Genomic DNA, 109,136 nt, shown 5'->3' with positions numbered 1-109,136 from the left:
TTCATGAGCTTGAGGTTCGCGATGTCGACGCGGTCCGCGATACGCGGGACGTCGGCGGCGGTGACGCAGGACTCGTCGGCCGCGATGGGGAGGGCGGCGCGTTCGTGGACGAACTCCAGACCCTCGTAGTTCTCGGCGGCGACGGGCTGTTCGACGAACTCGACGTCGTAGTCGGCGGCGGTCTCGATCTTCCGCACGGCTTCGAGGGGCGACCACGCCTCGTTGGCGTCGACGCGGATGGTGGCGTCGGGGGCTTCGTCGCGGACGGTGGCGAGGATGCGCTCGTCGCGCTCCGTCCCGAGCTTCACCTTCAGGGTGGTGTAGCCGGCGTCGACGGCCTCCCGGGTCTTCTCCCGCACCGCCTCCATGTCGTCGATGCCGATAGTGAAGGAGGAAGTGAGGGAGTCGGCGGGGTCGAGCCCCCAGTACTCGTAGAGCGGGAGGCCGGCGCGTTTCGCGGCGAGGTCGTGGAGCGCGATGCTCACCGCCGCCCGCGCGGCGGGGTTGTGGTTCACGACGGCCCGCATGCCGTCCTCGATGCGTGCGAGAGCGTGGGGGTCGCCGACGCGCTCGACGACCGAGAGGAGGTCGGGGAGGACGGCCTCCACCGTGCCTACGGTCTCGCCGTAGTGCGCGGAGGGCGCAGCGGCCCCGACGCCCGTGTTCCCGTCGCCGTCGCGGATGCGGACGACGACGTTCTCCGCCGTCGCAGTCGTGCCGCGCGCGATGGTGAACGCGTGTTCGAGCGGGAGGGCGACGCGCTCGAACTCGGCCGTGAGGGTCACAGAAGCACCTCCAGCGCGTCGTGGGCGTCGAAGCGCACGGGGTCGACCGCCGGGCCGCCGAGTTCGTCACTGTACGCGCCGAGCGCGTCCCACGCGTCCGCGTCGGCGTCGATGCCGGAGGTGTTCAGGCAGCCGGCGACGACCTCGCCGCCCGCGCCCGGCGCGGTGAGGCCCTCGTAGAGGTCGACGTAGGTCGAAATCGGCGAGATGTCCTGGCTGTAGCCGTGGACGGTCTCCCGCCCGGCCTCGTGACAGAGGACGAGGCTGTCGGCCATCGAGCCGTGGAGGATGCCGCAGGTGACAGCAGAGTAGGCGGGGTGCGTGATGGACGCCTGGCCCTCGACGAAGAGGTAGTCGTGGTCGTTCCCGCGCTCCAGAATCATGTCCTCGACCGCGCCGGCGGTAAAATCGGAGACGACGCGGTCGACGGGGTTCCCCCAGCCCTCGATCATGATTCCGGTCTGTCCCGTGGGGACGAAGGCGGCGTCCTCGCCGCGTGCCTCGGCGGCGCGGAGGAACTCCTGCGTCGCCGTCATCTTCCCGACCGAGCAGTCCGTCCCGACGGTGAGAATCACGTCGGCGTCGACTTGGTCGGCGACGCCGTCCGCGACGCCGAGGTCCTCGCTCGGCTTCCGGACGTCCCAGAGCTCACAGCCGTTCTCCTCCGCGAGGTTCCGGAACTCGCTGTCGGATTCGAGGAAGTAGTGGAGACCGGAGATGACGTCGCAGCCGCGCTCTAAGGCGTTGCGGACGTCCGGCCGCCAGGACTCGTCGAAGCCGCCGCCGATGGGCGCGATACCGACGATGAGGGCGTCGACGGACTCGTCCACGTCGCTCATCGAGGCGACGATAGGGGCGTCCTGCACGCCGCCGAGGTGGTCGGCGACGGTCGTGCCGTCGTTCTCGCGGTCGAGAACGGCGACGACGTCGTGGTCGGCGTACCGGAGGACGCCGACGGCGGTCTTCGCGCGGTCCGGGAACTTCTCGTGGGCGAGGAGTGCGACTCTCATACACGACGGGGCGACGGCGAACCCTATAAAGCCTCGAATCGCGGCCGACGGAGACCGCCGTCGCGCCGTCGATACCTGCGTTCGATAGCCTCTCACGGACCCCTCAGAGGAGTTCGAGGAAGACGACGTACGAGCAGACGACGGAGAGAACGGGCGTGAGCACCCACAGCGTCACGATTCGAGTGACCGCGTTCGGATTGAAGAGGCTTTTTCTGTCCAGGTCGGCCGCGTCCGCCTCGCCGATGTCCGGGACGTCGGGGAGCTCGTCGGGCGGTTCCGTCGGCGGCGTGTCGCCGCGCGCCAAGTCACCGACCGTCGGGCTCGCCGGGGCGTCCTCGGCGCGCGAGGTGACGAGCGCCCCCGTGGAGACTCCGATGTCTGCCGCGTCCTCCGGCGTCGGCGTCGCGAGTTCGACGACGGTCGCCACGCGGCTCGCCCGCCCCCAGCCGAGGCCGATGATGCAACACGTCGTGCTCACCGCGAGGCTCGCGGGAATCCCCAGCACAGACAGCACCGTGATGATCGTCCCGCCGACGACGGACACGGTGAGCGCCGCCAGAATCGGGAGTTCGGTGATGTCGTCGCCGACGGTGTCGAGCGTCCGCCGGGCGATCGTGAACCCGCCGAGTCCGAACGCGAAGACGGCGAGGAGGACGCCCTGGTCGACCGTCAGCGGCCCGTTCGCGCCGACGAGCGGCGCGACGGCGTTCGCCGCGTTCGACGCGCCCGCGGAGAACGCCATGTAGCACGCGATGACGACGACGAGGACGGACCCCGCGATGTCGCGGAGCGACGCGTCGTCGGCGAACTCCGGGCGCGGCAGCGTCCCCGAGCGGTCCAAGGAGACGAGGTGGGATTCGAACTGCGTGAACGCGAACCGCCGTTCGAGGTAGGGGTAGGCGTACCGGCCGATGAGCGCGCCGGACCCGAACCCGACCAGCGGGGCGACGACCCACGCGGAGACGATCGTGAACATCAACGCCTCGTTGAGCGTCCCGGTCGCCAGCCCTAATCCGACGATCGCGCCGACGGCGGTCATCGACGTCGACGCCGGCACGCCGTAGAGGTTCGAGACGAGGAGGGACGCGCCCGTGAAGAAGAGGACGGCGACGCTGGCGACCGGGGAGAACTGCGCCGCCGGGACGATGCTGCTGCTCATCGTCTCGATGACGTTCCGCCCGACGGTCCACGCGCCGAGGAACGCGAACACCACGAACAGTCCCGCGGCGGTCGCTTTCCGGATGATTCGGCTGCCGACCGACGGCCCGAACGCGACGCCGGTCGACGAGCCACCAATGTTGAATCCGACGAACACCGCGACGAGAACGCCGACGACGGCGAGAAGACTCAGCATCGTAGCACTGCCCGGTCGTACGACACCGCCACGGAAAACGATACGTATCGACCCGCATGAATCGGCTTCGGGGGGTCAGAGGAGGCGGAGGGGGACGCGCCAGAAGTCGGCGTGCGCCTCGCCGAGCGCGTCCTCCGGGTCACCGGTCGCGTCCACGGGCGCGGTGACGTCCGCGCGGTCGCGGAACTCGGCGAGGAGGGATTTCTCGCCCGTGACGTAGACGGCGTCGACGTCCTCGACGCCGTCGAGGGCCGCCCGGACGTTCTCGAGGTGGGCGTCGACCTGCTCGTCCCGGCGACGCTCGAAGCGCGCCTGCGACCACCCGCCCTTCGAGTGCTGCCCCATCACGTCGCTGGTGAACCCCTCGAAGGACGTCCTGCCGCCCTCGTCGTAGACGCCGAGCGCGAACGTGTCGGTGCGGACGAGCGCGAACGCGTACTTCCCGACGGGTTCGAGCCACTCGCGTTCGACGCGGAAGCCGTCGCTCCACGCCGTGAACGGCTCGGGGGCGACGGGCGGGTCGAGCGCCGCGGCGACGAGGCCGGCGTCGTCCCGGTAGACGAGGCAGGGCGCGGCGCGGGCGACGAGCGGCGTCCGCTCCCCGAACGCCTCCCGGACCGCCTCGGGGAGGTCGTCGCCCTCAGCGACGTACGCGGAGAACGCGCCCTCGCGGCCGCACTCCACGGACGCGAGGCGCTCACGAATCCGGGCCACTCGCTCGCCCGTGAGCGTCTCCTCCCCGCGGAAGTCCACCACGTCCTCGCCGGATTCAGCGCGCGCGACGCGGTCTTCGAGTTCCTCGACGCGCTTCTCCAGTCGGTTAGCTTCGGCCTCCGCCTCGTTCCGCGCGGCGACGGCTTCGCGGCGGCGCTCGGACTCGCCTTCGAGGCGGCCTTCGAGGCTCGCGACTTCCTCCTCCAGTTCCTCGATGCGGTCTTTCAGCGTCGCCCGGCCGAGGAGGCGGTCCAACATACCCGTTCTCGCTCGCCCCGACGCCTAACGCGTTTCGGACGCCGGCCGGTCGACGTACGCCCCGCGGAGGCCGACGAAGACGAGAACGTCCGCGCCGAGAACGAGCGGAAACCCGGCGATAGCGCCGAGCCACGGCGCGTCCACGGTGAGGCCGACTGCGACGACGGCGGCGGTGACAGCGCCGCCGACGACGAGGACGAGGACGTAGTCGGCGGCGACGCCGAGGCGGCCGCGGTCGCGCCAGTACCGGGGCGTGTCGACCCAGTGAACGGCGGCGGCGTAGGCGTACGCGCCGACCGGCGCGGCGAGAGGCGCGCCGACGGCGAACCCGACCGAGACGGGGACGCCGACGGCGGCGAGCGCGGCGGCGGGAACGAGGCACGCGACCGCGAGCGCGAGCGCGAACCCGAGCACGAGGTCGGCGACGCGGCCCGGTCTCGCCTGCGTCGGTTTCCGAGACGCCTGCATACGCGGAGGTTTCGACAGCGGGGAGAAAAGGGTAGCGAACGCCGCGCGAGCGTGGGCAGACGAACCGGGCGGTCGGCGGCGGACGTCGGGACGAGGGAGCGCTGGCCGCGCGCGGCGGTTAGTCGCGTGCGAGTGGATGGCAGCCCGTCCCACTGTCTCGTCAGGCTTATTGTACGCACCCGGGTTAGTTCGCGCCATGAGCCAGATCACGGTCACGCTCCCGGACGGCTCCACGCTGGAGTTCGACCCCGGGGCGACGGTCGAGGACGTCGCGTACGAGATCGGTCCCGGTCTCGGGCGCGACACAGTCGCGGGCGTCGTCGACGGCGAGCTCGTCGCCAAGGAGGAACTCCTCTACGAGGACGCCGAGCTCGTCATCGTCACGGACTCCTCCGAGGAGTACTTGGACGTGCTCCGTCACTCCGCGGCCCACGTGTTCGCGCAGGCGCTCCAGCGCCTCTACCCGGAGGCGACGCTCGCCATCGGCCCCGCGACCGACGACGGCTTCTACTACGACGTCGCGAACGTCGACCTCGAGAAAGAGGACCTCGAAGCGATCGAAGACGAAGCCCTCGACATCATCGAGGAAGACCTCGACATCGAGCGGGCGACGCTCTCCCGCGAGGAAGCCCTCGACTACTACGCCGACAACCCCTACAAGACGGACATCCTGCACGACGAGGCGGCGGGCGAGGACCCCGTCTCCTTCTACGAGCAGGGCGACTGGAAGGACATGTGCAAGGGCCCGCACGTCGACTCGACGGGCGAAATCGGCGGGTTCAAGCTCTTAGAGGTGTCCGCGGCCTACTGGCGCGGCGACGAGGAGAACGACACGCTCACGCGCGTCTACGGCACGGCGTTCCCGAGCGAGGACGAACTCGACGACTACCTCGAGAAACGCGCCGAGGCGCAGGAGCGCGACCACCGGAAGCTCGGCCAGGAGCTCGACCTCTTCAGCATTCCTGAGGTCACCGGCCCCGGCCTCCCGCTCTACCACCCGAACGGGAAGACGGTCCTCCGCGAGCTCTCGGACTTCGTCGCCGGCCTGAACCGCGAGATGGGGTACGACGAGGTCGAGACGCCCCACCTCTTCCGCACGGAGCTCTGGAAGCAGTCCGGCCACTACGAGAACTACGTCGACGACATGTTCCTCCTCGACGTGAACGACGAGGAATACGGCCTCAAGCCGATGAACTGCCCGGGGCACGCCACCATCTTCGACCAAGGCTCGGTGAGCTACCGCGACCTCCCGATCCGGTACTTCGAGGACGGGAAGGTCTACCGCAAGGAGCAGCGCGGCGAGCTCTCCGGCCTCTCCCGCGTGTGGGCGTTCACCATCGACGACGGCCACTTGTTCTGCCGGCCCGACCAGATCGAGGCGGAGGTCGACCGGACGATGGAGCTCGTCTTCGAGGTGCTCGACACGTTCGGGCTCGACTACGAGGTCGCGCTCGCGACGCGCCCCGAGAAGTCCGTCGGGAGCGACGAGATCTGGGACGAGGCGGAGACGCAGCTCGCCGCCGCGCTCGACGCCCGCGACATCGACTACGAGGTCGAGGAGGGCGACGGCGCGTTCTACGGGCCGAAGATCGACTTCGGCTTCGAGGACGCGCTCGGCCGGAAGTGGGACGGCCCCACGGTCCAACTCGACTTCAACATGCCCGAGCGCTTCGACCTCGAGTACACGGGCAGCGACAACGACGCCCACCAGCCCGTCATGATCCATCGCGCGCTCTACGGGAGCTACGAGCGGTTCTTCATGGTGCTCATCGAGCATTATAATGGCAAGTTCCCGTTCTGGCTCGCGCCCGAGCAGGTCCGCATCCTCCCCATCAGCGACGACAACCTCTCCTACGCGTCCGAGCTCGCGGCGGAGCTCGACGGCTACAGAGTGGAGATCGAGGACCGCGACTGGACCATCGGCCGGAAGATCCAGCAGGCGCACACGGACCGCGTCCCCTACCAGATCATCGTCGGCGACCAGGAAGAAGAGGACGGGAACATCAGCGTCAGAGATAGAAAAGAACGCGAGGCGAACGACGTCGACCTCGACGTCTTCGCCGACCACCTCGCCGTCGAGGACGGCGAGAAGCACGAGTCGCCGAGCTTCCTCGACTGACGGGGGAGACCGTTTTCTGCGCGCGGGCGAGTGAGCGGTCGATGTCGGCGTATCTCGTCACGTCCCGTCTCGAACCCGGGGCGTACGACGCCGAGTTCCACGCGTTGAACGACGCGCTACAGGCCGTCGCCGAGGAGACGCCGGGCTACCGCGGGAAGCGGACGTGGCACGCGCCGGAGCGGAGGTGCTCGTCGTCTACTACGGGGAGTCACTGGACGCGCTCGACGCGTTCGGCGCGAACGCGACGCACGAGACGGCGAAGCGCCGGTGCGCGGAGTGGTACGAGGCCGACGAGGTCACGGTCACGGAAGTCGTCGACCGCTACGGGAGCGGGTTCAGGGGGACGCCGACCCGCCCGCTTAGTCGACGCGGTGGCAGGCGGCGGGGTGCGTCGAGTCGCCGAGGGCGGGGTTGTCGCGTTCGCAGACGGTTTCGAAGGTCTCGCGGAGGCGCGCCGCGGCGGCGTCTTCGTCGCCGCCGGCGAGGCTCTCGAAGGCGTCCGCGAAGGCCTCGCGGGCGGCCGCGGGGAGCGCGTCGGGATCACCGTCGTAGGCGGTCCGCCAGTCGTCCGCGCTCTCGACGTCGGCGGCGGCGAGGTCGCCGCGTTCGAGGCGGTCGCGGACGTCCATCGCCGCGCGGAACGCTTCCTGTTCGATGTCGAGGTCGTCGGGCGGGATGACGACGGGACACCGCGTGCGGAAGTGACATCCCGAGGGCGGGTCGCGGGGACTCGGGACGTCGCCGGAGAGGGGGTCGACGTCGCGGCCGGCCTCGGTCACGTCGGCGCGCGGGACGGATTCGAGGAGGGCGCGCGTGTAGGGGTGGCGCGGGTCCTCGAAGATCTCGTCGGTCGCCCCGATTTCGACGATTTCGCCGAGATACATCACGGCGACGCGGTCGCAGATGTGGCGGACGACGGAGAGGTCGTGCGCGATGAAGAGGTAGGTGAGCCCGAACTCCTCCTGGAGGTCGTCGAGGAGGTTGAGGACCTGCGCCTGCACGGAGACGTCGAGCGCGCTCACGGGCTCGTCGAGCACGATGAAGTCGGGTTCGAGGGCGAGCGCGCGGGCGATGCCGATGCGCTGGCGCTGCCCGCCGGAGAACTCGTGGGGGTAGCGGTCGAGCTGGTCGGCGGAGAGGCCGACGCGCTCCATGAGTTCGGCGGCGCGCTCCCGGCGGAGCGCGCGCTTCCCGCGGTCGACGGCGACGTCGACGGCGATCGTACCGCCGTCGCGCTCTTCGACGGTGACGTCGACGTTCTCGGTCGCGTCGGCGTGGACGCCGCCGTCGTCGCGCGTGACGCGGAGGTGGACGGTGGCGGTGCCGTCGACCGGGTCGACGGCGCGGTCGACGTCGTCGGCGACGGAGACCGTGACGTCTGATGAGTCGACGCCCTCGGTCGTGAGGTCGACGGCGGCGTCGACGGTCGGGTCGCTCTTCGGGAGGCCGTGTACGTTGAGGGGTTCGGCGATGCTCTGTCCCGCGGTCATGCGGGGGTCGAGGCTGGAGAAGGGGTCCTGGAAGACGATGTTCGCGTCGCGGCGGAAGTCCTTCAGGTCGCTCCCGTCCAGTTGAGTGATGTCCTCTCCGCGGAAGGTGACGGAGCCGCCGGTCGCCTCGCGGAGGCGGAGCACGGTTTCGCCGGTCGTGCTCTTCCCGCAGCCGGATTCGCCGACGAGGCCGAGCGTCTCGCCCTCCTTCACGTCGAAGGAGACGCCGTCGACGGCTTTGACGGCGTCCGGGTCGCGGCGGAGGATAGTGTCGAGGAGGCTGTCCTGCTCGTAGTAGTACTTCTCGAGGTCGCGCACGGAGACGAGCGCGTCGTCGCCGGACGCGGCCGTCGCGTCGGAGTCGAGTGGTGTGTCGTCGGTGCTCATTCGTCGTCACCGCCGTCGAAGTAGTCGTCGGGGAGCGCGCGCGACTCGTCGTACTCGCCGTCGGCGAGCACGCACTTCGCGGCGTGCTGGTCGCTCCCGCCGCAGGAGCGCTCCGCGGGTTTCTCGAGGCACTGTTCCATCGCGTTCGGACACCGGTCCGCGAAGTAACAGCGGTCCGGCATCTCCGCGTCGACGAGGCTCGGAACGTTCCCCTCGATGGGTTGGAGGCGCTCCGCGGGGTCGTCGAGGTCGGGGATGGAGCCGAGGAGGCCGTGCGTGTAGGGGTGCGTCGGGTCCTCGAAGATGTCGTCGAGCGTTCCGCGCTCCACGACCTCGCCGGCGTACATCACGCCGACGCGGTCCGCCATCCGCGCGATGACGCCGAGGTTGTGCGTGATGAGCACGACGCTCATGTCCTCTTCGCGCTGGAGGCGGCGGAGGAGGCCGAGGATCTGCGCCTGAATCGTCACGTCGAGCGCGGTCGTCGGCTCGTCCGCGATGAGGACGTCGGGTTCGCCGGCGAGCGCCTGCGCGATCATCGCGCGCTGGAGCATCCCGCCGCTGAACTGGTGGGGGTACTCGTCCACGCGGTCCTCGGCGTCCGGGATGCCGACGAGGTCGAGGAGTTCGACGGCGCGCTCCATCGACTCCTCGCTCACGTAGGAGCGCCCGGGAATCATCGAGTCGACGAGGAGGCTGCCGAGGCCGTAGCCCTGCGTCCGCGAGCGCGTGGAACGCGGGTTCGACGAGGCGCGGCGCTGCACTTCGACGGCTTCCGCGATCTGCTTCCCGACCGTCATCGAGGGGTCGAGGCTCGACATCGGGTCCTGGAAGATCATGCTGAACGAGGGGCCGCGGAGCGCGCGGCGCTCCGCCTCGGGGAGCCGGAGGACATCGACGAAGTCGCCGTCGACGGCCTCGGGGTCGTCCTCGCGGACGCGGTCTGCGAGGTCGGCGTTCCGGTACCAGATTTCGCCCTCGCTCACGCGCCCGGGGTCCTCGACGAGGTCGACGACGGAAAGGGCGGTGACGGATTTCCCGCTGCCGGATTCGCCGACGAGGCCGAACACCTCGCCGCCGCGGACGGTGAAGTCGACGCCGTGGACGGCGTTCACTTGGCCCTCCTCGGTGTAGAACTCCGTGTGGAGGTTGCGGACGCGGAGGACGTCCTCGGGGGTGTCGGCGACCACGCTAAACACCTCCCTCCCCCTCGATACCGGGGTCGAGGGCGTCGCGGAGCCAGTCGCCGAGGAGGTTGATGCCGATGACGCTCCAGACGATGGCGACGCCGGGAACGGTCGCGATCCACCACGAGGACGCGAGGTAGTCGCGGCCCTGCGAGATGTCGAAGCCCCAGGAGAGCGTCGTCCCGGAGAACCCGAGGAAGGAGAGCGAGCTCTCGAGGAGGATGATGGCGGCGACCTGGATGGTGCCGAGGACGAGGATGGGCGTGATGGCGTTCGGGAGGATGTGCCGGAAGATGGTGTGGCGGTCGGACGCGCCGATAGAGCGCGCGGCCTTCACGTACTCCTGGTCGGCGAGCGTGAGGGCTTCGCCGCGGGCGACCCGCGCGAACCACACCCAGTTCACGAGGCCGACGACCAGGATGACGGTTCCGGGGAGGATGAAGGTCTCCGGCATCTCCGGAGTTATCCCGAGTATCACGAAGGGGTCGGGGACGGGGATGGCGACGCGGCCGAAGAGGCCGACGAGCGCCACGGCGAGCACGAGGCTCGGGAACGCGAGCATGATATCGGCGGAGCGCATGAGGGCGTCGTCGACCTTCCCGCCGTAGTAGCCGGCGGAGAGTCCGACGGTGACGCCGATGAGGCCGGCGACGGCGGTGCCGAGCAGGCCGACGAGCAGGCTCGTGCGCGCGCCGTAGATGACGCGGGAGAGCATCCCGCGGCCGAGGCTGTCCGTGCCGAGCGGGTAGGTCGTGGTCGCGTTCACGTACCGCGTCTCGTTCACGACCTGGATGGAGCCGTTCACGAACTCGGAGGACGTGACGGTCTTCTGGTCGCTGAACCCGAGCGGCGGGAGGTGGGATTGGTTGAGGTGCTGTGCGGTCGGGTTGTGCGGCGCGAGGAACGGCGCGAACACGGCGACGAAGACGATGACGCCGACGAGGACGATGCCGAGTTTCGCGAGCGCGGAGCCGCGGAGTTCGCGCTTGAGGTTCCGGCGGGTGCGCGGCGACACCGCGTTCCGGAGCGCCGACCCGAGGCGGTCGAGGAGATCGTCGAGGAGAGACATCTAGTCGTACACCACCTGTGGGTTGACGTAGGCGTAGAGCGTGTCCACGACGATGTTGACGAGGACGAAGCTCACGCCGATGACGATGAGACAGCCCTGAATCATCACCCAGTCGCGGGCGTTGATGGAGTCGATGACGAGCGTGCCCAGCCCGGGCCAGTCGAAGACGGCTTCCGTGATGACCGCGCCGCCGATGAGCGTGCCGAGCTGGAGGCCGAGCACGGTGATGATGGGGATGAGCGTGTTCTTCAGCGCGTGCCGGTAGCGGGTGAGCGTCTCCGGGAGGCCCTTCGCGCGGAGCGCCTGAATGTAGGACTTCCCGAGCTCGTCGAGCATCCCGCTACGGGTGAGTCGCGTGACGAGCGCCGTGAAGTACGTCCCCAGCGTTATCGCGGGGAGCGTGATGTGGGAGAGCCACGTCACGAACGGCTGTATCGCTCCCTGCGTCGCGAACAACCGGACGGCGTCGACGAAGAGGAGCGGGTCGCCCTGGTAGCGCGCCATGCCGCTCGTCGGGAAGAGCCCGAACTGGACGGAGAGCACGAGGACGAGCATGATGCCGAGCCAGAAGTTCGGCGTGCTGATGCCGACGAGGCTGAACGTCGTCGCCGCGTAGTCCGCGGGCTGGTGGCGGCGCGTCGCCGACACGACGCCGAGCGGGATGGAGAGGACGACGGCGACGACCGTCGACGCTAGCGCGAGTTCGACCGTCACGGGGAGGCGCGCGAAGATACGGGCGTTCGCGCTCGTCCCCGTGATGTAGGACGACCCGAGGTTACCCATCATCACGTCGGTGAGGTAGTCGAAGTACTGGACGTATACCGGGCGGTTCAACCCGAGTTCCGCGGCGATCTGCTGGCGGAGCTCGGGGCTCGCGTCGAGCGGGGCGATGAACGTCACCGGGTCGCCCGGCGTGACGTACCGGAGGAGAAAGACGACGGTGATGACACCCCAGACGACGAGGATGCCCTGAAGTACGCGTTTGGTGAGGAACCGTGCGAAAGACATTGATAGGAGGGGTGGCGCGGGTTAGCTCCCGTGCCCGATGGCGTACGCGTCGATGCGTTCGTCGGACCGTGCTTCCCAGGAGATGCGCGTCGTCTGCCCGTAGACGCTGAACTGCCGATTGAGGAAGATCCACGGGGCTTCGTCGTGCGCGAGCTGGTTCGCTTCCTGGAGGAGCTGCTCGCGCTTGTCCTGGTCGCCCTCGTTCTGCGCTTGCTCGACGAGGGAGTCGAACTCGTCGTTCTCCCAGGAGGTGAGCGAGCCGCCGCTCGTGAGGAGCGGGATGAGCGTCTGGCTCGCGTCGAACGTCGCGTTCCCCCAGCCGATGAGGTACCAGTGCGGGCCGGTCGTGATGTCGCCGTCGGCGAGTTCACCGGCGAGCGCGCCGAAGTCGCGCTGCTTGAGGCTCGCGGAGACGTTCGACAGCTGGTTAATCTGGTTCACGACGGCCTGCGCGACTTCGACGTCCTTCAGGTAGCGGCCGACGGGCGTGTGCAGTTCGATTTCCGCGCCCGCGTACCCCGAGGATTCGACGAGGGATTCGGCCTTTTCGCGGTCGAACTCGTAGTTCGAGATGTCGGGGTTGTACCCGAAGAAGTTCTCCAGCGTCGGCTGGTTCGTCACCGCGCCGAACCCGGAGAGGACGTTCTCGACGATGGACTCCATGTCGACGGCGTGGTTCATCGCCTGCCGGAAGTCGACGCTGTCGAACGGCTCGACGTCGTACCGCATCGCGTTGTAGATGACGCGCGTGGACGGCACGGCGGTGACGGACGCGTTGTCCGCAGAGCGCACGCGGCTGATGTCCTGCGGCGGGACGTTCACGATGATGTCGCTCTCGTTCTCGATGAGCTTGTTCACGCGGACGCTCGACTCGGACGCCGCGTCGAACGTCAGCTCCGTCACGGCGGCGGGGTCGCGCCAGTAGTCCTCGTTGCGCTCGAAGACGACCTGAACGTCCTCCTCGTAGTTCTTGAGCTTGAACGGCCCGGTGCCGTTCATGTGCTGGGCGACGTAGTTCTTCGAGTTCTCCTGCACCCACGCCTTCTCCATGACGTCGCAGTACGTCGCGAAGGACGCGAAGACGATGGGGTTCAGGCCGTCGGAGATGACGTCGACGGCCATCCCGTCGACGTCGGCGACTTCCGCGCCGGTGACGCCCGGGAGCTGGTCGGACTGCGGGCTGACGAACCCGACGTCCTCTTTCACGATGCGGTTGATGCTGTACGCGACGTCCTCCGCGGTGAGGTCGTTCCCGGAGTGGAACGTCACGCCCTCGCGGAGGTGGAAGCGCACGCGGCCTTCTTCGACGCGCTCCCACTCCGTCGCCAGTTCGGCCTGCACGGACCCTTCGGCGCTCCGGGAGAGCAGGCCCTCGTAGGCCTGCAGGACGACGTTGTCCGTCGTCGTCTCGCGGTGGTCCTGCGGGTCGAGCGTCGTCGGCATCTGGCCCTGCGTGATGGTGACCGCCAGGGACTCGTCGCCGCTCGTCGTCGTCGACTGCGTCGTCCCGCTCGTCGTTCCGCTGCTCGTCGTCGTCGTATCGCCCGATCCCCCCGAACACCCGGCGAGCGCGGCGGTGACGCCTGCCGCGCCGGCAGCCGTCAGGAAACCGCGCCGGCTCACACCGGTGTTATTGGTATCTTGTGTCACAGTGTGTCGATTTGGATTACCACAGATATATGGTTGGCGATTCGAACACCCTGTTAGCTGATAGGACTAGTCGAGGATGGTCGTTCCGGGGGTCGACTCGACCCGCGTTCTAACCGCGTGCGCGCCGTCCGCTCCCGTCCTCGCGACCCGCACGGCGACGACGTGTCGGTTCGGCGGGACATGGCTGGCCGGCGGCTCGCGGGAGACGTCCCCGACCTCCCCGCCGGCGGCTCCAGTCCCCGACGAGTCGCGTGAGCCCGTCCGGCCACCCCTTCACGGCGACGCGTTCGCCCTCGACGCGCTCGCGCGCCGCGTCGACGGTCCGCGAGAGAGACCAGTTCGGACACACTGCGTGGTTCGGACCCCGGACGAGAGAGGATCGCGTCGAGGGACCCGGAGTCGGATCCGTCAGTCGAGCGCGGGGAACGCCGCGGGCGGGCGGCGGTGATCGGTCGCGGCCTCGAACCCGGCGGCGAGTTCGAGGAGGCGGGGTTCGGCGAACGCGCGCCCGAGGAGTTCGACGCCGACCGGGAGGCCGCCCTCCGTGAAGCCGGCGGGAACGACGACCGCCGGGAGCCCGGTGTGCGCGGAGAGCGCGCAGTTCAACTCCGAGAACGGCTGATTCGCCGGAATATTCACGGGCGGAATCGTCGACGGCGGGTAGAGAAGCGCGTCGAGATTGCGGTCGGCCATTCGCGCGAGGATGTCGGTGCGGAGGGTGTCGCGGGCGCGGAGCCGGCGGAGGTAGTCGGGGTCGGCCTCGGGGTCGGTGACGTCGAGGACGCCGGTGTCCTCGATGCGGGCTTCGACGGTGTCCGCGATCGTGCCGGAGTCGTAGATCTCGCGGAGGGAGCCGGCGGGCGGGTCGTCGTGGCCGTCGAGGTAGGCGTCGAGGTCGCGCTGGAACTCGTCGGCGAGCACGCGTGGGCGTTCGAGGGTGTCGCGGTCGGGGACGGCGACGGGGTCGGCGAGTTCGGCTCCGGCGGCGCGCATCTCGTCGAGCGCGGCGTCGACGACGCGCGTCACCTCGGCCGCGGCGTCCGCCGAGGCGGCGTCCGGGTCGTTCAGTCCGAAAAGTTGGCGAGCAACGCCGATGCGCGCGCCGTCGAGGCCGTCCGCATCGAGGGACGCGACGTAGCCGTCGTCGGGGACGGAGTCGACGCCGCGGGCGCTGACCGGGTCCGCGGGGTCGTAGCCCGCGAGGACGTCCAGCAGGCGAGCGGCGTCCTCGACCGTTCGCGCGATGGGGCCGAGCGTGTCCTGGGTGTCGCAGAGCGGAATGACGCCGTCGCGGCTCACGAGCCCGCGGGTCGGGCGGACGCCGACGCAGCTCGCGAACGCGGGCGGCGAGCGAATGGACGAGCAGGTGTCGGTACCGGTGCCGAGAACGCTGAAGTTCGCCGCGACGGCGACCGCGGTTCCGCCGCTCGACCCGGACGGTCGACGGTCGGTGTCGTAGGCGTTCGCCGTCGCGCCGCCGAGCGAGCTAATCGTGTCGACGCCGAACGCGAACTCCTGGAGGTTCGCCTTCGCGAGGACGACGCCGCCGGCCTCGCGGATGCGGGCGACGCCGGTCGCGTCCGATTCCGGCTGGTGCTCCGCGAGCGCCACCGCGCCGGCGGTCGTCGGCATGTCGTGGGTGTCCTGGTTGTCCTTCAGCACGACGGGGATACCGTGGAGCGGCCCGACAGCGCCTGATTCGTCGAAGGCCGCGTCGAGTTCGGCGGCGCGTTCGCGCGCCCCGTCGTTCACGGTGAGAATCGCGTTCAGTTCGCCGTCGTAGGCGTCGATGCGCGCGAGGTAGGCGTCGACGAGGTCGACGGCGGTGACGTCACCCGCGTGCATCGCCGCGTGGACGTCCGCGACGGTCGCCTCGACCACGTCGAACTCACTGTCGGGCATACCGGCGTATCGCGGACCGACTACTTAGTTCGGGGCGGCGTCTGCGAACGCATCGAGAGCGAAGAGGTCGGGTCAGGCGTCGGGCCAGCGTTCGATGTAGACGTGTTCGTCGGTGTAGAAGTGGACCATGTCTTCGCCCTGCGCGTGCAGGTCGCCGAAGAAGGAGTCCTTGCGGCCGCCGAAGTGGAAGAACGCCATCGGGGCGGCGGTGCCGACGTTGACGCCGAGGTTGCCGGCGTCGACGCCGTGGCGGAAGCGCTTGGCGTCAGCGCCCTCGCTGGTGAAGAGGCTGGCGGCGTTCCCGAAGTCGCTCTCGTTGGCGATGCCGATGGCGTCCTCGACGTCGTCGGCCCGGACGAGCGCGAGGACGGGGCCGAAGATTTCCTCGCGGGCGATGGTGTCGGCGGGGTCGACGTCCGCGAAGACGCTCGGCGCGAGGAAGTTCCCCGTCTCTGGGACGTCGCCGTCGCGGCCGTCGAGGACGAGGTCCGCGCCCTCCTCGACGCCGGTTTCGATGTAGTCGCGGACGCGCTCGTGGTGCTCGGGCGTGATGAGCGGGCCCATCTCCGAGTCGTCGTCGAGACCGGGAGCGACCGTCATCGACGCGGCTTCCGCGACGACCTTCTCGACGAACTCGTCGTAGACGCCGTCGGCGACGACGGCGACGGGGTTGGCGAGGCAGCGCTGGCCGGTGTTCGCGAACGCCGAGCTCACGGTCTGCTCGGCGGCGAAGTCGAGGTCCGCGGAGTCCGCGACGAGGATGTGGTTCTTCGCGCCGCCCTGCGCCTGCACGCGCTTTCCGTGCTTCGCCGCGGTCTCGTAGACGTGCTTCGCGACGGGAGTGGAGCCGACGAACGAGACGCCGGTGACGCCGTCGTGTTCGAGGATGCCGTTCACCGTCTCGGGGCCGCCGTTGACGAGAGAGATGACGCCATCGGGAAAACCGGCTTCGTCGGCGAGTTCGACGAGGCGCTGGGCAGTAACAGGAGTTTTCTCGCTCGGCTTGAGGACGAAGGTGTTCCCGGCGGCGACAGCATAGGGGAGGAACCAGAGCGGGATCATCCCGGGGAAGTTGAACGGCGTGATGGCGGCGTAGGTGCCGAGCGGCCGGCGGACGGCCGTCTCGTCGATTTCGGGCGCGGCGTGCGGGAGGTGGCCGCCCTGCAGCATCGTCGGCATCCCGCAGGCGACCTCGACGTTCTCGATGCCTCTGCGGAGTTCGCCCATCGCCTCGGCCTTCGTCTTCCCGTGCTCTTCGACGAGCGTCTCCGCGAGGTCCTCTTGGTTCTCCTCTAAGAGCTGCTTGTACCGGAAGAGCGGCTGGATGCGGGCTTCGACGGGGGTCTCGCTCCACTCCTCGAAGGCGTCGTTCGCGGCCGCGATGGCGTCGTCCAGGTCGCCCTCGCTCGCGTACGCCACCGTCGCGACCGCCTCGTTCGTCGCCGGGTTCACCACGTCCGCGCCGTCCGCTCCGCTCCCGGTCCGCCACTCCCCGCCCACGAAGTGTTCGAGTTCCCGCATTCAGTCACCTCCGTTCGCGCCGAAGGCGGCGTCGACGCTCGCTTCGAGGACGTCGACGGCGCGGTCGATGTCGTCCTGCTCGGTGCAGAGCGGCGGGGCGACGAGGACCTGCGTGTCGGGGCGTCCGCTCCCGAAGAGCACGCCGCGCGCCCGGGCTTCGTCGCGGACGGCGGCGACGGGGTTCTCGCCCTCGTCGACGCGCGGGTCGAAGAGGAACTCGTCTTTCTCGCCGTCCGGGCGGCCGAACTCGACGCTCCAGAGGAAGCCGCGGCCGTGGACATCCTGGACCTCCGGGACGGATTCGAGGTCGCGGAGGCGGGCTTCGAGGTGCGGCGCGAGGTCGCGGACGTTCTCGAGCATGCCGTCCTCGTAGGCGTCGAGGGCGGCGTTCCCGGCGGCGCAGGAGACGGGGTGGCCGGCGAACGTCTGCCCGACCGGCATGCCCTCCTCGCCGACGTGTTCGGCGATCTCCTCATTCACGATGACGCCGGCGAGCGGCGCGTACGACGACGTGACGCCCTTCGCGAACGTGATCATGTCGGGCTCGACGCCTTCTGTCTGGATGCCGAACCAGTCGCCGCAGCGGCCGAAGCCCGCGATGACCTCGTCGGAGACGAGGAGGATGTCGTACTCGTCGCAGAGTTCTCTCACGCGCTCGAAGTAGCCGGGCGGCGCGGGATAGGCACCGGAGGTGCCGGCGATGGGTTCGGTGAAGAGCGCGGCGATGGAGTCCGGGCCCTCGTTCCGGATGACCCACTCCAGGTGGTCGGCGGCCTGCTCCGCGAGCTCCTCGGGGGTGTCGGCACTGAAGGGGCCGCCGTAGTCGAGCGGCGGGAGGAACTTCGCGTGGCCGGTGACCGCGGCGTGTTCTTCGACGGCGGCGCGCGTGCTCGGGTCGCCGGTGAGCGCGGCCGCGCCGTAGGTCGAGCCGTGGTAGGACCGCCAGCGCGTGAGAATCTTCGACGCGCCCTGGTAGTCGCGCGCGAGCTGCATCGCGGCCTCGTTCGCCTCGCTCCCCGTCACGGAGAACATGACGTCGGTGAGTGAGTCGGGGGCTTTCTCGGCGAGGCGGCCGGCGAGGCGCGCGCGCTGGTCGTTGTGCTTCGACGGCGAGACGTACGCGATCTTCCGGGCTTGCTCGGCCATCGCGTCCGCGATTGCCGGCTGGGAGTGCCCGGCGTTCACGCTGTAGAGCTGGGAGAGGAAGTCGAGGTACTCGTTCCCGTCGGCGTCGGAGACGCGGACGCCCTCGCCCTCGACGAGTTCGAGCACGTCGCCGTCCGGCGCGTACCAGTGCGGGATGGTAGACTGATCCATACTCAGAAACGCGAACGGGACGCGAGATAAACCTTCGCCGAATCCGGAAGTCGTCGAACGACGTTCAGATAGCCGGGGAGTCGGCGAACGAGCTTCGAACGTGGTTAGAAGACTTCGGTGGCGTCGGTGTACGGGCGGACGTCCGCGGCTTCCCGCGACTCCCTGAGCGCGTCCATGTCGACCGTGCAGGACGCGGCGGCGTCCTCGTCCGCGGGGAGCGTGAGTCGCGTGCCGTCCGGGCCGACGAGGCCGTCGCAGGGACCGTAGACCGCCGAGCGGCCGGTCGCGTCGACGTCGGCGGCGGGGGCGACGAGCGGCACGGCCGCGACGTACGCCTGATTCTCGACGGCGCGCGCCGCGGCGCACCGGCGGACGCGCTCGTAGCCGGCGCGCGCCCCCGTCCACGACGGCACGGCGAGCACTTCCGCGCCGCGGTCGACGGCCTCGCGGACGAACTCGGGGAACTCGACGTCGTAGCAGACCGCGACGCCGACTTTCACGCCCCCGTGTTCGACGACCGGCGCGACGTGCTCGGACGCCGCCACGCCCGCCGTGCGCTCCGACGGAATCGGGTGGGCTTTGTCGTAGGTCGCCACGCCCTCGCCGGGGACGGCGACGACGCAGCGGTTCCGGATGTCGTCGCTCGTCTCGGCGTAGTACGACCCGCCGACCACGACGGCGTTCCGCTCGTCCGCCTCGCCCGCGAGGAACTCGCAGTAGTCGTCCGCCTCAGCCTCGTCGAGGACGAGGTCGCGGGCGGTCGACCCCGCCGTCCAGTGCCGCGTGCACGCGACCAGTTCCGGGAGGACGTAGCAGTTCGCGTCGCCCGCGCGGTCCATCGACTCCGACACCCGTCGGCGGAAGGACGCCGCCGACTCGCCGGGTGCCGCACCGACCTGACAGAGACCGACCGTGAACGAAGCCATACCCGACTCTCAGCCCCCGCGCCGAAAAGTCGTTCGGCACTCCGCGAGCGATGAAACCGAGCACGAGACCGCGAACCGGCGAAGAAGCAGCGACGAAAGCCGTTCGGTAGCCGTCGGTCAGTTCCCGCGGCCCTGCAGCTTCTCCTCCTCGGGGAGGTCGACGTTCGCCTCGCCCTTCATCCCCGCGCCGATGTCGGAGGCGATGGCCGCGAGCTTCTCGGGGTCGTCCCAGTTGTTGACGGCGTCGACGACCGCGCGACCCATCCGCTCGGGGTCCTCCGCGCCGAAGATGCCGGAGCCGACGAAGATGCCGTCGCACTCGTGGTACATCATGAGCGCCGCGTCCGCCGGAGTCGCGATGCCGCCCGCCGCGAAGTTCACGACGGGGAGGCGGCCCATTTCCGCGGTCTCGTGGACGAGCTCGGCGGGAGCCTCGTTCTCGCGCGCCCACATCTCGCGCTCCTCGTGGTTCATCCCTTCGAGCTTGCGAATCGCGCTCTTGATGGTGCGCTGGTGGTGGACGGCCTGGTTCACGTCGCCCGTGCCGGCCTCGCCCTTCGTGCGAATCATCGCCGCGCCCTCGTCGATGCGGCGGAGCGCCTCCCCGAGGTTCCGCGCGCCGCAGACGAACGGCGCGGTGAAATCGCGCTTGTCGATGTGGTACTTGTCGTCCGCCGGCGTGAGGACCTCGGACTCGTCGATCATGTCCGCGCCCGCGACCTCCATGATCTCGGCCTCCTTCCGGTGGCCGATACGGACCTTCCCCATCACCGGGATGGAGACCTCGTCGATGACCTCCTGAATCCCGCTCGGGTCCGCCATCCGCGCGACGCCGCCGCGCTTCCGGATGTCCGCCGGAACGGCCTCTAAGTGCATGACGGCGACCGCGCCCGCGTCCTCCGCGATACGCGCCTGCTCGGCGTTCACGACGTCCATGATGACGCCGCCTTTCTGCATGCGCGCGAACCCGCGCTTCACGAGGTCCGTCCCCCGCTTCAGCTCTTCGAGGTCGGTGGATTCAGCCATACTCCGATTTCCCGCCCGACGACCTAAGTAATGCCGATTGCGGAACACCGCCGCGACGAGCGAGCCCCCCAAGCGCCCATCGAAACGAAGCGAACGAGCGTGACACCGCCGATATCGTCACTCGTCGAGTCGCCCGAGCGCGCCGTCAACGAGGCCGAGCACACCGCCGTCGACGCGACCGGGGGCACCGTCGTCGACCGGTAGACTCGCGAAGTCGGTAGTCCTTTGCGCTCCGCGCTCCCTCTCCCGCCATGGCCTGGCCCGACCGTGAGTCGCTCCCGTGGTACGTCGCGCCGCTCCCCGAGCGCGTGGAGGACCTCGCGTACCGCCTCCTCCCGCTCATCGTCCTCGTGAACCTCGTCGGCACCGCGTTCGGCTTCTACTACTACATCCCGCAGCTCGGCCACGAGCCGCTCGCGTTCTGGCCGCTCGTCCCCGACTCGCCGACGGCGACGTTCTTCATCGCGATGAGCCTGCTCTGCTGGTACGTCGGCCGCCAGCGCCAGTGGCTCGACGCCCTCGCGTTCATGGGCTGCATCAAACTCGGCTTCTGGACGCCGTTCACGCTCCTCCTCTTCAAGGACGGTTTCGCCGGCCTCCACCCGCTCATGTACAACTTCTTGTTCTGGAGTCACCTCGCCATGACCGTCGAGGCCTTCGTCGTCTACCGCTACAGCGACTTCCGCGTCTCCGCCGTCGCCGTCGCCGTCGCCTACTACCTCCTCAACGACGTCGTCGACTACTTCGTCCCGCTCGCGGGAACCCCCCACCACACCGTCCTTCCGCCGCAGGCCGTCGACGCCGCCACCGGCTTCTACACCCACCCGACGACCCCGCACCTCCAGATGGCCGCGGGCGCGGTCGTCCTCACCGTCCTCGGCGCGTTCCTCGCGCTCGCCACCCGCGCGGAGAAACTCGAAGCGCGCGCCGAATCACCGTAGGAGCTCGCGCGGCTGGCCTACTGCACGACTCGAGTTTCTTCGCCCGACTCGGCTACTCGCTGTCGCGCTCGCCGGCGTGTGCGCGCACCCAGAGTTCGCCGATGCGCGACAGGCGAGTGCGGTGGGATTTCCCCTCGCGTTCCTGCTCTAAGTAGCCTTTTCCGCCGGGGCCGAGGCGGTCGACGTTGTAGATGACCTTCGAGCGGAAGGAGTCCGTGTACTCCTCGCCGAGGTCGGCGGCGAGGGTTTCGGCGAGCTCAGAGACAGAAGCGAACTCGCCGTGTTCGCCGACGGTGAAGAGGACGAGCTCCTCGAAGGGTTTGACGTTCTGGAAGGAGGCGACGGGGAGTTCGACGACGTGACTGCCGTCGATTTCCTTCGCGCCGACGGTGGTGCCGCGGTCGTCGAACTCGTCGAGGAGCGCGCGGGCGGAGGCGAGGTGGTCGTCGAGGGCGCTGGGGTCGACGTCGCCGTCGCGGGCGGCGTCGAGGAGGGCGACGCTCTCCCGTAATTCTTCGGCGAGTTCGGTCTCCAGGTACTTCTCGGGGGCGGTGTAGTAGGTGTGGATGCGGTCTCTGTCGGCCTCCCGCTCGACCATGACGGAGTGGGCGGCGGTCGCGAACGCGAAGGAGACGGGGCGGGGCATGGAGGCGATGTTCACCCAGACTTCGCCGCCGGCGTCGAGTTCGTCCTGGATGCGGTCGAAGGCGAGCGCGAACGCCGCGTCGTAGTCGTAGACGTCGTCTAATCGGACGCGTTCGGTCTCCGCGCCGAGGAGGTTCCGGAAGTCGCTCTCCAGTTTCTCCGCGAGGTGCCGGGAGTACTCGACGTTCGCGTCGCTCCCCACCGCGCCCTCGAAGAGAACGACCCTATCGACTTCGAGGCGCTCGCGGACGAGCGGCGCGATGAGCCGGTCGTAGTCGAAGCCGACCGGGACGATGTGCGTCTGCATGGTCGGTACGAGGGATGAACGAGTGAAAAGCGTTACCAGCCGCGTCCGAAGAAAATTCTTCTTCGAAACGGCAGACACTCAGCCAAACCTAATCTATATATGGGTTTGCACAATCAGTAGTCACTATGAGTTCAGGCCAGTCCGTGTCCGCGGCGCTCGACCGCCTCCCCGTCGGTGGCTTCCACCGCCGCCTCCTCGCCATCTGCGGGACGGCGTGGGCCTTCGACGGCATGGAGGTCATCGTCATCAGCTTCACCCTCCCCGTCCTCCTCGACGCCTGGAGCCTCTCCGGCTTCACCGCCGGCGTCCTCGGGTCCGCCAGCCTCCTCGGTATGATTCTCGGCAACTGGGGCTGGGGGTACGTCGCCGACCGATACGGCCGCAAACCCGCCTTCCAGTGGACCGTCCTCACCTACGCCGCCTTCGCCGGCCTCACCGCCCTCGCCGTCGGCTTCTACTCCGGCTTCGCTCTCCGCTTCCTCACCGGCGTCGGCCTCGGCGGCGCGCTCGCCGTCGACACCTCCTACCTCTCCGAACACTTACCTACTAGTCGGCGCGGCCGGTACCTCGTCTACCTCGACGCCTTCTGGCCGCTCGGATACGGGTTCGCCGTCGCCCTCGCGTGGCTCTTCCTCGCCTTCCTCCCCGGGAGTGCGGGCACCGTCGTCGTCCCCGTCTTCGGCGCTGTCGAGGGCTGGCGGCTCCTCTTCGTCGCCTCCGCCCTCCCCGGCCTCCTCGTCTTCATCATCCGCACCCAGCTCGCCGAGACGCCCTACTACCTCGCGCGCGCCGGCGACGTCGACGCCGCGAACGACCGCCTCCGCGAAATCGCCGCGGAGAACGGCGACGAACCCTCCCTCATCGACCCGGACGCCGTCGAATCAATCGACGCCCCCGGCTTCCGCCGGCTCTTCGAAGCCGACATCCGCACCCGCACCGTGATGATCGCGACCGCGTGGTTCTGCATCAACTTCGGCTACTACGGCGTCTTCATCTGGCTCCCTCAAACTGTTTCCGCCGCCGGCCTCGTCGGCAACGTCTACTACTACTTCCTCCTCATCGCCGTCGTCCAGTTCCCCGGCTACTTCTCCGCCGCCTACCTCGTCGAACGCGTCGGCCGCCGCCTCACCCTCGGCGTCTACCTCCTCGCCTCCGGCGTCTTCACCTTCGTCTTCGCCGCCGCCATGCCCGACGTCGGCTTCGGCCTCGGAATCACGGGGTTCTGGCCGTTCTTCGTCGGCCTCCTCGCCGCCTCCTTCTTCACCCTCGGCGCGTGGGGCGCAATCTACGCCTACACGCCCGAGCTCTTCCCCACCGAAGCCCGCGCGACCGGCAACGGCTTCGCCGGCGGCGTCGGTAAAATCGCCGCCGTCATCGGTCCCATCCTCGCCGGCGCGCTCGTCACCGACGGCTACCTGCTCGCCCTCGCCCCCCTCGCCGCCGCCTTCGCCGTCGGCGGCCTCGTCGTCCTCGGCTTCGGCGAAGAGACGAAAGGCGTCTCCCTGCGGTAGGGCGGCCCCGAACGGCTATGTCACTCAGCCGTCGAGTGTGCGCATGGCAATCGACAGGCGGACGCTCACCCGCTACCGCGAACCGACGCCGCGTCTCCTGCTCGCCCTCACCGCCGCGCTCTGCGTCCTCGACGGGCTCGCGATGGTCTACCAGTCCCATCTTCGACTCGTCTACAGTCAGACGCTCGCCCTCTCACCGCCCGAGTGGGTCGCGCTCGCCGCCGGCCCGTTCCTCGTCACCCCCGTCCTCCTCTTCGCCGCGCTTTACGCCGTTCGTTCTCGTCGCTCCCCGGCACTCTCGGTGACCGACCTCCTCCCCGGTCTCGCCGTCGGCGTCGCCGTTGGAAACCTCCTCGGTCAGTCCGTCGGTCTCTCACTCTGGAGCGTCCGCGGACAGTCGCTCCCGATATTCGCCCTGAACGCCGCGACGCTGACCGCCCCTCCCACCTACTCGTTACAGGCGTTAGTCGTCCTCCTCCGGCCACTCGTCGGCGCGTTCCTCGTCGCCGTCGCCGCGCTCGCCCTCGCGGACACCAGGCGACGCGGGGAGTGAGAGGCCGCGCGCGTCAGGTCGAGTCGCGGACGGTGACGACCGGGACGGGTGCGGCGCGGACGGTCTTCTCGGCGACGCTCCCGAGGAGGATGCGGGCCGTGCCGCGGCGGCCGGTCGTCCCCATCACGACGGCGTCGACGTCGTTCGCGTCGACCGCGTCGAGAATCCCCTCGACTGGCGTGGCGTGTTCGACGTGGCGGGCGACGTCGACGCCGTACTCGTCGGCCAGAGCGACGAGGTCGTCGACGGCGTCCCGTGCGGCGTCCTCGCCAGCGCCGTCCATCCCGGCGCGGGCGTCGATACCGAGCGCGGTCTCGTCGACGACGGAGAGCACGTGCGCGGTCGCGTCGAGCGCGCCGGCGAGCGAGAACGCGTGTTCCGCCGCGCGCACCGCGTGCTCGCTCCCGTCGGTCGGCACGAGGATGCCCTCGTAGGGGAAGGCGAGGCGTTCGTCGGGGCGCATCCGCGCCGTCAACACCGGGACCGAGGAGAGCCGGACGACCTTCTCGGTGACGCTCCCGACGAGGTAGCGCGAGAGCCCCTCGCGGGCGTGCGTCGGCATCACGACGAGGTCGTGGTCGTATCGCTCGGCGTACTCGACGACGGTCGGCGCGGGGTTCCCCTGCACGACGTCGGTCGTGTAGTCGACGCCCGCGTCGCCGAGCGCGCGCTCGGCCTCGTCGAGGAGTTCCGCGCCGCGTTCGGCGAGCCCGTCGACGGTCGCGCCGTCGACCACGGTGACCGAGTGCCGCGCGGTGTCGGCGACGAAGAGGAGGTGCACCGTCGCGTCGGCCCACGCCGCGACCTCGGCGGCGTGGTGGAGAATCGCGCTCGCGCCCTCGCTCCCGTCGAACGGAAGCAACACGTCGTCGTACATAGCTCGGGCTACGGAAGCGAGTCGGTAATGGTTTTGCCCGCGGCGGCGCGTCGAGCCGCCGGCGGTCGCGACGGTGACGAGCGACGGGGCTACGGGGAGAGTGGCGAGCGACGGGGCTACGGGGAGAGTGGCGAGCGACGGGGCTACGGGGAGAGTGGCGAGCGACGGGGCTACGGGGAGAGTGGCGAGCGACGGGGCTACGGGGAGAGTGGCGATGCGACGGCGAGCCGTGGGTGCGTTAGCTATTTGCGGCGCGGTCCCGAACTTGTAGAGGAACCGAGACCCCCTATGGAAGACACTGCGAAGTACCTCATTCACGCGGACGTCGTCGCCGACGGCGTCGTCGAGCGGAGCGACGTCGTCGGCGCGGTGTTCGGGCAGACTGAGGGCTTGCTGGGGGACGACCTCGACATCCACGACCTCCAGGAGTCGAGCCGGCTGGGACGCATCGACGTGGAGGTCGAATCGGAGGGCGGGCAGTCCTTCGGCCGCATCACCATCGCGTCGAGCCTCGACCGCGTCGAGACCGCCATTCTGGCGGCGGCGCTGGAGGCCATCGAGCGCGTCGGGCCGTGCATGGCGCGCGTCGAAGTGGCGCGCATCGAGGACGTCCGCGCGGCGAAGCGCCGGCGGGTCGTCGACCGCGCGAAGGAGCTCCTCAATACGAAGTTCGACGAGGGCGCGCTCGACTCCGCGGACATCGTCTCCGAAGTCCGCGAGAGCATCAAGGTGGAGGACATCACCGAGTTCCACGGGCTCCCCGCCGGCCCGCACGTGGAGTCCTCCGACGCCGTCGTCGTCGTGGAGGGCCGCGCGGACGTGAATCAGCTCCTCCGGTACGGCATCAAGAACGCCGTGGCGGTCGAGGGGACGAACGTCCCGGACGCCGTCGCCGAGTTAACACGCGAAAAGCACGCGACGGCGTTCCTCGACGGCGACCGCGGCGGCGAACTCATCCTCCGCGAACTCGCACAGGTCGGCGACGTCGACGCGGTCGCGCACGCGCCGGACGGGAAGTCCGTCGAGGACCTCTCGCGAGAGGAAGTCCACGCGGCGCTCCGCGCGAAGACGCCGTTCGAGAGCGTCGACGCGCACACCGACGCGTCCGACGAACCAAACGACGAAGCCGGTGACGAACCCCACGACGAGCGCGACGGCGAGGTTTCCGCGGGCGACGCGGCGGACGCCGACACGGACGCCGTCGGCGAGCGCGCGTCGAATCCGACGAGTGCTGCGTCCACCGGCGGCGGCGTGGAAGCCGAGCTGGTCGCGCGCACTCGTCCGTCCGAACCCGGCGAGTCCGACGCGACCGGAGCGGACGCCGCCGACACCGCTGCGTCGACGGCGAGCGAGAACGCGAGCGAGTCGACGCCGATGGAGACCGAATCGCCGGCGGCTGACGCGGCCGAAGCGGCCGAATCCGAAGAGTCCGTGGACACCGCGGGAGCCGGTGACGCGGCGGCGGTCGAGCCCGCATCGGAGGGCGAAGAGCCCGTCGTGCGGTCGCTCGGCGACGTGGTCGCGGACGTCGCGGGGTCGGGGCGCGCGGTCTGTCTCGACGCCGACCTCGACACCGTTTCGGAGGGCGCTGCCGACGAGGCGTTCGACCTCGTCGCCGACTCGACGCCGCACGTCGTCGTGCTCGACGCCGCCGTCCCGCAGCGCCTCCTCGACGTCGCCGCGCAGCGCGACGTCGGGGTGGTCGTCGGCGCGAGCGAGGGCGAGTACGTGAAACAGCCGGCGGGCGTCCGCGTCCACACCCACGGCGACTTCTAGTTTCTGTACCTTACGCGAGGCCGAAGGCGAGCGCGAGCAGACCGCCGGCGACGCCGCCCGTGAGGGTGGCGAGGAAGTTCACTGACTGGTTGCCGAGGCGGTCGCCTTCGATGGTCGCGCCGGCGAGGCTGTCCATCGTCATGCCGGCGATGCCGCCGACGAGGACGACGACGGCGTCGACGGCGTCGAGCGGGGTGAGGGCGAGCGCGAGGAGCGCGATGAGCGCCGCGCCGGCGAGGCCGGCGAGTTCGCCCTGCCAGGTGACCGCGCCGTCGGTGCCGGGGTCGACGGGTTCGAGCGTGGTGATGAGGCGGGGCGGCCCGTAGAGGCCGCCGATTTCGCTGGAGAGCGTGTCGGCGAGCGCGGTGGCGACGGAGGCGGCGAACGCGAAGAGGAAGACGTCCGAGGGAACGGGGAGGCCGGGGCTGGCGGCGTAGAGTAAGAGCGCGGCGAGGGCGGCGGCGGAGTTCCCGAGGACGTTCCCGGTGCCGCGCGCGCCCGAGTTCCCCTCGGCGACGCCCCGGTCGGTCTTCTCGTCGTAGCGGAACTTCGTGGAGAGGCCGCCGACGCCGAAGAACGCCATGAGGACGACGAACCAGCCGTAGCCGCCGAGGACGACGGCTAAGAGGCCGAGGAAGACGCCGGTGAGCATTCCTGCTACTGAGGCCGCGCCGGTGGCGTAGGAGAGGTAGCCGAAGACGACGGTGGCGGCGATGGCGACGCCCACGCGGACCGCGCCGACGTCGGGGTGGAGGTCGGCGAAGAGCCAGAGGAGGAGGGCGACGGAGAGGATGACGAGCGGGTCGTCTTTCTCGGTGAAGACGGAGCGGAGGAGGGCGGCGAGGAGGACGCCGCTCGCGGCGAGGAAGACGGCGATGGCCGGGCGCGACTGGGCGACGGCGAGCTGGCCGGCGGTGGCGGCGGCGAACCCGAGGACGCCGAAGCCGGCCGCGCCGGCGGCTTCGTCCTCGACGGAGTCGAGGGCGAGGACGCGGCCGAGGTCGCCGAAGCCGACGGCGAGGAGGGTGGCGACGTAGACGGCGAGCGGGAGGTCGAAGCTCCCGACGCTGTAGACGACGCTGAGGCCGGTGGCGGCGAGGGAGAAGCCGAGGAGGGTTTCGAGGCGGCCGGCGCGTTCGTCCCAGGGGTAGGCGAAGAGGTCGAAGGCGCGGCCGTCGGTGACGAAGTAGGCGGCGACGGCGACGGCGGCGAACGGCACGGCGGCCAGCCGGCCCAGCGTGGGCGCGGCGAGCGCGAGGAGGGAGAGGAGTGCGTACGCGCCGGCGCGTCGGAGCGGCCGATTCACAGTATCGAGGGTTCCGCTCGCCCGCACATAAGCGTCCCGACCCGGCGAGAGTCAGTAGTCGGGGAGGTCGAGGACGCGGTCGCGGAGGCCGACGAGGTCGACGTCGTCCGCCGTCCCGTCCGAAACGGTGGCGACGACGTCGCCGGCGAGGGCGCGTTCGCGCTGGTCGCCGACGAGCACGTTCGGCGTGTCAGCCTCCCGGAACCCCTCGACGAGCACGACGTCGAACCCCTCGAAGCCGTCGAGGAGCGCGTCGAGCGCGGCGTCCGCGTCCTCGTAGTCGTCGCGGCCCCGCGGCTCGAACGTCGCCGTGAGCGACGGCGTGACGCCGACGACGCGCGCCGCGCCCGCCGTCCGGTGGCGATGCGTGTCTTTGCCTTCCTCGTCGAGTTCGAAGTCGTGATGCATCGACTTCACCGTCCCCACCCGCCCGCGCTCCGCGAAGATTGGCACGAGGCGTTCGACGAGCGTCGTCTTCCCCGCGTCGCTCACACCGACGATACTGACGACCTTCATGTCTCGCCTCTCGCCCGCGACGGCCAAGGCTCCGTCGCTCTCCCGCGGCCGGCGAGCGATTTACGGCGCTCCCACCCCCACTCCGAGTGTGGGACTCTACGACCGCTACCTCGCCCTCCGCGTCCGCCGTGACTCGGCACCGCCGCCCGCGCACGTCGCCCTCGTCATCACCGAACGCGACCTCCTCGAGAAAGGCGCGTACGACACCCTCGAAGCCTTCTTCGACTGGGCGTTCGAGTACGGCGCAGAGCGCGTCACCGTCTACGTCAGCGTCCTCGACGAAGCCGCCGTCCCCACGCTCGAACGCGAGCTCGCCGACCTCGACGCCCCCCGAAGCCTCGCCGTCCGCGGCCCCGACGACACCGAACCCGCCGACGCCCCCATCCGCGTCGGCGTCGGCCTCGGCGGGAAACACGAGTTCGCCACCGCCGTCCGCGGCGTCGCCGAACGCGTCGCCGACGACGACCTCGACCCCGACGAGATAACCGAAGAAGACATCGAGGACTCCCTCCTCTTCCCCGCCGACCCCGACCTCGTCGTCAAGACCGGCGCGGAACGCCTCTCCGACTTCATGATCTGGCAGTCCGTCTACTCCGAGCTGTACTTCACCGACGTCAACTGGCGGGACTTCCGCGAACGCGACTACCTCCGCGCGGTGCAGGAGTACCAGAACCGGCAGCGTCGGTTCGGCAGGTGAGGGAGCGAAGCGACCGAATCTGCCGAATGACGCGAGTCGCAGCGGGTGAGTCGCGGAGCGACTCTCCCGTCGTCTCGCGGTAGTCCGCACGGGCCGGAGGCGAGTGCGGAGAACGCGAACCACCGATTCGCGTGTAGTTCACTGCGCGCGAAGCGACGACGGGCGTAGAAGACGCGTTCGCTGCCGCTTCAGGGGCTTTTACGCCGTCGACGGTCGTACTCGCTGGTGATGCTCGAACTCTACCAGTCGGAGGGCTGTCCGCACTGCGCGAAGGTCCGGGAGAAGCTCTCGGAGCTCGGCGTGTCCTACGTCATCCACAACCCCCGCCTGCCGGGCGGGATGGGCGGCGACGTCACGAACGAAGTGACGTACGAGGAGCTGAAGGCCGGCGGCGAGGACATGGTTCCCTACCTCGTGGACACGGAGAACGAGGTCACGATGTACGAGAGTGACGACATCGTGGAGTACCTCGAAGAGACGTACGAGTAGCGGTCGTTTCCGTCGAACACTCGCGTTCGTTTCGTTCAGAAGACATTTGATACGTCGTCGTGACCGACGGGTATGAACCGCTGGCAGGTTCCCGCGCTCCTCCTCGTGGTCTTCGGAATGGTTGTCGCGGGGCAGGCCGTGGCGTCAACGCACGGCGGCGCGACCGAGTACAGCCTCTACGTCGCGGGTTCAGGAGACCCAGGACCGGACGCGCCGGATGACGCCGTGCTCGCCTACGGGAACCTCTCCGAGCGCGGGCAACAGCTGTTCGACCGCGCACTCGCCGACGCGGACAACGCCTCGGTGGTGTACGGGGAGGGGAGCGCGCCGCCGGATTTCGAGTATCGGGGTGACCACCTGTCCATGGGGCACGGGTACTACTTCGTCGAGAAGAGCGGGACGTACTACCAGGTGTACGCGACCTACGATCGCTGGGGGTTCTTCGACGCGCTCGGCGTCGCCGTGCCGGTCCTGATTGGCGCGGCGTTCGCCGGCGTCGGTGCGTGGGCGTACCGGCGTGAGAACGCGGTCGCGCCGGCAGTCGTCGTCGCGGTCGTCGCGACGCTCGTCGTCCTGAACGCCGCCGGCGCGTTCCACTGGTTCGCGGACGTGTGGCGGACCGCGAGCGTCGTCGGCGGTGCGTGTCTCGTCGTCGGTGCTGCGGCGTGGCTCGCCATCAGTCGCCTGCAACGCGGAGAATCGGGTTAGTCGCTCGTCGCGGTGGGAGTGTCGTCGTCGACGTCGACGCCATCGGGGGCGTGGTCGCGGAAGCGGTCGAGGACGCTGCGGGCTTCGCGGAGTTCGACGCCGCCGAGGGCGGAGAGGAGGGCGAGGGCGCGTTCGGCGCGGGCGCGCCGCCAGGATTCCTCGCGGGATTCGTAGGTGCGGACGGCGCGGAGGAAGTCGATCCGGGAGAACTCCGGCCAGTAGGGCGTGCAGAAGTAGACGGCGGCTTCGTTGCCGTTGGCGTGCCAGGGGAGGAAGTTGGAGGTGCGTTCGTCGCCGCCGGTCCGGATGATGAGGTCGACGTCGCGGACGGGGTCGTCGTGGAGGCGGGCGTCGACGGCGTCGACGTCGACGTCGCTGGGGTCGAGGTCGCCGGTGTCGACGGCGCGGGCGACGTCGCGGGCCGCTCCCAGTAACTCGGCGCGGCCGCCGTAGGCGACGGCGACGTTGAGGGTGAACTGGTCGTAGTCGCGGGTGCGGCGTTCGGCGTAGTCGATGGCGTCGCGGACGCGCGGGGGGAGTCGGTGGGTTTCGCCGATGGCGCGGATGCGGACGCCTTCGTCGTGGATGCGGTCGCGGTCGGCGAACGCGTAGAGTTTCTCTTCGAGGAGGTCGAAGAGGCGGTCGCGTTCTTCGGGCGGGCGGTCGAAGTTCTCGGTGGAGAAGGCGTAGAGGGTGAGTTCGTCGACGCCGATGTCGGCGCACCACTGGAGGACGCGTTCGGTGGTTTCCGCGCCGGCTTCGTGGCCGTCGCTCGCGTCCTGGCCGTGTTTACGGGCGTATCGGCGGTTTCCGTCCTGGATGACGGCGACGTGACTCGGTGCGCCGGAGATTTCGTGCCGGAGCACGCGCTCGTAGGCGGCGTCGAATCGGCGGGCGAGCCACGCACGCATTAGTGAGTGAGTGCGTCGTCCGTCGGTATCAGCCTTCTGCCTCGCACGGGGGAACCGTCAGGCGTAAAGCGCCGAACGGTAGAGTATGGGGTATGAGCGACGCGGCGAACGAAGACCTCTATCAGCGCGCGGCGGCGCTGCTGGAGCCGGGGGATATCGAGTTGCACGGTGCCGTGATTCACACGAATCTCGGCCCCGAAGAGGAGTCGATGATGCATCAGGTGACGCTCGACGCGGGTGACGTCATCTCCGCGCACGTCGCCGAGGAGGACACGTACATCTACTCGGGGAACGACGACGACCGCTTCGGCGTGAACCAGCATCACGGGCTGACGCTCTCGAACGACGAGTTCGTCTGGGAGTGCCAGCAGCTGATGCGGGAGACCAAGTACGACGTCGTCATCTACTGGGAGGCGACGGACGACGCAGAGCACCGCGCCATCGTGTCGGAGCTCGCGGAGACGCTCGACGCGGACGTGGTCGGCGTGACCGAAGACGACTACTTCCGGGTGTAGACCCCCGCGCTTATGAGTTCCGCTGACACAACGCAAGACATGACTGCGGGCGACCTCGACGACCGTGACAGAGCCATCGTAAACGCCTTTCAGGGCGGTTTTCCCGTGGTTCGGTGGCCGTTCGGCGCGGCCGCGGACACGCTCCGGAACCGCGGCGTCGACGTCGACCCGGACGAGCTCTTAGAGCGCATCGCGCGGCTGGACGAGGAGGGCGTTCTCTCCCGGTTCGGGCCGCTCGTGAACGCAGAAGAGATCGGCGGGCACGCGACGCTCGTCGCGATGCACGCGCCCGAGGACGAGTTCGAGGAGATCGCGGAACTCGTGAACGCGCATCACGAGGTCGCGCACAACTACGAGCGCGAACACCCCTACCTGAACATGTGGTTCGTGGTCTCCGTCGCCGACGCTGACCGCGTCGAGGAGGTGCTCGCCGAAATCGAGGCGGAGACCGGGCAAGAAACGTACAATCTGCCGAAGCAACAGGAGTTCCGCGTGGAGGCGAAATTCTACGTGGACGGCCCGCTCCGGGACGCGGACGTCGACCTGTCGGCGCTCGGCCCGAACCCGGACCCGTCGGGGCGGACGTCGCTGACGCCGGACGAACGCGACCTCGTCATGGAGGTACAGGACGGGCTGCCGCTCACGCTGACGCCGTACGAGGACGTCGCGGAGACGCTCGAAACGGACGTCGAGTGGGTGTTGGAGACGCTCCGCCGGTTCGTCGTCGAGGGGAAGATTCGACGCATCGGCGTGGTGCCGAACCACTACAAGCTCGGCTACACGGAGAACGGGATGACGGTCTGGGACGTCCCGGACGACGTCGTCGACGACGTCGGCCCCGCGGTGGCGAGCCTGGAGTTCGTGACGCACTGCTACGAGCGCCCGCGCCACGAGGGCGTGTGGCCGTACAACTTCTTCGCGATGACGCACGGCCGCAGCGAGGCGGAGAGCGAAGCGCGCGTCCAGCAGGTGAAAGACGTGATGAGCGAGTACTGGGACGTCGGCGACGACGACTGGGACACGCTCTTCTCGACGCGGATCCTGAAGAAGACGGGAATTCGGCTGGCGGAGCGCGCGGACGCGAACACCGCTGTGGCGGACGAGAGCGATGCAGCGGACGAGAACGCCGACGCCTCCGAGTCGGCGGGGACGGCGGAGTAGCGGATGATTCCGCTCGCGTTCGACTTCACGGGCGAGACGGTCGTGGTGTTCGGCGGCGGTCGGGTCGGCGCGCGAAAGGCGCGGCGGTTCGCCGCGGAGGCGGACGTCTACGTCGTCAGTCCGGCGTTCGCTGACGAAGACTTCGGGGAGAGCACGCTCGTGGAGGCGGAGCCGACGACGGAGTCGGTGTTCGAGTTCTTCGACGCCTACGAGCCGCTGCTCGCCGTCGCGGCGACTGACGACGCGGCGGTGAACGACGCGGTCGTGACGGTGGCGCGCGAGCGCGGCGCGCTCGTGAATCGCGCGGACCGCGCCGGGAGTCGCGACGGGAAGAGCGTCGTCGTCCCGGCGACCGTCGAGGACGACCCAGTGTCGGTCGCCATCACGACGGGCGGGGCGAGTCCGGCGCTCGCGAAGCACCTCCGCGAGCAGATCGAGGCGGATATCGAGGGCGCGGGCGAGATGGCGGCGATTACGGGGGAGATTCGCGCGGACCTGAAAGCCCGTGGGGTCGCGCCGGACGTGCGGCGGGACGCGGTGCGCGCGGTCGTGCGGTCGGCACCGGTTTGGAAGGCTTTACGTGCGGGGACGGCGAAGCCACGTCGAGAAGCAGCCGCCGTGGTGCGCGCGCATCTCGGCGACGCAGAGTAAGATGAAGGACACAGACACTGGCGTCGTCGCGGGTATTCGCGTCTCCCACGACGTCGCGTCTATCGAGGACATCGAGGCCGCGCGGTTCGACGACGTCGAGAGCGCCGCCGCCGCGCTCCGCGAGGAGCCGGGGGTGACGGAGGCGTTCGCGTTCCAGACGTGCCACCGCGTCGAGGCGTACGTCGTCGCGAGCACGGACGCGGCCGGCCGGAGCGCGCTCGACCGCGCGCTCGACGCCGAGCACGTCGTCGAAATGGACCACGAGAGCGCGCTCCGCCACCTCCTCCGCGTCGCGGCCGGCCTCGAATCGGTCGTGCTCGGCGAGGACCAGGTGCTCGGCCAGGTCCGCGACGGCTTCGAGGCGTCGCGGAACGCCGTCGGCCCCGTCCTCCGGGACGCCGTGACGAAGGCGATTCACGTCGGCGAGCGAGCGCGGACGGAGACGCGCATCAACGAGGGCGTCGTGAGCCTCGGGAGCGCCGCGGTCGAGCTCGCCGGCGACTACCGGGATCTCGCGGGGTCGACGGCCGTCGTCGTCGGCGCGGGCGAGATGGGGCGGCTCGCGGCGAAGGCGTTCGCCGCCGCCGACGCCGGCCACGTCACGGTCGCGAACCGGACCGTCGAGCACGCGTCGTGGGTCGTCGACGAACTCGACGCGTCGGCCGACGCGGTGGGCCTCGACGCGCTCGGGGACGCGGTGGCGGACGCGGAGGTCGTCGTCGCGGCGACCGGCGCGACCGACCCGATCGTCACCGAGGCGCATCCGGTCGGGGACGCCGTCTGCATCGACCTCGGGCAGCCGCGCGACGTCGCGACCGCGCTCGACGAGGAGACGACGGTGTTGACGCTCGACGACTTAGAGGACGTCACGGCGTCGACGCGCGAACGCCGCCGCGAGGCCGCCGAACGCGTCGATCACATGGTGACCGAGGAGTTCGAGAACCTCCTCGTGCAGTACAAGCGCAAGCGCGCGGACGAGGTCATCGGCGCGATGTACGCCTCCGCGGGCCAGTTGAAGTCCCGCGAGCTCGACACCGCCTTCAGCAAGCTCGAAGCGCGCGGCGGCATCACGGACGAGCAGCGCGAGGTCGTCGAATCGCTCGCCGACGCCCTCGTCTCCCAGATTCTCGCCGCGCCGACCAAGAGTCTCCGCGACGCCGCCCAAGAGGACGACTGGGCGACTATCGCCGCGGCGCTCGACCTCTTCGACCCCGAGTTCGAGGACGAGTCCGCGTTCCCGGGGACGACCCCGGACGAGATCGTCGCGGCGGACGACGATTAAATCACTTCTGCGACCACGCTTAAGGGCGGGGCGGGCGACCACCCGGGTATGGCCGAACGACTCGACGCCGACGAGATTCGTGACCGACTTCCCGACGGCTGGCAGTACGTCGACGACGAAATCACCCGCCAGTACGAGTTCGACGACTACCTCGCGGGCGTGGCGTTCGCGAGCGAAGTCGGCGAAATCGCGGAAGAGGAGTTCCACCACCCGACGATCACGATTCGCTACAAGGAGGTGGAGGTGGCGTTCACGACGCACGACGCGGGCGGCGTGACGGAGCAAGACCTCGACCTGGCCGCCGAAGTGGACGCCATCCGATAGATGAACGGCCGGTATCGGTTCGCGCTCACGTTCCGCGTGGACACGCCGATGGGCCTGCACGTGGACCCGGAGCGCTTCGAGACGTCGTTCGTGAAGGACGCGGACCGGCCGGGGAGCGACGGCTGGCTCTTCTTCCGGGACACGTTCTGGCGCGGCGAGGTGAACGATCCGGAGGATTTCCGCGACCGCTGCGAGGAGGTCCTCGACGTACCCGTCGAGAACGTCGAGTTCAGAGCCTTCGAGGTCGACGAGGAGTACTTGGCGGCGTTCCGCGAGGAGATTGCGAACGACTTGGACGAGTTCAAGGCCGACAGCGTAGACGAGGTCGTGAACAAGTACCTCGGGAGCCGGCTGGAAGTCGGCCTCGGCGGACCCGAACGATAGCGGGGGCGTGGCTGGCCGGACGCAGGGGGCGTTCGGGCGGCTCGACTCGCGCGCTCGACGTTGCGCCGCCGCGTTCCGACTCCGGCGTCGAGCGACCGGGTTCAGGTCACGCGACAGGCTGGCCGCCCGCTCGTACTTGAACGTTCACCCGGCGGCGGCCGAAGACTCATAGCGGATGCCGGCCTAACTCTCTCGCATGATTCCGTCCGACGCCTACGACGTCTGGCTCCTCGACCTCGACGGGACGCTCGTCGACGCGGAGCCGGCGTACCGCCGCGAGGTGTTCGACCGCGTCGGCGACCGACTCGGCCGGGAGTTCTCCACGTACGAACGGGAGGTGCTCTGGCACGGCCTCGGCGGGAGTCGGGACGCCCAGCTCCGCGCGTGGGGGCTCGACCCCGGTGCGTTCTGGGACGCCTTCCACGCGGTCGAAGACCCCGTCGTGCGCGCGGAGGCGACCTACCTCCACGAGGACGCGGCGTTCGTCGCCGACCTCGACCGGCCCGTCGGCCTCGTCACGCACTGCGCGGAGTTCCTCGCTGGACCCGTCCTCGACCACCTCGACATCCGGGATTGGTTCGACGTCGTCGTCTGCTGCGACGAAAATACGGGCTACAAGCCCGACCCGCGGCCGCTCCACCTCGCGCTCGACGACCTCGACGCGCGCGACCACGCCGGCGTCTACGTCGGCGACGGCGCGAGCGATATCGACGCCGCTGCGAACGCCGGTCTCGACTCCGTCCACGTCGAACGCCACGACCCCGGGAAACGCGGGCAGTGCGTCCTCGGCGACTACCGCATCACCTCCTTCGACGACCTCCGCGCTCCCGCCGGCGGGGACTGACGCGCTCTCAGCGGTCGTAGCCGGGGAGCGTGTCGAAGTCGAAGGCGTCGAGGGCGTCGCCGAGCGCGTTCACGCCGGGTTTGTCGGTTCTCTCGGGGTTGGCGAGGACGCGGACGGCTTCGTCGCCGAGCGGGAGGAAGTCGAGGCCGAGGGCGTCGGCGGAAGCTCGGAGGCCGAGTCCGACGTCGCGTTTCCCGTCGTTGACCGCCCGCGCGGGCGATTCGTAGGCGTTGACGGTGAACGCGTAGCCGTCGATGGCGTCGGTGAGGTCGCCGCGGGTCGTTCCGCGGTCGGCGGCGAAGTCGTCGAGCGCGGCGTCGAAGGACGCCCTGAGCCCGGCGTCGGTACCGCGGTTGACGAAGCGAACGTCGCCGGTGAGGTCGCCGAGGTCGTGAATCCCGTCGGGATTCCCGGCGGGGACGAGGAGCCCCCACTCCCGCGTCCACGAGGCGAGTTCGAGGGCGTCTGTCGAACCGCCGACGGCGTTGTCGGTGACGTCGACGTCTATCGAACCGTCGACTACAGTTGGTCCCGCGGCGACGGCGACGTCGGGGAGTCCGTCGCGGAGTTTCCGCACCCCCGGCCGGGAGCCGCGGGAGAGATAGCGGGGGTTCGAGACGCTGTCGAGGGCGCGGGCGAACGCGGGGTCGTCTTCGCCGACGGCGAGGAGGCCGGGGGTCCGGACGTCGGGGGAGAACAGCTGGACGGAGACTGGTTCGCCGGCGGCGAGGTAGGCTGTGTCGGCGTCGATTTCGACGACGCCGTCCGCGTCGACGAGCGAGGTGGTCGCGCCGCTCCCCTTGTCGACGCCGTAGGCGAGCGTCTGCTCGCCCGTTTCGACGAGGCCGACGGGGAGGAAGCGCGTGCGGCCCTCCTCGGAGCGCTCCTCGCCGTGGAGCGTCGCGTCGACGGCGGCAGTGCGGGGTTCGGGGAGGCCGGCGGCGTCCCGGATCAGGGGAGCGACGAAGGTGCGGAAGATGGTGAGCGCGGACACGGGATACCCCGGGAGGCCGACGTAGGCGGCGTCACCAAGTGTGCCGACGAGCATTGGTTTCCCGGGTTTGACGGCGACGCCGTGGAGCCGAAGGTCTCCTAAATCCTCGATGACGCGGTAGACGACGTCGACGGCGGACGCCGACGTCGAGCCGGAGGAGAGGACGAGGTCGCACTCCTCGGCGGCGCGGCGGAGTTGCGTTTCGAGTTCGTCGTAGTCGTCTCCGGCGTGCGGGTAGCGTTTCGGGCGGCCGCCGGCTTCGGCGACGCCGGCGGCGATGGTGGCGGAGTTGACGTCGTAGATTTCGCCGCGCGCGCTGTCGAGGGGGTCGCCGGGCGGGACGAGTTCGTCGCCGGTGGAGACGATACCGACGGCTGGCTGTTTCCGCACCGGGACGGCGTCGACGCCGAGCGCGGCGAGCAGGCCGATTTCGCGGGGGGTGAGTCGGGTTCCGGGGCCGAGGGCGCGTTCGCCGGCGGCGATGTCCGCGCCGGCGACCATCACGTGCTGGCCGGGCGCGACGGCCGACCGAACCTCGACCGCTTGGTCGCGTTCGCTGGTGCGTTCGACCATGACGACGGCGTCCGCGCCGTCGGGGAGGACCGCCCCGGTCGAGATTTCGACGCAGGTCCCGGGGTCGACGGCGACGGTTGGTTCGTCGCCGGCGTGGACCGCGCCGGCGTAGTCGAGGGTGACGGGGTCGCTCTGGGTCGCGCCGACGGTGTCGCGGGCGCGGACGGCGTAGCCGTCCATGGACGCGCGGTCGAAGCCGGGGACATCGAGGCCGGCGTCGACGCGCTCCGCGAGGACGCGTCCGCGGGCGTCGGCGAGCGGCACGCGTTCGGTTCCGGGGTCGAGGTCGAGGTCGGCGACGGTCGCTCGGGCGTCGTCGATGGCGGCGAGGTCGCGGAACTCGCGGCGGTCGCTCATAGGGACGCCTCCCAGTCCTCGACCGTAACGGTGTCGCCGGCGGCGACGCCTTCGACGGATTCGGGAATCTGCACCCAGCCGTCCGCGCGGGCGATGGTGGAGAGTTTGCTCGCGCCGCTCGTGCTCACGGGCGTCGCGACGCGCTCGCTTCCGGCGTCGTCGAGGGCGACGCGGGCGAACGTGCGGACGCCGGGTTCGCTGCGGAGCTTCCCGGCGAGTCGCGCGTCGACAGCAGGGGGGTCCGTGAGCGGGAGGCCGCCCCGGCGCTTGAGTGCGGGCCGGAGGAAGGTCTGGGCGTTCACGACCGCGGCGACGGGCGATCCGGGGAGGAAGAGGACGGGCGTGTCGTCGACGACGCCGAATCCGGCGGGGTGGCCGGGTTTGAGGGCGACGCCGTGGACGAGGACGTCGCCGCGTTCGGCGACCACGTCGGGGATGAGGTCGCGTTCGCCGACGGAAGAGCCACCGGTGGTGACGATGAGGTCGGCGTCGGCGTCGCGGTCGAGGGCGTCGGCGAGCGCGTCGGCGTCGTCCGGGACGACGTCGCGGTATCTCGCCGTCCCGCCCCAGCGGTCGACGAGGCGCGTGAGCGTGAGCGCGTTCGTCTCCACGACTTCGCCGGGAGCGGGGTCCGCGTCGGGCGCGACGACCTCGTCACCGGTCGGGACGACGGCGACCGTGGGTTTCTCGACGACCGAGACCTCGCGAACGCCGACGGCGCGGAGGAGGCCGAGGTCGGTGGCGCGGAGGCGGTGGCCGGCGTCGAGCACCGTCCCACCGGCGTCGACGTCCGAGCCGGCGGGGTCGATGTTCCCGCCTTCCGCGACCGGCCCGGCGACCTCGACGCGGCCGTCGCGTCGCGTGGTGTCTTCGACCATCACGACGGCGTCCGCGCCCGCCGGCACAGCGCTCCCGGTGTGCACGGACGCGGCCTCTCTCGGACCGACGTCGCCGTCGACGACGTCGAGGACGGCGGGGGAGTGGCCGCGCGCGTCGAGAGTGTCGGCGGCGCGAACGGCGTAGCCGTCCATCGCCGCACGGTCGTAGTGGGGGACGTCGCGGCGCGCGGCGGCGGCGTCCGCGAGCGCACGGCCGTCCGCGTCGGCGACCGGGACGCGCTCCACGCGGCCGTGCGGCGGGGCGGCGTCGAGGAGGGCGTCTCGGGCGGCCGCGACCCGGGTGTGTGCCTTGAACCCGGATTCGCGGCGGTCGGCGTGATTCGTCATACGCCTGGTTCGGTCGGCGCGTGGAAAAGCCGTGCGGAGACGGCCACACCCGCGACATCGCCCGGCGCGCTGAGCGCGGAGCACTATCGGATGTCGCCCGAACGCGCCAAGCCATGGTCGGCGACGTCGCGGCGAAGTCGGCGGCGTCACGGTCGGCGGCGTCACGGTCGGCGGCGTCGGGGCGGAGCCGGGGGTGTGGTTCCGACCACCGGTTTTTTCGCTCTCGCCCTCCAAGCGAGTCGTATGTCGAGTCTGCGCGAGGCGCTCCAGAACCTCCCCGACGGCGTGTTCGCGGACCTCCTCGAGTCCGACGACGCCTACCTGCTCGTCCTCGACCTCCCCGGCGTCACGCCCGACGGCGTCGACCTCAGCGTCGAGGGGTTGACGCTCCACGTGTCCGCCCGCCGCGATAAGGCGGTACCGGAGGGCTTCAGCTACCACCGCGAGGACCGCGCGCTCTTCCTCGACGCCGACGTCCCGCTCCCGCCGGACGCGACGGAGACGGAGGCGTCGGCGTCCCTCGACGACGGCGTGCTCGAAGTCACCATCCCGAAGCGCGCGAGCAGCGGGCGCACGATTCCGGTCGAGGACTAGTTCGTGGCGTCGCTGCGCGCCTACTGGCGGTTCGTCGTCGTCGCGTGGCAGTTCCTTCCGCTCGTCGTCAGCTACCTCCGCGACCGCCGGCGGTTCCTCCTCTTCGGCGGGCGGCGGCGCGTGACGACGCGGATGCAGACGGCGCGCGCCGAACACCTCGTGGAGAGCCTGCTCACGCTCGGCCCGACCTTCATCAAGCTCGGCCAGCTGCTCTCCACGCGCCCGGACGTCCTCCCGCCGACCTACGTCGACGTGCTCACGCAGCTCCAGGACCGCGTGCCGCCCGCGGAGTGGGCGGAAGCGCGCGAGGTCCTCGAAGCCGAAGTCGGACCCGTCGATGACGCGTTCGACGACTTCGACACGGACAGTATCAGCGGCGCGAGCCTCGGGCAGGTGTACAAGGCCGAAATAGACGGTGAGACGGTCGCCGTGAAGGTCCGGCGGCCCGGTATCGAGCCGCTCGTCGAAGCCGACCTGCGCGTCGTCCGCTGGATGCTCCCCGTCATCCTCTTCGTCGCCGACGACGCGCGGGCGTTCAGCCTGGAGACGCTCGCGGACGAGTTCTCGAAGACGATTCGCGAGGAGATGGATTACGAGCGGGAGGCCGCGATGCTCGAAGAGATCCGCGGGAACTTCGCGGACGACGACGGCATCGCCATCCCCGCGGTCTACGACGAGCGCTCCGGAGAGCGCGTGCTCACGATGCAGTTCCTCGACGGGACGAAGATCAGCGACGTGGAAACGCTCGACCGGCGGGGCGTCGACCGGCACGCGGTCGCCGTGCGCCTCCAGCGCGCGTACATGCAGATGCTCGTCGCCGACGGCGTCTTCCACGCCGACCCCCACCCGGGGAACCTCGCCGTGCAGGACGACGGCACCGTCGTCTTCTACGACTTCGGGATGAGCGGGCGGGTCGACGACTTCGTCCAGGGGAAGCTCGTGGAGTTCTACGTCGCCGCCGCCGACCAGGACACGGACGCGATTCTCGACGTGCTCGTCGAGCTCGGCGCGCTCAGCCCGGAGGCCGACCGCGCCGTCATGACCGAAGTGATGGAGCTCGCGATCCAGGACGCCCGGGGAGAAGCCATCGAGGAACACCGCGTCCAGCAGATCGTCGGGAAGGTCGAAGACACGATCTACGAGTTCCCGCTCCGACTCCCCTCGGAGCTCGCGCTCGTCCTCCGCGTCGCCACGGTGGTGGAAGGCGTCTGCCTGACGCTCGACCCCGACTTCGACTTCATCGACACCGCGACGGACTACCTCCTCGAACAGGGTTACCACGAGGAGTCCGCGAAACAGCTCCTCGAAGAGTACGGGACGGAGACGGCGCGCGCCGCCCAGTCGATGCTCCGCGTCCCGCGGAAGCTGGAGCGGACGCTCGACCGCGTGGACCGCGACGACCTCTACGTCCGCGCCGACGTCGAGGACGGGAACGGCGTCTTCGACCGGCTCGCACGCCGGCTCTCCTACGCCGTGCTCGCGGCGAGCGGCGTGTTCTCCACGGCCTTCCTCTACGCGTTCGCCGACCTCGAAGCGACCGCGGTCGCCGGCGGACTGACGCTGGTCGTGCTCGCCGGGCTCTTCCGCTCGCTCCGCACGCCGAAGCGCGGGAGTTCGAGCATCCGCGCCGCCGGCGAGATGGCACAGCAGTCACTGCAGAATCGCCGCGGCGGCCGTTGACCCGAACCGCGCGACCGGAGCGGGCGCGCCGCTGACGGGCTTCCAAACGGTTTATACCCGGCAGGCGTGAAAGCGCGGTATGGCTCAGGAGCAGAAGGAAGTTCGCGACCTTCAGGAAGGCAACTACGTCATGATCGACGACGCGGCGTGTAAGATCGACGCGTACTCCACCGCGAAACCCGGGAAGCACGGGAGCGCGAAAGCCCGCATCGAAGCGCGCGGGGTCTTCGACGGGAAGAAGCGGAGCCTCAGCCAGCCGGTCGACGCGAAGATCCGCGTCCCCCTCATCAACCGGAAGCAGGGCCAGATTGTCTCCAAGGAGTCCGAGACGGTCGTGCAGGTCATGGACCTCGAGACCTTCGAGACCATCACGATGGAGATTCCCGAGGACGTCGAGGTCGAGCCCGACGACGAGATCGAGTTCCTCGAGTTCGAAGGCCAGCGGAAAGTCCTCGAATAACCGTGTTCCCCGGGGCGAACGCCGACGTCGACGACGCGGCCTACGTGGTCGTCGGCGCGCCCCTGGACGTCTCTACCTCTTTCCAGCCGGGCGCGCGTTTCGGCCCGGACCGCGTGCGCCGGTTCGCGCGCGGGTTCGAAGATTACGACCACCACACCGACCAGTCCTTCGTCTCGCTCGACGTCGCCGACGCCGGCGACGTGCACGCGTGGGACGCGGCCGAGGAGTACCTCGACTTCCTCGAAGCCGAACTCCGCGACGTCGTCCGCGACGACGCCGTCCCTCTCCTCGTCGGCGGCGAACACACCGTCACGGCGGCTGGCGTGGCGGCCGTCGACCCCGACGTCCTCGTCGTGCTCGACGCGCACCTCGACCTCCGCGAGGAACTCGACGGGAACCCGTGGAGTCACGCGACCGTCACTCGTCACGCCCTCGAAACCGTGGACGAAGCGGTCGTGCTCGGCGCGCGCGCCGGCAGCGACGCCGAGTGGGAGCGCGCCAATGAGGCGGACGTTACGGTTGTGCCGCCCGAGGACGTGAGCGAGTGGACGCCGGACTTCGACGGGGACGCCTATCTCTCCGTGGACATCGACGCCGCCGACCCCGGATTCGCACCCGGCACGGGAACCCCCGAACCCTTCGGACTCACCCCGCGAGAGATGCGCCGCGTCGTCCGCGACGTCGCTCCTCGCGCAGCGGGGTTCGATGTCGTCGAAGTCAACGACGGCGACGACGGGCAAGCGCCCGTCCTCGCCGCGAAACTCCTCCGCGCGTTCGTCTTCGCACACGCTAGCAGTCGGTGAGGGGTTTTTCTCGGGCCGGTGTGGACACCCCGTCGGCGACACCGCCGAAAGCCCCCGGCCTCTCGGTTTCCCCGCCCGGGGCGGCTGACCGGCAATCGTAGCGCGTGGACGGTGGCGTCGCTGATTGTGGCGAACGGGCGACTTCTACGTTTCGCGCTCGACGTCCTCGCTCGCCGAGCGCGTCCGCCGGGGCGGAGTCGCACAACCGCTGGGTCCCGGCGGGTCGTCGTCAGGTCACGAGACAGATTGACCGCGTCTTCGTATTTGAACGCGTGTCAGTGATTTCTTGGCGCGGGCGCGTCGAAGAGCGAGTATGGAACGCTCGGAGTTCGTCGCGCGGCTGGACGAGGAACTGGAGACTGCGGCGTACGCGGACGTGGACGCGTCGGCGAACGGCCTGCAAGTGGGGTCGCTGGAGGGCGAGGTGGAGTCCGCGGCGTTCGCGGTGGACGCCGTCGAGGCGACCGTGGAAGAAGCGGTCGAGCGGGACGCGGACGTGCTCGTGACGCACCACGGAGTGGTCTGGGGCGGGCTGGACCGAGTGACGGGGCGGTCGTACGAGCGCATCGCGCCGCTCGTGGAGAACGATATCGCGCTCTACGTCTCCCACCTCCCGCTCGACGGCCACCAGGAGCTGGGGAACGCGGCGGGAATCGCGGACCTCTTCGACCTCGGGAACCGCGCGCCGTTCGGGAGTCTCGGCCCGGAGTACGTCGGGACGCAGGGCCTCCTCCCGGAGGCGCTCGCGGCTGACGAGGTCAAGAACGTCCTCGAGGACGCACTCGACACGGGCCCGGGGTCGGTGCGAGTACTGGATTTCGGCCCGGACGAGCTCGAACAGCTCGCGGTGTTGACGGGGAGCGGGACGGACTGGCTGGACGAAGCCGTCGACGCCGGCGCTGACGCCCTCGTGACGGGCGAGGGGAAGGGGAAGGTCTACCACGAGGCGCGGGAGGCCGGAATCACGGTGTTCCTCGCGGGGCACTACGCGACGGAGACGTTCGGCGTCGAGTCGCTCCAGGCGCTCGCGGGCGACTGGGGCGTCGAGACGACGTTCGTCGACCACCCGACCGGGCTCTGAGTCGAGAGCGAACCGTTTTTCCGGGGTTTGCGGAAAGAGTAGGTATGGACCGACTCCGCGACTCGCTCCACGACGCCCCGATCGTCGACAAGGACGGCTACCACTACCTCGTCCACCCCATCAGCAACGGCGTGCCGATGCTGAAGCCCGAACTATTGCGCGAAGTCGTCGTCGGCGTCACGCGCGCCGCGGATCTCGACGTCGACAAGATCGTCGCACCGGAAGCGATGGGCATCCACATCGCCACCGCCCTCTCGCTGCAGACGGACATCCCGCTCGTCGTCATCCGGAAGCGCGAGTACGGCCTCGACGGTGAGGTCGCGCTCCACCAGACGACCGGCTACTCGGAGAGCGAGATGTACATCAACGACGTCGAGGCGGGCGACCGCGTCCTCATCCTCGACGACCTCCTCTCGACGGGCGGGACGCTCGCCGCCATCACGGACGCGCTCGACGGCATCGGCGCGGACATCGCGGACATCGTCGTCGTCCTCCGGAAAGTCGGGCCGTCCGCGCTCGACGACACCGACCACGAGGTGACGAGCCTCCTCGACATCACCGTGGACGAGTCCGGCGTCACCATCCACGACTAACCACGAACCTGCATAGATTCGGTTTTTCGAGTGTCGTTTTGAGCGTGAACGCGGAACGCTTATTGGGCCGGCTCTGCTCGTGCCGAGCAAGATGTCCGACGGGGAGATTCACGTCGCGTACGGCCTCGACGAGAAACCACCGCTGGTAAAGTCCATCCTGCTCGGCCTCCAGCACGTCGCCGTGATGATCGTTCCGGCGACCGCCGTCGCCTACATCGTCGCGGGCGCGGTCGGTCTCAGCGCCGCGAACACCGCCTACATCGTCCAGATGGTCCTGCTCTTCTCGGGGCTCGCCACGGTCGTGCAGGCCTACACGGTCGGTCCGGTCGGCGCGAAACTCCCCGTCGTCATGGGGACGAGTTTCACCTTCGTCGGGGCCGCGTCGACCATCGGCGTGAACTACGGGCTCGCCGCCGTCTTCGGCGCGATTCTCGTCACCGGCCTCCTCGTCGAAGGCCTCATCGGCTGGCAGTTCGAACGCATCCAACCCTACTTCCCGCCGCTCGTCACCGGCCTCGTCGTCGTCATCATCGGCCTCTACCTCATCCCGTCCGCGATGAACAACGTCGCCGGCGGCGTCGGCGCAGAGGACTACGGCGCGCTCCACAACATCCTCCTCGCGACGCTCGTCCTCGCCGTCTCCGTCGGCCTCAACATGTTCACGTCCGGCGTCACCCGACTGCTCGCGACCCTCGCCGGCATCGCCGTCGGCTACGTCGCCGCCGTCGCCATCGGCATCGTGAACTTCGCGCCCGTCGCCAACGCCGCGTGGTTCGCCGTGCCCGTCCCCGGCCGCTTCGGCTTCGAGTTCCACCCAGTCCCCATCGTTACCTTCGCCTTCCTCTTCCTCGTCTCCGCCATGGAAACCGTCGGAGACATGTCGAGCGTCACCAGCGCCGAAGGCCGCACTCCCACCCACGAGGAGTTCCGCGGCGGCCTCTTCACCGACGGCGGCCTCTCCAGCCTCGGCAGCATCTTCGGCGCGTTCCCCGTCACCTCCTTCTCCCAGAACGCCGGCGTCATCAACTTCACTGGAGTGATGAGCCGGCACGTCGTCGCCATCGCCGGCGGCTTCCTCGCCGTCCTCGGCCTCAGCCCGAAAGTCGGCGCGGCCGTCGCCACCATCCCCGACGCCGTCTTCGGCGGCGCTGTCCTCCTCATGGCCGGCATGGTCGCCGCCTCCGGCGCGCGCCTCATCACCCTCAACGCCGACCTGAACCGGAGAAACATGGTCATCCTCGGCGTCTCCCTCGGCCTCGGCCTCGGCGTCGCCACCACGCCCGAAGCCCTCTCCGGGCTCCCGCAGGCCGCCCAGACCTTCTTCGGGCAGCCCGTCGTCGTCACCGCCCTCACCGCCCTCCTCCTCAACACGCTCACGCCCGGCGACCAGAGCCCGCTCTTCGACGCCGACGACGACGACACCGCCTCGACGGCCGCCGCACCCACCGACGACTAACCGACAGCCACCGACCCCGCCACTGCGGTGTACACCGACCGCGCCACCGCGGGATTTACCGACGGCGCGGCCGGCCCGAGCCCTCGACGACGGTCACGGTGCAAGGTATGATAACTCCGGACGCCGTAGTCCCAGGAGATGCGCTGGTTCTCGGCGCGGCTCGGCGGTGCGGCCACGACCGGCGTCGGCCTCGCCCTCGCCGCCGTCCACGTCTACGGCGCGTACGGCCTCCGAAACGACCCGATTCCCTTCGCGCTCGAACTCGTCCCCATCGTCTCCTCCGCCGGTGTCGCCGCCGCCGGCGTCGCCATCGCCCTCGGGCGCGTCGTCCCTCGGGGGTTCGTCGCGCGGGCGCTCGCCTGGATGGCCGCCGGCACCGTCGTCATCCTCGCACTGAGCGGATGGATGCTCGCCGGCACCGTCGTCCGCGGCTACACCATCCAGCGCCCGCTCATCGTCTTCCTCAACGTCGTCCCGTTCGGCGTGCTCGCCGGCCTCCTCGTCGGCGTCTACGACGCACACCGCCTCGACCAGCAGCGCTCGGTCGCACAGCTCAACCGCATCAACGAAACGCTGCGCGTCGCCACCCGTGAGATGGTGCAGGCGTCCGACCGCGACGAACTCGAACAGGCCGTCTGCGACCGCCTCACCGACTCCGAACCCTACGACGCCGTCTGGGTCGGCCGCTACGACGCCGACGCAGAACGCGTCCGCCCCACCGCGTGGGCGGGCTTCGACGACGACTACTTCCGGTCCATCACCGTCACCGTCGACGACACCCCGACCGGGCGAGGAGCGGGCGGCCGCGCCATCAAGACGCGCGAACTCCAGTGCGTCCACGACGTCTTCGACGACCCGACGATGAAGCCGTGGTGGCCGCACTTCGAACGGCACGGCATCGAATCCCTCGCCGTCGTCCCCATCACCCACGAAGACACCACCTACGGGTTCTACAGCGTCTACGCCGACCGACAGAGCGTCTTCGACGAACGCGAACGCGACATCCTCGCCGAACTCGGCGAGTCCCTCGGACACGCCATCGCCTCCATCGAAGCGAAAAACCGCCTCGCGCACCGCGAGCGCGAACTCGAACGCCAGAACGACCGCCTCGCCAAATTCGCCGCCGTCGTCTCCCACGACCTCAGAAACCCCCTCCAAGTCGCCGACGGCTACCTCCCGCTCGCCCGCGAAACCGGCGACGACGAATACTTCGACCGCGTCGCCGACGCCCTCGACCGCATGACCACCCTCATCGAAGACCTCCTCACCCTCGCCCGACAGGGCGAAGCCGTCAGCGACTTCGAGCACGTCGACCTCGCCGACGTCGTCGACGACGCCTGGCAGTCCGCCGGCTCGCCCGACGCCACCCTCAACCACGACTCCGACCTCGGCCGCATCCCCTGCGACCCCGGCCGCCTCCAACAGCTCTTCGAGAACCTCTTCCGGAACGCCCTCGAACACGCCGGCGACGACGTCACCCTCACCGTCGGCCGCCTCCGACCCGAACCCCCCCAGCCCGACAACACATCGACTGACGCATCGTCTAGTCCCGATACCTCGCCGTCTGGCGAACCGGCTCGTGCCGGTCCCTCCCCGTCTGGCGAACCGGCTCGTACCGGGTTCTTCGTCGCGGACGACGGCCCCGGCGTCCCCGAGCCCGAGCGAGACCGCGTCTTCGAGACCGGCTACACCACCGGCGAGGACGGCACCGGATTCGGCCTCAACATCGTGAAAGAAATCGCGGCCGCCCACGGCTGGACCGTCTCCCTCACCGAGAGCGACGCCGGCGGCGCGCGCTTCGAATTCGCCTTCGACGACCAACGCACCGCGGAACCCAACGCCTAATCCGCTACACGGACTACTCGAAACCGGCCGATGACGACTCCACCCGACCGACTCCGGGCTGGCACCCGAAGGATGACGAACCCTATGAGTGCCGAGGCCACCTCTCGCTAGCGATTCACATGCTCTCTCGGGGGATGCGGCGGCGACGTCGAGCGGGCGGGAATTTCCGATACCACCGGAATCGGTCGTCGATTCGCCTGATACGAACACACAGCTAGCGAAACCCGTCTAGAACGAGAATTATTCAACCGTTTCGGCGTTTCGGCGGACGTTCGTCTTCTACATACAGCTCTTTGCGGACGGATGGGAACCCTTATCCGTCCGAGGGGATTGTGTTTAGTCGCAATGGCAAACGGTAAGGTTGACTTCTTCAACGACACTGGCGGCTACGGTTTCATTTCGACTGACGATGCGGACGAGGACGTTTTCTTCCACATGGAGGACGTTGGCGGTCCCGACCTCGAGGAGGGCGAGAACATCGAGTTCGAAATCGAAGACGCACCGAAGGGCCCGCGCGCGACGAACGTCGTTCGCGCGTAAGCCTCGCATTATTCGTCGCCGTTCGGCGACGTGACACACGCTGTTTCTTTCGGACGCTACCCGACGAGCGACGGCTGTTTCAGGTATCGAGTTCCTCGTAGATGCCGGCGGCGAGCGCGGCGACGCCGAGCAGGCTGAGAGCGACGCCGACGAGCCAGAGCGGACGCAGGGAGGCGGTGAGTTCGGTGGTCCAGAGGCCGACGAGGAGGAGGAGACCGCCGGCGACGACGAGGCGGGCGAAGCGCTCTATCGCCGGGAGGCGGGGCGGCCACGTGGCGTCGGTCATCGGAACCGCCTCCGAGTGCGGCGGCCTGGGTCGCTGGTCGCGGGGACGTAGGTGTCGAGGCGTTCGCGCCGCCACCAGTCACCCGTCTCGGCACGCTCCTCAGGGGTAGTGAACCGGTAGCGATAGCGGATGATTCGTATCTGCTCGGGCGGGTCGTCGGCGGGGAAGGGCGTGTCGCGGAGGAGGCGGTGCACCCGCTCGTCGCCGTCGAGCAGGCGGTCGAGGAAGGGGGTGAGCCAGCGTTCGCGGGGGCCGGGCCGCGAGCGCATCGCGGCGAACCAGAGCTGCCAGTCGAGGCGGAGGTGGAAGGGGGCCCACTGGCGGGGGCGCTCGTCGGTTTTCACGGGCTGGCCGCGGAACTCGTACTCGCGCCAGTCACCCTCTCCGGGGTTCTCGGCGTTCGTGCCTTCGACGACGAGGCCGTAGCGGGCGCGCGTGATAGAGCCGAACGCGCCGTAGGTGTTGACGAGTCTGAGCGGGTCGAACGAGGTGTTCATGTACTGGTCGCGGGAGAGGAGGTTCAGGGCGGGGCGGACGGAGAGCGCGAGGACGAGTACGACGAGGGCGACGGCGAGCACGAGGAGGAACGTGGGTGTCGGGGCGGGCGTGCCGGTGGGGACGCCGAGCGCCGCGCGGATGGCGTCGACGGGGAGGGCGACGGCGAGCGTGTCGTCGCTGAACAGCGCGATAGATTGAATCATCGTGAGGAAGTTGAGCCACGCGAAGTTGCCCGTGCCCATCAGCCACGCCTGGAAGCCGATGGTGGCGAGAGCGGCGAGGCTGGCGTAGGGCTGCGGGGCGAAGTAGAGGAAGGGAATCGCGAGCTCGACGACGTGGTTTCCGAGGACCTCAGCTCTGTGGAAGCGGTCGGGGAGGTGGTGGGCGAACCAGCTCCCGGCGTTCGGCATCGGCTGGGTCTCGTAGTGGAAGTCCATCGCGGTGAGGTCGCGCCAGGCGTCGTCGCCGCGGAGTTTGATGAGGCCCGCGCCGAACATGTTTCTGAACAGCAGCCAGCGGACGAGCCAGAGCACGAACTCCGGGGGCGCGGTCGGACCGGCACCGAGGAAGACCGCCAAAAAGCCGGTCTCTAAGAGCATGGACTCCCAGCCGTAGCCGTAGAAGACCCGGCCGGCGTTGACGAAGGAGAGGTAGAGGAGCCAGAGGGCCGCCCAGAGCGCCATGGCGGCGGGGACGGCGTAGGGCGCGGGGAGCCAGTAGGGGCCGGCGAGGAGGGCGACGACGGAGAGGGCGACGCCGGTCCAGGCGGCGAGACCGACGAGGCGGTCGTCGGGGACGAGGACGAAGAGGCTGGGGGACTCCGTGACGCTCGCGCGGTCGGCGTAGTCGCCGAGGGGGAGGAGGCCGTCTTCGCCGGCGAGCGGGCGGAACTGGCGGGCGGCGACGAGGAAGGCGAGGAGGTAGACGACGGCGAGGCCGCGCTGGAGGAGGAAGCGGACGAGCCAGTCGTTCGCGCCCCAGGACTGCATGGGCGGGCGTGACTCCCGGGACGCCTAAAGACGTACCGGCGGGGCAGCGAACCGGGCAGAGTGGGAGCGTCAGAAGAGGACGACGAGGGCGTTCCAGGCGACGTGGACGCCCGTGACGGCGAGGCCGAGAGGGGTACCGATGTGGTGGGGGCGCGGGGCGGTGTGAACGGACGTGTGCGGTGGCTGTGGTCGCTGTGGGGTTCAGGTGAGGGCGAAGGCGAGGAAGAAACCGAGAGCGGTGGCGAAGGCGACGGTCGGGCCGCCGGTCTCGTAGGCGTCAGGCATGATTTCGACGGCGAGAGTGGCGAGGACCGCGCCCGCGCCGAACGCGCGGACGACGGCGAGCGGGAGGGGGCCGAGGTCGGCGAGGGCCGCGTAGCCGGCGACGGTGGCGGCGGCGAGAGCGGTCGCGGTCGCGGTCCAGACGAGGAGGACGCGGCGGGCGGGCCAGCCGGCGTCGTGCATGGCGCTCGCGCCGCCGAGGGCCTCGGGGAGGTTGTTCGCGGCGATGCCGGCGAGAAGGGGAGTCGCGCCGGCGGCGGGGCCGATGAGTGCGACGCCGAGCGCGAGGTTCTCCGCGACGCCATCGGCGAGCACGCCGGCGAGGAGCGCGAGCCCGGTGTGGTCCTCGCGGCCGAGCGCGGATTTGACGGCGACGAGGAGGGCGGTGCCGGCGAGGAGGGCGACGAAGACCGGGAGCGGACCGAGGACGGCGACGGCGGGCTCGAAGAGCTCGAAGGCGAGACCGACGAGGAGGGCACCGCTCGCGAACGCGAGGAGTTCGGCGCGGACGCGGAGCGGCGGCCGCCAGCGGAGCGCGAGCGCCGCGCCGATTACGAGCGGGAGGACAGCGGCGACGGCGAAGACCGTGACGGTGCGGAGCGTCATCACTCGGCGGAGAGGGGAGAGGAGAAGAAATCGGTTCGGGCCACCCGAAGCGGTCGCGGTGGCGACCGCGCGGGCGCGCCGTCGGCGACGGCGGGGTTAGTCGATGTGGCCTTCGCGGCGGAGCTGCTCTGCGTCCTGCTCGGAGTAGCGCCACTCGACGTTGGCTTTCTCGTCCTGCCAGTCCCAGGGTTCACAGAGGACGACGTCGCCCTCGCTGATCCAGGTTCGGTACTTCATGCGGCCGGGGATGCGGCCCATGCGCTCTTTGCCGTCTTCACAGCGGAGCTGGACGTGGTTGCCACCGTTGTGCTGGGTGACGACCGCGAACAGCTCGTCGTCGTCGGGCATCCGGAGGTTCCGTCGCCCTTGTTCTTCACTCATACTCGTGCTAGGTTGTCGGCACGGAAAAACCCGCGGGAACGCGTGATACCACACCGCACCGCGTGGGCAGCGGTCAGTGCGAACGCATCGACCACTCGAACCACTAAGTTATAATATCGGGTGGTTCAAACGGTGAGCTATGACCGTGACAGCGAGCCTGTCAGTCGCACCCCTGGACTCGCCGGGCGTCGACTTCGACGCCGAAATCGCGAGCGCCGTCGACGCGCTCGACGACTGCGACGTCCGCTACGAGACGCACCCGATGGAGACGACGCTGGAAGCCGAGACGCTCGACGCCGTGCTCGACGCCGCGAAGGCCGCGGCGGAGGCCGTCGACGCGCCGCGCGTCAGCCTGAACCTCAAAGTCGACCACTTCCGCGAGGAGACGCTCGCGGTCGACGAGAAGGTCGACCGCGTGGAAGCCCACCTCGGTCGGGAGGCGCGGAGCCGATGAGCGACGACGCTCCGCGTCGCTCGCCCTCCCGGACGCGCCGCGCGTACCTCGCCGGGACGGGGGCGGCCGCCGTCGCCGCGCTCGCCGGCTGTTCCGGCGGCGGGGGCGACACCACGACCGCGACCGACACGACCGGCACGACGACGGGCGGTACGACGTCGACCGCGCAGGGGTCGCGGACGCTCCGCGTCGGCGCGGGCGAATCCTACGTCAACGCGGTGAGCACGAGCGCGGGCGACTGGGTCAAACAGGAGTTCGAGAAGCGCCACGACGACGTGACGCTGGAGTGGGTGGTGCGCGACGGGGAGATAAACGACTTCATCCAGCGCCGCGACCAGGGCGCGCCGCTCGGCGCGGACGCCTACGTCGGCGTCACCCCGACCGACCTCGTGCGCGCCGAACGCGTCCTCGGAGACGACACCGCGCTCTTCACGCCGCTCGACAGCATCGACACGTCGACCGTCGTCGACGACTACTGGTTCGACGCGCAGAAACGCGTCGTCCCCACCGGCGCGTCACACGTCTGCATCGTCTACGACGCCACCCAGATCGAGGAGCCGAAAACCTTCGACGACCTCCTCGCCGACCAGTACGAGGGCGGCCTCCTCCTCGCGAACCCGCAGACCACCGTGACGGGCCTCGACTTCCTCCTCTGGACCGTCCACACGAAGGGCGAAGACCACTACCTCGACTACTGGAAGCAGCTGATGGACAACGGCGCGCACGTCCTGAAGTCGTGGAACGCCTCCTACAGCGCGTACGGCAGCGGCGAAGCCCCGATGGTCGTCTCCTACTCCACCGACCAGATATACGCCGCGAACAGCGACTCCGACCTCGATAAACACCGGATCGCGTTCCCGAACGACCAGGGGTACGCGTACATCGGTGGCGTCGGGAAGTTCGCGACGACCGAGCAGGGCGGCCTCGTCGACGAGTTCGCGTCCTTCCTCCTCCAGCCCGACGTCCAGCAGCGGACCGCCGTCCTGAACGTCGGCGTTCCCTCCGTCGAGAACGCGAGCCTCCCCGAGGAGTACCAGCAGTACGCGAAACGCCCCGCGGAGACCGTACAGTACGACGTCGCGACGCTCCGCGAGCACGCCGACGACTGGCGGTCCGCGTGGGCGCGCCAGGTCGCGTCGAACTGAGGAAAAGACGCTTCACGCCGGCGCGTCCACGCCGTAATAATGCCTCCTGCCCGACGGCGCGACGGCCCGCTCGACGGCCTGCGCGTCATCGACTGCTCCGGGATGATCAGCGGCGGGTTCGCCACCGCACAGCTCGCGGACTTCGGCGCGGACGTCGTGATGGTCGAACACCCCGAACACGAAGACCCCATTCGCGAGTGGCCGCCGTTCGACGGCGACACCTCCCTCTGGTGGAAGTCCGTCGGCCGGAACAAACGCTGTATCACGCTCGACCTCTCGGACGAACGCGGCCGGAACCTCCTCCTCGACCTCGTCGCGGACGCCGACCTCTTCTTCGAGAACTTCCGGCCGGGCACGCTCGAACGCTGGAACCTCGACCCCGACGTCCTCCGCGGCGTGAACGAGGAACTCGTCGTCGTCCGCCTCTCCGGGTACGGACAGACGGGGCCGCGCCGCGAGAAACCCGGGTTCGGCACGGTCGCCGAAGGCCTCTCGGGGTGGGCGCACGTCAACGGCTTCCCCGACTCCGAGCCGCTCCTCCCGCCCATCAGCCTCGCCGACCTCACCGCCGCGCAGTTCGCCGTGCAGGCGTCGATGTTCGCCATCTTCGAACGCGACGTCGGCCGCGGCGGCAGCGGCGAAGGCCAAGTCATCGACGTCAGCCTCTACGAACCGCTCTTCCGGCTCTTCCTCGGGGACGTCGAAGCCTACGACAAACTCGACCGCGTCCCCGAGAGAACCGGGAACCGCCATCCGAGCGCCGCCCCGCGGAACGTCTACGAGACCGCGGACGGCTACGTCACGCTCTCTGCGTCCAGCCAGCGCATCTTCGAGAACGTCGCCGACGCCATCGGGAAACCGGGGCTCGTCGACGACCCGCGCTTCGCCGACAACGACGCCCGCATCGAGCACGTCGACGCGCTCGACGCCGAAATCGAAGCGTGGACCAGCCAGCGCCCGACCAGCGAGGTCATCGAGACGATGGAGGCGAACGACGCCATCGTCGGCCCGGTCTACGACATCGCCGACATCCACGAGGACGACCAGTACGACGCGCGCGACGACATCGTCGAAGTCGACGACGCCGACGTCGGCCCGACGAAGACCGCCGCCGCGGTCCCGAAGTTCTCTCGCACTCCCGGCGGCGTCGACCACCTCGGCCCCCGCCACGGCGAACACAACGACGCCGTCTACCGCGACGAACTCGGCCTCGACGCGGACGCGTACGCCGCCCTCCGCGACGACGACGTCATCTGAGCCCGCGACGCGAACCCACGCGCACACGTTTTTCCCGCCCGTCCCCGTAGTCGGACGCGTGCTCGACGATTCCGAGCGGCGCGCGGTCGCGGTGGACTTCATCACGGCCGGATCCGCCGTCGTCGTCGCCGCCCTCCAGCTCCGCTCGTTCCACCCGCCGTTCGCCCCGTGGGTCGCGGGCGTCGCAGCCGTCGCCACCGCCGGCCTCCTCGCCGCTGCCGACCGGAGCCGCGCCGGCGTCTACGCCCTCGTGGCCGTCGGCGTCGCCGCCATCCTCGGCATCGTCTGGGCGGTCGCCGCCGCCGACGACGTCTTCCGCTCCGTCCCGTGGCTCCTCCTCGGCATCGGCGTCGGCGCGCTCGCCAACCGCCTCGCCTTCGGCGTCATCCGCCCGCTCCCCGACTTCCGACGCGAACGCGTGTGAGCGCGTACCGGCGTGCGACGCCTCGCATCGCGCGGGTACTCGCGCTCAGCGAAGGCACGGACCGGGGGGAGGATTCGGGGAACGGAGAGAAGAGCGGAACGAGGCGAAGAACCCAGTCAGTCGTCCCGCTTCACCGCGGGGTTCGTCACTGCGCGCGTTCCACCTTTTTCCCCTCGCTCGCTGGCGCTCACTCGCGCAAAAATCTGGACCAAAAAGACGTCGAACCCCTGTTAGTCGTCCCGCTTCACTGCGGGGTTCGTCACTGCGCGCGTTCCACCTTTTTCCCCTCGCTCGCTGGCGCTCACTCGCGCAAAAATCTGGACCAAAAAGACGTCGAACCCCTGTTAGTCGTCCCGCTTCACCGCGGGGTTCGTCACTGCGCCGTTTGCGGCGGAGCCGAAGAGGTCGCCGTATTTGCGGAGGACGCCGCCGTCGTAGCCGTGGTCGGCGGGCTCCCAGTCCTCCATGCGTTCGTCGAGTTCTTCCTCACTCAGGTCGACGGAGAGTTCGCGGTTCGGGACGTCGACGGTGACGACGTCGCCGTCCTCGATGGCGGCGATGGGGCCGCCGGCGGCGGCTTCGGGGGCGGCGTGGCCGAGCATCGGCCCGCGGGTCGCCCCGCTGAACCGGCCGTCAGTGACCATCGCGACGTCGTCCTCGTGGCCCTGGCCGACGACGGCGGCGGTGACGCCGAGCATCTCCCGCATCCCGGGGCCGCCCTGCGGCCCCTCGTTCCGGATGACGATGACGTCGCCGGACGCGATACCGCCGTTCTGCACCGTCTCCATCGCGTCCTCCTCGGATTCGAAGACCCTCGCGGGGCCGACGTGCCGGAAGTCGTCCTCGCCCGTGACCTTGAGCACCGCGCCGTCCGGCGCGAGATTCCCGGAGAGCACCTTGATGGCCCCCTCCTCGTGGAAGGGGTCGTCGACGGACCGGAGGAAGGTCGCGTCGATCTGGTCGTCCGGCGGGAGGTCGAGCGTCTCCAACTCCTCCGCGATGGTGCGGCCCGTGACCGTCATCGCGTCGCCGTGGAGGTAGCCGCCGTCGAGGAGTCGGCGGATAATCACGGGGACGCCGCCGTAGCTGTCGAGGTCCTTCATCACGCGCTCCCCGCCCGGCTGGAGGTTCGCGATTTTCGGCGTCCGGCCGCTTATCTCGTTGAAGTCCTGAATGTCGAGGTCGATGCCCGCCTCCGCGGCGAGCGCGAGCAGATGGAGGACGCCGTTCGTCGACCCGCCGAGCGCCACCTGCACCGCGATGGCGTTCTCGAACGACTCCCGCGAGAGGATGTCGCTCGGTTTTCTGCCCGCTTCGACGGCTTCGACGGCGAGCTCGCCCGCGGTCTTCCCCGTACGGATGCGCGCCCCCGACTCCGCCGGCGGGCTCGCGCTCCCGAGCGGCGCGAGCCCCAGCGTCTCCGCCAGCGACGCCATCGTGTTCGCCGTGAACATCCCGCCGCAGGAGCCAGCGCCCGGACACGCGTTCCGCTCTAAGTCCTCGAGCTCCTCGTCGGTCATGTCGCCCGCCGCGTGCGTCCCCACCGCCTCGAAGACGTTCTGCACTGTGACCTCGCGGCCCCCGTGCTCGCCCGGCATGATGGAGCCGCCGTAGAGGAAGACGGACGGGAGGTCCGTCCGAATCGCGGCCATCATCATCCCCGGGAGGTTCTTATCGCAGCCCGCCACCGTCACGAGGCCGTCGAGGCGCTCACCGAACGCCACCAGCTCGACGGAGTCCGCGATGACCTCGCGACTGATGAGGCTCGCCCGCATCCCCTCGTGCCCCATCGAAATCGCGTCCGAAATCGTGATCGTCCCGAACTCGATGGGCATCCCGCCGCCGCGGTCCACGCCCTCGACGGCCGCGTCCGCGACGTCGTCGAGATGCACGTTACACGGCGTGATGTCCGCCGCCGGATTCGCCACCCCGATCATCGGCGACGACAAGTCCTCGTCGTCGTATCCCATCGCTCGGAACATCGACCGGTGCGGCGCGCGCTCCGGCCCGCTCGTCACCTCACTCGACCGCAGACTCGGGTCCTTCTCCCCGTTCTCTTCCATGACACTGTCTCGGGCGGGCAGCGGGTAAAAAGGTCGCCCTCTGACAGTGATTGCCAACGAAGCGTATCGAACGTTGGAACGACCACTGCGGTTGGGTGGGAAATCGAAAGGGGCCGACCGGGAGGGGGCTTTCGAAAACGTCGACGACAGGTCCCGGTTTCGTCTTCCCCGAAAGCCCCCTCGTTCTCGTGCGCTCTCGCTCGCTGCGCGCGCCCTCGGCGTGCTTACGTCGCGAGAGGCACACGAGGACTCGGCCCCTTTCGATACCCCACCCGACGTGGTTAGTCGAGTCCGCAGACACTCACTCGCCTTTTTCGACGGCGAACCATTCGCCGGAGAAGTCGAGGAGGTAGTCGGCGAAGGCCATGACGGCGATGAGGCTGAAGAAGGGGAGGACGAGGGGGGTGAGGAGCCAGTCCCAGCCGAGGGGGTAGTCGTCGACGCGGCGGATGCCGATGGCGACGGCGTAGATGGCGAGGACGGGGAGGGCGGCGACCCAGAGGAGGTCGAGGTCGGCGAGGACGGGGAGTTTCCCGACGATGGTGAGGAGGAAGGCGCTGCCGCCGATGGAGGCGACGCCGACGCCGAGGGAGACGTAGCTCCGCGGGTGGTCGGGGCGGCGCGCGGCGGTCGAGAGGAGGCGGTGGAGGACTTGGACGTTCCCGGTCATCCAGCGTTTGCGCTGCCCCCACCAGTCGGCGAGGGTGTGTGCGGATTCCTCGCGGACGGTGGTGGTGTAGAGCATCTTGACGTCGACGCCGGCGAGGTAGCAGCGGTGGGCGAAGTCGTAGTCCTCGCTGATCATGTCGGGGTCGTAGCCGCCGGTGTTCGCGACGGCGGCGTCGGAGAAGACGAGGGCCTTGCTGGTCGCCATGCGGAAGCCGGTGAAGGCGTAGAGGAGCTGGCGGAAGCAGTGGCCGAAGAGCATGAACTCGTAGTAGGCGAGGGATTCGACGACGCCGCTGGGCCGGGGGACGAAGCGCGTCTGCACGACGTCGTAGCGGTCGAGGAAGCCGGTGACGCGCCGGAAGAAGTCCGCGTCGACCTCCTGATCGGCGTCGAACACACCGTACAGGTCGGTGTCGGCGGCGTCGATGGCGGCGTTGACGCCGGCGGCTTTCGTGCCGGGGTCGGGGTTGACGAGGACGGAGACCGCGTCGTGGTCGGCGGCGAGTTCGCGGGCGCGTTCGCGGCCGGCGGCGTCGTCGGGTTCGACGACGACGGTGATGTCGACGGGGTGGTCGACGGCGGCGAGCGATTCGACGCTGCGGTGGAGGACCTGGGCGTCGCGGTACGTGGGGACGACGGCGGTGACGGGGTCGTCCGCGGGGTCGGCGCGGGGTTCGGTGCGGAACTTGTAGGCGAAGACGACGCCCGAGACGAGGATGAACGCGGCGAAGGACGCGAAGCTGAACGCGGCTTCGGGGACGCCGACGACCGGGAGCGGGTTGCTGCCGGGGAGGTAGCCGACGGCGAGGAGGGCGACGACGGCGACGGCGAAGGCCACGCGAGCGGTCCACCGGCGGAGGGTCATAGCCATACTACGCGCGGCGGGTCGTTTAGAAACATCGAAACCCGGCGAGCGGCCGACAGCGCGATGACGGGGTGAGGTTGCGCGACGGCGAGGCGACAATGGGACGGGACGGTGCGGCGGCGGTGGGTCGGCGCGGATTGCGGTGCTGTCAGGCGTTGCCACTGTCGACACGGCGAGGGACGAGGAGCGCGAGAGTCGAGGTATGTCCGTCCGGGTCGTCGCGCACGGCCGCCTCCACTTCGGGTTCGTGAACCTCTCGCTCGCCCACGAGCGCCTCTACGGGAGTCTGGGCGTCGCGGTCGACGGCCCGCGGACGGTCGTGACGGCCGAGCAGGCTGGCGACCTCGACTGTCCGAACGCGACGGCCCGCGCGCACGCCCGTCGCACGCTCGATATTCTCGGCCTCCCCGGGGCGCGCGTTCGCGTCGAGGAGTCGCTCCCGCGGCACGTCGGCCTCGGGTCGGGCACGCAGCTCGCGCTCGCCGTGCTCGCGGCCGTCGCCGAAGCCTACGACCGCGACCCGCGCGTCCGCGAGCGCGCTCCCGCGTTCGGCCGCGGCGGCCGGAGCGGCGTCGGCGTCGCCGCCTTCGAGGACGGCGGGTTCGTCCTCGACGCCGGCCACCCCGCAGCGGAGTTCACGCCCGACCGCCCCGCGGACGGCGAGTGGACCGTTCCACCCGTCTCCGTCCGCCGCGACATCCGCGATAGCTGGCGGTTCCTCCTCGTCGTCCCGGACGCTCCGCCCGGCCGCCACGGCGACGACGAAGACACCTGTATGCGCGACACCATCGACGCCGCCGACCCGGGTCTCGCCGACGAAATCGCGGGCGCTATCACCCGCCGCGTCCTCCCCGCGCTCGCCACCGCCGACCACGACGCCTTCGGCGCGGCCGTCGACGACATCGGCCGGCGCAACGGCGAGTGGTACGCCGACGTCCAGGGCGGTACGTACTGCCCGCCCGCCGGCGACCTCGTCGAGCACCTCCGGACGTCGCCCGCTATCGCCGGCGCGGGACAGACCTCCTGGGGGCCCGCCGTCTACGGAATCACGAGCGAGAAGCACGCCGACGCGGCGAGAGACGCCGGCGAACGCGCTCTCGACGAAATCGGACTCGACGGCGACGTGTTCGTCGTGGAGGGGCGAAACGAGGGGGGGCGCGTCGACGGCTGTGGAGAAAGAGCGTAGTTAGCTGTACTCTCTCCACCGATACCCGCACTCCTCGCATTTGAAGAAGCGGGCGGGGGGTTCGTCGGCGGCTCCGGTCTGTTTGATGGTGTAGTAGGCGGTGTCGTGGCCGCAGCGTTCGCATTCGGTCTCCGTGGTGGGTTTCCCTTCGAAGCTCGCGCCTTCTTCCGTTTCGATGACGTCGGAGGTGTCCTGTTCGCTGGTGGTGACGAACTCGCCGTCGCTCTCGCGGGGTTCGCGGTGGCCGCAGCTACTGCAGACCAGCTCGCCGTCGTCGGCGTGCATCATCGACCCGCACTCGTCGCAGAAGTCCATAGGGAGAGAAGGGGACGCGGCCACTAAACTGGCGTCACTTCACTCGACGTCGTCGGTGACCATCGGGCAGTCGACGACTTCGAAGTGGTCGGTGTCGACGACTTCGCGGATTTCGGTTCCGTCGTGGTTGCAGTGGACGTCGGGCGGGGTGGCGAAGTGCGGGCAGCCGTGGCAGAGTCGGCTCTCGATGACGCGGACGTCGCGGTCGAGGTCGGTGTCGACGACTTCGGCGACGAGGCCGGCGTCGCCGTTCTCGTCGAGGAGCTCCTCCCAGACGTCCTCGCCGTCGATGACGGATTCGCCGGCCTCCTCGAAGAGCTCGTCGAAATCGTCGTCGCTGGCGGCGTCCTCGCTGACGGACGCGGCGAGGTCGGCGAGCGGCGCGTCGCGCCGCCGAGGCCCCTCGTTCTCACCAAGTGCAGCGGGCTCGACGGGGTCAGCGACCTCGCCGGCTTCAGCCGTCTCGGAGGACTCCGTGTCCTCGGTTAATTCGTCGGCATCGCGGGTGTCGCTGGCTTCGCTCGGGGGTTTTTCCGGCGGTTCGTCGGCGTCGTTCGCGTCGTCGGGACGGTCACTCATCGGCGATGTCCTCCAGTTCGCCGGCGGGGTCGTCGATGACCTGCGGGGCTTCGAGCGCGGGCCGCGTGCCGGTGGCGAGGGTCGGGGAGCCGAAGAACCCGGATTTCGGTTCGACGTCGGTGACCGTCGCCTCGCAGAACGGGCACGCCGGCCGGGTGAGGAGGGCGACGTCGACGGTGGCGTCGCACTCCTCGCAGCGCGCGGACCGGATGCCCTCCCGGTTCGCGCTGCGCTTCAGTTTCTCGACGGCGTTCCGGCGGTTCGCGGCTTCGACGAGCGGTTTGAGGGAGTCGCGAACGTCGACGAGGACGCGCGCGAGCGTCCCGACCTTCCGCGAGAGGCCGTTCGTGCGGTCGCGGAGGGTCTCGAGGATGTCCTCGTAGTTCTCGAACCCGGCGTCGAGACGGTCCTCGACGTCGACAGCGGTCGCCGCGGCGTCCTCGGCCATCCGCTCTGCCTCGCGTGCCGCGTCGAGGGCGTCCTCGACGTCGTCGGCGAGTTCCGGGTGGTCGTGGTCGGCGTCGGCTTTCCCGTCCGCCTCGCGTTTCACCTGGACGACGCGACTGCGGACGTCGTCGATCTTCTCGTCGAGGTCGCGGTCGAGGGCCTCCAGGCGGCGCTCGACGTCGGCGACGTCCTCGGTGGTCGCGAGGTCGACGCGCTCTGCGGTTTCGACGGTGCGGAACGCGGCGACGAGTCGCTGTGCGTACTCGTCGGGCGGCACGCCGCGCTCGCGGGCGCGACTGCGCACCCAGCCCGCCGCGTCCCCCGAGAGTGTCACTGAGTCGGCATCCCCGTCTCCCATCTACCCACGAGGTGTGCCCGAAGCGACTTAACGTATCCGGCTAACAGGCCGTCCGATAACGCCCCAGAGACCGCGTGAATCAGCCGTTCACCGGATTTTTCGGACGTTGGAGACGTCGAAGCCGGCTTCGTGGAGCTCCGTCTCGAAGCGGATGATGTCCTCGTCTTCGAGCTGGCTGAGGACGCCGCGGAACTCGCGGACGTACATCGTGCGGACGCGCTCGTTCCCGCCCGTCTCCCACTCGAACTGGATGGTGCCGTCGACGGACGCGACGAGGTCGCCGAGGCTCGTGCGCTCGATGACGTCGCGACCGACGTGGAGGAGGACGACGCCGCCCCACTGGCGGACGGCGCGCCGCAGGCCCTTCACGACGGTGACGACGTCCTCCCAGGGAAGTTCGGCCCTGTTCGCCGCGAGGTCGCCGAGGCTGTCGACGAGCACGAGGCTGTCGTCGGCGTGCCGGTCGAGGTAGTCGGCGAACGCCTCGATGACGTCGCGGCGCTCCGTCGCCTCACCGAGGTCGGAGAGCCCGCGCGGGTCTTCCGCGTACCACTCCCGCGGGACGGGGCTCAACTGGAAGTACTCCGTCGAGAGGTCCGCGACGGAGAGTTCGGAGCGCGCGCCGTCGAGGACTTCCTCGTCGATGGTGAAGCCGATCTCGCGCTCGATGTCGCCGGGGCTCATCGTGAACGAGATGTAGTGCACGCCGTCCGGGAGCGCGGCGTCGCCGTGGAGATCGCCGTAGTGGAGGTCGAAGAGGTCGGGGTCGCCGCGGCCGAGCGCGTTCATCACGGCGGTGGTGTAGAGGAACTCCCGCGCGCCAGCGCCGGCCTCGCCCACGAGGAGAACGACGCTGCCCTCGGGTGCGCCACCGCCGATGAGTGAGTCCAACCGCGACACGCCGAAGGGCATCCGCGTCATGCAGGATGCGTCTCAACCCGGCGGTTTACCTCTGTCGACTGTACCTGTACCTTTTCCTGCGCTCGGCGCGCCGACGGCGCGCCTCGCTGGCAAAACCTGCACTAAAAGCACTCCTCGCTCCCGTTGGTCGCTCGTCGGCCTCGCGCTTCGCGCGAGTGAATCGGCGACCGACCGGGTCCTTCGGACCACTCGGTCGCCGAACGCGGGATAAGTAGCCGTTCAGTACGTCTGCGTACGCAACGTTAATACTTATATCAGGTTAACCATCCGATATGGGTGGGAGTGCTCATTCAAATCGAGACAAAGCGATACATGCGCTGAAGCGGGGGGCGATAGTTTTCGGCGCGATAGTCATTAGTAGCGTGAATATCAGACTCGGATTACTGAAGGGGCTCCCCTCGTTATCTACATTCACACAGGTGGTTGCAATCGCCGCTATCAGCGGTTTGATCACCCTTATTGTGTGGTATCGTAGATTGACGAGTGGCTCTCTATTATAGGTGCACTCTCTGGGCTGAACGAGAGCATTCGCGCGAACGAAGTGAGCGCGATTCGCCGACGGCGAGGCCGGAGGTCGAGTCGTCGGTCCGTTTTCGTCGCCAGAAACCTGTGGTTTCCGGCTGAACGGCGGGAAGCTTCGCTTCCCGCGGTGTCGTCGGATTCCGACGGGATCCGACTACTAACCGGAACGCGAAGCGTTCCGGTGACGGTCGAGATTTTTGCCGTGAGGGGTCGGCTCTGCCGACCCGAGCGGGAAAAGGTGGGTTCTAGACGCCGGCGACGAAGAGCCAGGCGGCGAAGACGACGACGCCGCCGACGAGGGTGGAGGCGACGGCGTGGTAGCGGAGTCGGTCGAGGGCGTGGTGGGCGTGGTCGGTGAGTTCGACGACTTCGTGGATTTCGCTGCCGACCTCGCAGCGCGGGAGGAAGTCCATGGCGACGTGGAGGAAGATGCCGGCGGCGAATCCGAAGACGACGCCGCGGGTGGCGGCGTGTGCGGGGACGCCGATGGCGCTCGCGGCGAGGGCGGCGATGCCGACGCCGGCGGCGGGGAGGAGGAGCATGCTGATAGGGCGGTTGTTGCGGACGAGGCGGCGGGCGGCGGCGTAGCCGGCGGGGCCTTTGTGGGAGACGATGGCGAGGCCGAGGAGGGGGCCGAGTTCGGGCATGCTGCCGTAGACGAGGCCGATGATTGCGCCGGCTGAGAGGGCGTGTGCGGCGATCTGGAGGGTGGTGCGGTCGAGGGGGAGGTCGTAGTGGGAGAGGCGGTGGCCGACGGTGTGGGAGGCGAAGCCGAGGAGGACGCCGGCGGCGATGCCGAACCCGCCGAATTTGGGGTGTTGGGCGATGGCCTGGGGGACGACGAAGGCGGCGGCGCTGGCGATCATCGCGCCGCTGGAGAGGCCGGAGCCCCAGACGAGGCCGAGGGGGTGTTCGGCGTCGGTGCGGCGGGCGAGGAGGGCCGCGCCGGTCATGCCGAGGAAGGCGACCCAGGAGATGCCGAGGAGTTTCCACGCGCCGGCCTGCGCGCCGTAGACGGAGAGCGCGAGGAGCGCGAGGACGCTGAGGACGCCGAGGGCGACGGCGGGGCGGCCGCCGTCGTCGGTGTCCGCGTGGGTGTGGTCGTGCTCAGACATCACCGGTTATTAACACCGCCTTTGGAGTTATTAACGCACATTGAGTATTAACATGCACTCGTCGGTTAATAACGGTGTCGTTAGCCGGTAGGTCGAAGGACGACCCCGACGAATCCCGGGTATGCGCGTCATCTCCATGGACTGGCGGGACGTCTGCGTCGCCTCCTACCCCGTCGACCCCAACAGCGTCGCGCCGACACTGCCCGACGGCGTCGACGTCGATACCTTCGGCGGGGACGCCTACCTCTCCGTCGTCCCCTTCGTGATGGCGGACGTCCGCCCCTACAAGTTCCCGCGCGCCGTCGGCCCGACGTTCGGCGAACTCAACCTCCGGACGTACGTCACGGGCGCGAACGGCCCGGGGATCTACTTCTACAACCTCGACGCCACCGACCGCCTCGGCGTCGCCCTCGCCCGCGCCACCTACCACCTCCCCTACTACAACGCCGACCAGCGCGTCCTCCGGCGCGGCGACACCCTCGAGTTCGAGAGCGAGCGCACCCACCGCGGCGTTCCGTCCTGTACGTTCAACGCCGACTACACGCCCCGCGGCGACCCCGCGCCCGCGGAGTCCGGGAGTCTGAGCGAGTTCCTGCTGGAGCGCTACCGGTTCTACGTCGAGGGCGACGGGACGCTCCTCTGCGGCGAAGTCGACCACAACCCCTGGCCGCTCCGCGAGGCCGACTACGACGTGCGGGAGAACGACCTCTTCGACGTGAACGGCTTCGAGGACCCCGCGGGCGAACCACACGTCGTCTACAGTTCGGGCGTCGAGGTCGCAGCGCACGCGCCGACGCGCGTCTAACCGCCCGACGGCGGAGCGAGGAGAGCGGGCGGCGTACCTGATTACGCAGCCCCGCGTTTTATGCGGCGAGCCGGCGGAGTACCGAGCATGCAATCGCTCGCGGGGACGGACGTCGCGGTCGTCGGCGGCGGGTTCGGCGGGCTCTCGGCGGCCTGCTACCTCGCCGACGCCGGCGCGGACGTCACGCTCTTGGAGAAGAACGAGCAGCTCGGCGGGCGGGCGAGCCTCTACGAGGAAGACGGCTTCCGGTTCGACATGGGGCCGTCGTGGTATCTGATGCCCGACGTCTTCGAGCGCTTCTTCGACGCCTTCGACCGAGTGCCGGAGGACTACTTCGCGCTCGAACCCCTCGACCCGCACTACCGCGTGTTCTGGAAGGACGGCGACCGCGTCGACATGACCGGCGACGTCGAAGAAGTGAAAGAGGCGTTCGAGTCCTACGAGGCGGGCGCGGGCGACGCGTTCGAGGACTACTTGGCGAAGTCGGAGGAGAACTACGAGGTCGGGATGGAGGAGTTCGTCTACACCGACCGCTCCAGCGTCCGGGATTTCCTCGACCTCGACGTCGCGCGGAACGCGCGCGGGCTGACGCTCCTCGGGTCGATGCGCGACCACGTCGGGGAGTACTTCGACCACCCGAAGCTCCGCCAGCTCGTCCAGTACTCCCTCGTCTTCCTCGGCGGGAGCCCGGAGAACACGCCCGCGCTCTACAACCTCATGACGCACGTGGACGTGAACCTCGGCGTCTACTACCCCGAGGGCGGGATGAACGGCGTCGCGCGCGGCATCGCGGAGCTCGCGCGCGAGCTCGGCGTCGAGACGCGCGTCGACTGCCCAGTCGAGGAGATTCACCCCGGCTACGACCGCTTCACGCTCGGCGCGGGCGGCGAAACGGTTGCCGCCGACGTCGTAGTGAGCGACGCGGACTACGCGCACACCGAGCAGGCGCTCCTCCCCGAGCAGGATAGAGGGTTCGACGAGTCCTACTGGGCGTCGCGGACGTGGGCTCCCTCGGCCTTCCTGCTCTACCTCGGCGTCGACGGCGACATCGACCCGCTCGAACACCACACGCTCGTCCTCCCCGAGGAGTGGGACGGCCACTTCGCGCAGATCTTCGACGAGCCGGCGTGGCCGGACGACCCCGCCTACTACGTCTGCGCGCCCTCCGTGACGGACGACTCGGTCGCTCCCGAGGGCTGCTCGAACCTCTTCGTGCTCGTCCCCGTCGCGCCCGGCCTCGACGACGCCGAGGAGACCCGCGAGGCCTACCGGGACGCGGTGCTCGCGGACCTCGCCGAGCACACGGGCGTCGACGTCCGCGACCGCATCAGAGTCGAAAGAACCTTCGCCGTCTCCGACTTCGCGGAGCGCTACAACGCGTATGAAGGAACGGCGCTCGGGCTCGCGCACACGCTCCGGCAGACCGCGCTCTTCCGGCCGCCGCACCGCTCGAAGAACGTAGAGGACCTCTACTTCACGGGCGGGAACACGACGCCGGGCATCGGCGTACCGATGTGCCTCATCAGCGGCGAGCACGTCGCGGCGAAGGTCGCCGCGGACCGCTGATGGACTGGCGCTACCTCCTCACGCTCTCCCGCCCGCGGTTCTGGCTCTACCTCGCCGGCCCCGTCCTCGTCGGCCTCGCGTGGGGAGCCGACTCCCTCACGGCGCTCCTCGTGCCCGTCCCGCTCGCGCTCGTCGCGTTCTTCCTCCTCCCCGCGAACGTCTTCCTCTACGGCGTGAACGACGTCTTCGACCGCGACGTCGACGCCGAGAACCCGAAGAAGGAGGGACGAGAAGCGCGGTATACGGGCGCGTCGTGGGTCCCCTGGGTCGTCGCCGCCTGCGCCGCGCTCGGCCTCGCGCTCCTCGCGCTCCTCCCGCAGGCGGCGTGGCCCTATCTGGTGGGATTCCTCCTGCTCGGCGCGGCGTACAGCGCGCCGCCGCTGCGCTTCAAGACCACGCCGCTCCTCGACTCCGCCTCCAACGGCCTCTACGCGCTCCCCGGCGCGGCCGCCTACGTCGCCGTCGCCGGCCACCACCCCCCGGCGCTCGCGCTCCTCGGCGGCTGGCTCTGGACGATGGGCATGCACACCTTCTCCGCCGTCCCCGACATCGAGAGCGACCGCGCGGCCGGCATCACCACCACCGCCACCCGGCTCGGGAACACGCGAACCTACTGGTACTGCGCCGTCTGCTGGCTCGCCGCCGCGCTCGCGTGGGGACTGCTCGCCCCGCTCGCCGGCGTCCTCTTCCTCACCTATCCCGTCTTCCTCCTCGCCATCCGCCTCGGCGACGTCGACGTGGCGCGCGCGTACTGGTGGTTCCCCGTCCTGAACACGCTCTGCGGGATGACGCTCACCCTCCCCGGCCTCTGGAGGCTCTACTGAATGTCCGCTCTCGACTCCCCCATACTCACCCGCCCCGCGCTCGAACGCCGCCTTGACGCGCTCGTCGACGCGAACCGCTTCACCATCGCCGTCGTCTTCCCGCTCGTCGGCGGCATAACCCTCTACGCCAGCGCCCGCGGCTGGCTCCCGCCCGCCCTCGCCTTCAACCCCCTCCTCGTCCTCTTCGGCACGTTCGTCATGCGCCTCCCGCTCGTCGGCGGCCTCCTCCCCCTCATCGGCCGCCGCGAGCTCACCGGCCTCGCCCTCCTTACCGCCTTCACCTACCTCGTCGAACTCGTCGGCGTCGCCACCGGCCTCCCCTACGGAAATTTCACCTATCTCGTCCATCTCGGCCCGATGCTCTTCGGCCTCGTTCCCCTCGGCCTCCCGGTCTTCTTCCTCCCGCTCGTCCTGAACAGCTACCTCCTCGTCTGCCTCTTCCTCGACGTCGACCGGCGCTTCCTCCGCGTCGCACTCAGCACACTCACCGTCGTCTCCCTCGACCTCGTCCTCGACCCCGGCGCTGTCGCCCTCGGCTTCTGGGCGTACGACTCTGGTGGGGTCTTCTACGGCGTCCCGCTCTCGAACTACCTCGGCTGGGTGTTCTCCGGCACGGTCGCGGTGCTCTGCATCGAGTACGCGTTCGACGCCGAAGAACTGACCGCGCGTCTCGCCGCCTGCCCCTACTGCCTCGACGACATGGTGAGCTTCGTCCTCCTCTGGGGCGGCCTGAACGCCGCCTTCGAGAACTGGCTCCCCGCCCTCCTCGCCGGCCTCCTCGGCGTCGCCCTCTACGCCGCCGGGCGCTTCGACATCCCGCGGCCCCGATGGCGGTAGGCCGCCGGCGGTCTACGTGGACGGGACGGCGCTGACGCGTTCGAACGTCGCGACCGGGTCCTGCCCCGTGCGCCGCCACGCCACCCACGTCTTCGCGACGACGCCGAGCTTCCGGAGGGTGCTGAGGTCGGGGCGCGCGGAGAGCGTGTCGTAGTCGCGCGCGCGGATGTCGCGGTGGACTTCCGCGTAGAGGACCGCGGAGACGAGCACGGCGAACTGGCAGTCCGCGGGGAGGTGCGGGATGCCGCGGACGCCCTCGCGGTAGAACTCCTCGGCGCGCTCGAGTTCCTCGCGGACGGCCGCGCGGAACTCGGGCGTCACGCGGCGCGACCGGACTTCCTCGACGCCGGAGCCGTGGCGTTCGAGCGTCTCCTCGGGGAGGTAGACGCGCTCGCGGTCGTCGACGTCCTCGCGGACGTCCCGGACGAAGTTCGTCAGCTGGAAGGCGCGCGCGAGCGCGCCGGCGTGGGGTGCGGCGGCCGCGTGGTCCGCCGGGTCCATGATGGAGAGCATGATGTTGCCGACGGCGACCGCCGACCCCCGCATGTAGGCGTTCAGCGACGAGAAATCCGGGTAGACGTCGGTGTCGATGTCGCGCGCCATCGCGTCCATGAAGTACTCGACCTCGGCGTCCGGAATGCCCTCCTCCTCCATCAGGCGGACGAAGGCGGCGACGACCTCGTCGTCGGGGTCGGCGTCGCCGAGGACGACCGCGCGGATGTCGTCGAGGCGCTCGCGCTGCTCCGCCGGCGATGCCCGGTCGGGCGCATCCACGACCTCGTCGACGACGCGAACGAAGCCGTAGAAGACGTACGTCGAGTGGCGCACGCGCTCCGGGAGAAAGCGCGTGGCGAGGTGGAACGTTCGCCCCGTGCGCCGCTGGATGGCCTTCCCGGCCGCGTAGTCGGAACTCACGCGTCTAGCCTCGCCGGAGAGAGGGATAACCGTGGCATCATACAGGAAAGGTACGCCCCGGACTAGTAAATATTCGCCTGCGACCGACTACCGGAGCGTGCTCTCGACGAGGGCGGAGTGAGCGCGGCGGAGGCGCTCGGAGAGCGACTGGTCGCTGACGCCGAGCTCCCCGGCGAGTTCGACGGTCGTCGTGTCGCGGGGAATGTTGTAGAAGCCTGCGTCGAGCGCGGCGACGAGCGCGTCGCGCTGGCCGTCGGTCAGGCCGAAGCGGTCGGGGCTCGTGGGGTCCGGGCGGTAGACGCCGGTGACTTCGACGTCGTCGTTCGTGGCGACGCAGTCGTCGTTGAACGCGGAGAGCCCGTCCTGGTCGGGGAAGCGCGCTTCGAACTCCCAGGCGTCCGCCGTACCGACCGCGCCGAGGAGCGCGCCGCCGGCGGCGTCGAGGTCGGCGAGCACGCCGTCGGGGACGGTCGCCCAGTCGATGCGGTAGAGCCGGCGGTCGTCGAACGCGTCGACGCACGTCACGTCGTCGACGGCGTCGTCGGCGTCGAGGGCGGTTTCGAGCGCGTCGTAGGCGTCTCCGTCGCCGTGCACCCAGAGGTAGGGGAGCCACGTGTCGGAGAGGGGGACGACACGGTCGAGTTCGGCCCTGACGTCGCGGGGGAGGACGCGTCCGAGGGCGGAGGAGTCCCCAGAGATCGTGAACGCCAGGATGACGGTCATGCCCGGTGGTTACGGCCGGGATAGCTTAAGCCTGCTTGCTGAGGGATGGCCCGAGATAGCGCTCAACGAGGGTCTCGACGGCGGTGTCATGGATGTCGAGTTCGGTGTCGACGTCGACCACGGGGACGTCGACGTCGAGGACCTCGTCGAGGGCGACGGGCGTGCCGGCGAGGACGACGTCGGGGTCGGCGTGCTCGATGGTGTCGGCGAGGTCGGCTCGCTGCCGCTCGCTGTACCCCATCGCGGGGAGGACGCAGTCGAGGCGCGGGTACTCGTCGAGGACGTCCGCGAGGGAGCCGACGGCGTGCGGGCGCGGGTCGATTCGGTCGGCGTCGTAGCGGTCGGCGGCGACGGTCGCCGCGCCGTAGTCGGCGTCGCCGTGCGTGAGCGTCGGCCCGTCCTCGACGGCGAGGACGCGAGCGTTTTCGAGCGCGTCCGCCGCGGGTTCGCCGTCGACGGTGTCCCCGACGGTGACGACGCTGTCCGCGTGGTAGATCGGAACCGCAGAGTTCACGCCGCGGACGCGGTCGACGACGTCGGCGACGGCGTCGTCGCTCGCCGAGTTCTCCTTCGTCACGAGGACGGCGTCGGCGAGGCGGAGGTTCGTCTCGCCGGGGTGGAACGTATCAGTAGCCGTCGGGCGGAGGGCGTCCGCGAGGACGACGTGCGCGTCGGGGTCGAGGAAGGGGAGTTCGTTGTTCCCGCCGTCCCAGACGGCGACGTCGAACTCGGCTTCGACCGCGTCGCGGACGGCGGCGTAGTCGACGCCGGCGAAGACCGTGTGGCCGGCGTCGACGTGCGGGCGGTACTCCTCGCGCTCTTCGAGCGTGAGTCCCTCCAAGTCTGCGCGGGAGTCGTAGCGGTCGACGCGGCGCTCGGCGAGGTCGCCGTACGGCATTGGTTCGCGGACGACCGCGACGTCGAATCCCTCCTCTTGGAGGTGGTCGGCGGCGGCCTTCGCGAGCGCGGATTTCCCGCAGCCGGTGCGGACGGCGTCCGCGGCGAACACGGGGATCTCACACGGGAGGGAGACGTCGTCGGGGCCGACGACGTGGAAGTCCGCGCCGGCGGCGAGCGCGCGCGACGCGACGTGCATCACGTGCTCGTGGCTGACGTCCGAGTAGGCGAACGCGACCTCGTCGACGTTCGCCTCGCCGACGACGCGTTCCAAGTCGGCTTCCGGGACGATGGGAATCGGGTCGCCGGTCGCAGTGAGCTCACCGGGGAAGGCGTCGAGGTCGGCGTCGGCTTCGCCGAGGTTCTGTCCGGCGGCCCGCGTGAACGCGACGACGCGGGCGTCCGGGTCGTCGCGGTAGTGCTGGTGGTAGTCGTGGAAGTCGCGGCCGGCCGCGCCCGCGATGACGACACGTCTCATACCCGATACCTCGAACGCGACCGCCCTAACTCCGACGGCCTAGAGCAGGAGGAAGGTGGGGAGGAAGGCGAGGAGGCAGGCGACGCCGAGCGCGCGGCCGACGCGTTCGCGCCACGCGAGCGCGGCGACGACGCCGAGGGAGGCGACGAGCATGTAGGCGAGGGAGGACGCGACGGGCGCGGTCGGGTGGACGCCGGCGACGACCGCGCCGACGCCGAGCGAGAAGAGCGGGTCGGTGATGTTGCTCCCGAGGAGCGTGCCGACGGCGATACCGTCGCGGCCGCGGGAGACCGCGACGATGGAGACGACGACTTCGGGGAGGGTGGTGCCGAGGCCGGTGACGACGCCGACGAGGTAGCGGGGGACGCCGAGGGCGCGGGCGAGCGGGACGCCGTGCGTGACGACGAGGTTCGCGCCGACGAGCACGACGGCGAGGCCGAGGAGGACGGCGGGGACGGCGCGCCGCGGGCCGAGTGTCGCCCCGCTCGCCGTGGCCGCGTCGTCTTCGCGGCGCGCGACGAGCGCGAGCACGACGAGGTAGAGCGCGATCATCCCGAGCCCCTCGACGCGCGCGACGCCGTTCGTGAGAACTGCGGCGGTCATGACGAGCATCGCGAGGAGCATCCCGCCGCCGTAGGTGAGCGCCTTCGACCGCCGGACGGCGAGCGGGGAGACGACGCCGACGAGGCCGAGGCCGAGCGTAATCTGGCTCGTGACGCTCCCGACGATGTGGCCGACGAGGAGGTCGCCCGCGCCGTACGCCGCGGCGGACGCGCTCGTCACGATTTCGGGGACGCTCGACCCGACCGCGACGACGGTGACGCCGACGAAGAACGTGGACACGCCGAAGTAGTCGGCGAGCGCGCTCGCGCCGCGGACGACCGCCTCGCCGCCCGCGACGAGGCACGCGAGGCCGGCGAGCACGAACGCGAGGTGGACGACGGCGGACACGTCGCTCCCTCCGCCCGCCGCGTCCTTAAACGCGGTCGCCCGTCTTGCCGGACCCGCAAGGTTTGACCGCGTCCCCGCCGACACCCCGGTATGCGACTCGCACGCGTCAGGACGCCGGACGGCGTCGTCACTGGAGAACTCCGTGACGGCCACGTCGACACGCCGAACGGCCCCTACGAGGTCGACGACGAAGCACTGCTCGCGCCCTGCCGGCCGTCCGCGCTCTACTGCGTCGGCCGGAACTACGCCGCGACGCTCGACCAGATGGACTACGACCGCCCCGACGACCCCGACTTCTTCATCAAACCGCCCGTCTCCGTCGTCGGCCCCGGCGAACCCATCCCCTATCCCTCATTTTCCGACGAGGTGACGTACGCCGGCGAACTCGCCGCGGTCATCGATAAGACCTGCAAGCACGTCCCGCCGGAGGAGGTGTCGGAGGTCGTCCGCGGCTACACCATCATGAACGACGTCGACGCCCTCGACCAGCCCGGTAGAACGGCGCGAAAAGCCTTCGACGGCTCCGGCCCGCTCGGCCCGTGGGTGGAGACGGACGTCGACCCGACTGACGTCGACATGCGCACCGAAATCAACGGCGAGACGCGCCAGGAAGCCAACACCGGCCAGATGCTCTTCGACCCTTACGAGGTCGTGAGCTTCCTCAGCGAGCGCTTCACGCTCCGCCCCGGCGACGTCGTCGCGTTCGGCAGCCCCGCCAACCCCGGCGTCATCGAACCCGGCGACGCCGTCGAAATCACCTACGAGGGCGTCGGCACCCTCACGAACGACGTCGTCGAAGCGGAGTAGTCAGTCGAGCCGCTCCGGCTCCTCGACGGTGAGGTCTGCGTCGTCGGCGTCCCCCGTATTCAGCGTCTCCGCCGGCTCGAACAACATCGCCTTCACTTCCTCTTCGGCCACGGGTTTGTGCTCGACGCCCGCCGGTACGACGAGCAGGTCGCCGGCCGAGAGGTGTGCGTCCGCCTCGTCGCGGAACTCGATGGTGAGGTCGCCGTCGAGCACGTAGAACAGCTCGTCAGCCTCTGCGTGGCTGTGCCAGACGAACTCGCCCTCTAGGCGCGCGACCTTCACTTCCTGCCCGTTCAACTCGGCGACGACGCGCGGCGACCACGTCTCCTCGAACGCCCCGAACGCCTCCTCGAGATTCGTCGGCTCCATACTCCCTCCTCGGGCCGGCGGCGAGAAAGGGGTTCGCGTCGCGGCACGGAGCCGAGGTCGTTAGTTCCCGCGCGCGTCTGCGACGATTTCTGCGGCGTGCTCGACTTCGTCCTGCACGATGGTGTGACCCATCCCCTCGTAGATTCGTTCGGTGACGTCCGCGCCGAGCGCGTCGAGGACGTCGCGGGTCTCGTGCACGCGGGACTCCGGAATGTGGGGGTCGCGGTCGCTACACCCGAGGAAGACCGGCGTGCTATCGAGGTCCCCCTCGTACTCTTCCTCGTCGATGGCGTCGCCGATGAGTCCGCCGGAGAAGGCGACGAGGCCGCCGTACCGCGCGGGGTTGCGGGCGACGTAATCGCTGGCGAGGCAGGCCCCCTGGCTGAAGCCGAGGAGGACGACGCTGTCGCGGCCGACGGCGTCGGCGGCGCGGTCGACGGCGCGGCGGATGGCGTTCATCGCGGAGGAGACGCTGGGTTCGTTGCGCTCGCGCGGCGCGGTGAACGGGTTCGGATACCACGTGTTCCCGGCGGCGGCGGGGGCGAGGTAGGCGACGTCGTCGACGTCGAACTCGGACGCGAGGCCGAGGACGCTACGCGGGGTCGCGCCGCGGCCGTGCGCCATCACGACCGCCGCGCTCGCGTCGTCGAGGGCTGCGCCCGTCGTCACGACCTGCGCGTCGCCGTGGGGGTCGTCGCCGCGGTGCGCGCTCATCGAACCGCCTCCGAACTTCGTGTATCGGTCATCGAGTGTGCATAGGGCGAGCGCGGGTTTCAGTATTCGGCAACCGCGGGGTCACCGGGTGGCATCCGCGTCACCGGCCGTGTGTGACTGTGAACCACGCTTGCGAGTGTTGAGTAACCGGTTTAGGTGTCGATAGCCTTCTCCGGTGTAATGAGCTACAAAATCGGTCTCGTCGGGAAACCGTCAGTCGGCAAATCCTCCTTCTTCAACGCCGCGACGATGAACGACGTGCCGGAGGGCGCGTACCCCTTCACGACGATTGACCCGGCCGTCGGCGAGGCGTACGTCCGCACGGACTGCGCCGCGCCGGACTTCGACGAGGAGTGCCAGCCGAACACCGGCTACTGCGAGCACGGGAAGCGCTTCGTCGCCACCCAGCTCGTCGACGTCGCCGGCCTCATTCCCGGCGCACACGAAGGGAAAGGGCTCGGGAACCAGTTCCTCACCGACCTGAACGAGGCCGACGTCCTCGTCCACATCGTCGACTTCTCCGGGAAGACCGACCCCGAGGGCGAACCCACCGAGGGCCACGACCCCCGCGAGGACATCGACTTCTTAGAGGAGGAGCTCGACCAGTGGTATCTCGGCATCCTCGAGAAGGGCATCGAGCGCTTCGAGTCGAAGCACATGGAGGAAGTCGAACTCGAAGTCGAGCTCGCCGAGCAGATGAGCGCGTTCGGGACGAACAAGGACGAGCTGAAGCAGATCATGCTCGGCCTCGGACTCGACCTCGACCCCAAGACGTGGAGCGACGAGGACGAACTCGAACTCGCGCGGGAGATTCGGAAGCGGACGAAGCCGATGGTCGTCGCGGCGAACAAACTCGACACGCCCGAAGGCCAGGAGAACTACGCGGAAATCACCGAAGACCCCGAGTACGAGGACGTGACCGTCGTCCCGTGCAGCGTGCACGCGGAGAAAGCCCTCAAGAACGCCGCCGAGCAGGGCGTCGTCGACTACACGGCCGGCGACGAGGACTTCGAGATCGTCGCGGACGTCAGCGACGAGCAGCGAGAGGGGTTAGAGCAGATTCGGGAGTACGTGAACGAGTTCGGCGGGACGGGCGTGCAGGAGGCGCTGGAGACGGCGCTCTTCGAGGAGCTCGGCCTGAAAGCGGTCTTCACCGGTGACGCGAGCCTGAACTGGACGCACGGGCCGTTCCCGGACGTCTTCCTCCTCCCGGAGGACGCGACGGCGCAGGACTTCGCGTACCACATTCACTCGGACATCGGCGACGGCTTCCTGCACGGCATCGACTGCCGGTCGAAGCGCCAGCTCGGGAAGGACACCGTCCTCGACCACAACGACGTGGTCGAGATCGTCACGACGGCCTAAGCCGGGTCGGAGTTCGCGTTCGCGTCGACGTCCGCGTCGGTGGAGCGCGAGCCGGAGAAGAGGCGGGCGCGGTAGCGAGCGCCGAGGAAGCCGCCGAGCGCGCCGAGGCCGACGTAGTAGGCGAGCGCGAAGACGACGGCGGCGATGGCGAGGTAGCCGACGAACTGCGCGGGGCCGACAGCGCCGACGCCCCAGCTGGCACCGGCGAAGACGCCGGCGATGACGCCGACGACGAAGACGGGGACGAACCCGACGAGGCCGGACGCCGCGCCCATGTAGGTGCCGCGGAATCGGCTGTCGCTCGCCGTGAAGCCCGTGAGCGCGCCGCCCGCGATGGGGGCGAACGGGAGGAAGGAGAGCACCGCGGTCGTGAACGCGCCCAGCCCCACGATGGCGAGCGTGCTTCGCTTCATGCAGCGTCGTACGCTCCGGGGGGTGAAAAACGACCGGCTCCACGACACTCCAGGTTCTCGTCACGAACCAGGTGAGCGGCGGTCGGCTCGCGGGTCGGTTCGCGGATTGATTCGCGGGTCGGTGAGGCGGCGTGGAATCCGCCGGCTGTCCGGGGTTCCGGCAACCTTCCGGTCCCGAAGGTACGCCTATACGCCGCCGCGCCGACGGCGTGTGTATGAGTCAGGACGTCCACGAGACGGCGGCGGAGCTCGCGGCCGACTTCGAGCAGAGCGAGACGGTCGCCATCGAGCGTTCGGCGGTCGTGAAGGAGTTGAAGCGACGCCTCGACGTCGCGACAATCGACCACGACGCCGTGCGCGCCGGCTTCGAGGACGCCGGCTGGACGTACGGCCGCCACCTCTACTTCGCCGCGGACGCCGTCACCGACCGCGTGCACGGGGTCGTCGACGAACTCCGCTCGGAGGGCCGGCTGCTCGTCACGCACGACGAGGTCTGCGACCGCGTCGTCGACGACGAACAGCAGCCACGCGACGACATCAAGGGGTGGTCGAGGGGGCCGTTCGCGGAGACCGTCGCGGACGCGTTCGCGGAGACGGCGTGGCGCGTCGACGCGCTCGAACGCGACGGGACGAGCCGCCGCGTCTACACGCTCCCGCTCTACGCGGTCTTCGAGCGCAACCACCCGCGCGGCGAACGCCCGCTCTCGCGCTCCGAGCTCTTCTCACACTACCTCGCGGTCTCCGTCGACGACGCCATCGACGGCTGAAGCGTCGACGGCCGACCCGACGCCCGGTCAGCGGTCGAGCAGTCGGATGCGGACGCCGTCCAGCGCGATGAGGAGGACGAAGAACGAGACCGCCGCGGCGGTGATCTCGACGGCGTCGACGGAGCCCCGGTAGAGGTCGAAGCCGAGGAGAAGCGCGAAGACGATGGCGGCCTGCACGACGCGTTCGCGGAGCGAGCGCCCTTCGATTTCCATATCCGGTAGTTCGCGCGGACCGGGATGAGTCTACTGGACGCGGGCGAGGAACCCCCGGGCGAGCGCGGCGTCCTACTGGTGAGTGAAGAGCAGGACGTCGTCGTCGTGCGTCGTGACGCAGAGGTCGAGGACCTTGGAGAGTTCGAGGCTGTTGAACTCGTCGCGGCAGACGACGAGGTCGTCGAACGGCGATTCGCAGGCCGGGCAGGCCAGACTGACCGTGTTCGTGTAAGTCTTCACGCTGCCGGCCTCCTCGTACGGCGTCAGCGACGAGATGAGTTCGGTGTACGCTGTGTCGTCCATACGCGCCTCCTCGGACTGCACGGAGAAAACTTTGGAGGGTCAAACAGCGGACACCGCGGGGGGAAGGAGTGCCGGTGCCCGCGGTTTCCAGGGGGAGGAGGAAACCGCAGATAATCCTCGAAGTCACCCATACATAAGTTATCTGGAAGCCTCCGAGACACGCCTGAATGAACGCGTTCCGGGTTTACTCGTTCCGTGAACGCGGACCGTCGCGACCGACAGGCGGAGCACATACGTAAGTGGACCCCGTCTTCCCGGACGTGTGGTGGACGCTGCGGGAAAAGCCAGCTACGGAGCACGGTGAGGTAGCCGCGGCGTCCCCGAAACCCATACCCACGAGGCGGTCGTCGGGCGAAGCGTCGACGGGTCGTCGCGGTCAGTCGGAGGTCGTCGGCACCCTGCTCACGATCACCGTTCTCGTCGTGACAATCAGCGTCGCCGGGATGTTCGCGACGGTCCACCTCGCCGGGCAGAACGTCGACGGCGGAGCGCTCGCGAGCTGTCAGATCGACTATCACGGCGAGGACGGCCCCGTCACAATCACGCACGACGGCGGGCGCGCATTCGACACCGCGACGCTCCGCGTCATCTTCGAGAACGCGACGAGCGGAACGAGCACACGCGCCTTCGCGGTCGCCGACGGCGACGCCGACTCCACGTTCGAACCCGGCGAGAGCGGTACGTTCGGCCGAATAGGCGAGCGCACGACCGTCACCGTCACGACGAGCGACACCATCGTCTGTACAGAAGTCCTCGCGCCACGCTCGGAGACGACCACTGCGACGTCCAGCGACCCGGACGAAACGACGAGTGAGCCGACTCCCACGACGACGCCGGCGAACGCGCCGCCGGACGCCGACGCCGGTTCGGACGCGCGAGTCGACGGCGAGCGAGGCAGCACGACCGACCTCCGGGGGAGCGCGACGGACTCCGATGGCGACACCCTCACCTACGACTGGGAGATCACCGACGCCGACGGCATCGAGCGCAGCGTCGCGCTCCGCGACGCCGCCACTACCACGCCGACGTTCGAGGTGACGGGCAACGTCACCGACCGAAACCACACGGTCACCGTCGAGCTCACCGTCGCCGACGGCGACGGCGCGACCGCCTCCGACACGACGACCGTCACTGTGACCGAACACAACCCGCCGCCGACCGTCGACGCCGGCAACGACACGCAGGCCGACGGGAGCGACACACCCGCCGCCGCGACCGCCCTCGGAAGCCCGCCCGACGACGCGACCGTCTCCCCAGCCGACACGACCCAGCGCGTCTACGCCGTCGACGCGAGCGGCGCGCTCGCCCCCGGTCAGACCGGCGTGAGCGACCTCCTCGACAGCGTCACTCTCGACGCCGCCGCCAGCGACCCCGACGGCGACCCCCTCACCTACGACTGGACGGTCGTCGACGCCGACGGTATCGCCGACAAAATCGCCCTCCGCGACGACGACACCCTCCGCCCGACCTTCGCCGTCACCAGTCTCGTCAGCCAGCGCGACCGCACCGTCACCCTCCGCCTCACCGCCACCGACGCCGACGGCGCGACCGCCTCCGACACCGTCAACGTCACCGTCCTCTCCAACAAACCGCCGAACGCGGTCATCGACCGAGACTCCAGCCGCCTCTTCACCACGAATCTCAACGCATCCGAGAGCACCGACCCCGACGGCGACCCTCTTACCTACGAGTGGAAGATCAGCAACACGGGCGGCTTCGACCTCGACCAACTCCGGCTCGACCAGTCCGGCGCAACGGCGAGTGTTTCCAGTATACGTCGGATACTCTGGCTCTTCCTCGGGTCAACCCACGACGTCGAAATCACCCTCGTCGTCTCCGACGACGACGGCGCGACCGACACCGCGACGATTACTGTCGGGCTCCGCGGCCCGTGACCGCCTTCTCGCCTCGCCTCGCCGGTCGCGACCGAACCGAACCCGATGATAGCCTTCTAACTATACTCGGGTTACAGGACGCGTGGCGAGCGGCAGCGCCCGGAATCAGGTGACTGGTCGACCTGGCAGTATGTAGCCGAAAACACCATACCATCGGCGCGAAGAACTCCATACGCCTCCGCAAGGAGGCAGCGAACACTGGGTCTCCGGGTCCCGGAACCGACCCAGCGTTCGACACCACCGCCAACGCTCGATTCGAGGTTGGCTGGAACCGACCGCCTATTTCGGGGGGAATGGGCCACGTCGGTGAACCGGACTCCACTCCGGTTCGTTCAGGATAACGAATTAGGGCGGTAAATATGTTCGTAAACCCGACTTATCTGAACGAGTGATGGTGTCCGGGAAACCAGTCCGACTCGGCCCGAACGGCGTGCCCCGACGTCGACGAGTCAGACGCGTGAGAGACGTGACGCGGGAAACGAAGCGACTCGAAGGGACACCGCCGTCTCGACAACCTCGACGCCGATGAACACGGAGCGTATGCCGGCCCGTCCCCGTCAGGCGATCGTCTAGTACGGAGACGGGAGCCGATCACGTGAAGCGACCGGAAGAACCGCCGAGGGTATCGAGCACCGAGACCTGCCGCTCGCGGTTACTAGTTCGTGAAAAGTGGGACCGCCGAGATTCGAACTCGAGTCCGACGGACCCCATCCGCCGAGGATACCAAGCTACCCCACGGTCCCACACTCTGGAGGAGGAGGGTTGTGTGGTTAAGGGCTTCGTTTCGATGCCGGTCGAAGGCGAGTATTTTTCACAGATTAGGTTATAGTAATAATTAGTGAGTGTGCCGTGGTTCGAACGCGTCGTGGCGTGGTACGGGTCGTTGCCGGGAGTCGCACAGCTAGTGCTGGTGGCGGTCGCCGTGTTCGCGGTTGGGTCCGTGGTCGGGCGACCCGTCATCGACGCGGTGCAGTGGCGTCGCGGGACGTCCGACGCAGTGAAGGAGGCGGTGGAAAGTTCGTACGTGGCGTTGCTGGCCATCGCGTCGGTGTTGGTAGGGTTCGCGATGAGCGACGTCGGGTCGATGCCGGCGGCAACGGGAGCGGTGTTGGCGGCGGCGACGCTCTCGGCGGGCATCGGCGCGCGGGACATCCTACGGAACACGGTGAGCGGACTGCTCATCGCGAACACGACCGACGTGAGCGTCGGGTCGTGGATCGAGTGGGGTGAGTACGAGGGGACGGTCCAGTCCATCTCGCTCCGGCAGACGAAGATCAAGACGTGGGACGGTGAGAGCGTGCTCGTGCCGAACTCGGAGCTGACGAACAACGCGGTGGTGAGCCCGCAGGCGAACGGCGTCTACCGCGTGGATTACGAGTTCGGCATCGGCTACGACGACGACTTACAGGCGGCGAAGGCGTGTCTGCGCGAGGAGGCGGGGCGTATCGCGGGCGCGGCGAGCGAGCCGGAGCCGCAGGTCGCGGTGAGCGACCTCGCGCCGTCGACGGTGAACGTCCAAGTGAAGGTGTGGGTGCACCAGCCGACACCGGGAAAGGCGGCGCGCGTCCGGTCGGCGCTCCTCGAACGCGGGAAAGAACGCCTCCAAGCGGAGGGCGTCTCGATGCCCAAGCCAATCCGAACCATCGACGGGTCGGTCGCGCTCGACCGCGAGGGCGACCGCGGCGGCTACCACGGCGTACAGTGAGACAGGGAGCAAGAAGCACGCGTCGCGAGAGTTAGCGATCGTCGAGGTTCGAACGCGACTCCGACGGACCCCATCCGGTTCCGGTGGGAGGATACAGATCCTCAGACGAGGGCGCACGCGTTCTCAGACGAGGACGCACGCGTTCTCAGACGAGGACGCGTTCGAGGTCGACGACGGTGCCGTGGTCGGCGTCGGGGTCGCCGACGCGGCGGCCGAGGCAGACGGCGGCACCGTTCGGCGTGTAGCAGGCGACGAGCGCGTTCTCGTCTGTGTCGTCGGCGTCGATGACGCCGGGCGCGTAGACGGGCGCGCCCTCGGCGACTTGTTCGGCGGCGGACGGCGCGATAGTTATCGCGGGGATGCCGTCGAGGGCGTGTTCGCCGGGGTCGACGACCTCGCGGATCCACGAGTCGTCGTCGTCCTCGCGCCAGGCGGCGAGCGCGTCGGAGAGGTCGTGGAGGGTGTCGAGGTCGCGGTCGTCGAACGGCCCGGTCGCCGTCCGCCGGAGGTCGCCCATGTGCGCGCCCGTGCCGATGGCGAGCCCGAGGTCGTGGCAGAGTTTTCGGATGTACGTCCCGGACTCACAGGAGATGCGGAGGAGCGCCTGTCGGCCGTCGAGTTCGAGGAGGTCGAGGGCGTAGATTTCGCGGACGCGGAGGCGGCGGCTCACGGCGGACTTCCGCGGCGGCTTCTGGTAGAGCTTCCCCTCGAACTCGGCGATGGTGGCGTCGATGTCGCTCGGCGGGTCGCCGTGCAGTTCGAGGACGCTCACGTACTCCTTCCGGCCTTCGAGGAGCGCGGGCGCGAGGCGCGTCGCCGCGCCCGTGAGGACGGGGAGGCAGCCCGTGACTTTCGGGTCGAGCGTCCCCGCGTGCGCCGCCTTCTCGACGCCGACCATGTCCCGCACCCACGCCGACACCTGGTGCGCTGACGGCCCCGGCGGCTTGTCGAGGCGCACCACGCCGAATTCGAGGAGGGCGTCGACGTCGCGGTCGTCGGGAGGGGCACGGAGACTCATCGGTTAAAACTCGTAGCGGATGTTCTCGATGGGCGTCGGCCCTTCGTCGTTCCCGGGTTCGTACGCGTCGACGGCGTAGAGCACGACGTCCGTCACCTCGTCCGGCCCCCACCGCGCCGTGTTGATAGAGAGGTCGTAGATAGTGAGGTCGTCGAAGTCGATATCGTAGTACTCGCGGTAGCGCGCCGTCTCCGACGCTTCCCGCTTCTCCGTCTCCTTCCGCGCCGCCGCCGGCGTCTTCTCCTCGCGCTCCGCGATCCGCCGACACCGCGTGCCTAGCGGCGCGTCCAGCCAGATCTTGATGTCCGCGTACTCGCCCGCCATCCAGCCGGCGAGCCGGGATTCGAGCACGACGTTATCCTGCTCGCGCGCCGTCTCCCGCAGCTGCCTGTCGAGGTCCTTGTCGATCTGCGGGTCCTCCTCGGCGAGCTCGTTGAACTCCTCCAACGTCACGCCACGTTCGTCCGCCAGCCCGCGGAAGATGTCGCCACCCGAGATGTGCTCGTAGTCGAGGTGGTCCGCCAGCGTCGACGCGACCGTCGACTTCCCGCTCCCCGGCGGCCCGGAAATCGTGACTAACATATCCTCTCTCCGCCCCCGCGAATAAAGGGCCTTACGAAGCGCACGGCGACGGACGTCGAGACACGCCGCTGAGAACCCGAGTCGAGGACTCGGAGTCGCCACCGAGAGCAGAAACGGGGAAGCGAACTACGGCCGCGTCCGAAGGTCGATACGCCGTTGGTCAAGCGTTCGGCGACCGAGCGGTCTAACGCGAGAGCGAAGCTCTCGCTGAGTCACACTCACTCCCTACGGTCGTTGTACGGGCGACCCATGAGTCGCCCGTACGGCGAGCGGGACCGGTGGTCCCGCCCAGCTCGCGTGACCGCCAGGACCCGGTAGGTCGCCGATTCACTCGCCGGAGGTCGCGTGAGCGCAGCGAACGCGAGCAAGGAGGAGCTTGCTCCGACTGAGGCGAGGCCGACGAGCGACTGCGAGGAGCGAGGAGCGCTTTTAGCGTAGCTTTTGTCGCCAGAAGTCAAAGACTTCTGGCTGAACGGCGGGGAATAGAGGGTTTCCCGCAGTGCCGAGTGACGCGCCCGAAGGGCGCTGAACGCAGAGCGAAAGGTACTACGTGGGATTCGTCTGGATGTTGAGGGCTTTCCGGATGACCTGGCTGAAGCCCATAGAGCAGAGGAAGTACCAGAGGATCCACGCCTGGATGGGGCCGAGGACGCCGGCGGTGAGGTTGGTCTCGCCGATGAAGGGGAGCGTGATGAGCTTCTGGGCGTCGGCGAGGTGGCCGGGGGCGAGGAGCTTCCAGTACATCCAGAGGAAGACGGGGATGGTGATGACCATGATCCAGACCATCGGGCGGACCTGCTGTTTCATCATGCCCATCTGGTCGCCCATGGCGTCCATCTGCTCGTCTCGGATCTGGTCGAGGGCTTCGTCGTCGCCGCGTTCGCGCGCGGCTTTCTGTCGCTCCTGGATGTCCTTCATGCGTTCCTGGTAGTCGGACATCTTGTCCATGTCCATGAGGTTCGCCTGGAGGAGCGTGGAGTAGAAGCCCGTGAAGACGGCGAGACACATGATGACGAGGTAGAAGGGGAGGACGTCGGCGATGGGGCCGAGCGCGACGTTGAGGACGCTGCCGACGGCGTCGCGGACGGGGTGGTAGGAGTAACCGGCGAACATGCCGAGCGCGACGAGCGCGGCGAGTTTGTCCCAGGTCGTCCACCCGGAGCCCTCGTCGTCGTCGGCGTCGTCGCCCTGGTATTCGATGTCTTCGCCGACGGCGGCTTCGACGTCGTCGGGGTCGGCGAGGCGGAAGGCGTCGCCGGACTCTTCGAGGACGCCTTTCTCGATGAGGCGACCCCACTGTCCGCTGGTGAGGTCGCCTTTGACGTCCCGCCACTCGATGTCCTCGCCGCGATGCTCGAGGAGGGCTTCGATGGCGTCCTCCATCCCGGGGTCGCCCTCGATGAGCTCGCGGACCTTCGCCTCGGTGCGTGCCATTATCTACTCCTTATCGGCCGTCGCGCCATCAACCTTTCACTCTACGTGCCGCTCGACGGCGTCGACGATGTCCGACCAGACGTCGTCGGGGCCCTGGTCGCCGTCGACGGCTTCGAACGCGTCGGTCCCGCGGTAGTGCTCGATGACGGGTTCGGTGTTCTCCTCGTAGACGCGGATGCGCTCGCGCACGGTCTCCTCCGTGTCGTCCTCGCGCTGCACGAGCTCGCCGCCGCACTCGTCGCAGACGCCTTCTTCTTCCGGCTGGTCGAACTCGACGTGGTAGGTCGCCCCGCAGTCGTCGCAGACGCGGCGGCCGGCGAGCCGACGGACGAGTTCTTCTTCCGGCACGTCGAGGTAGAGGACGACGTCGAGGTCCGTCGCGTCCGAGAGGTACTCCACCTGACTCTCGTTGCGGGGATAGCCGTCGAGGACGAAGCCGTCCGCCTGTTCGAGGGCGGCTTCGACGATCTCGTTCACGACGGGGTCGGGGACGAGCTCACCGGACTCCATGAACGAACGGGGCGTGCCGTACTCCGTCTCCATGTCCTTGTTGTTGCGGAGGGCGTCGCCCGTGGTGATGTGGTCGATGTCGTACTCCTCGGCGAGCCGGCTGCTCTGCGTCCCTTTCCCCGCGCCCGGCGCGCCGAGAATGAGGATGTGTGGGTTGCTCATACCCGTCGTTCGACCTCCCCCGGTAAAGGTTTAAAGAAACCGGCTAGTTGTCGCACTGGACTCTCATTAACGATGGCGAGAAAGGGGCACGGGGTGCCGACATAGAGGACTATGGAGCGCCGGCGAACCCGCCACGAGACACGTCGGACGCGCGAGTGCTCCGCGCCAGCACCATATTATTTCACCACGAGGAACGACAATCAATTAACTCGATGGCGTTGGAGTTCCACTTTGTCCTCGCCCTCGCGCTCGTCTACGGGACGAGTTTCGTCTTCGCGTGGCTCCGCCGCTACGACATCCCCATCCTCGCCGTCGAAATCCTCGCCGGCATCGTCTTCGGCGCGACCCTCGGCCTCGTGAACGACGGCACCGCCGGCTACGACTTCTTCGTCTCCCTCGCCGCCTTCGGCCTCCTCATGATTATGTTCGACGCTGGCCTCGAACTCGACCCCGAAATCATCAGACGCGACCCCGTCCGCGTCACCGCCCTCGCCGTCTCCACCTTCCTCCTCCCCTTCGCCGCCGGCTTCGGCCTCGGCCAGTTCCTCGACCTCTCCCTCTTCGCCTCCTTCCTCACCGGCGTCACCGTCTCGACGACCAGCCTCGGCCTCATCTACCCACTCCTCGAAGACTTCGACCTCCTCGACACCGACCGTGGCCAGGTCATCCTCGCCGTCGCCGTCATGAACGACATCCTCTCCGTCGCCGTCCTCGCCTACGGCCTCACCCTCGCCACCAGCGACACCCCCATCGTCGGCGTCGGCGTCGTCACCGCCGCCCTCGCCTTCTTCTTCCTCGTCCTCCCCTTCGCCCTCTCCCCCCACATCGCCAACACCCTCCGCGACGGCGTCTTCGAGAACCCCGCCAAAGCCGGCGTCTTCCTCATGGTCGCCCTCGCCTTCTTCCTCGAACACCTCGGCATCCACGCCATCCTCGGCGCGTTCTTCGCCGGCCTCCTCGTCGCCATCGTCACCCGCGACGGCCACGACGTCGAAGAGAGCATGCAGCCCGTCACCGACCTCACCGCCCCCGTCTTCTTCTTCTACGTCGGCACGAACATCCACCTCGACTCCATCGCCGCCGCCCCTCTCCTCCTCGGCGGCGTCCTCGTCGTCGGCCTCGGCACCAAAGCTCTCGGCGCGCTCATCGGCGGCCTCGCCGCCGGCATCGAGAACCGAACCACCCTCCTCCTCGCTGCCGCTATGCCCGGCCGCCTCTCCATCAGCGTCGCCGCCGCCGAAATCGGCCGCAGCCAAGGCATCATCTCCGACCAGCTCTATCAGGCCTTCGTCCTCCTCTCCGTCGTCTCCGTCTTCGCCAGCGTCCTCGCCTTCCGCTACCTCGTCGACACTCCGACCGCCGGCGCGGCAGCGTGAGCGCGTCCTCCCACCACTCAGACCAGATACGGACCACCGACTGGCCAGTGAACCGGACAGACAGAAGGCTTCCTCCGACTTCCCTTCACGGCACGCGGTCGCGCTCTCGGTGCGCGACGGTGGCCGTCGTCGATACCGTGCGCGTGGGCTCCGACAGTCTCGTCACTTCCAGGAGAACCACCGGGAGAGCCACGAGCGTAGCGTTCCATGGCGTTTCACCATGATGACCGTGCCTTTCGCTCGCTCGCCGACGGCTTCGGGAACTGCCCCGAAGACGAGCTGCTGGAGGAGTCCTTCCCGTGACGCACCGATCACTGTCAGGTCGTACTCCTCGGACGCGTTGACAATCGCGTCCGCGACATCGCCCTCGAGAACGCGTGTTCCGATATCGATGTCGTCAGAGAGTCTGGACGCGAGGGCGTCGACGAGGGCTGCGGCGTCGGAGCGGTCCGCCTCTGACGCGTCGGGTGAGACCACGTGAGCGACATCGACGCGTGCGCGCGTGGTGCGTGAAATCGCCTGTGCGACTTCGGCCGCGAGGTCGGCGTGCGGGCCGCCGGCGGTCGGCACGAGAATCCGCTCGACGTCTTCGACCTCGCCGTCGATGCGCTCGACGAGTACGTCGCACTTCGCGCCCGTGACGACGTCGTCGACGTTACTCCCGAGGACGAAGTCACGGCGACGGGAGCGCCCCCGCCATCCGAGAATGACGGCGTCGCTGTCGTGTTGCTCGATGGTGTTCAGGATCGCCGTGGAGACCTGGTGGCCGATCTTGACCGTGCCACTGACCGGGACGTCTTCGTCCTCGGCAATCTCCATCGTCTGGGTCAGCAGTTCGCGCTCGTCGTCGACGAACTCGCGTCCCTCGTTGAGCGGGGTTTGTTGGGGGACGGTGACGACGCTGAGTGCGAGAATCTCCCCGTCGTTCTCACGCGCCATGTCGATGGCGGTGCGCATGAGGTGAGCTGCGGTCTCCGGATTAGCGACCGGGACGACGACCTGATACTCTCGGTTGGCGGGCTCCTGCTCGACGACGACAGTCGGAGTTTCCTCTTCGAGTTGCTCTTCTTCCTTTGCCTGCGAGTAGCCGTAGTAGACGACGAGACCGAGCCCCATCCAGACGATGGTGGTGACGAGCGCGATCAATCCCTCGTTGCTCGTTCCGATACCGATGGCTTGGAGACCGAGTTCGTAGACGAGGAAGGGCGTCAGGAGGAACTGGAGAACGATGCCGATGAGCGGCGGCCACGGCATGTATGGAACTTCGTAGGTCCGCGGGAGGTCGGGGTGGGTCTTGCGCATCCGGATGAGCGTCCAGTTCACCTGCACGAACAGCAGGATGAACATGATGTCCGCCGCCGCGGCGACAGATTCTATCGGGAGGACGATGGCCATGACGACGATGATCACCGCGGAGATGGCGATCGCGATGTGCGGCGTGCGTTTCTCCGGGTGGACGTTGTCGAAGACGGGCGGGAGGACGCGGTCGCGGCCCATCGCGAAGGAGACGCGCGAGGAGGAGTAGACGGTCGCGTTGAGCGCGGAGACGGTGGCGGCGAGCCCGGCGAAGAGGAGGAGGGGGACGCCGTAGGGGACGAACTGGCCGGCCGCGCGGATGATGCCGAGCTCGCCGAGTTCGCCGAGAATCTGCCACGTCGTCCAGTCGGCGGGCGTGCCCGCGACACCGGCGAGGTCGAGAATGTGCGGGTTGACGGTGATGCCGCCGATCGAGACGAAGGCGACGAGGACGTAGATGGGGATGACGATGGCGAGCGAGTAGAAGACGGCTTTCGGGATGTTCGTCCCGGGGTCGACGACCTCCTCGCCGGACTGGACAATAATCTCGTAGCCCTCGAAGGCGATGTAGGTGAACCCCATCGCGCCGATGATCCCGAAGACGCCGTTCGGGGCGAACATGGGACTGGAGAGGAACTTGCCGGCCCACTGCGGGGCGGTGAGCGTCGCGCGAACGCCGAAGACGATGAAAATGCCGAGGATGAGGAGTTTCAGACCCGTGACGACGACGCCGGCTTTCCCGGTCTCTTCTGCACCGCGGTAGTTGATGTAGGCGAACGCGATGACGACGAGGACGGCGACGAGTTTCTCAACCCAGTGTTGAGAGAGGAAGCCGAAGAGGACGAAGTGGTTGGAGAGGCCCGGAAGGGCGTAGACGGCGAGGACGGTGAAGAACGTCCCGAATGTGACGGCGTAGAGCGAGCACGCGACGGCGTGAGCGAACCAGCTCATCCAGCCCGCGTAGAAGCCGTTGGGGTCCCGGAGGGCCTCTTTCACCCAGAGGTAGCCGCCGCCGGCTTCGGGGAACGCCGCGCCGAGTTCGGCGTAGCTCACGGCGGTGAAGAGCGCGACGAAGCCGTTGATGATGAACGCGATGGTGAGGGCGGGACCGGCGATACCGGCAGCGAAGCCCGTGAGGGCGAACACGCCGGCACCGATCATCGCGCCGACGCCGATAAAAGTGATGTCGAAGAGGCTCATGTCGCGCGAGAGCTCCGTCGTCGCCCCTCCGGAGTCCGCGTCGCTCATGTGAGACCCCGCGACCCGGAAACACATCTGGTTCGGTCACTCGGAGACCGGAGTGCCGGACGAGACCCGGAGTCGATTCGATGCGTGGCTACACGAGTTCGTTCGTGGACTCCACCGGGACGAGCCTCGCAGATCAGTTTCGCTCGATAGACCAACGAGGTGATCCTCGACGGACACATACCTGGGAATTTTTCCCGAGCCATATAAATATAGCCAAGAGTTCCGCGTCAAACACAAATGACCGGGTTAAATTTCGGTTAGAGAAGTGTGGCGGGTCGGAACGGTGCGGGTTATACGACGCCGAGCGCGTCTCCACGCGGCCGAACCAGACGAGTCTCCCCGGACTAGCATGCGAAGACTGTTAGTTTCGGACATCCCACTATTAGTATGGAGCGGTTGGACGAAGTCGATCGGCGCATCCTCTATCGCCTCGTCGAGGACGCACGGAACACGTCGGCACCGATGATCGCCGACGAGGTGAACGTCTCCGGTGCGACGATTCGAAATCGTATCGAACAGCTCGAGGAACGGGGAATCATCACTGGCTACCACGCAGCGATCAACTACGAGCGGGGCGAGAGTTGGATGCAGAACCTCTTCATCTGCACCGCTCCCGTCGCCGACCGCGAGAAACAGGCGAAGAAAGTGTCGAACATCCCGGGCGTCATCAACGTCCGCGAACTCCTCGCCGGCCGGCGGAACCTCCACGTCACCGCAGTCGGCGCGAACTCCGACGAGTTGACGGTCATTTCCCGCCAGCTCGCCGACATCGGGCTCGACATTGAGGACGAACACATCGTCCACATGGAGGAGACGGTGCCGCTCGACCACTTCGGGCCGGGCGACAAGCCGCGGAACTCACCGATGCGGGATTTCCTCAGCCTCGCGGGAGGGGCCGAGGTGATCGAGCTAACTGTCGATGAGAACTCACCGATAGCCGGTCTCACGCTCTCCGAGGCGAACGAATCCGGCCTCCTCGACGAGGACTTGCTCGTCATCGCCATCGAGCGCGACGACGAGATTATCACGCCACGCGGGTTCACCGAGATTCGAGCCGACGACCTCGTCACCATCTTCTCACGCTACAGCATGGAGAGCGCCGCCATCGAGCCGTTCGAGGCCGACGCCTGAGCGTCCAGCAGTGAACTAGCGAAGGTCGATTCGCGCGATTTCCTCGGAACAGCAGGCCGGACAGGTCTCGTTCACGGACTCGACGACGGTTCCACAGTGACGACACTCGTAGAACCCGTCTTCGTCGAGTCGGACGCCCAGTTTCCACAGCCACGCAAGAGGCCTCACGGGGTACGCCTCACGGTGAAGACGGCGAGCGTACGCTCGTCCGTTCGGCGGCCTCGGTCGGCGTGCAGTCTATCGGTTCTCATCGTCTCGTTAGGGGGTCGGCTCACTGCTTGGTGTCCGTCCCGGTGAACGTTCGGAGGATGTTGTCTGTCGCGCCTTTCCGTGAGAAGACCGTGAGAAGGTCGCCGGCCTCGACGACGGTCCCGCCACGGGGAGTGACGACGTTCTCACCGCGCTCGACGGCGACGACGAGGACGTCTTCCGGGATGAGGTTTGCTTCGTCGGCTTCGTGGAGGGTTTTGCCGGCAATGGGTGCCTCAGCGGTGACCGTGATTTCGAAGACTTCCGCACCGCCGGCGAGCGTCATGAAGTCCTTGATCGCGGGACGCTGGACGGCGCGAAAGAGGTATTCGGCGATGAGTCGCTGAGGGTTCTCGAGGACGTTCGCCCCAATCTGGCGGAAGACGTTCATGTGCTCGGGGTTCTGGACGACCGTGACGAGGGAGGGGATCTCGAACTCCTTCGCGAGGAGGAGACACATGATGTTGGTCGCATCCTCGTCCGTCGTGCAGATGATCGCATCGGCCTGTTCGGCACCCGCATCTTCGAGCGTCTCCTTCTCGGTTGCGTCCGCGTTGATGACGAGACAGTCGTGTCTGCGGCCGGCACGGTCGGCGACGTCCGGGTCGCGTTCGATGACGACGACTTCGTTCTGTGTCTGTTCAGCCAGTTCGAGGACTTGCGAGCCGATATTGCCCGCGCCGACGATGATGACGTACATTGTTGTGGTGTGTGAGTTACAGACGGTTCTGTGAGCGTCGTCGCAGCGTCCGATAGACGGGGTAGGCTGCGACGGCGACGACATAGAGCGTCGCAGCGCCGATGACGGCCGGATGTCGGCCGAGGATAGCGCCGGCGGCGACGAGTGCGAGACCGACGACGATGAGTGCGTCAACGACGGCGTCGTCGCCGCCGAACTCGCGGAACTGCCGGATGACGGGCCAGTTCTGGAGGCTCATTGGAAGACACCCTCACGGTAGAGGAGGCCCCGGAGTAAGACGAGGACGGGGATGATTTCGAGGCGGCCGATCCACATGTTGAAGAGGAACATCACTTTCGCGGGCGTCGGCATGCCGGGGCCGGTAATACCCGCGGAGAGCCCGACGTTCCCCTGCGCCGACGCGACCTCGAAGAGGACGTTCGGGAGCGTGTACGCCGACTGCACGGTGAGCATGAGGACGAACGCGCCGACGGCGAGGAAGACGAACCAGAGGAACGTGATGATCGCCGCTTCCTCGAACTCACGGGCGGCCTCCTGGTCGTCGAGTTTCCGCCTCCCGAGTTCGAAATGTGTCACGGCGGTCTCCGGGAGAAAGACGTTCCGAATGCGGTAGGCGGTCCCCTTCGTGAGCGTGGCGAGCCGGACGAGTTTGATGCCGCCGACGGTCGACCCGGCGGCCGCGCCGACCACCATCCCGATGGATACCGTCATCTGCGCGGCCATCGACCACTGCGTTCCGAGCGAGTTGGCCGTCTGGAAGCCCGTACAGGAAGCCGCAGAGACGAGCTGGAAGACGCCGTACCGGACGGACTGGAAGAGCGCGGCCGCGTTCCCGGTGAGCGTGGTGCCGAGGAAGGTGATCGTCTCCGTCGACTGATAGACGCCTTGGCTGTAGATGATAGCGACGAGGAAGGCCGACAAAAGTCCGAAGAAGCCGAACACCCAGCGCGTCTGGAGGTCCTCGTACAGCTGGGAGAGGTCGCCGCGGAGGACGAGGTAGTGGACGGGGAACGCGATGCTGCCGAGCACCATAATCGGAAGGAGGGCGAAGTCAATGAGTGGGCTGTCGTAGGTCGCGATGGAGCCGTCCGTGATGCTGAACCCGCCGGTGGCGAGCCCGGTCATCGCGTGGTTGATGGCGTCCCACATCGGCATTCCCGCGAGCCACAACACCAGGATGGAGAAGACGGTGAAGAGGAGGAAGATCCACCAGATCGTCCGGACGGTGGAGACGATGCTCGGGTGGATTTTCTCCGAGCGCGCCTCTGACTCGTAAAGCGTCAGGCTCCCGCTTCCCGGACGGGCGAGGATTGCCGTCGTCAGGACGATGACGCCCACGCCGCCGATCCATTCGATGAACGACCGCCACCACTGGAGCGTGTGTGGGAGTTCGGACTCGTTCACGCTCATCGTGAGTCCCGTCCCGGTGAAGCCGCTGAGACTCTCGAAGAGCGCGTTCAGCGCGGAGAGGTGTGCCGCCGTCGTCTCCGAGAGCAGCGGCGCGCCGAAGAGCCCGAGTTGCTGTGTCCACGCCACGAGGAGGAACGGGAGCGCGCCGAAGCCGGCGACGAGGAACCAGCCGCTCGCCGCGATCATCATCCCGTGGAGTTTCCCCGGTTCGGCCGCGCCAGCGAACCGGCGGACGAGCGCGGTGCCGATTCCGAGCGGGAGGAGCGTCGAGACGAGGAGTGCAGGAACTGCGTAGAGTTCGTGCCAGACGAGGGCGACCGGGAGCGACAGCAACGGCATCACGGAGAACGCCTGAAAGATCCGGCCGAGATCGCGGCCGATCGTCGCAGAGGACTCCTGCATGCCCCGTCCGTACTGACAGACGGAAGAAATACCTTCCGGTAGTGGTCGGGTATACGGACTCCACATATATACCCAACTTCGGAGAAGCCAAGTATTCCCCCTCCACACCCCAGCTATCAGCAAATGTAATAAGGAAGAGCGAGATATAGAACGTCATGGGAACAGATCGCAAACCAGAGGGCACTGTCCCCCCCATCGAGGACATCCTCGACGTCGAAATCGCGGAAAGGGGTAATGTCGAACGATACCGTATCGTCGAACGCACTCGCTACGAAGCGGAAGTCATTCTCTTCGAGGAGGACGAGACGGGAGCGATCAAGCAGGCACTGTACCAGATCGACGTCACCCGCTCGCTGGGCGATGAGGACCACCACGTCCACTGGACGTTTCTCGGCTATCGTAATGACGAGTGAGCGCCGTCGGGTCGTTCGTCGCCGAGTGGTTTCGCGCCGGGGCGCGTGAGTCAGGCGGACCGTATCTACAGTCCGGCGAAGGTTTCGAGGACGTCGTCGGTCATGCCGACGCGGGAGAACACCGTGACGACGTCACCCGGTTCGACCGTCGTGCCGCCGCGCGGCGTGATGACCTCTTCCGTGCCGTCGGTCGTGCGCTCGATGGCGACGAGGAGGACGTCGTCGCCGAGCAGCCCGCTCTCGCCGGCGTCCCGGAGTGATAGCCCGGCGATGGGGGCGTCGGGCGCGACGGTCGTCTCGAAGATTTCCGCGTCCCCGCCGAGCTCCATGAAGTCCTCGACGGCGGGCCGCTGGACCGCGCGGAAGAGATACTGGGCGATGAGGCGCTGTGGGTTTTCGAGGATGGTCGCGCCGACTCGCTCGAAGATACCTAGGTGGTCGGGGTCTTGCACCACCGTCACCAGCGAGGCGATATCGAGTTCCTTCGCGAGGAACAACACCATGAGGTTCGTCGCGTCCTCGTCGGTCGTGCAGATAATCGCGTCCGCCCGGTCAGCGCCTGCGTCCTCCAGAATTTCCCGGTTCGTCGCGTCGCCGTTCAGAACGAGACAGTCGTACTCGCGGCTCGCGGCCTCCGCGACTTCCGGGTCGCGTTCGACGACGACGACCTCGTTCTCCGTGGTTGTCGCGAGGTCGAGTACCTGCGAGCCGATCTGCCCTGCGCCGACGACGATGACGTACATGTACGTGGCCGCGCCGGCCAGTCAGTTAAGTGCTGTCGCTTTCGCGGGCGCGTCGAATCCCCAGGAGACAGACGTATCCGACGAATCCGAGGAGGTAGACCGCGGCGAGCGCGGTCGTCGCGACGCCCCGCCCGAACACTGCGAGCGCGAGCACGACGATGGGGCCGACGAGCACGAGCGTGTCGAACACGCGGTCGTCCGGTCCGGCCGCGACGAGTTCGGTGAACCCGGGAATGTCGTCGGGTTTCACTGGCGGTACACCCCGAAGCCGCGGAAGACGCCGCGGAGCGTGACGAGCACGGGGATGATTTCGAGACGCCCGACCCACATGTTCAGGAGGAAGACGAGTTTCGCCGCAGTCGGCATGTCCGGGCCGGTGATGCCCGTGGAGAGCCCGACGTTCCCCTGCGCCGACGCGACCTCGAACACGACGTTCTCCAAGGCGAACCCGTCGGGGCCCATCGGCACGACGAGCAGGAGGACGGCGATGCCGAGCACGAGGAACACGCCCCAGAGCAGAGAGATAATCGCAGCCTCCTCGAACTCCTGTGTGAGTTCGGCACTGGAGAGCTTTCGGTCGCCGAGCCGGAACGTCCGAACCGCCGACTGCGGGTAGAACACGCCCGAGACGCGGAACGCCGCTCCCTTCAGGAGCGTGGCGAGCCGGACGAGTTTGATGCCGCCGACGGTCGACCCCGAAGCCGCCCCGACGACCATCGCGAACGAGACGACGAGCTGGGACGCCGCGCTCCACGACCCGCCGATGGACGCCGTCTGGAAGCCCGTGCAAGACGCCGCGGACACGAACTGGAACGCGCCGTACCGGACGGACTGGAAGATCGCGGCCGCCTGACCGGTGAACGTCACGCCGAGGAACGTAATCGCCTCCGTGCCGTGGTAGACGCGGCCGGTGTACAACAGCCAGACGAGCGCGGCGACGCCGACCGCGAAGAAGCCGAACACCCAGCGCGTCTGGAGGTCCTCGTACACGTTCTCGAAGTGGCCCTGGAGGAGGAGGTAGTGGATGGGGAACGCGATACTTCCGAGCGTCATGATCGGGAGGAGGACGAAGTCGACGAGCGGGCTGTCGTAGGTCGCGATGGAGTTATCGGTGATGCTGAACCCGCCGGTGGCGAGCCCGGTCATCGCGTGGTTGATGGCGTCCCACGCCGGGAGGCCCGCGAGCCACAGCGTGACGATGGAGACGAACGTGAAGAGGAGGAAAATCCACCAGATGGTGCGCACCGTTGAGACGATGCTCGGGTGAATCTTCTCCGAGCGCGCCTCGGACTCGTAGAGAGTGAGACTCCCGCTTCCCGGGCGAGCGAGAATCGCCGTCGTCAGGACGATGACGCCCACGCCGCCCACCCACTCCGTGAACGACCGCCACCACTGGAGCGTGTGTGGGAGCGTGTTCTCGTGAACGCTCATCGTGAGGCCGGTGCCCGTGAACCCGCTAAACGACTCGAACACCGCGTTCAGGGGGTTCAGGAACGCCGCCATCGTCGCGTTCAGCGGCGGCGCGCCGAACCAGCCCTGCTGCATCGAGACCGCGATTCCTACGAACGGAATCGCACCGAACACGCCGACGGTCGCCCACCCGGTCGCCGCGATAACCATCCCGTGGAGCTTCCCGGGCTCCCGGGCGTCCGCGTACGACTCTGTGAGCCACCACCCAACCGCGAACGGCACGACCGCAGCGACGAGAAGCGACGGGAGAACGTACCACTCGCGCCACGCGGCCGCGACGACCATCGACGCCGTCGGCATCACCGCGAACGCCTCGAGGATCCGCCCGAGGTCGCGGCCGACAGAACGGAGCCCTGAGACCATCTATCCGACACCGCGTCGACCAGCATCAAAAGTCGTACGGCTTCCCGGTCAGTCCGTCCAGTAGCTCCGCGTGAGCAGGACGAACAGCGGGAAGATTTCGAGGCGGCCCGTCCACATCAACGCGACCATCAGGAGCTTGGACGCGTCGGGGAACGGCAGGTAACTGTTCATCGGCCCGACGATGCCGAACCCCGGCCCGACGTTCCCGAGCGTGGCCGCGACCGCGCTCGACGCCTCCAGGAACGTGAGCGGCCCGTCGGTCGTCGCGCCGAGCAGGAACACGAGGAGCGTCGCCGCCGCGAAGATGACGAAGTAGAGGAGAGTGAAGGCGTAGATGCCGCGGACGGTGCTCTCGTCGAGGACACGCCCCGCGAGCCGAATCGGCCGAATCGCCTCGGGGTGGACGGTCGTGAACAGCTCACGGCGCAGGCTCTTCAGGATGACGAGCCAGCGGACGGCCTTGACCGCGCCGGCCGTGCTGCCCGCGCTCCCGCCGAAGAACATCGCGGCGAGCAGGACGTACTGCGCGGGCGCACCCCACGCGTTGAAATCCATGTTGGCGTATCCGGTCGTCGTCACGATGGACGCCATCTGGAACGTCGCGTAGCGGAGCGAGGGCTCGACCGCGCCCGCGATCCGACCGACGTTCTCCACGTTGACCAGCCCGGAGTCAGTGAACAGGAGCACGGTGAGGACTGCGGTCCCCGCGGCGAACGCTCCCGCGAAGAACCGGAGCTCCGCGTCCCGGAGCGCGTGCCGCCAATCCCCGGTAATCGCGTGCCAGAACAGCGCGAAGTTCACCCCGGCGAAGAGCATGAACGGAACGATGAGCCACTGGACGACCGCGCTGAACGCCTCGATGCTCCGCGCTTCCGGGCTGAACCCGCCCGTCGGCATCGTCGTGAACCCGTGCGCCACCGCGTTGTAGAACGTCATGTTCGGCGCGTACCCGAGCACGTGCAGCGCGTAGAGCAGGACGATTTCGAGCGCCGTCAGCCCGATGTAAATCCCCCAGAGCGCCCGCGCCGTCTCCGCGATGCGCGGCGTGAGTTTCTCTAGGCCTGGCCCCGGCGCTTCCGCGTCCATGAGCTGTGCACCTCCCACGGAGAGTTTCGGGAGGATGGCGACCGCGAGCACGACAATCCCCATCCCGCCGAGCCACTGGGTCTGCTGACGCCACATCATCACGGCTCGCGAGTGCGCGTCGAACGAGATACTCCCCATCACCGTGGCTCCGGTAGTCGTGAACCCGCTCATCGTCTCGAACACCGCGTTCACCGGGTCCGCGAGCGTCGACGCCGGGCTCTCCGCGGCGAACAGGAAGGGGACGCCGTGGCCCTCTAAGACGTAGGGAATCGCGCCGACGACCGTCACTGCGAGCCACGTCGACGACACCATCAAGAAGCCTTCTCGCGTCCCGAGGTCCGGGTCGGCGTCGAGTCGCTCCAGCAGCCAGCCCGTCGTGAACGTCACCGCGATGGCCGTGAGGAACACCGGAATCCCGCCGTCGCCGTAGTAGACGCCGACCGCGAGCGGGAAGAGCATCGGGACGGACAGCCACTTCACGACCGTCCCGACGAGGCTGAGGCTCGCCCGCCAATCGACGTATAGCTGACCGCTCATAGTTTCGCTTCGACCGTGTCCCGCGCGTCCTCGCGCACGAACACGACGACGTGGTCGCCGACCTCGACGACCGTGTCCCCGCGCGGCGTGATGACCGCCTCACCGCGCGTAATCGCCCCGATGACGAGGCCGTCCGGGAGGTCCTGTACGGCGTCCTGAATCGCCCGACCGGCGAGCACGCTCTCTCCGTCCACCTCGATTTCGAGGACTTCCGCCGTCCCCGGCTCGATGATGGCGACGTTCTCCGCGCGGCGCTCCCGCGTGAACCGCGTGATCTCTTCTGCCGTCACCTCACGCGGGTTCACCGCGACGTCGACGCCGACGGTCTCGAAGAGGTCGACGTACTCCGCGGAGTCCACGACCGCCACCGACCGCGCCGCCCCCAGCCGCTTCACCAGGAGGGACGCGAGCAGCGTCTTCTCGTCGCTGTCGAGACAGGAGATGACGACGTCCGACTCGCCGACGTGCTCGCGCTCTAAGAACTCTGCGTCCGTCGCGTCGTGCGCCATCACCGTCGTCTCCGGTAGGCGCTCCGCGAGGTCGCGAGCGCGCGCCTCGTCCCGCTCGATGAGCCGCGGGCTGAACCCGCGCTCTCCGAGGAGCTTCGCGATGAGGAAGCCCTGCTGGCTCCCGCCGACGATGAGCACGTCCTCTGCGTTCCCGACCGCGCGCTCCGGCGTAATCGCCGCCGCGAACGCCTCCACGCTCTGCGGCGTCCCGATGACGAGCACGCGGCTGTTCGCCGTCAACACCGTCTCCCCGCGCGGCACGTGCGTCTCGCCGTCCCGAATCACCGCCGCGAACGTCAGCGACTCGAACCGGTCTGCCTCCTGCACCGTCTGCCCCGCAATCGGACTGTCCTCGGGGACTTCGAACTCCGCCATCTGCACGCGCCCGCCCGCGAACGGGTCGACGTCCGTCGCCGTCGGGAACCCGATGACCCGCACCACCGACTGCGCGGTCAACAGGTCCGTACACACCATGAAGTCCACGCTGAACGCGCCCTGCGCCCGCCGCCACGTCTGGAGGTACGTCGTCTTCTGCACGCGCGCGATAGTGAACGGGTCGCCGAGCGTCGCCGCCGTCCCGCACACCGCCAGATTCGTCTCGTCGTCGTCCGTCGACGCGATAACCATATCTGCCGCGTCCACGGACGCTTCCTCGAGCACGGCCGGGTCCGTCCCGTCGCCCTCCACCGGCAGCACGTCGACGTTGTACGTCAACGCCTCTACGCGCTCGGAGTCGACGTCGATGACGACCACGTCGTGCGCGTCACTCAGGTCGGCCGCGATGCTCGACCCGACTTCGCCGGCACCGACGATTACGACACGCATCGACGGTCCCTCCGTACTTGCATACCCACTCCCACACGACCCTCGTAAAAGTCGGTTTCGACCCCGAGGGCACACTGAAACCACACCACACAGGCCGGCTCCACGACGCGCGAGCCGACGGCTAGGCGGCGTGAGAACGGAGAGAATCCGAGAGTGCGTCAGACCCGTTCGGCTACTCGTTGCCGAACATCTGGCGCATCATCGGATGCATGTTCATGAGCTGTTCTTCCGCGATCTCCTCGTAGAGCTTGTACGTGATGGAGACGGTAAGCAGGAGCCCCGTCCCGGAGACGTTCCCGATCGTCCCGAGCATGTTCGCCGCGACGGCGAGCAGCCCGACGAGCGCGCCACCGATGACGGTGACCTGCGGGATGTACCGCTCCATCACCTTCTCCACGACGCCGACGTTCTGCCGGAACCCGGGAATCTGCATCCCCGAATTCTGAATCTGCTGGGCGGTCGACTCCGGACCCATGTCCGCAGTCTCCACCCAGAAGACGGCGAATATCGCGCCGCCGACGACCATGAACAGCAAGTCGAAGAAGACGCGGAGCAGAATCTGCCACGGCTCCTGGGAGACGCCCTGCACGAACCACATCCAGTCCCCGGGGCTGTGAATCGGCGCGAGATAGTAGAACACGCCGTCGACGGGCGAGAACCCGCCGGAGCCCTGCGTGTAGACGCCCAGCCAGTCCGGCATCCCCGAATCGCCGAGCTGGCTGTAGAGGATGCGACCGAGGAACTGGATGTTCGCCTGGAGCGCCCGAACGAGGATCATCGGCAGGACGCTCGCGTAGATGAGCTTCACGGGGAACCGACCACGTGCGCCCTTCACGCGAGCGTGACTGAGCGGGATCTCGACGCGGACGGACTCCGCGTACACGACGACCGCGAAGATGAGGACCGTCGTGACGATGGCGAGCAGGCCGCCGTTCGAGTTGAACAGGAGGAAGTTAATCCCCTGGCCGGAGAAGAGCGCCGGCACGTCCTGCACGTTCCCGAGGATGACGTTGATCCAGAACGGAATCACGCCCATCGACCCGCTCTCACCGCCCCAGTAGAACAGCCCGCCCATGAGGCTCTGGCTGACACCGGCGATGATGAACAGGCCGATACCGGACCCGACACCCCACTTGGAGACGATTTCGTCCAAGAGGAGGATGAGCACGCCGCCGACGAAGATCTGCGCGAACAGGATGACCTGTACGCCGAAGATCCCGATGCCGAGGCTGCTCGCGAGCTGCGGGCTCGCCGGGAGGAAGTTCCCGAGGAACACCATCGGAATCCCCGTCAGGCAGATCATCACGAGCACCAGGAACTTCTGGAGGCCCTGGTAGATCTGCTGGTCACGGGGGTCGTTCGTGTCCAAACCGAGGAGGTTCGCACCGCCCAGAAGCTGCAGGACGATGCTCGCCGTGACGATTGGTCCGATACCGAGCTGGAGGACCGTCCCCTGACCGCCGGCGAGGAGCGCTCGGAACTGTCCGAACAGGTCGCTCCCGTCGCCCTGGAGGCCCCAGAGGAAGACGTTCGTCAGGAAGAAATACAGCAGGAGAACGATCCCGGTCCACATGAGCTTCCGCTTGAACGGCACGTGACCGTCCGGCCGACGCACTGTCGGCATGCGGGTGAGGACCGGGCCAGCCGTCTCCTTCCAGCTCATCTCAGTTCTCGCTCTCTTCGCTCTCGTTCTCGTCTGCAGTCTCAGCGCGCTCGGAGAGCACGGCGTCGCCGCCCTCTTCCTCGATGAGCTCGACCGCCGACGCGCTGAACGCGTCCGCCGTCACTTCGAGCTGATTGCGCACCTGACCGTCACCGAGGACTTTCACGACGTCGACCTCGTGGCCGTCCTCGACGACGTCACGCGCGTCGATGCGGAAGCCGAAGTCCGTCTCCTCGGCCGACCCGTCCTCGACGTAGAGCACCGCGTTCTCGTCGAGTTCCTGCACGCTGATCTCGGCGACGTCGTCCTGGACTTTGTCCGGACGCGTGAAGCCGTGTTTCCCGAGCGGTTCGTAGTTGTGGAACTCGTGCTTGTCGCGGCCGGCGCGGCCACGGCCACCACGGTGTCCGGCACCACGCCGGTTCTTGTGAGTGCCGCCGCCGTGCGTGCGCGACCCGCGCTGGCGTCGTTTCTTACTCGTCATTATCGCATCCTCCGGAGGAGTTCGTCGATATCCTCGCTGGACTGTTTGCCGAGCTGGCCGCCCTGCGCGCGCGGCTGCTTGATGCCCTCGTGGCCGCCGCGCGGCGGGTGAAGGCGGAGCACCGGCGCGAGACCGGCGTCGCGGAGCGTCGTCTCCTCGTCGAGGAGCGCGCTCGCGAGGTCGGCGACGTCGTCGTAGTCGGTGTTCTCCGCCACCCACTCGTCGTCGACGTCGGCGTCGCCTTCGAGGGGCTCACCGCGGCGCTCGATGAGCGACGCGACGACCTCCTCGGAGGGCTCGCCGTAGGCGACGTAGTCGTTCACTTTCGCGACCATGCCCTGGTACGTCTCCGTCTCAGGGACGAGCGCGCAGTGGTTCACGCTGTGAATGTTGAGCATCTGCAGCGTGTCGTCCACCGTGTCACGCATGTTGACTTCACCGCGAAGCTGGACAACTGCCTGCATCACTCGATCACCTCGCGCTTCTCGCGCGTGCGCTCCGGGACGCGGGCCTCCGCGGTGTTGCGGAGCGCGTTGAACGTCGCCTTCGCGAAGTTCACCGTCGTCCGCGTCTTCCCGGACGAATGCGTCCAGACGTCCTCGATACCGGCGAGGTCGAGGACGTGCCGGACCGTCTCACCGCCCGCGAGGCCGAGACCGCGCGGGGCGGGGCGGAGTTCCACTTCGACGCTGCCGGCCTTCCCGGTCGTCTTCAGCGCGACCGTGTGCGGACGCCCGCAGCCACACTCCCACGACCCACAGCCGCGGGAGACGTCGATGATGTTCAGTTTCGCGACCTCGATGGCTTTCTGAATCGCGCCACCGACCTGGTCGTCGCGGCCTTCCGCGTACCCGACGAAGCCGTCGCGGTTACCGACGGCGACGACGCAGCGGAACTTCACGCGGCGGCCGGAGTCAGTCATGCGCTGTACCATGTTGATGTCGAGGACTTCGTCCTCGAGACCCGGGAGGAGCGAATCGACGAGCTCCGGCTCCTTCAGCGGGAGACCGGAGTTCAGCGCGTCCTCCATCGTGTCGATCTCGCCGTCCTGGACGAGTCGACCGAGTCGCGTCTGGGGTTCCCAGTTGTTGTAGCTCATGTTAGTCCTCCTGGAGTGTTTCGAGCACGTCGTCGAAGTGCTCGGGGAGCGTCGTCGCGTCGAACTCGCCGCTGTAGAGCGGCTCGTCGAGCTGCTCCGCGTAGTCGGCGATGTGCTGACCGCGCGTGCGCTGCCAGTCCGCGAACACGGACTCGTTGTGCGGCACGTCGAGGCCGGCGTCGATAGCGCCTTCCTGCACGGCGAACACCTTCGACCCCTGGGTCGCGGTGTTCAGGCCGATGTCGAGCACGGCCTCGTCGAGGCCGGCGTCGACCGCCCGCTTCCCCGCGAGGTAGCCGGTGAGGTAGGCCGCGGGCATGTTACCCGTCGGTGCCTCCCAGCCGAACTCGGTGAGGTCTTGTGCGTTCGCGCTCGCTTCCGTGATGTCGCCGTCCGGTCCCATGACGATCAGCTGCGCCGAGATTCCGTTGTTGCTCTTCCGAGCGACGAGTCGGGGTTTCCCCGACTTCAGGAGGCGCAACCTCTGATGGTAGTCCGTCCGGACCTCGCGGCGACGCCGCATCGGTACTTTGTATCGTGGGCCGCTAGCCATTATTGTTCACCGTAGTGCTCTTCGATGTAGTTGCGCAGCCGCCGGACGCTATCGAACTCGCCGCCGTTCGCCATCCGGTAGAGCTTCCGGTACTGGGTCGGCGTGAGGTCGCCGGAGTCACGTCGCTCGCGGAGCTCCCGGCGCTGTGCGCGGATTCGGTTCTTCCACTCGTCCTTCGAGTTCGACCGGCCGCCCTTCTTCCCCTTGCGGGAACCGGCACCGGTCTGATGCCCGTAAGCACGTTTCGCGTCGCGCTCGCGTGCGCGACCGCGGGAGTTGCCCTGTGCGTCCTTCGCTTTAATCGTCCCCTGCTGGACGAGGTCGCGGATGTCGTCGCGCGTGATGGCGTCCGCGATTTCGCCCTGCGAATCGGGGTCGAACCAGACGCGGTTCTCCCCGACGTCGAGGACGTCGGCTGCGAGTCGTTTCTGTGCGCTCAGATCACTCATTGTCTACCTCGACTTCGACGTAGGTCGGGTTGAGGACGCGAACGCCCATGTCTTCGGCCTTCTCCTCGATGGTCTCGCGCTTCCGCGCGCCGACCGTCGAGGCGATGCGGGCGGCCTCGGTGTCCGCGTCGACGCCGTCGAGGTCGGCCGCGTTGTGCACGTGGACTTCCTCGAAGCCGCTCGGGTGCTTGCCGCGCACCGCTTTCGGCGTTCGGAACCCGGCTTCGACCTTGTCGCCTTTGCCCTTCTGCCCGCGTCGCTGCTTCGACAGCCCACCGCGGGGTCGACGCCACGACGTCGGCGTGCGCTTCTTCTTGTGGTAGTCCTGACGGAAGAACTGGGGTTTGCCGATGCGCTTTCGCTGCTTGAGGAGGCGTTCTTCCTCCTCGGTCAGCTCCGGCGTCTTGTCGGCGTGCCCGCGCGGCTGAAGCTCGGTTTCGACTTCCTCGGCTTCCTCCGCTTCGGCTTCCTCGGTCTCTTCTTCGACCGCCGCTTCGGTCTCCTCGGAGACTTCGAGCCCGCCGACGTCCGCCTTGATACGGGCGGCGAGGGCGTTCCCGATACCGTCGACGTCGGCGAGGTCGTCCTGCGATGCGGCCTTCACGTCCTCGACGGACTCGTAGCCGGCGTCGCGGAGCGCCTCGGCCTTCGACGGCCCGACACCACTGATGTCCTCGATGGACTCGATTTCGTCAGCCATCTATTAGGCACCTCCTTTCGCGGGTTTCTGGACGATGTAGACACCGTCCTGGAACACGCGCGTGTCCTTGTCCGTGACGCGCGTGAGCTGCTCGATGTCGGCGGCCGTCTGCCCGACGTCCTCCTTCGACGGCCCGGAGAGCGTCAGCTCTTCACCGTCGACTTGGACGTCCGTGTCGCCACGAACGGGCGTGCGGCGCGCCGCTCGCTCCCCGAGGAAGTTCTCGATGACGACTTCGCCGTCCTCGACGTTCACCTGCATCGGGAAGTGAGAGTAATGCACTTTCATCCGGTACTCCCAGCCGTCGACGACCCCGTGGAACATGTTCGCCACGTGGCTCTCGAACGTCCCGAGAGTCGAACGCGTCTTCGCGTCCTCCTCGTCGGACTCGATGACGACGGTGTCGTCCTCGACGGTGACCGTGACGTCCGGGTACCAGAGGCGGCGAGTGACCGAGCCGTTCGGGCCGTCGACGGTGAGGTCGAGGTGGTCGACCTCGGCGTCGACGTCTGCCGGAATTTCGAGTTCGATTCGTGCCATTAGTATACGTACGCGATAACCTGACCACCGATGCCCTCGTCGCGGGCCTCGTAGTGGCTCATGATGCCGTGACTCGTCGTGACGATGAGCGTCCCGTAGTCACGGGCCGGGAGGTATCGCTTCTCCCATTTCTCGTAGTCGTCGGCGCTCACGGAGTAGCGGGGCTTCACCGGCCCGCACTCGTTGATAGCGCCCGTCAGTTCAACGTCGAACCGCCCGCCGCGACCGTCCTCGACGAACTCGAAGCCGCCGATGTAACCACGGTCGTAGAACACTTCGAGAATGGACCCGATAGTGTTCGACGCGGGCTTGATGTCGTGTTCCAGATGACCGACGCTCTCGGCGTTGTTCACACCGGAGAGCGCGTCGGCCAGGGGATCTCGTCCTGTCATTGTTAGCTGTACTTCTTGAAGCCCATGTCGCGGGCGATCTCGCGGAAGCACTGTCGGCACAGCCACACGTCGTACTTGCCGACGAGGCCCTGCTTACGGCCACAGCGCCGGCACTCGTGGGACTGCCCGGTCTCTTCCTGTGCGGTTTCGGATTCGCTCATCAGTTGACCTCCACGTCGAAGTGCTCCTCGAGGTACGCGATGGCGTCCTCGGGAGTGAGACGGTGGTTCTTCGGGATCTGACGGGAGTGCTTGTCGCGCTTCGACACGCGGTAGCCGGGACGCACGAGGTTCACCGTGACGTCCAGCCCGTAGATACCGATGTTCGGGTCGTACTCCTGACTCGGGAAGTCGGTGTGTTCGTCGACACCGAAGCTCACGTTCCCGGTCTCGTCGAACTGGCGGCGGCGCAGCGACGTGAAGTCGAGCGCGCGGGCGAGGAAGTCCTCGGCTGCGTCGTCGCGGAGCGTGACCTTCGCGCCGATCGGGTCGCCCTCGCGGATGTTGAACGTCGGGTTCGTCTCCGTCGCCGTCGTTCGAACCGACTCCTGGCCGGTGATCTCTTCGAGGATCTCCTCGGCGTTCTGGAGTTCGCGGCCACCCTGACCGACGCCCATGTGGACGACGACCTTCTCGACGCGCGGTTCGCGCATCTCGCTATCGGTGACGCTCATTCCTCATCACCCGTGAAGTTCTCGTCGATGACGACGATGTACTCGTCGACGGTCTCGAACGACCCGTCGTCGGTCGACACCTCGACGGTGTTCGACGCGCTACCGGGCGTGACCGTGATCTCGTCGACTTCGCCGATTTCACCGGCGTGCTGGCCGGCGACGGCGGTGACGAGCGCGCCTTCCTCGTACTGGAAGTGCGCGACGATGTCGTCCGTCTCGTTCTCGACGACGATGGAGTCGCCGCCGGAGTACTCGTCTTCGTCCTCGTCGATGAGGATGTTCTGCCCGTCGTGCAGGTTCAGCTGCACGCGGCCGCCGGAGACGAGCGTCTTGTCGACGACTTTCCCGAGTTTCGCGTCCGCGTCGGCCGCGTCGATCTCCGTCAGACCGAGCCGGCCGCCCTCGTCGGGGAACACGCGGTAGTACTCGTCTCGCTCCGGGAAGCCGAGCAGGTCGAACATCCCGATGGGGCGGTTGATGTCGCTCACCGAGCCGCCGTTGACGAGCACACCGTCGTGGTGTGCGGCGTACTTCGCTTCCTTCGCCGAGTCGACGTAGCCGAGCACGTCCCGGAGCACGACGACGAGCGGAACGCCCGATTCGCCGTGCGGGCCCGCGCCCGCCTTCGCCGTGAACGTGGCGGTCTTCCGCTCGACCGGCCACGACTTCGGCACCGACAGTCGTTTCTGGTGGTTACTCATTCGTTGTCACCTCGGATGCGGTCCGCGCGCACGTCGTCTTCGAGGTTGAGGTCGGTGACGACGAGGTTCGACGCGTCGAGCGCGCGAAGGACTTCTTCGCCGTCCGCCTTCTCGATGGTGACGTCCTCGACGTACACCTTCGCGTCCGTCAGGTCGACACGCGCGACCTCGGCTTCCGTGCCGGCGTCGTCGCCGCGCGTCACCTCGACGGTGTCGCCCGTGGCGACGCGGACGCGGCGCTGCCCGTACTCCTCACGGAGGTCCTCCGTGAGGTGCGCTCGAACCTGCTTCTGCTTCTTGTGCAGGGGCGCGCGGCGGGACCGCGTTCGCTGTTTGCGTGGTTGTTCACTCATGTTAGACGATCATCGTTGCCGTGCTGGCGACGCTCCCGTAGCGTTCTGCGACCTCGCGCGTGATCGGACCCTTGATCTCGGTCCCGCGAGGCTCGCCGAGGTCGTCGATGATGACCGCGGCGTTGTCCTCGAACTTCACGCGCGTGCCGTCCGGCCGGCGGATCGACTTCCGCTGGCGGACGACCACCGCTTCGAGCACCTGGCGACGCATCTCCGGCGTCCCCTTGGTGACCGAGACGGTGATCTTGTCGCCGACACCGGCTTTCGGGTGACGGTTCTTCGTCCCCTGGTAGCCCATGACGGAGAGCACTTTCAGTTCGCGCGCGCCGGTGTTGTCGGCGCACGTAATGATCGAGCCTTTCTCCAGACCCTGCGTGACGTCAGCTTTGATCGCTTCCATCAGTCTTCACTCTCCGTGATCTCCACGACGACGTGGGATTTCGTCTTGGAAAGCGGTCGGGTCTCTGCGATACGAACCACGTCGCCTTCGGAGATGTCGAAACACTCCGGGGCGTGAGCCGGAACGCGGGAACGACGCTTCATGTACCGGTCGTACTTCGGTACGAAGACGTCGTACTCTCGTTCCACGACGATGGTTTTGTCCATTGCCGTCGAGGCGACTTCGCCCTCGATGATCTGCCCGCGCACGGAAAGGCTCCCGTGGAACGGACAGCTATCGTCGGCGCATTCGCCCGACGGCTCGTCAACGTTTAATCCTATTGCCATTTCGAATCGACTCCGTTCTCGGAACGTAATGCGGGTCGTGAGAGCAGTTCGACTCCATCCACCGTAACGTAGGCCGCGCCGTAGCCGGCAGTATGGCTCTCGCCACTGACCGGTTCCGACGCGGTCCCGGCACCCTCCCGGGTTGCCGCGGATTCATCTGTGAGTCGGAACTCGAAGACGGTCCCCCGCTTCGGGACCTGTTTGCGGGAAGCCGCCTCCCCGCCCGGTCGACCGGCCGAACTCCGCTCGGCCGCCTCGACCTGCCGCACACCCGGTTCCCCCTCGCCACCGGCTTCGATGACGAGCGTGTTCATCGTCTCACGGACGATGCGACCCGAGAGACCGACCCGCGAGGGGTCGGTCGACTCGACGACCTCGACGTGGAGGCCGGCGAGTTCGTGTCGGGTCAGGGTTTCGGGTGTGAGCGGCATCGTTAGTCGCTTTCTTCGTTCTGAATCGTTTTCAGTCGCGCGATCGTCTTCCGGAGCTCCCCGATACGACCGGGGTTCTCCGGCATGCCGCCAGCGGCCTTCACGGCCTTCGCGTTCAGGAGTTCGGTCTCGAGCTCTTCGAGCTCGTTCTCCCGCTCCGCGGGCGTCATGTCACGGATTTCTTCGGGGTAGAGGATTGCCATGTATTACTCCTCCGTTTCTTCTTCTTCTTCGCCTTCCATCTCTTCGAGGAGCTCGTCTGCTTCCTCGGCAGCGCCGGCTTCGACGTCGTCGAAGTCCTCTTCGTCGACGTCTTCGGCGTCCGCTTCGACTTCCGCTTCGAGCTCGTCGAGGGCTTCCTCCACCGCTTCCTCGGAGTCCGGCGGCGAGGTCGGGCTCGCGCCCTCCTCGGCCTCGAACTCTTCTTCGGCGATGGCTTCCTGAGCGACGTCCGCCGCTTCCGCGGCGTCCGCGGCCTCGTCCTCGGCGGGCTCGCCTTCGAGGAGTTCCTCGACGCTCTCGCCGGCTTCCTCCTCGTCGACGACGAGGTCCGAGATGTCGGCCTCCTCGTCGATCTCGAAGTCGTCCGGGAGCTCCGCGTTCGGCGGGATGATCTTCACGTTCACGCCGATGGTGCCGAGCTTCATGACCGCGACACCCTGGCCGTGGTCGACGATCTCCTCGGCGGGCTCGCCGTTGTGCTTGATGTAGCCGCGGTTGAACTTCTCGACGCGGCTCCGGGCACCCGTGACCTTCCCGCTCAGGACGATCTCAGCGCCGAGCGCGCCGGATTCCATGATGCGGTCGATGGTCGTGTGACCCGCTTTCCGGAAGTACCAGCCGCGCTCGAGCGCGTTCGCGAGGCGGTCCGCGACGATCTGTGCGTTCAGGTCGGGTTCTTCGACCTCCTGCACGTCGATCTGCGGGTCCTCGAGGTCGAATCGCTCCTCGAGCTGCCGGGTGACCTTCCGGATGTTCTTCCCGCCCTTCCCGATGACCATACCGGGTTTCTCCGCGTGGAGGACGATCTGCGTCCCCATCGGCGTGTGGGCGACGTCCATACCACCGTAGCCCGCGCGGCCGAGTTCTTCCGCGAAGAACTCGTTAATCTGCGACCGCTGCAGGCCTTCTTCGATGAATTCGAGTTCGTCAGCCATTATTCACTTGCCTCCTCGAGGACGAGTTCGACGTCGCACTGCGTGGTGTTCCACGCCGTGGCGCGACCCATCGCCCGCGGCTTTCGCCCCGGGGACTCCCCGACCTTGTGCGCGGCGACGTGCATAACGGTCATGCTGTCCGCATCGAACCCCTGCTGGTCGGCGTTGTTCATGGCGTTCTCGAGGAGGTCGAGGAACGCCTTGCTGGCCTTGTTCGGATAGCGGCCCGCGTCCCAGCCGTCGATGTCGGAGCGGTGCCCGACGGAATCGTTGTGCTGTTTGAAGGGGACGGAGCGTTTCTCCGCGACGACGTCTTCGAGGTAGGAGACGGCGTCCGTCGCCGTCTTCCCCTTGATTTCGCGCGCGATGGCCTTGCTGTGCTTCAAGCTGATCGGCCGCTCCCGGAGCATGGCTTTCGCCGTGGTCTCGGGGTCGGTTTCGACGCTGTAGTGGATTCCCATGGTTTACTTGAGCGGCACGAACTTCGAGGAGCGGGTCGCGCCGATACCCGCCTGCCCGTGTTCGACGGACGTGCGCGTGAGTTCGAACTCGCCGAGGTAGTGCCCGAGCATCTCGGGTTCGACCTCGACGCGGCCGAACTCGTGGCCGTCGTAGACGGCGAACGTCTTCCCGACGAACTCCGGGAGCACCGGCATGTCGCGCAGGTGCGTCCGGATCGGGTTGTTCGCCGACTCCTCCTCGCTTCGCTTGCGAGCTTTCTCGAGGACCTTCTGGTGTTCCTCGGAGAGTCCACGGACGATGGTTCGCCGCTGGCGTGCGGGCAGCAGTTCCGCGACTTCGTCCAGGTCCATCTCCTGGAGTTCGTCGAGCTCGTAGCCGCGGTAGGTGAACTCACCCTCGCGGCCGGTTCGGTATTGCGTGCTCATGGGTTACTTGCCACCTCCGCGACCGGTGCGGCGGGACGCGATGTCCCCGACCTTGCGGCCCGGCGGCGCGTTCTTCGAGACGGACTTCGGACGACCGGGGTGCTGGCGGCCACCGCCACCGAACGGGTGGTCGACGGCGTTCATCGCGACGCCACGGACGCGCG

The 109,136-nt window shown here is 68.4% G+C and carries 118 protein-coding genes and 1 tRNA gene (2 of these 119 running past the window's edge); 42 read left to right on the top strand and 77 right to left on the bottom strand.

Annotated elements, in window-relative coordinates; translation table 11 throughout:
• The 5 genes from IEY26_RS03630 to IEY26_RS03610 form a co-directional block, all read right to left on the bottom strand.
• Nucleotides 1-785: the 5' portion of a dipeptide epimerase gene (locus tag IEY26_RS03630; protein ID WP_188975936.1), read on the bottom strand. Its footprint begins 256 nt before the window's first position; only the first 785 of its 1,041 coding nucleotides appear in the window; its start codon is at nucleotides 783-785; its stop codon lies off the left edge, out of view.
• Nucleotides 782-1,795 carry a DUF1611 domain-containing protein gene (locus IEY26_RS03625; protein ID WP_188975933.1) on the bottom strand — a complete coding sequence of 338 codons (1,014 nt, stop codon included), beginning with the start codon at nucleotides 1,793-1,795 and terminating at the stop codon, nucleotides 782-784. The genes IEY26_RS03630 and IEY26_RS03625 overlap by 4 nt, the downstream gene beginning before the upstream one ends.
• A 103-nt stretch (nucleotides 1,796-1,898) precedes the next feature.
• Nucleotides 1,899-3,149 carry an inorganic phosphate transporter gene (locus IEY26_RS03620; protein WP_188975931.1) on the bottom strand — a complete coding sequence of 417 codons (1,251 nt, stop codon included), beginning with the start codon at nucleotides 3,147-3,149 and terminating at the stop codon, nucleotides 1,899-1,901.
• 75 nt (nucleotides 3,150-3,224) lie between these two features.
• A complete protein-coding gene (locus IEY26_RS03615; RefSeq protein WP_188975929.1) occupies nucleotides 3,225-4,121 on the bottom strand; it encodes a Vms1/Ankzf1 family peptidyl-tRNA hydrolase in 897 nt (298 codons plus the stop codon).
• Nucleotides 4,122-4,145: 24 nt separating this feature from the next.
• A complete protein-coding gene (locus IEY26_RS03610) occupies nucleotides 4,146-4,589 on the bottom strand; it encodes a hypothetical protein (protein WP_188975927.1) in 444 nt (147 codons plus the stop codon).
• Between the two features lie 196 nt (nucleotides 4,590-4,785).
• Here IEY26_RS03610 and thrS point away from each other — a divergent pair, with 196 nt between their 5' ends.
• Nucleotides 4,786-6,708: a threonine--tRNA ligase gene (gene thrS, locus IEY26_RS03605; RefSeq protein WP_188975925.1), complete on the top strand. Its 1,923-nt coding sequence runs from the start codon at nucleotides 4,786-4,788 to the stop codon at nucleotides 6,706-6,708.
• 359 nt (nucleotides 6,709-7,067) lie between these two features.
• Here thrS and IEY26_RS03600 read toward each other — a convergent pair whose 3' ends face one another.
• The 10 genes from IEY26_RS03600 to pdxS all read right to left on the bottom strand — a co-directional run bounded on the left by IEY26_RS03600 (nucleotide 7,068) and on the right by pdxS (nucleotide 20,191).
• Nucleotides 7,068-8,585, bottom strand: coding sequence for an ABC transporter ATP-binding protein (locus IEY26_RS03600; protein WP_188975923.1), 1,518 nt, complete (start codon nucleotides 8,583-8,585; stop codon nucleotides 7,068-7,070).
• Nucleotides 8,582-9,775, bottom strand: coding sequence for an ABC transporter ATP-binding protein (locus IEY26_RS03595; RefSeq protein ID WP_188975921.1), 1,194 nt, complete (start codon nucleotides 9,773-9,775; stop codon nucleotides 8,582-8,584). The genes IEY26_RS03600 and IEY26_RS03595 overlap by 4 nt, the downstream gene beginning before the upstream one ends.
• 1 nt (nucleotide 9,776) lies before the next feature.
• Nucleotides 9,777-10,841, bottom strand: a complete 1,065-nt coding sequence (locus tag IEY26_RS03590) for an ABC transporter permease (RefSeq protein ID WP_188975919.1) — start codon at nucleotides 10,839-10,841, stop codon at nucleotides 9,777-9,779.
• A complete protein-coding gene (locus tag IEY26_RS03585; protein WP_188975917.1) occupies nucleotides 10,842-11,849 on the bottom strand; it encodes an ABC transporter permease in 1,008 nt (335 codons plus the stop codon). It lies immediately after the preceding gene.
• 21 nt (nucleotides 11,850-11,870) lie between these two features.
• Nucleotides 11,871-13,472, bottom strand: coding sequence for an ABC transporter substrate-binding protein (locus IEY26_RS03580; RefSeq protein WP_229773903.1), 1,602 nt, complete (start codon nucleotides 13,470-13,472; stop codon nucleotides 11,871-11,873).
• A 435-nt stretch (nucleotides 13,473-13,907) separates the two neighbouring features.
• Nucleotides 13,908-15,401 (bottom strand): amidase, encoded by a 1,494-nt coding sequence (locus tag IEY26_RS03575; RefSeq protein WP_188975913.1) that lies wholly within the window; start codon nucleotides 15,399-15,401, stop codon nucleotides 13,908-13,910.
• A gap of 72 nt (nucleotides 15,402-15,473) precedes the next feature.
• The gene (locus tag IEY26_RS03570) at nucleotides 15,474-16,922 is read right to left on the bottom strand and encodes a CoA-acylating methylmalonate-semialdehyde dehydrogenase (protein ID WP_188975911.1); all 1,449 of its coding nucleotides are present in this window, start codon (nucleotides 16,920-16,922) and stop codon (nucleotides 15,474-15,476) included.
• A complete protein-coding gene (locus IEY26_RS03565; RefSeq protein ID WP_188975909.1) occupies nucleotides 16,923-18,239 on the bottom strand; it encodes an aminotransferase family protein in 1,317 nt (438 codons plus the stop codon).
• Between the two features lie 104 nt (nucleotides 18,240-18,343).
• On the bottom strand, nucleotides 18,344-19,165 hold the full coding sequence (locus IEY26_RS03560) for a nitrilase-related carbon-nitrogen hydrolase (protein WP_188975907.1): 822 nt from the start codon (nucleotides 19,163-19,165) through the stop codon (nucleotides 18,344-18,346).
• Nucleotides 19,166-19,282: 117 nt separating this feature from the next.
• Nucleotides 19,283-20,191, bottom strand: a complete 909-nt coding sequence (pdxS, locus tag IEY26_RS03555) for a pyridoxal 5'-phosphate synthase lyase subunit PdxS (protein ID WP_188975905.1) — start codon at nucleotides 20,189-20,191, stop codon at nucleotides 19,283-19,285.
• A 30-nt stretch (nucleotides 20,192-20,221) separates the two neighbouring features.
• Here pdxS and IEY26_RS03550 point away from each other — a divergent pair, with 30 nt between their 5' ends.
• Both IEY26_RS03550 and IEY26_RS03545 read left to right on the top strand, forming a co-directional pair.
• A complete protein-coding gene (locus IEY26_RS03550; protein WP_188975903.1) occupies nucleotides 20,222-20,395 on the top strand; it encodes a hypothetical protein in 174 nt (57 codons plus the stop codon).
• Between the two features lie 47 nt (nucleotides 20,396-20,442).
• On the top strand, nucleotides 20,443-21,132 hold the full coding sequence (locus tag IEY26_RS03545) for a DUF1405 domain-containing protein (RefSeq protein ID WP_188975901.1): 690 nt from the start codon (nucleotides 20,443-20,445) through the stop codon (nucleotides 21,130-21,132).
• Nucleotides 21,133-21,184: 52 nt separating this feature from the next.
• On the opposite strand, the gene IEY26_RS03540 is transcribed toward IEY26_RS03545, so the two are convergent.
• Entirely contained in the window at nucleotides 21,185-22,084 is a 900-nt protein-coding gene (locus IEY26_RS03540) for an HFX_2341 family transcriptional regulator (RefSeq protein WP_188975899.1), read from the bottom strand.
• Nucleotides 22,085-22,209: 125 nt separating this feature from the next.
• Between IEY26_RS03540 and IEY26_RS03535 the strand changes: the two genes are divergently transcribed.
• Nucleotides 22,210-23,595, top strand: a complete 1,386-nt coding sequence (locus IEY26_RS03535; RefSeq protein WP_188975897.1) for an MFS transporter — start codon at nucleotides 22,210-22,212, stop codon at nucleotides 23,593-23,595.
• 43 nt (nucleotides 23,596-23,638) lie between these two features.
• Nucleotides 23,639-24,148 carry a hypothetical protein gene (locus IEY26_RS03530; RefSeq protein WP_188975895.1) on the top strand — a complete coding sequence of 170 codons (510 nt, stop codon included), beginning with the start codon at nucleotides 23,639-23,641 and terminating at the stop codon, nucleotides 24,146-24,148.
• Between the two features lie 13 nt (nucleotides 24,149-24,161).
• Here IEY26_RS03530 and IEY26_RS03525 read toward each other — a convergent pair whose 3' ends face one another.
• Nucleotides 24,162-25,025 carry a universal stress protein gene (locus IEY26_RS03525; protein WP_188975893.1) on the bottom strand — a complete coding sequence of 288 codons (864 nt, stop codon included), beginning with the start codon at nucleotides 25,023-25,025 and terminating at the stop codon, nucleotides 24,162-24,164.
• A gap of 288 nt (nucleotides 25,026-25,313) precedes the next feature.
• Between IEY26_RS03525 and dnaG the strand changes: the two genes are divergently transcribed.
• Nucleotides 25,314-26,801 (top strand): DNA primase DnaG, encoded by a 1,488-nt coding sequence (dnaG, locus tag IEY26_RS03520; RefSeq protein WP_188975890.1) that lies wholly within the window; start codon nucleotides 25,314-25,316, stop codon nucleotides 26,799-26,801.
• A gap of 10 nt (nucleotides 26,802-26,811) precedes the next feature.
• On the opposite strand, the gene IEY26_RS03515 is transcribed toward dnaG, so the two are convergent.
• Nucleotides 26,812-28,107: a DUF92 domain-containing protein gene (locus IEY26_RS03515; protein ID WP_188975888.1), complete on the bottom strand. Its 1,296-nt coding sequence runs from the start codon at nucleotides 28,105-28,107 to the stop codon at nucleotides 26,812-26,814.
• Nucleotides 28,108-28,158: 51 nt separating this feature from the next.
• Nucleotides 28,159-28,623, bottom strand: coding sequence for a molybdopterin-guanine dinucleotide biosynthesis protein B (mobB, locus tag IEY26_RS03510; RefSeq protein WP_188975886.1), 465 nt, complete (start codon nucleotides 28,621-28,623; stop codon nucleotides 28,159-28,161).
• Nucleotides 28,624-28,711: 88 nt separating this feature from the next.
• Here mobB and IEY26_RS03505 point away from each other — a divergent pair, with 88 nt between their 5' ends.
• The 3 genes from IEY26_RS03505 (at nucleotide 28,712) to IEY26_RS03495 (ending at nucleotide 30,517) form a co-directional block, all read left to right on the top strand.
• Nucleotides 28,712-29,320 (top strand): undecaprenyl diphosphate synthase family protein, encoded by a 609-nt coding sequence (locus IEY26_RS03505; protein ID WP_188975883.1) that lies wholly within the window; start codon nucleotides 28,712-28,714, stop codon nucleotides 29,318-29,320.
• A gap of 228 nt (nucleotides 29,321-29,548) precedes the next feature.
• The gene (locus IEY26_RS03500; RefSeq protein ID WP_188977089.1) at nucleotides 29,549-29,809 is read left to right on the top strand and encodes a glutathione S-transferase N-terminal domain-containing protein; all 261 of its coding nucleotides are present in this window, start codon (nucleotides 29,549-29,551) and stop codon (nucleotides 29,807-29,809) included.
• Between the two features lie 72 nt (nucleotides 29,810-29,881).
• The gene (locus IEY26_RS03495; protein ID WP_188975881.1) at nucleotides 29,882-30,517 is read left to right on the top strand and encodes a hypothetical protein; all 636 of its coding nucleotides are present in this window, start codon (nucleotides 29,882-29,884) and stop codon (nucleotides 30,515-30,517) included.
• On the opposite strand, the gene uppS is transcribed toward IEY26_RS03495, so the two are convergent.
• Nucleotides 30,514-31,428 carry a polyprenyl diphosphate synthase gene (gene uppS / locus IEY26_RS03490; protein WP_188975879.1) on the bottom strand — a complete coding sequence of 305 codons (915 nt, stop codon included), beginning with the start codon at nucleotides 31,426-31,428 and terminating at the stop codon, nucleotides 30,514-30,516. The genes IEY26_RS03495 and uppS overlap by 4 nt on opposite strands.
• A gap of 92 nt (nucleotides 31,429-31,520) precedes the next feature.
• Here uppS and IEY26_RS03485 point away from each other — a divergent pair, with 92 nt between their 5' ends.
• The 7 genes from IEY26_RS03485 (at nucleotide 31,521) to IEY26_RS03455 (ending at nucleotide 36,589) form a co-directional block, all read left to right on the top strand.
• Nucleotides 31,521-31,943: a DUF5778 family protein gene (locus tag IEY26_RS03485; RefSeq protein ID WP_188975877.1), complete on the top strand. Its 423-nt coding sequence runs from the start codon at nucleotides 31,521-31,523 to the stop codon at nucleotides 31,941-31,943.
• A gap of 39 nt (nucleotides 31,944-31,982) precedes the next feature.
• On the top strand, nucleotides 31,983-33,104 hold the full coding sequence (gene ahbB, locus IEY26_RS03480) for a siroheme decarboxylase subunit beta (protein ID WP_188975875.1): 1,122 nt from the start codon (nucleotides 31,983-31,985) through the stop codon (nucleotides 33,102-33,104).
• Between the two features lie 3 nt (nucleotides 33,105-33,107).
• Nucleotides 33,108-33,755, top strand: coding sequence for a precorrin-2 dehydrogenase/sirohydrochlorin ferrochelatase family protein (locus tag IEY26_RS03475; protein WP_188975873.1), 648 nt, complete (start codon nucleotides 33,108-33,110; stop codon nucleotides 33,753-33,755).
• Nucleotide 33,756: 1 nt separating this feature from the next.
• Nucleotides 33,757-35,037 (top strand): glutamyl-tRNA reductase, encoded by a 1,281-nt coding sequence (gene hemA, locus IEY26_RS03470; protein WP_188975871.1) that lies wholly within the window; start codon nucleotides 33,757-33,759, stop codon nucleotides 35,035-35,037.
• Nucleotides 35,038-35,085: 48 nt separating this feature from the next.
• On the top strand, nucleotides 35,086-35,361 hold the full coding sequence (locus tag IEY26_RS03465) for a 4a-hydroxytetrahydrobiopterin dehydratase (protein ID WP_188975870.1): 276 nt from the start codon (nucleotides 35,086-35,088) through the stop codon (nucleotides 35,359-35,361).
• Entirely contained in the window at nucleotides 35,362-35,745 is a 384-nt protein-coding gene (gene lwrS, locus IEY26_RS03460; protein WP_188975868.1) for an LWR-salt protein, read from the top strand. It abuts the gene before it with no gap.
• A 196-nt stretch (nucleotides 35,746-35,941) separates the two neighbouring features.
• Complete coding sequence (locus IEY26_RS03455) at nucleotides 35,942-36,589, top strand: HAD family hydrolase (RefSeq protein ID WP_188975866.1); 648 nt, start codon at nucleotides 35,942-35,944, stop codon at nucleotides 36,587-36,589.
• A gap of 7 nt (nucleotides 36,590-36,596) precedes the next feature.
• Here the strand turns inward: IEY26_RS03455 and IEY26_RS03450 are convergent, their stop codons facing one another.
• Together IEY26_RS03450 and IEY26_RS03445 are read right to left on the bottom strand one after the other, a co-directional pair.
• On the bottom strand, nucleotides 36,597-38,513 hold the full coding sequence (locus IEY26_RS03450) for a molybdopterin biosynthesis protein (protein WP_188975864.1): 1,917 nt from the start codon (nucleotides 38,511-38,513) through the stop codon (nucleotides 36,597-36,599).
• On the bottom strand, nucleotides 38,510-39,739 hold the full coding sequence (locus tag IEY26_RS03445; RefSeq protein ID WP_188975862.1) for a molybdopterin molybdotransferase MoeA: 1,230 nt from the start codon (nucleotides 39,737-39,739) through the stop codon (nucleotides 38,510-38,512). Before IEY26_RS03445 ends, IEY26_RS03450 begins: the two co-directional genes overlap by 4 nt.
• A 243-nt stretch (nucleotides 39,740-39,982) precedes the next feature.
• Between IEY26_RS03445 and IEY26_RS03440 the strand changes: the two genes are divergently transcribed.
• The 9 genes from IEY26_RS03440 (at nucleotide 39,983) to IEY26_RS03400 (ending at nucleotide 48,791) form a co-directional block, all read left to right on the top strand.
• Nucleotides 39,983-40,333: an Hsp20/alpha crystallin family protein gene (locus tag IEY26_RS03440; protein WP_188975860.1), complete on the top strand. Its 351-nt coding sequence runs from the start codon at nucleotides 39,983-39,985 to the stop codon at nucleotides 40,331-40,333.
• A 3-nt stretch (nucleotides 40,334-40,336) separates the two neighbouring features.
• The gene (locus tag IEY26_RS03435; protein WP_188975858.1) at nucleotides 40,337-42,013 is read left to right on the top strand and encodes an ABC1 kinase family protein; all 1,677 of its coding nucleotides are present in this window, start codon (nucleotides 40,337-40,339) and stop codon (nucleotides 42,011-42,013) included.
• 79 nt (nucleotides 42,014-42,092) lie between these two features.
• Nucleotides 42,093-42,473: a translation initiation factor IF-5A gene (locus tag IEY26_RS03430; RefSeq protein WP_188975856.1), complete on the top strand. Its 381-nt coding sequence runs from the start codon at nucleotides 42,093-42,095 to the stop codon at nucleotides 42,471-42,473.
• Between the two features lie 2 nt (nucleotides 42,474-42,475).
• On the top strand, nucleotides 42,476-43,276 hold the full coding sequence (speB, locus tag IEY26_RS03425) for an agmatinase (protein ID WP_188975854.1): 801 nt from the start codon (nucleotides 42,476-42,478) through the stop codon (nucleotides 43,274-43,276).
• 313 nt (nucleotides 43,277-43,589) lie between these two features.
• Nucleotides 43,590-44,357: a Nif3-like dinuclear metal center hexameric protein gene (locus tag IEY26_RS03420; RefSeq protein ID WP_188975851.1), complete on the top strand. Its 768-nt coding sequence runs from the start codon at nucleotides 43,590-43,592 to the stop codon at nucleotides 44,355-44,357.
• Between the two features lie 44 nt (nucleotides 44,358-44,401).
• Entirely contained in the window at nucleotides 44,402-44,950 is a 549-nt protein-coding gene (hpt, locus tag IEY26_RS03415; protein WP_188975849.1) for a hypoxanthine/guanine phosphoribosyltransferase, read from the top strand.
• A 91-nt stretch (nucleotides 44,951-45,041) separates the two neighbouring features.
• Nucleotides 45,042-46,406: a uracil-xanthine permease family protein gene (locus IEY26_RS03410; RefSeq protein ID WP_188975847.1), complete on the top strand. Its 1,365-nt coding sequence runs from the start codon at nucleotides 45,042-45,044 to the stop codon at nucleotides 46,404-46,406.
• Between the two features lie 138 nt (nucleotides 46,407-46,544).
• Nucleotides 46,545-48,251 (top strand): receiver/sensor box histidine kinase, encoded by a 1,707-nt coding sequence (locus IEY26_RS03405; RefSeq protein WP_188975845.1) that lies wholly within the window; start codon nucleotides 46,545-46,547, stop codon nucleotides 48,249-48,251.
• Between the two features lie 345 nt (nucleotides 48,252-48,596).
• A complete protein-coding gene (locus tag IEY26_RS03400; protein ID WP_188975843.1) occupies nucleotides 48,597-48,791 on the top strand; it encodes a cold-shock protein in 195 nt (64 codons plus the stop codon).
• 79 nt (nucleotides 48,792-48,870) lie between these two features.
• On the opposite strand, the gene IEY26_RS03395 is transcribed toward IEY26_RS03400, so the two are convergent.
• The 4 genes from IEY26_RS03395 to eif1A form a co-directional block, all read right to left on the bottom strand.
• Entirely contained in the window at nucleotides 48,871-49,077 is a 207-nt protein-coding gene (locus IEY26_RS03395; protein ID WP_188977144.1) for a hypothetical protein, read from the bottom strand.
• Nucleotides 49,074-50,564: a lipase maturation factor family protein gene (locus IEY26_RS03390; protein ID WP_188975841.1), complete on the bottom strand. Its 1,491-nt coding sequence runs from the start codon at nucleotides 50,562-50,564 to the stop codon at nucleotides 49,074-49,076. The genes IEY26_RS03395 and IEY26_RS03390 overlap by 4 nt, the downstream gene beginning before the upstream one ends.
• Nucleotides 50,565-50,765: 201 nt before the next feature.
• The gene (locus IEY26_RS03385; protein WP_188975839.1) at nucleotides 50,766-51,452 is read right to left on the bottom strand and encodes a ZIP family metal transporter; all 687 of its coding nucleotides are present in this window, start codon (nucleotides 51,450-51,452) and stop codon (nucleotides 50,766-50,768) included.
• Nucleotides 51,453-51,548: 96 nt separating this feature from the next.
• Complete coding sequence (gene eif1A / locus IEY26_RS03380; RefSeq protein WP_188975837.1) at nucleotides 51,549-51,833, bottom strand: translation initiation factor eIF-1A; 285 nt, start codon at nucleotides 51,831-51,833, stop codon at nucleotides 51,549-51,551.
• Nucleotides 51,834-51,972: 139 nt separating this feature from the next.
• Between eif1A and IEY26_RS03375 the strand changes: the two genes are divergently transcribed.
• From IEY26_RS03375 to IEY26_RS03360, 4 genes are read left to right on the top strand one after another with little or no spacing between them, the layout of a single operon-like run.
• On the top strand, nucleotides 51,973-52,287 hold the full coding sequence (locus IEY26_RS03375) for a thiamine-binding protein (protein WP_188975835.1): 315 nt from the start codon (nucleotides 51,973-51,975) through the stop codon (nucleotides 52,285-52,287).
• The gene (locus IEY26_RS03370; protein WP_188975833.1) at nucleotides 52,284-53,432 is read left to right on the top strand and encodes a thiamine ABC transporter substrate-binding protein; all 1,149 of its coding nucleotides are present in this window, start codon (nucleotides 52,284-52,286) and stop codon (nucleotides 53,430-53,432) included. The genes IEY26_RS03375 and IEY26_RS03370 overlap by 4 nt, the downstream gene beginning before the upstream one ends.
• Nucleotides 53,433-53,471: 39 nt before the next feature.
• Entirely contained in the window at nucleotides 53,472-54,689 is a 1,218-nt protein-coding gene (locus IEY26_RS03365) for a CaiB/BaiF CoA transferase family protein (protein ID WP_188975831.1), read from the top strand.
• A gap of 58 nt (nucleotides 54,690-54,747) precedes the next feature.
• A complete protein-coding gene (locus IEY26_RS03360) occupies nucleotides 54,748-55,113 on the top strand; it encodes a hypothetical protein (RefSeq protein WP_188975829.1) in 366 nt (121 codons plus the stop codon).
• 344 nt (nucleotides 55,114-55,457) lie between these two features.
• On the opposite strand, the gene ilvD is transcribed toward IEY26_RS03360, so the two are convergent.
• Entirely contained in the window at nucleotides 55,458-57,176 is a 1,719-nt protein-coding gene (gene ilvD, locus IEY26_RS03355; protein WP_188975828.1) for a dihydroxy-acid dehydratase, read from the bottom strand.
• Nucleotides 57,177-57,477: 301 nt separating this feature from the next.
• Nucleotides 57,478-58,710 carry a glycosyltransferase gene (locus tag IEY26_RS03350; RefSeq protein ID WP_188975826.1) on the bottom strand — a complete coding sequence of 411 codons (1,233 nt, stop codon included), beginning with the start codon at nucleotides 58,708-58,710 and terminating at the stop codon, nucleotides 57,478-57,480.
• A 202-nt stretch (nucleotides 58,711-58,912) separates the two neighbouring features.
• Here IEY26_RS03350 and IEY26_RS03345 point away from each other — a divergent pair, with 202 nt between their 5' ends.
• Nucleotides 58,913-59,896 carry a beta-ribofuranosylaminobenzene 5'-phosphate synthase family protein gene (locus IEY26_RS03345; protein WP_188975824.1) on the top strand — a complete coding sequence of 328 codons (984 nt, stop codon included), beginning with the start codon at nucleotides 58,913-58,915 and terminating at the stop codon, nucleotides 59,894-59,896.
• Here the strand turns inward: IEY26_RS03345 and IEY26_RS03340 are convergent, their stop codons facing one another.
• From IEY26_RS03340 to IEY26_RS03320, 5 genes are all read right to left on the bottom strand, one after another.
• The gene (locus IEY26_RS03340; RefSeq protein ID WP_188975822.1) at nucleotides 59,897-60,211 is read right to left on the bottom strand and encodes a transcription factor S; all 315 of its coding nucleotides are present in this window, start codon (nucleotides 60,209-60,211) and stop codon (nucleotides 59,897-59,899) included.
• Nucleotides 60,212-60,250: 39 nt separating this feature from the next.
• Nucleotides 60,251-60,790, bottom strand: a complete 540-nt coding sequence (locus IEY26_RS03335) for a hypothetical protein (RefSeq protein WP_188975820.1) — start codon at nucleotides 60,788-60,790, stop codon at nucleotides 60,251-60,253.
• Nucleotides 60,783-61,595 carry a Na/Pi cotransporter family protein gene (locus IEY26_RS03330; protein ID WP_188975818.1) on the bottom strand — a complete coding sequence of 271 codons (813 nt, stop codon included), beginning with the start codon at nucleotides 61,593-61,595 and terminating at the stop codon, nucleotides 60,783-60,785. Before IEY26_RS03330 ends, IEY26_RS03335 begins: the two co-directional genes overlap by 8 nt.
• 87 nt (nucleotides 61,596-61,682) lie before the next feature.
• On the bottom strand, nucleotides 61,683-62,516 hold the full coding sequence (locus tag IEY26_RS03325) for an RAD55 family ATPase (RefSeq protein WP_188975816.1): 834 nt from the start codon (nucleotides 62,514-62,516) through the stop codon (nucleotides 61,683-61,685).
• A 767-nt stretch (nucleotides 62,517-63,283) separates the two neighbouring features.
• Nucleotides 63,284-64,153: a ZIP family metal transporter gene (locus tag IEY26_RS03320; protein ID WP_188975814.1), complete on the bottom strand. Its 870-nt coding sequence runs from the start codon at nucleotides 64,151-64,153 to the stop codon at nucleotides 63,284-63,286.
• Between the two features lie 121 nt (nucleotides 64,154-64,274).
• Between IEY26_RS03320 and IEY26_RS03315 the strand changes: the two genes are divergently transcribed.
• The 4 genes from IEY26_RS03315 (at nucleotide 64,275) to cruF (ending at nucleotide 68,185) form a co-directional block, all read left to right on the top strand.
• The gene (locus IEY26_RS03315; RefSeq protein ID WP_188975812.1) at nucleotides 64,275-64,958 is read left to right on the top strand and encodes a YqjF family protein; all 684 of its coding nucleotides are present in this window, start codon (nucleotides 64,275-64,277) and stop codon (nucleotides 64,956-64,958) included.
• Nucleotides 64,959-65,045: 87 nt separating this feature from the next.
• A complete protein-coding gene (locus tag IEY26_RS03310; RefSeq protein WP_188975810.1) occupies nucleotides 65,046-66,524 on the top strand; it encodes a phytoene desaturase family protein in 1,479 nt (492 codons plus the stop codon).
• Nucleotides 66,524-67,348, top strand: a complete 825-nt coding sequence (locus IEY26_RS03305) for a prenyltransferase (protein WP_188975808.1) — start codon at nucleotides 66,524-66,526, stop codon at nucleotides 67,346-67,348. The genes IEY26_RS03310 and IEY26_RS03305 overlap by 1 nt, the downstream gene beginning before the upstream one ends.
• Complete coding sequence (gene cruF / locus IEY26_RS03300) at nucleotides 67,349-68,185, top strand: bisanhydrobacterioruberin hydratase (protein ID WP_188975806.1); 837 nt, start codon at nucleotides 67,349-67,351, stop codon at nucleotides 68,183-68,185.
• 12 nt (nucleotides 68,186-68,197) lie between these two features.
• Here cruF and IEY26_RS03295 read toward each other — a convergent pair whose 3' ends face one another.
• The 4 genes from IEY26_RS03295 to IEY26_RS03280 all read right to left on the bottom strand — a co-directional run bounded on the left by IEY26_RS03295 (nucleotide 68,198) and on the right by IEY26_RS03280 (nucleotide 72,149).
• On the bottom strand, nucleotides 68,198-69,100 hold the full coding sequence (locus tag IEY26_RS03295) for a phytoene/squalene synthase family protein (protein WP_188975804.1): 903 nt from the start codon (nucleotides 69,098-69,100) through the stop codon (nucleotides 68,198-68,200).
• Between the two features lie 87 nt (nucleotides 69,101-69,187).
• Nucleotides 69,188-69,823 carry a helix-turn-helix domain-containing protein gene (locus IEY26_RS03290; protein ID WP_188975802.1) on the bottom strand — a complete coding sequence of 212 codons (636 nt, stop codon included), beginning with the start codon at nucleotides 69,821-69,823 and terminating at the stop codon, nucleotides 69,188-69,190.
• A 25-nt stretch (nucleotides 69,824-69,848) separates the two neighbouring features.
• A complete protein-coding gene (locus IEY26_RS03285; RefSeq protein WP_188975800.1) occupies nucleotides 69,849-71,198 on the bottom strand; it encodes a GTPase in 1,350 nt (449 codons plus the stop codon).
• Between the two features lie 39 nt (nucleotides 71,199-71,237).
• The gene (locus tag IEY26_RS03280; protein WP_188975798.1) at nucleotides 71,238-72,149 is read right to left on the bottom strand and encodes a sodium:calcium antiporter; all 912 of its coding nucleotides are present in this window, start codon (nucleotides 72,147-72,149) and stop codon (nucleotides 71,238-71,240) included.
• A 90-nt stretch (nucleotides 72,150-72,239) separates the two neighbouring features.
• Here IEY26_RS03280 and IEY26_RS03275 point away from each other — a divergent pair, with 90 nt between their 5' ends.
• A complete protein-coding gene (locus IEY26_RS03275) occupies nucleotides 72,240-72,956 on the top strand; it encodes a fumarylacetoacetate hydrolase family protein (protein ID WP_188975796.1) in 717 nt (238 codons plus the stop codon).
• On the opposite strand, the gene IEY26_RS03270 is transcribed toward IEY26_RS03275, so the two are convergent.
• Both IEY26_RS03270 and IEY26_RS03265 read right to left on the bottom strand, forming a co-directional pair.
• Nucleotides 72,957-73,325 (bottom strand): cupin domain-containing protein, encoded by a 369-nt coding sequence (locus tag IEY26_RS03270; protein WP_188975794.1) that lies wholly within the window; start codon nucleotides 73,323-73,325, stop codon nucleotides 72,957-72,959.
• A 60-nt stretch (nucleotides 73,326-73,385) separates the two neighbouring features.
• Nucleotides 73,386-74,039 (bottom strand): alpha/beta hydrolase, encoded by a 654-nt coding sequence (locus IEY26_RS03265; RefSeq protein ID WP_188975792.1) that lies wholly within the window; start codon nucleotides 74,037-74,039, stop codon nucleotides 73,386-73,388.
• A 180-nt stretch (nucleotides 74,040-74,219) separates the two neighbouring features.
• On the opposite strand from IEY26_RS03265, the gene IEY26_RS03260 reads away from it, so the two are divergent.
• Entirely contained in the window at nucleotides 74,220-75,404 is a 1,185-nt protein-coding gene (locus IEY26_RS03260; protein ID WP_188975790.1) for a redox-regulated ATPase YchF, read from the top strand.
• On the opposite strand, the gene IEY26_RS03255 is transcribed toward IEY26_RS03260, so the two are convergent.
• Nucleotides 75,401-75,817 (bottom strand): DUF5518 domain-containing protein, encoded by a 417-nt coding sequence (locus IEY26_RS03255; RefSeq protein WP_188975788.1) that lies wholly within the window; start codon nucleotides 75,815-75,817, stop codon nucleotides 75,401-75,403. The two genes, IEY26_RS03260 and IEY26_RS03255, sit on opposite strands and share 4 nt — an antisense overlap.
• Nucleotides 75,818-76,032: 215 nt before the next feature.
• On the opposite strand from IEY26_RS03255, the gene IEY26_RS03250 reads away from it, so the two are divergent.
• Nucleotides 76,033-76,584: a hypothetical protein gene (locus tag IEY26_RS03250; protein ID WP_188975786.1), complete on the top strand. Its 552-nt coding sequence runs from the start codon at nucleotides 76,033-76,035 to the stop codon at nucleotides 76,582-76,584.
• Nucleotides 76,585-76,611: 27 nt separating this feature from the next.
• On the opposite strand, the gene IEY26_RS03245 is transcribed toward IEY26_RS03250, so the two are convergent.
• Together IEY26_RS03245 and IEY26_RS03240 are read right to left on the bottom strand one after the other, a co-directional pair.
• Complete coding sequence (locus tag IEY26_RS03245) at nucleotides 76,612-76,797, bottom strand: hypothetical protein (protein WP_188975784.1); 186 nt, start codon at nucleotides 76,795-76,797, stop codon at nucleotides 76,612-76,614.
• 72 nt (nucleotides 76,798-76,869) lie between these two features.
• A complete protein-coding gene (locus IEY26_RS03240; protein WP_188975782.1) occupies nucleotides 76,870-77,100 on the bottom strand; it encodes a DUF7385 family protein in 231 nt (76 codons plus the stop codon).
• Nucleotides 77,101-77,339: 239 nt separating this feature from the next.
• On the opposite strand from IEY26_RS03240, the gene IEY26_RS03235 reads away from it, so the two are divergent.
• A complete protein-coding gene (locus IEY26_RS03235) occupies nucleotides 77,340-78,995 on the top strand; it encodes a PKD domain-containing protein (protein ID WP_188975780.1) in 1,656 nt (551 codons plus the stop codon).
• A gap of 670 nt (nucleotides 78,996-79,665) precedes the next feature.
• On the opposite strand, the gene IEY26_RS03230 is transcribed toward IEY26_RS03235, so the two are convergent.
• Nucleotides 79,666-79,738: transfer RNA gene (locus IEY26_RS03230), tRNA-Pro, on the bottom strand.
• A 95-nt stretch (nucleotides 79,739-79,833) separates the two neighbouring features.
• Between IEY26_RS03230 and IEY26_RS03225 the strand changes: the two genes are divergently transcribed.
• Nucleotides 79,834-80,700: a mechanosensitive ion channel family protein gene (locus IEY26_RS03225; RefSeq protein ID WP_188975778.1), complete on the top strand. Its 867-nt coding sequence runs from the start codon at nucleotides 79,834-79,836 to the stop codon at nucleotides 80,698-80,700.
• Nucleotides 80,701-80,845: 145 nt separating this feature from the next.
• Here the strand turns inward: IEY26_RS03225 and IEY26_RS03220 are convergent, their stop codons facing one another.
• The 4 genes from IEY26_RS03220 to IEY26_RS03205 all read right to left on the bottom strand — a co-directional run bounded on the left by IEY26_RS03220 (nucleotide 80,846) and on the right by IEY26_RS03205 (nucleotide 84,406).
• Nucleotides 80,846-81,718, bottom strand: a complete 873-nt coding sequence (locus IEY26_RS03220; protein WP_188975776.1) for an RNA-guided pseudouridylation complex pseudouridine synthase subunit Cbf5 — start codon at nucleotides 81,716-81,718, stop codon at nucleotides 80,846-80,848.
• A 3-nt stretch (nucleotides 81,719-81,721) separates the two neighbouring features.
• On the bottom strand, nucleotides 81,722-82,300 hold the full coding sequence (gene cmk, locus IEY26_RS03215; RefSeq protein ID WP_188975774.1) for a (d)CMP kinase: 579 nt from the start codon (nucleotides 82,298-82,300) through the stop codon (nucleotides 81,722-81,724).
• 546 nt (nucleotides 82,301-82,846) lie between these two features.
• Nucleotides 82,847-83,734: a DUF106 domain-containing protein gene (locus tag IEY26_RS03210; RefSeq protein WP_188975773.1), complete on the bottom strand. Its 888-nt coding sequence runs from the start codon at nucleotides 83,732-83,734 to the stop codon at nucleotides 82,847-82,849.
• A gap of 36 nt (nucleotides 83,735-83,770) precedes the next feature.
• Nucleotides 83,771-84,406, bottom strand: coding sequence for an adenylate kinase (locus IEY26_RS03205; protein WP_188975770.1), 636 nt, complete (start codon nucleotides 84,404-84,406; stop codon nucleotides 83,771-83,773).
• A 212-nt stretch (nucleotides 84,407-84,618) separates the two neighbouring features.
• Here IEY26_RS03205 and IEY26_RS03200 point away from each other — a divergent pair, with 212 nt between their 5' ends.
• A complete protein-coding gene (locus tag IEY26_RS03200; RefSeq protein ID WP_188975768.1) occupies nucleotides 84,619-85,782 on the top strand; it encodes a cation:proton antiporter in 1,164 nt (387 codons plus the stop codon).
• A gap of 162 nt (nucleotides 85,783-85,944) precedes the next feature.
• On the opposite strand, the gene IEY26_RS03195 is transcribed toward IEY26_RS03200, so the two are convergent.
• Entirely contained in the window at nucleotides 85,945-88,326 is a 2,382-nt protein-coding gene (locus IEY26_RS03195) for an amino acid permease (protein WP_229773899.1), read from the bottom strand.
• Between the two features lie 387 nt (nucleotides 88,327-88,713).
• On the opposite strand from IEY26_RS03195, the gene IEY26_RS03190 reads away from it, so the two are divergent.
• Complete coding sequence (locus IEY26_RS03190) at nucleotides 88,714-89,457, top strand: Lrp/AsnC family transcriptional regulator (RefSeq protein ID WP_188975766.1); 744 nt, start codon at nucleotides 88,714-88,716, stop codon at nucleotides 89,455-89,457.
• 271 nt (nucleotides 89,458-89,728) lie between these two features.
• Here the strand turns inward: IEY26_RS03190 and IEY26_RS03185 are convergent, their stop codons facing one another.
• Genes IEY26_RS03185 through IEY26_RS03175 form a run of 3 tightly spaced genes read right to left on the bottom strand, consistent with a single transcriptional unit; the run spans nucleotide 89,729 to nucleotide 92,218 of the window.
• Complete coding sequence (locus IEY26_RS03185) at nucleotides 89,729-90,406, bottom strand: potassium channel family protein (RefSeq protein WP_188975764.1); 678 nt, start codon at nucleotides 90,404-90,406, stop codon at nucleotides 89,729-89,731.
• A 16-nt stretch (nucleotides 90,407-90,422) separates the two neighbouring features.
• Nucleotides 90,423-90,644, bottom strand: a complete 222-nt coding sequence (locus IEY26_RS03180; protein WP_188975762.1) for a hypothetical protein — start codon at nucleotides 90,642-90,644, stop codon at nucleotides 90,423-90,425.
• Nucleotides 90,641-92,218, bottom strand: a complete 1,578-nt coding sequence (locus tag IEY26_RS03175; protein WP_188975760.1) for a TrkH family potassium uptake protein — start codon at nucleotides 92,216-92,218, stop codon at nucleotides 90,641-90,643. Before IEY26_RS03175 ends, IEY26_RS03180 begins: the two co-directional genes overlap by 4 nt.
• 155 nt (nucleotides 92,219-92,373) lie before the next feature.
• On the opposite strand from IEY26_RS03175, the gene IEY26_RS03170 reads away from it, so the two are divergent.
• The gene (locus IEY26_RS03170; protein ID WP_188975758.1) at nucleotides 92,374-92,631 is read left to right on the top strand and encodes a hypothetical protein; all 258 of its coding nucleotides are present in this window, start codon (nucleotides 92,374-92,376) and stop codon (nucleotides 92,629-92,631) included.
• A gap of 65 nt (nucleotides 92,632-92,696) precedes the next feature.
• On the opposite strand, the gene IEY26_RS03165 is transcribed toward IEY26_RS03170, so the two are convergent.
• The 26 genes from IEY26_RS03165 to IEY26_RS03040 all read right to left on the bottom strand — a co-directional run.
• On the bottom strand, nucleotides 92,697-93,374 hold the full coding sequence (locus tag IEY26_RS03165; RefSeq protein WP_188975757.1) for a potassium channel family protein: 678 nt from the start codon (nucleotides 93,372-93,374) through the stop codon (nucleotides 92,697-92,699).
• Between the two features lie 25 nt (nucleotides 93,375-93,399).
• A complete protein-coding gene (locus IEY26_RS03160; protein ID WP_188975755.1) occupies nucleotides 93,400-93,624 on the bottom strand; it encodes a hypothetical protein in 225 nt (74 codons plus the stop codon).
• Nucleotides 93,621-95,207 (bottom strand): TrkH family potassium uptake protein, encoded by a 1,587-nt coding sequence (locus IEY26_RS03155; RefSeq protein ID WP_188975753.1) that lies wholly within the window; start codon nucleotides 95,205-95,207, stop codon nucleotides 93,621-93,623. The genes IEY26_RS03160 and IEY26_RS03155 overlap by 4 nt, the downstream gene beginning before the upstream one ends.
• A 48-nt stretch (nucleotides 95,208-95,255) precedes the next feature.
• Nucleotides 95,256-96,830 (bottom strand): TrkH family potassium uptake protein, encoded by a 1,575-nt coding sequence (locus tag IEY26_RS03150; RefSeq protein ID WP_188975750.1) that lies wholly within the window; start codon nucleotides 96,828-96,830, stop codon nucleotides 95,256-95,258.
• Nucleotides 96,827-98,164 carry a Trk system potassium transporter TrkA gene (trkA, locus tag IEY26_RS03145; protein WP_188975748.1) on the bottom strand — a complete coding sequence of 446 codons (1,338 nt, stop codon included), beginning with the start codon at nucleotides 98,162-98,164 and terminating at the stop codon, nucleotides 96,827-96,829. Before trkA ends, IEY26_RS03150 begins: the two co-directional genes overlap by 4 nt.
• Nucleotides 98,165-98,336: 172 nt before the next feature.
• Complete coding sequence (secY, locus tag IEY26_RS03140) at nucleotides 98,337-99,827, bottom strand: preprotein translocase subunit SecY (RefSeq protein ID WP_188975746.1); 1,491 nt, start codon at nucleotides 99,825-99,827, stop codon at nucleotides 98,337-98,339.
• A 1-nt stretch (nucleotide 99,828) separates the two neighbouring features.
• Nucleotides 99,829-100,311 carry an uL15m family ribosomal protein gene (locus IEY26_RS03135; protein ID WP_188975744.1) on the bottom strand — a complete coding sequence of 161 codons (483 nt, stop codon included), beginning with the start codon at nucleotides 100,309-100,311 and terminating at the stop codon, nucleotides 99,829-99,831.
• Nucleotides 100,311-100,775, bottom strand: a complete 465-nt coding sequence (gene rpmD, locus IEY26_RS03130; protein WP_188975742.1) for a 50S ribosomal protein L30 — start codon at nucleotides 100,773-100,775, stop codon at nucleotides 100,311-100,313. Before rpmD ends, IEY26_RS03135 begins: the two co-directional genes overlap by 1 nt.
• Complete coding sequence (locus tag IEY26_RS03125; protein WP_188975740.1) at nucleotides 100,775-101,410, bottom strand: 30S ribosomal protein S5; 636 nt, start codon at nucleotides 101,408-101,410, stop codon at nucleotides 100,775-100,777. Before IEY26_RS03125 ends, rpmD begins: the two co-directional genes overlap by 1 nt.
• A 1-nt stretch (nucleotide 101,411) precedes the next feature.
• Nucleotides 101,412-101,963: a 50S ribosomal protein L18 gene (locus tag IEY26_RS03120; RefSeq protein ID WP_188975738.1), complete on the bottom strand. Its 552-nt coding sequence runs from the start codon at nucleotides 101,961-101,963 to the stop codon at nucleotides 101,412-101,414.
• Nucleotides 101,963-102,412, bottom strand: coding sequence for a 50S ribosomal protein L19e (locus IEY26_RS03115; RefSeq protein ID WP_188975736.1), 450 nt, complete (start codon nucleotides 102,410-102,412; stop codon nucleotides 101,963-101,965). The genes IEY26_RS03120 and IEY26_RS03115 overlap by 1 nt, the downstream gene beginning before the upstream one ends.
• Nucleotides 102,405-103,112 carry a 50S ribosomal protein L32e gene (locus tag IEY26_RS03110; RefSeq protein WP_188975734.1) on the bottom strand — a complete coding sequence of 236 codons (708 nt, stop codon included), beginning with the start codon at nucleotides 103,110-103,112 and terminating at the stop codon, nucleotides 102,405-102,407. The genes IEY26_RS03115 and IEY26_RS03110 overlap by 8 nt, the downstream gene beginning before the upstream one ends.
• A gap of 3 nt (nucleotides 103,113-103,115) precedes the next feature.
• The gene (locus IEY26_RS03105) at nucleotides 103,116-103,652 is read right to left on the bottom strand and encodes a 50S ribosomal protein L6 (RefSeq protein ID WP_188975733.1); all 537 of its coding nucleotides are present in this window, start codon (nucleotides 103,650-103,652) and stop codon (nucleotides 103,116-103,118) included.
• On the bottom strand, nucleotides 103,652-104,044 hold the full coding sequence (locus IEY26_RS03100) for a 30S ribosomal protein S8 (protein WP_188975731.1): 393 nt from the start codon (nucleotides 104,042-104,044) through the stop codon (nucleotides 103,652-103,654). Before IEY26_RS03100 ends, IEY26_RS03105 begins: the two co-directional genes overlap by 1 nt.
• 2 nt (nucleotides 104,045-104,046) lie before the next feature.
• On the bottom strand, nucleotides 104,047-104,205 hold the full coding sequence (locus IEY26_RS03095) for a 30S ribosomal protein S14 (protein ID WP_188975729.1): 159 nt from the start codon (nucleotides 104,203-104,205) through the stop codon (nucleotides 104,047-104,049).
• Entirely contained in the window at nucleotides 104,205-104,717 is a 513-nt protein-coding gene (locus IEY26_RS03090; RefSeq protein ID WP_188975726.1) for a 50S ribosomal protein L5, read from the bottom strand. The genes IEY26_RS03095 and IEY26_RS03090 overlap by 1 nt, the downstream gene beginning before the upstream one ends.
• Nucleotides 104,714-105,418, bottom strand: a complete 705-nt coding sequence (locus tag IEY26_RS03085) for a 30S ribosomal protein S4e (RefSeq protein WP_188975724.1) — start codon at nucleotides 105,416-105,418, stop codon at nucleotides 104,714-104,716. The genes IEY26_RS03090 and IEY26_RS03085 overlap by 4 nt, the downstream gene beginning before the upstream one ends.
• Nucleotides 105,415-105,771, bottom strand: a complete 357-nt coding sequence (rplX, locus tag IEY26_RS03080) for a 50S ribosomal protein L24 (protein WP_188975722.1) — start codon at nucleotides 105,769-105,771, stop codon at nucleotides 105,415-105,417. Before rplX ends, IEY26_RS03085 begins: the two co-directional genes overlap by 4 nt.
• A 1-nt stretch (nucleotide 105,772) precedes the next feature.
• Nucleotides 105,773-106,171, bottom strand: a complete 399-nt coding sequence (locus IEY26_RS03075) for a 50S ribosomal protein L14 (RefSeq protein WP_188975720.1) — start codon at nucleotides 106,169-106,171, stop codon at nucleotides 105,773-105,775.
• Nucleotides 106,171-106,497 (bottom strand): 30S ribosomal protein S17, encoded by a 327-nt coding sequence (locus IEY26_RS03070; RefSeq protein ID WP_188975718.1) that lies wholly within the window; start codon nucleotides 106,495-106,497, stop codon nucleotides 106,171-106,173. The genes IEY26_RS03075 and IEY26_RS03070 overlap by 1 nt, the downstream gene beginning before the upstream one ends.
• Nucleotides 106,488-106,928, bottom strand: coding sequence for a ribonuclease P protein component 1 (locus tag IEY26_RS03065; RefSeq protein WP_188975716.1), 441 nt, complete (start codon nucleotides 106,926-106,928; stop codon nucleotides 106,488-106,490). The genes IEY26_RS03070 and IEY26_RS03065 overlap by 10 nt, the downstream gene beginning before the upstream one ends.
• 2 nt (nucleotides 106,929-106,930) lie before the next feature.
• Complete coding sequence (gene rpmC, locus IEY26_RS03060) at nucleotides 106,931-107,131, bottom strand: 50S ribosomal protein L29 (protein WP_188975714.1); 201 nt, start codon at nucleotides 107,129-107,131, stop codon at nucleotides 106,931-106,933.
• Between the two features lie 3 nt (nucleotides 107,132-107,134).
• A complete protein-coding gene (locus IEY26_RS03055; RefSeq protein ID WP_188975712.1) occupies nucleotides 107,135-108,085 on the bottom strand; it encodes a 30S ribosomal protein S3 in 951 nt (316 codons plus the stop codon).
• Nucleotides 108,085-108,546, bottom strand: coding sequence for a 50S ribosomal protein L22 (locus IEY26_RS03050; RefSeq protein WP_188975710.1), 462 nt, complete (start codon nucleotides 108,544-108,546; stop codon nucleotides 108,085-108,087). The genes IEY26_RS03055 and IEY26_RS03050 overlap by 1 nt, the downstream gene beginning before the upstream one ends.
• Nucleotides 108,547-108,549: 3 nt before the next feature.
• Nucleotides 108,550-108,972, bottom strand: coding sequence for a 30S ribosomal protein S19 (locus tag IEY26_RS03045; protein ID WP_188975709.1), 423 nt, complete (start codon nucleotides 108,970-108,972; stop codon nucleotides 108,550-108,552).
• Nucleotides 108,973-108,975: 3 nt separating this feature from the next.
• Nucleotides 108,976-109,136, bottom strand: partial view of a 50S ribosomal protein L2 gene (locus tag IEY26_RS03040; RefSeq protein ID WP_188975706.1) — the end only. 562 nt of this gene lie beyond the right edge of the window; the window shows 161 of its 723 coding nt (coding positions 563-723); its start codon lies off the right edge, out of view — the gene reads right to left on this strand; the stop codon is at nucleotides 108,976-108,978.

It is taken from the genome of Halocalculus aciditolerans (assembly GCF_014647475.1).
GTDB classification, from domain to species: domain Archaea; phylum Halobacteriota; class Halobacteria; order Halobacteriales; family Halobacteriaceae; genus Halocalculus; species Halocalculus aciditolerans.
Note: the sequence above shows the minus strand (reverse complement) of the source record. Positions and strands in the feature narration are given on the sequence as shown.

Coding starts and splice junctions, on each gene's coding strand:
- IEY26_RS03625 (WP_188975933.1), bottom strand. CDS start 1,795: ATGAGAGTCGCACTCCTCGCCCACGAGAAGTTCCCGGACCGCGCGAAG.
- IEY26_RS03620 (WP_188975931.1), bottom strand. CDS start 3,149: ATGCTGAGTCTTCTCGCCGTCGTCGGCGTTCTCGTCGCGGTGTTCGTC.
- IEY26_RS03615 (WP_188975929.1), bottom strand. CDS start 4,121: ATGTTGGACCGCCTCCTCGGCCGGGCGACGCTGAAAGACCGCATCGAG.
- IEY26_RS03610 (WP_188975927.1), bottom strand. CDS start 4,589: ATGCAGGCGTCTCGGAAACCGACGCAGGCGAGACCGGGCCGCGTCGCC.
- thrS (WP_188975925.1), top strand. CDS start 4,786: ATGAGCCAGATCACGGTCACGCTCCCGGACGGCTCCACGCTGGAGTTC.
- IEY26_RS03600 (WP_188975923.1), bottom strand. CDS start 8,585: ATGAGCACCGACGACACACCACTCGACTCCGACGCGACGGCCGCGTCC.
- IEY26_RS03590 (WP_188975919.1), bottom strand. CDS start 10,841: ATGTCTCTCCTCGACGATCTCCTCGACCGCCTCGGGTCGGCGCTCCGG.
- IEY26_RS03585 (WP_188975917.1), bottom strand. CDS start 11,849: ATGTCTTTCGCACGGTTCCTCACCAAACGCGTACTTCAGGGCATCCTC.
- IEY26_RS03575 (WP_188975913.1), bottom strand. CDS start 15,401: ATGCCCGACAGTGAGTTCGACGTGGTCGAGGCGACCGTCGCGGACGTC.
- IEY26_RS03570 (WP_188975911.1), bottom strand. CDS start 16,922: ATGCGGGAACTCGAACACTTCGTGGGCGGGGAGTGGCGGACCGGGAGC.
- IEY26_RS03565 (WP_188975909.1), bottom strand. CDS start 18,239: ATGGATCAGTCTACCATCCCGCACTGGTACGCGCCGGACGGCGACGTG.
- IEY26_RS03560 (WP_188975907.1), bottom strand. CDS start 19,165: ATGGCTTCGTTCACGGTCGGTCTCTGTCAGGTCGGTGCGGCACCCGGC.
- pdxS (WP_188975905.1), bottom strand. CDS start 20,191: ATGGCTGAATCCACCGACCTCGAAGAGCTGAAGCGGGGGACGGACCTC.
- IEY26_RS03550 (WP_188975903.1), top strand. CDS start 20,222: ATGCCGATTGCGGAACACCGCCGCGACGAGCGAGCCCCCCAAGCGCCC.
- IEY26_RS03545 (WP_188975901.1), top strand. CDS start 20,443: ATGGCCTGGCCCGACCGTGAGTCGCTCCCGTGGTACGTCGCGCCGCTC.
- IEY26_RS03540 (WP_188975899.1), bottom strand. CDS start 22,084: ATGCAGACGCACATCGTCCCGGTCGGCTTCGACTACGACCGGCTCATC.
- IEY26_RS03535 (WP_188975897.1), top strand. CDS start 22,210: ATGAGTTCAGGCCAGTCCGTGTCCGCGGCGCTCGACCGCCTCCCCGTC.
- IEY26_RS03530 (WP_188975895.1), top strand. CDS start 23,639: ATGGCAATCGACAGGCGGACGCTCACCCGCTACCGCGAACCGACGCCG.
- IEY26_RS03525 (WP_188975893.1), bottom strand. CDS start 25,025: ATGTACGACGACGTGTTGCTTCCGTTCGACGGGAGCGAGGGCGCGAGC.
- dnaG (WP_188975890.1), top strand. CDS start 25,314: ATGGAAGACACTGCGAAGTACCTCATTCACGCGGACGTCGTCGCCGAC.
- mobB (WP_188975886.1), bottom strand. CDS start 28,623: ATGAAGGTCGTCAGTATCGTCGGTGTGAGCGACGCGGGGAAGACGACG.
- IEY26_RS03500 (WP_188977089.1), top strand. CDS start 29,549: ATGCTCGAACTCTACCAGTCGGAGGGCTGTCCGCACTGCGCGAAGGTC.
- IEY26_RS03495 (WP_188975881.1), top strand. CDS start 29,882: ATGAACCGCTGGCAGGTTCCCGCGCTCCTCCTCGTGGTCTTCGGAATG.
- uppS (WP_188975879.1), bottom strand. CDS start 31,428: ATGCGTGCGTGGCTCGCCCGCCGATTCGACGCCGCCTACGAGCGCGTG.
- IEY26_RS03485 (WP_188975877.1), top strand. CDS start 31,521: ATGAGCGACGCGGCGAACGAAGACCTCTATCAGCGCGCGGCGGCGCTG.
- ahbB (WP_188975875.1), top strand. CDS start 31,983: ATGACTGCGGGCGACCTCGACGACCGTGACAGAGCCATCGTAAACGCC.
- IEY26_RS03475 (WP_188975873.1), top strand. CDS start 33,108: ATGATTCCGCTCGCGTTCGACTTCACGGGCGAGACGGTCGTGGTGTTC.
- hemA (WP_188975871.1), top strand. CDS start 33,757: ATGAAGGACACAGACACTGGCGTCGTCGCGGGTATTCGCGTCTCCCAC.
- IEY26_RS03465 (WP_188975870.1), top strand. CDS start 35,086: ATGGCCGAACGACTCGACGCCGACGAGATTCGTGACCGACTTCCCGAC.
- lwrS (WP_188975868.1), top strand. CDS start 35,362: ATGAACGGCCGGTATCGGTTCGCGCTCACGTTCCGCGTGGACACGCCG.
- IEY26_RS03455 (WP_188975866.1), top strand. CDS start 35,942: ATGATTCCGTCCGACGCCTACGACGTCTGGCTCCTCGACCTCGACGGG.
- IEY26_RS03450 (WP_188975864.1), bottom strand. CDS start 38,513: ATGAGCGACCGCCGCGAGTTCCGCGACCTCGCCGCCATCGACGACGCC.
- IEY26_RS03445 (WP_188975862.1), bottom strand. CDS start 39,739: ATGACGAATCACGCCGACCGCCGCGAATCCGGGTTCAAGGCACACACC.
- IEY26_RS03440 (WP_188975860.1), top strand. CDS start 39,983: ATGTCGAGTCTGCGCGAGGCGCTCCAGAACCTCCCCGACGGCGTGTTC.
- IEY26_RS03430 (WP_188975856.1), top strand. CDS start 42,093: ATGGCTCAGGAGCAGAAGGAAGTTCGCGACCTTCAGGAAGGCAACTAC.
- IEY26_RS03420 (WP_188975851.1), top strand. CDS start 43,590: ATGGAACGCTCGGAGTTCGTCGCGCGGCTGGACGAGGAACTGGAGACT.
- hpt (WP_188975849.1), top strand. CDS start 44,402: ATGGACCGACTCCGCGACTCGCTCCACGACGCCCCGATCGTCGACAAG.
- IEY26_RS03410 (WP_188975847.1), top strand. CDS start 45,042: ATGTCCGACGGGGAGATTCACGTCGCGTACGGCCTCGACGAGAAACCA.
- IEY26_RS03405 (WP_188975845.1), top strand. CDS start 46,545: ATGCGCTGGTTCTCGGCGCGGCTCGGCGGTGCGGCCACGACCGGCGTC.
- IEY26_RS03400 (WP_188975843.1), top strand. CDS start 48,597: ATGGCAAACGGTAAGGTTGACTTCTTCAACGACACTGGCGGCTACGGT.
- IEY26_RS03395 (WP_188977144.1), bottom strand. CDS start 49,077: ATGACCGACGCCACGTGGCCGCCCCGCCTCCCGGCGATAGAGCGCTTC.
- IEY26_RS03390 (WP_188975841.1), bottom strand. CDS start 50,564: ATGCAGTCCTGGGGCGCGAACGACTGGCTCGTCCGCTTCCTCCTCCAG.
- IEY26_RS03385 (WP_188975839.1), bottom strand. CDS start 51,452: ATGACGCTCCGCACCGTCACGGTCTTCGCCGTCGCCGCTGTCCTCCCG.
- eif1A (WP_188975837.1), bottom strand. CDS start 51,833: ATGAGTGAAGAACAAGGGCGACGGAACCTCCGGATGCCCGACGACGAC.
- IEY26_RS03375 (WP_188975835.1), top strand. CDS start 51,973: ATGACCGTGACAGCGAGCCTGTCAGTCGCACCCCTGGACTCGCCGGGC.
- IEY26_RS03370 (WP_188975833.1), top strand. CDS start 52,284: ATGAGCGACGACGCTCCGCGTCGCTCGCCCTCCCGGACGCGCCGCGCG.
- IEY26_RS03365 (WP_188975831.1), top strand. CDS start 53,472: ATGCCTCCTGCCCGACGGCGCGACGGCCCGCTCGACGGCCTGCGCGTC.
- ilvD (WP_188975828.1), bottom strand. CDS start 57,176: ATGGAAGAGAACGGGGAGAAGGACCCGAGTCTGCGGTCGAGTGAGGTG.
- IEY26_RS03350 (WP_188975826.1), bottom strand. CDS start 58,710: ATGACCCTCCGCCGGTGGACCGCTCGCGTGGCCTTCGCCGTCGCCGTC.
- IEY26_RS03345 (WP_188975824.1), top strand. CDS start 58,913: ATGTCCGTCCGGGTCGTCGCGCACGGCCGCCTCCACTTCGGGTTCGTG.
- IEY26_RS03340 (WP_188975822.1), bottom strand. CDS start 60,211: ATGGACTTCTGCGACGAGTGCGGGTCGATGATGCACGCCGACGACGGC.
- IEY26_RS03335 (WP_188975820.1), bottom strand. CDS start 60,790: ATGAGTGACCGTCCCGACGACGCGAACGACGCCGACGAACCGCCGGAA.
- IEY26_RS03330 (WP_188975818.1), bottom strand. CDS start 61,595: ATGGGAGACGGGGATGCCGACTCAGTGACACTCTCGGGGGACGCGGCG.
- IEY26_RS03325 (WP_188975816.1), bottom strand. CDS start 62,516: ATGACGCGGATGCCCTTCGGCGTGTCGCGGTTGGACTCACTCATCGGC.
- IEY26_RS03320 (WP_188975814.1), bottom strand. CDS start 64,153: ATGTCTGAGCACGACCACACCCACGCGGACACCGACGACGGCGGCCGC.
- IEY26_RS03315 (WP_188975812.1), top strand. CDS start 64,275: ATGCGCGTCATCTCCATGGACTGGCGGGACGTCTGCGTCGCCTCCTAC.
- IEY26_RS03310 (WP_188975810.1), top strand. CDS start 65,046: ATGCAATCGCTCGCGGGGACGGACGTCGCGGTCGTCGGCGGCGGGTTC.
- IEY26_RS03305 (WP_188975808.1), top strand. CDS start 66,524: ATGGACTGGCGCTACCTCCTCACGCTCTCCCGCCCGCGGTTCTGGCTC.
- cruF (WP_188975806.1), top strand. CDS start 67,349: ATGTCCGCTCTCGACTCCCCCATACTCACCCGCCCCGCGCTCGAACGC.
- IEY26_RS03290 (WP_188975802.1), bottom strand. CDS start 69,823: ATGACCGTCATCCTGGCGTTCACGATCTCTGGGGACTCCTCCGCCCTC.
- IEY26_RS03285 (WP_188975800.1), bottom strand. CDS start 71,198: ATGAGACGTGTCGTCATCGCGGGCGCGGCCGGCCGCGACTTCCACGAC.
- IEY26_RS03275 (WP_188975796.1), top strand. CDS start 72,240: ATGCGACTCGCACGCGTCAGGACGCCGGACGGCGTCGTCACTGGAGAA.
- IEY26_RS03270 (WP_188975794.1), bottom strand. CDS start 73,325: ATGGAGCCGACGAATCTCGAGGAGGCGTTCGGGGCGTTCGAGGAGACG.
- IEY26_RS03265 (WP_188975792.1), bottom strand. CDS start 74,039: ATGAGCGCGCACCGCGGCGACGACCCCCACGGCGACGCGCAGGTCGTG.
- IEY26_RS03260 (WP_188975790.1), top strand. CDS start 74,220: ATGAGCTACAAAATCGGTCTCGTCGGGAAACCGTCAGTCGGCAAATCC.
- IEY26_RS03255 (WP_188975788.1), bottom strand. CDS start 75,817: ATGAAGCGAAGCACGCTCGCCATCGTGGGGCTGGGCGCGTTCACGACC.
- IEY26_RS03250 (WP_188975786.1), top strand. CDS start 76,033: ATGAGTCAGGACGTCCACGAGACGGCGGCGGAGCTCGCGGCCGACTTC.
- IEY26_RS03245 (WP_188975784.1), bottom strand. CDS start 76,797: ATGGAAATCGAAGGGCGCTCGCTCCGCGAACGCGTCGTGCAGGCCGCC.
- IEY26_RS03240 (WP_188975782.1), bottom strand. CDS start 77,100: ATGGACGACACAGCGTACACCGAACTCATCTCGTCGCTGACGCCGTAC.
- IEY26_RS03220 (WP_188975776.1), bottom strand. CDS start 81,718: ATGAGTCTCCGTGCCCCTCCCGACGACCGCGACGTCGACGCCCTCCTC.
- cmk (WP_188975774.1), bottom strand. CDS start 82,300: ATGTTAGTCACGATTTCCGGGCCGCCGGGGAGCGGGAAGTCGACGGTC.
- IEY26_RS03210 (WP_188975773.1), bottom strand. CDS start 83,734: ATGGCACGCACCGAGGCGAAGGTCCGCGAGCTCATCGAGGGCGACCCC.
- IEY26_RS03205 (WP_188975770.1), bottom strand. CDS start 84,406: ATGAGCAACCCACACATCCTCATTCTCGGCGCGCCGGGCGCGGGGAAA.
- IEY26_RS03200 (WP_188975768.1), top strand. CDS start 84,619: ATGGCGTTGGAGTTCCACTTTGTCCTCGCCCTCGCGCTCGTCTACGGG.
- IEY26_RS03195 (WP_229773899.1), bottom strand. CDS start 88,326: ATGAGCGACGCGGACTCCGGAGGGGCGACGACGGAGCTCTCGCGCGAC.
- IEY26_RS03190 (WP_188975766.1), top strand. CDS start 88,714: ATGGAGCGGTTGGACGAAGTCGATCGGCGCATCCTCTATCGCCTCGTC.
- IEY26_RS03185 (WP_188975764.1), bottom strand. CDS start 90,406: ATGTACGTCATCATCGTCGGCGCGGGCAATATCGGCTCGCAAGTCCTC.
- IEY26_RS03180 (WP_188975762.1), bottom strand. CDS start 90,644: ATGAGCCTCCAGAACTGGCCCGTCATCCGGCAGTTCCGCGAGTTCGGC.
- IEY26_RS03175 (WP_188975760.1), bottom strand. CDS start 92,218: ATGCAGGAGTCCTCTGCGACGATCGGCCGCGATCTCGGCCGGATCTTT.
- IEY26_RS03170 (WP_188975758.1), top strand. CDS start 92,374: ATGGGAACAGATCGCAAACCAGAGGGCACTGTCCCCCCCATCGAGGAC.
- IEY26_RS03165 (WP_188975757.1), bottom strand. CDS start 93,374: ATGTACGTCATCGTCGTCGGCGCAGGGCAGATCGGCTCGCAGGTACTC.
- IEY26_RS03155 (WP_188975753.1), bottom strand. CDS start 95,207: ATGGTCTCAGGGCTCCGTTCTGTCGGCCGCGACCTCGGGCGGATCCTC.
- IEY26_RS03150 (WP_188975750.1), bottom strand. CDS start 96,830: ATGAGCGGTCAGCTATACGTCGATTGGCGGGCGAGCCTCAGCCTCGTC.
- trkA (WP_188975748.1), bottom strand. CDS start 98,164: ATGCGTGTCGTAATCGTCGGTGCCGGCGAAGTCGGGTCGAGCATCGCG.
- secY (WP_188975746.1), bottom strand. CDS start 99,827: ATGAGCTGGAAGGAGACGGCTGGCCCGGTCCTCACCCGCATGCCGACA.
- IEY26_RS03135 (WP_188975744.1), bottom strand. CDS start 100,311: ATGACGAGTAAGAAACGACGCCAGCGCGGGTCGCGCACGCACGGCGGC.
- rpmD (WP_188975742.1), bottom strand. CDS start 100,775: ATGCAGGCAGTTGTCCAGCTTCGCGGTGAAGTCAACATGCGTGACACG.
- IEY26_RS03125 (WP_188975740.1), bottom strand. CDS start 101,410: ATGAGCTACAACAACTGGGAACCCCAGACGCGACTCGGTCGACTCGTC.
- IEY26_RS03120 (WP_188975738.1), bottom strand. CDS start 101,963: ATGGCTAGCGGCCCACGATACAAAGTACCGATGCGGCGTCGCCGCGAG.
- IEY26_RS03115 (WP_188975736.1), bottom strand. CDS start 102,412: ATGAGTGATCTGAGCGCACAGAAACGACTCGCAGCCGACGTCCTCGAC.
- IEY26_RS03110 (WP_188975734.1), bottom strand. CDS start 103,112: ATGGCTGACGAAATCGAGTCCATCGAGGACATCAGTGGTGTCGGGCCG.
- IEY26_RS03105 (WP_188975733.1), bottom strand. CDS start 103,652: ATGGCACGAATCGAACTCGAAATTCCGGCAGACGTCGACGCCGAGGTC.
- IEY26_RS03100 (WP_188975731.1), bottom strand. CDS start 104,044: ATGACAGGACGAGATCCCCTGGCCGACGCGCTCTCCGGTGTGAACAAC.
- IEY26_RS03095 (WP_188975729.1), bottom strand. CDS start 104,205: ATGAGCGAATCCGAAACCGCACAGGAAGAGACCGGGCAGTCCCACGAG.
- IEY26_RS03090 (WP_188975726.1), bottom strand. CDS start 104,717: ATGAGCGTCACCGATAGCGAGATGCGCGAACCGCGCGTCGAGAAGGTC.
- IEY26_RS03085 (WP_188975724.1), bottom strand. CDS start 105,418: ATGAGTAACCACCAGAAACGACTGTCGGTGCCGAAGTCGTGGCCGGTC.
- rplX (WP_188975722.1), bottom strand. CDS start 105,771: ATGAGTGAACAACCACGCAAACAGCGAACGCGGTCCCGCCGCGCGCCC.
- IEY26_RS03075 (WP_188975720.1), bottom strand. CDS start 106,171: ATGGAAGCGATCAAAGCTGACGTCACGCAGGGTCTGGAGAAAGGCTCG.
- IEY26_RS03070 (WP_188975718.1), bottom strand. CDS start 106,497: ATGGCAATAGGATTAAACGTTGACGAGCCGTCGGGCGAATGCGCCGAC.
- IEY26_RS03065 (WP_188975716.1), bottom strand. CDS start 106,928: ATGCCGCTCACACCCGAAACCCTGACCCGACACGAACTCGCCGGCCTC.
- rpmC (WP_188975714.1), bottom strand. CDS start 107,131: ATGGCAATCCTCTACCCCGAAGAAATCCGTGACATGACGCCCGCGGAG.
- IEY26_RS03055 (WP_188975712.1), bottom strand. CDS start 108,085: ATGGCTGACGAACTCGAATTCATCGAAGAAGGCCTGCAGCGGTCGCAG.
- IEY26_RS03050 (WP_188975710.1), bottom strand. CDS start 108,546: ATGGGAATCCACTACAGCGTCGAAACCGACCCCGAGACCACGGCGAAA.
- IEY26_RS03045 (WP_188975709.1), bottom strand. CDS start 108,972: ATGAGCACGCAATACCGAACCGGCCGCGAGGGTGAGTTCACCTACCGC.